Here is a 113,288-nt window from a genome sequence, read left to right as displayed (position 1 = left end):
GCACTCAACCTTGGCACCCCCTGCCGCCTGCTCGGTCATACCTACGATCATTCAACTCCAGGGTGACCCAGCACACAGCTCGTTCGCCGAAATCGTTGTGCGGTGGAAATCCAAATAATCACTTGTGGGGCGCGGAACCACTTCCTAGGGTGGTGAGCACACTAGAAGGGAGGTGGTTCGGAAGTGATTTCAATCCGGACAAGTGAGGTGGCTGCGGGCTGACGCCCGTCGTCGCACACGTGCGGTGCCGGTGAACCACCGGCCCAATCCAAGCAGTCACCCGACCCGCGTGCTCGCCGGTAAGTCCGGCCGGCTCCTCCTCGGAGGAACCTGAGCGCGCGGGTCGTCTGCGTTCCGCGTTCTCGGCACCCGGCGTTGCCAGCTCCCCCGGTTTTACGGGCAGAGCCTCTCCACCCGCCACGCCGCGCCGCCGCCGTCCTCCCGCACGTACCGCAGCCGGTCGTGCAGCCGGTTCTCGTGCCCCTGCCAGAACTCGACCGTCTCCGGGACGACCCGGACGCCGCCCCAGTGCGGCGGTACCGGTACGGGCTCCTCGCCCGGGTAGCGGGCGGCCAGCGCCTCGTACCGCCCGAGCAGTTCCTCGCGCGAGCCGACCGGCCGCGACTGGTCGCTCGCCCAAGCGCCGAGCTGCGAGCCGTGCGGGCGGGTGCGGAAGTACGCCGCGGTCTCGGCGCGGCTGACGCGGGACGCCGTACCGGTGACGACGACCTGGAGCCCGAGCGCGTGCCAGGGGAAGAGAAGGCCGACGTACGGGTTGGCCTCGATCTCCCGGCCCTTGCGGGATTCGTAGTTGGTGAAGAAGACGAAGCCACGCTCGTCGAAACCCTTGAGCAGTACGGTGCGCGACGACGGGCGGCCGTCGGGGGTCGCGGTGGAGACCACCATCGCGTTCGGCTCGTGCAGGCCCCCGGCCGCGGCGTCCTTGAACCAGCTCGCGAACTGGTCCATGGGCGTGGCGGCGAGATCGCTCTCCAGGAACGCGGCGGCGCGGTACTGCGCGCGCATCACGGCGGGATCGGGGTTCTGGGGGTTCTCGGAGGACGGAGTGTGAGGCACGCGACCCATCCTCGCGCACATACCGGGGCCGCGGCATGGTTGATTCGATGTCCGGGCTGGGCAGGACGGTGGTAACGGATGACCGATCCGGACCGCGAGTCGTACGAGATCGACCGTGGATCCGGGCCGGCGCCGACAACTTCTGACATCGGACCGCGGGCCGTAGGCCGTCAGCCGCCGTCCGGTTCAGCCGTACGCTTCCGTGTCCGTCACACCAGAGGAGCCGCCTGATGTCCGATTTCGTACCCGGACTCGAAGGAGTCGTCGCTTTCGAGACGGAGATCGCCGAACCGGACAAGGAGGGCGGCGCCCTCCGTTACCGGGGCGTCGACATCGAGGATCTGGTCGGCCGTGTGTCCTACGGGAACGTGTGGGGCCTGCTCGTCGACGGCGCCTTCAACCCCGGACTGCCGCCCGCCGAGCCCTTCCCCCTCCCCGTCCACTCCGGTGACATCCGCGTCGACGTGCAGTCGGCGCTCGCGATGCTCGCCCCCGTCTGGGGCCTGAAACCGCTGCTCGACACCGACGAGCGGACGGCACGCGACGAGCTGGCGCGCGCCGCCGTGATGGCCCTGTCGTACGTGGCGCAGTCGGCGCGCGGACAGGGCGTGCCGATGGTGCCGCAGAGCGAGATCGACAAGGCGGAGTCGGTGGTCGAGCGCTTCATGATCCGGTGGCGCGGGGAGCCCGACCCGAGGCATGTGAAGGCGGTCGACGCGTACTGGACGTCGGCGGCCGAGCACGGCATGAACGCGTCGACGTTCACCGCCCGCGTCATCGCCTCCACCGGCGCCGACGTCGCCGCGGCCCTCTCGGGGGCCGTCGGCGCCATGTCCGGGCCGCTGCACGGCGGCGCCCCGTCGCGCGTCCTCGGCATGATCGAGGAGATCGAGCGGACGGGCGACGCGACGGCGTGGGTGAAGAAGGCGCTCGACAAGGGCGAGCGGCTGATGGGCTTCGGCCACCGGGTGTACCGGGCGGAGGACCCGCGTGCGCGGGTTCTGCGGCGTACGGCGAAGGAGCTGGACGCGCCGCGTTACGAGGTGGCGGAGGCGCTGGAGAAGGCGGCGCTCGAAGAGCTGCACGCGCGCCGCCCGGACCGGGTGCTGGCGACGAACGTGGAGTTCTGGGCGGCGATCATGCTGGACTTCGCGGAGGTGCCGGCGAACATGTTCACGTCGATGTTCACCTGCGCGCGTACGGCGGGCTGGTCGGCGCACATCCTGGAGCAGAAGCGGACGGGGCGGCTGGTGCGGCCGTCGGCGCGGTATGTGGGGCCGGGGTCGCGGGACCCGCGCGAGATCGAGGGTTACGACGCGATCGCGTGACGGCACGGCCCTCCCGGTGCCGCACCGGGAGGGCCGCGTCAGCCCACCCCCCAGCGCTCGTCGAACGCGTCCGTCACACAGTCCGCGTGGCAGCGGTTGCGCTCGTACCGCTCCCGCAGCGCGCCCGCCGCCGATTCGCGGGAGACGGCGCCGTGCCCGAAGTGCTCGGCGGCCACCGTCAGCACGTCGTCCACCCTGATGATCGCCGGTTCGTCGGCCGCCGCCGCGTGGCGGGCCGCCGCTATCGCCATGTCGGCGGACCGGCGCAGATCGCGGGGCAGCCGGCGGTACTTGACGTCCTGCGCGCGGACGCGCAGATACGGCTCGCGTACCTTCCCCTTCCAGATCGCCCCGGCCGCCATCAGCACGAGCCCGACCGCGACGATCACGAACACACCGTCCACCGCGACCGCCGCCCTCGTCAGCCCGCCGCCAGCACCGTGTCCAGGATTCTCGCCCACTGCGCCACCACCCTGTTCCGCCGCTGTGTGTCGTCCGTCAGCAGTGTGGCCAGGCCCAGGCCACGTGCCATGTCCAGCAAGCCCTGGACCGTCTCGCGTACGCCGGGCACCGACTCGTCCGCGCCGAGCAGTTCGACGGTCATCCGGTGGGCCTCGCGGCCGACGCGCGCCTCGAGTTCGGTGACGCGGGGCCGCAGTTGGTCCTCGTCGGACGCGGCGACCCACAGATGGAGCGCGGCCCGGAACAGCGGCCCGGTGTAGAGCGCGACGACCGCCTCGACCACTTCGCGACGGCGGCCGGGACCGGTCGGCGCGAGGGCGCGCAGGGCGGTGGAGCGTTCCTCGGCGACGTACTCGACTGCCGCCGTGAACAGGTCCTCGCGGGTGGGGAAATGGTGCTGCGCGGCGCCGCGCGACACCCCGGCGCGCTCGGCGACGACGGAGACGGTGGAGCCGGCCCAGCCGTGCTCGGCGAGGCAGGCGACGGCGGCCTCCAGCAGCCGCAGGCGGGTGGCGCGGCTGCGGTCCTGTTTGGGCGCGGCTAGCGCACCCATGGCGCGTCCCGCCGTTCGAGGAACGCGGACATGCCCTCGCGGGCCTCGGCCGTGGCGAAGAGGGACGCCGAGCGCTGTACGAGATCCTCCGCGTACTGGTCGAAGGTCTCCAACACCCCTGCGGAGAGCAGCTTCTTGGACTCGGCGAGGCCCTGCGGCGAGCCCCGGCGCAGAGCGTCCAGGACCGGACCGAGCGCGGTGTCCACGTCGTCGGCGGCCTCGGTGACGAGCCCGTCGGTCACGGCCTCGGCCGCGCCGAACGTCTCCCCGGTGAGGTAGTGCCGGGCGGCGGCGCGCGGCGACATCCGGGGCAGCAGCGGCATGGAGATCACGGCGGGCGCGACACCGATCCGTACCTCGGTGAAGGCGAAGTCCGAGTCGCTGGACGCGATCACGATGTCGCACGCCCCGAGCAGCCCGAGCCCCCCGGCCCGCACATGGCCGGTGACACGGGCGACGACGGGCTTGGGGTGCTCCACGATCTGCCGCAGGAGCGCGACGAAGGTGTACGGATTCGGCGGCTCCTTCAGATCGGCGCCCGCGCAGAAGGTGGACCCGGTGTGACTGATCACGACGGCCCGCACCTCCGCATCCTTGGCACACCGCCCGAACGCCTCCCCCAACTCCCCGACGAGCCGCGCCGACAGCGCGTTGCGCTTGGCGGGCGCGTCCAAGGTCAGGGTGGTGATGCCGCGCTCGTGCGCGGTCGTGACGAGCGCCACGTGCTTTCCTTCTCCCTTTGGCGGTCCCCCGGTTCGGTGGGAGGTTCAGAGAGTGGCAGCGCCCATCGAATCAATCAAGCGCGCATGCATGATTCCATTCCGCGCACCGGGCTCGCCGGTCCGCCCGGTCCGGGCGGACAGTCACAGAGGAAGGAGGCCCGCCGGAACGGTGTGGCTCACTTTCCGTAATCGGGCCGGGCCGTCGCGAGATACTCCGCCACCGTCCGAAGCCAGGCTTCCGCCGAGAATGACGCGGGCGGCTCGACCTCCGCCCGGCGAGCATCATCGCCCCCAGCAATACGCGCCCGACGGGCACCTCACTCGTTGGCCAGGCGGCCTCGACGGTGAGCCGGGTCCGCGTGCCCTGGGCCAGCCAGCGATTCACGGCCTGCTCGTTGCACGTCACGACCTGCTGGGTACACCACTGTGCGATCGCGCGATCAGGGTAGGTGGCGGAACGAGTACGCACAATTGCAACCTCAGTCGATCGTAAAGCCCCAGAAGATGCCGACCTCCGCGGCGGAGAGGGCGATTACGCCACAGTCAATTACATGCCCGGTGAAACCCTCATAGGCGCCTTCCCGGCGAAACATGTCGGCATGGGGATTCTCTCGCGCCGGCGTCGCATTGGTGAAGAACAGCGCATCCTCTCCAAACCGTTCCAGAATCACTCTCGCATGAGAAGTCAACTCGGCCTCTCGTGCGGCGAATTCTGGAATATCTTCCACCTGGAACCACTCACCGAGGAGAGTGACCATGATCTGTCCCGCGCCCGTCCTGGCCACCGGGAAGACCGAGTCAAAATCGGCAGGAGTGACAGCAATGAAGGGATTCTCCGAACCAGTGCCGTAGTCCCGCCCTCCCTCCGCCTTGACCAGTCTCAACCAGCCACGGGGATCAACTGTCTTCAACTGCATGACATCAAGGGCATCCAGCCGCCAATCATCGTTCACCCGCGCGCCGACAGCCGCGAACATGTCCTCTCCGAAGAGATTCTGCAAGGAACGACTCCACGATGCCTCGTCGGCCTGAGTCACGGGCATTACCCCAGTTCTTCGGAAGTGCGCGTCACGCGCTGCGGGGTCGCCTCGGTCCCACGACCTGCCGACGACGTCATTCGTTGCCAGAAGGAGTAAGCGTGACGAGTTGGGTCTGGGATTGCCCGCAAGCCAATTGTCGACCTTCCTCTGATTCGAAGGATCGTCCACGGCGGCCTGAGTATAGCGCTGCGCGCTCGCAAGGCTCTCGAACGACGAAACCGGCCTCGGGTCTGATACCGGAAGGTCTGACGATCTGCTGGGCTCTCAGCCTCTGCTCCAACTGCCTATCCGTCTATGTTTGTCCACAACGTGGGAGCCAAGCATGTCCTCTTGGTTCGGCAGGTCGAGCGGGCCGCATTCATCGCTCCTTCGTCGACCTCAAGGGGGAACCCTCGGCGAATCCCTTCCCCAACGGAATCCATGCGCTCGACCTGCCGGTCCAAGTAGCGCTGCTGCAAGCAGGGTTACGGTGCCAGAGCTGCTGCGTGCGGGACTGCCGAGATCTCAGGGAAGGACCGCAGGCGGAGGGTCGTCCTTCCGGGCTTACAGGTTCCGGTCCGGGCGGTTCGGGTGCTCAGTCGCAGAAGACGTCGTCCAGGAGTGCGTGGACCGCGGGCGTCGGGTCGGCGGGGCGGTTGGAGGTGAGGCCGATCGTGGCCTGGCGGCGGCCGTCATCGGTGGAGTACGACCAGGCCTGGTACGCGAGGGCGTCGCCGTCGTTGCCGTACACACGGATCCCGCACGTGGTGTCGAACCAGTCCAGCCCGAGCCCGTACGTCGCGCTCTCGACGCCCGGTTCCCTCATCTCGTCCAGCAGCCGGCCGGGCACCAGAGTCCCGTCGAGCAGGGCGGCGACGAAGCGGTTGAGGTCGCGGGTTGTGGAGATCATCTCGCCGGACGCGCCGAACACGGACGGGTTCATCTCCGTGTAGTCGGTGGGGTGCGTCGTACCGCCGGGCTCGACCGGCAGATAGGCGCGCGGGTGTGGCCGGGGAACGCGCGGGGACGTCCCCGGCACCGAGGTCCCGCTCAACCGCAGCGGCTCGATGATCCGTCGCTCGATCTGGTCGGCGTACGAGCGGCCGGTCGCCTTCTCGATGATCTGGCCGAGGAGGATGTAGCCGGTGTTGGAGTACGAGTAGCCCGACCCCGGCGGGTCGACGGAGGGCGGGTTGGCCACCGCGCGCCGTACCAACTCGTCGGGGGTCCAGGTCCGCCAGCGGTTCTGTACGAACTCCGCGCCCGGTGGCATCGGCAGGGTGCTGACGTAGTCGTACACCCCACTGGTGTGGTTGAGCAGCTGCCGCACGGTCATGCCCTCGCCGCCCGGCACGACTCCGGGCAGCCACGACTCGACGGTGTCGTCCAGCCCCAACTCGCCCTCGTCGACGAGTTGCAGCACGACGGTGGCGACGAAGGTCTTGCTGATGCTGCCGACCCGGAAATGCCCCCGGACCGGCACGGCCCGCTCCGCCCCCAACTCGGCGACCCCACTGCTCCCGCGCCACACCCCCCGCTCGTCCCGCACCTCCACCAGTGCCCCGACGGCGCCGGTGTCCACGACTTCGTCCAGCCGCTTCTGCAACGCCTGCCGATCCGCGCCGCGCTCACCAGGCGCGGCGGAGGCGGCGGTGCCCGCCACGATCACCGCCAACGCGGCCGTCGCCGTCACCAACACCCGATGCACACGCTTCATCCCGGCTCCCCGTGAACAGTTCGCACGACGCGGTCGACGTCGTATGCGTATGAGCCTCGCTGAGGGGTGGGGCGGGCGCGATGGGGTTCAGCGCAGACTTGACCGGGGGTTATCCCCACCCCCGTCCGTTACGGCACGATGTAGCCCCAGACAGGAAGTAGGTGCGGTGAGCGCAGCAGCGGTGTTGGCCGCCCACACCGAGCGGCTCCTTGCCGAGGTGGTCGAAGTGGACCACCTCGACAGACCGCTGGCGCCCGCTTTCGACCGGGCTGTGCGCGCGGTCCCGAGGCATCTGTTTCTTCCTGATCGCGTCTGGCTGCGCGACGGGAAGGGCGGCTACCGGCCGTGCGACCGGGCCACGGCCCCGGACGAGTGGCTGAGCGCTGCCTACTCGGACGCGCCGCTCGTCACGCAGCTCACCGACGGTGTGCCGACGTCGTCCGCGTCCATGCCCTCCGTGGTGCTCCGCATGCTCGCCCTGGCGGGCTTGGACGGCCTGGACGGTGATGCGGCGGGGCGCCGAGTTCTCGAACTGGGCGCGGGCACCGGGTTCAACGCGGCCCTCCTCTGCCGGCTCTGCGGCGATCGGGCCGTCACCACCGTCGAGTTGGATCCCACGCTCGCGGCGCGTGCGGAGCGGAATCTGAAGGCTGTCGGCCACACGCCGGAGGTGGTGCGCGGTGACGCCGGGGCCGGCTGGTCCGCCGGGGCTCCGTACGAGCGGATCATCGCCACGTTCTCGGTCGACCGGATCCCGCCGGCCTGGCCGGCACAGACAGAACCGGGCGGACGCATCGTCACCCCGTGGAACTCCGCCTGGTGCGGCGGTTACGGCACGCTGGTACTGACGACGGCACCGTACGGCCGCGGCAGCGAAGGCCGGTTCCACGGCTTCGCCTCGTTCATGCCGATGCGGGACCCCGTCCCGTCGGCGGCCGTGGCCGCTGCCGACGGCGGGCAGCCCGAGCAGGTGGCGTCCTCGGCCTTGTCGCCGTGGGCCGTCGCCGGCGGAGATCTCAACGCGGAGTTCCACATCGGCCTCGCCGTCCCCGGAGCCTGTTTCGCCTGGGACTCCAGCGGCGAACACGCTCCCACGCGGCTCGACGTGGCTGACGAAACCGGGCCGTCCTGGGCAACGGTCGATTACGACGGACACCATGCCGACCGGTTCACCGTCGCCCAGGCCGGTCCCCGGCGTCTCTGGGACGAGATCACCACCGCGTACGCCCGCTGGGAGAACCTTGGCCGCCCGGGCGTCGACCAGTACGGGCTCACGGTGGATGCCACCGGGGCACACACGGCATGGGTGGAGCGGGCGGACGGCTCTCGCAGACCGGTACGCGGGAGCCGTCTCGTATAGCGAGGCGTCAGGCGCCCAACGCGGCGTGTTCGGAGAACCGTGTCCGGGCCGGGCCGCGTCCTCCTTGGGGGTCGATCAGGAAGGCGCAGGCTCACTTCATGCACATACCGCACGACCGCACCGTGCCATCCGCGAGCGCGAGTCCGCGACACGGTGTCGTCATCACGACGCTCGGCGTCCTGCGGCGGCACCGGGGGGCGCTGGCGGGGGCCACGGGGCGGGTCGTCGGGATGGTCGCGGTGGTCGGGCTGCTGTTGACCGGGGGGATATTCGCGCTCTCCTGGCCCCTCTTCACGCGTATGCGGAACCAACGCGCCTGGTACCACTACGTCGAGGATCCGTATCTGCACGAGAGCACGGACCTGGTGCTCGTCGCCCTCTGCACGCTCCCGCTCTTTCTGCTTCTCCTCGGCGTCGGCAGCGCGGCCATCCAGATCGCGTGCTCACGGGCGGTCGGGACGGAGGCGGCCGGCAGGCTGCGGTCGGTGTTCGGTGTGTACGTGCTGCGCGGGCTGATCGTGTGGCCGCCGCCGCTGCTCGTCGCGTATGTGGCGGACAGCCTCACCGGCAGCCACCTCGACACCCCGCAGCCCCTGGAACGCGGTTCGTGGCCCCACACGCTCGTCGCGGCCTCCCCCCTGGTCGCCGTGTTCGTCGCCGTAGTGCTGCGCCTCGCCCTCGCCCTCGCGCCGGCCGCCGCCGCCCACGGGCTCGGGCCGCGCGCCGCGCTGCGCCGTTCCTGGTCGTTGACGTGGACGCGTGTCGGGGTGGTCCGCGTCGTCGCCCTCGCGCTGCCGTTGGCCGCGCTCACCGCCGGGGTGCTGCGGCTGGTGGTGCAGTTCGCACTGCCGCTGCGGCCTTTCGTACGTGGCCTCCTGGAAGACGCGACGGGTAATTTCTTCGCCGCGTACTACGCCGGGATCCTCGCCCCCGTCATCGTCGGCATCCTGGTCACCGCGGCCGTGACCGTCCCCGTCACATGCACGGCCTACGCGGCTCTCCACGACCGCCTGCGACAGCCCCGCCAGCCGGCCGGTCACCGCTGAACGGCCCGGGTGCCGGTCCCGCCACTCACGACCACCACCAAGTTCGGCACCGACCGGTACAGAAGAGGTATCATCGTCGGCATGGAGACGGGACAGAAGGCGCCGATCGGCCGGCCGAGGGGCTTCGACGCCGACGAGGCGCTCGAAACAGCGATGCGGGTCTTCTGGGAGCACGGCTACGAAGGCGCCAGTCTCGCCGAGCTCACCAAGGCCATGGGCATCACCCGTACCAGCATGTACGCGGCCTTCGGCAACAAGGAGGAGCTGTTCCGCAAGGCCCTGGAGCGCTACACCGAGGGCCCTGCCTCGTACGGGGCCCTGGCCATGCGGGAACCGACGGCCCGGCGGGTGGCCGCCGCCTTCCTCAACGGCGCCGTCCGGGCCACCACCCGGCCCGGCTGCCCCAACGGGTGTCTCGGCGTGCAGGGCTCACTCGCCGCCGGAGCCCCGGGAAGCAACGCCCGCGACACGCTCACCGACTGGCGCGACGAGCACACTTCCCTCCTCCGCGACCGGCTGCGGCGAGCCGTCGACGAAGGCGACCTGTCCCCCGACGCCGATCCCGGTCTGCTCGCCCGCTACCTCATGACCGTGTCGAACGGCATCGCCGTCCAGGCGGCCGGCGGCGCCGCACGCGACGACCTCCAGCTGGTGGCCGACATGGCCCTGCGCAGCTGGCCGTCCGCCGCGGGAAAGTAGGGCGGGGACTCACGTCGGCCCCGACCGCCCTTCCCGGTCGCGCAGTTCACGCCTGAGGATCTTGCCGGACGCCGCCCGGGGGACGCCGGCGATGAACTCGACCCGGCGCACCTTCTTGTGCGGGGCCACCTGTTCGGCGACGTACGACAGCACGTCCGCCTCGGTCAGTTCGGGCGCCGACGGCTGGCGGACCACGTACGCCTTGGGGATCTCGTTGCCGTCCTCGTCGTAGACGCCGATGACCGCCGCGTCGGCTATCGACCCGTGGGTCAGCAGCAGTGCTTCGAGATCGGCGGGGGCGACCTGGAAGCCCTTGTACTTGATCAGCTCCTTCACCCGGTCGACCACGAACAGCCAGCCGTCGGCGTCGACGCGGCCGATGTCGCCCGTGTGGACCCAGCCGTCGGTGTCGATCATGTGGGCGGTCTCCTCGGGACGGCCGAGGTAGCCCTTCATGACCTGCGGACCCCGGATGAGAATTTCGCCGGTGCCGCCGGCGGGGGCGTCCGTGGTGGGGTCGTCCAGGGAGACGACGCGCATCTCGGTGCTGGGCAGGAGTCTGCCGACCGCGCCGGGTGGCGGGTTGTCGGCGTCGAGGGGGACCACGTGCGTGCCCGGTGACAGTTCCGTCATGCCGTACGCCTGGCGGACGGGCGGCAGACCCAGGCGGGCCGAACAGGCCTCGGCGAGGCGGGAGTCGAGCGGGGCGGCGGAGCAGACGATGTAGTCGAGCGAGGTGAGGTCGTAGCGGGCGACGGCCGGGTGCTTGGCGAGCGCGAGGATGATCGGCGGGGCGACGTACAGGCCGTGGATGCGGTGCGTCTGGATCGCGCCGAGGAACTGGTCGAGTTCGAAGCGCGGGAGTACGACGACGGTGGCGCCGCTCCGCAGCGGCGCGTTCATCAGGGCCGTGAGGCCGTAGATGTGGAAGAAGGGCAGTACGGCGAGGATGCGGTGCCCGGGGCGCATCGGGATGACGGGGTCGAGCTGCGCCAGGTTGGTGGCGATGGAGCGGTGCGTGAGCATCACGCCCTTGGGGGCGGCGGTGGTGCCGGAGGAGTACGGGAGGGCGGCGACGTCCTCGCCGGGTGAGATGTCGACGCCGGGCGTCCGGGGGTCGGACTCCTGGTCCGTGGCGATCATGTCGGTCACGGAGCGGTGCCCCGGCGCCCGGTCGCAGACGAGGATCTCCTCGATGCCGCCGACCAACTCGGCCGCTCTGCGGGCGACTTCGAGCAGCGGCGAGACCGTGACGATCCACCGCGCCGAGGAGTCGCGCAACTGCTTCGCGAACTCCTCGGCCGTGGACAGCGGATGGACGGTCGTGACGGAGGCCCCGGCGCGGGTGGCCCCGTAGAACACGACCGGATACGCGACGGTGTTGGGGCTGTGCAGGGCAAGTACGTCGCCCTTGCGCAGCCCGGCGGCGGTGAGTCCGGCGGCGAAACGGCGGTGGAACAGCTCCAGTTGGGCGTAGCTGACGGTGGCGCCGTCGGTACCGTCCACCAGCGCGACCGTGTCCCCGAACTCGGCCGCCCTGCCGAGCACCGCGTCGTGGATGGGCCGGTCGACCACTTCGACGTCCGCGTACTCGCTGTGAAAGATCATGACGACGGCCCCTTCGACGCGTGGACGGACAGAATGACCTGTCTCAGTACGACTTGGGGAGACCCAGGGACTGGTGGGACACGTAGTTCAGGATCATTTCGCGGCTGACGGGCGCGATACGGGCCACGCGTGACGCGGTGATGAGGGAGGCCAGTCCGTACTCGCGGGTGAGACCGTTGCCGCCGAGGGTGTGTACGGCCTGGTCGACGGCGTGTACGCAGGCCTCTCCCGCCGCGTACTTGGCGATGTTCGCGGCCTCGCCCGCCCCGGCGTCGTCACCCGTGTCGTAGAGGTGGGCCGCCTTGCGCATCATCAGACGGGCGAGTTCGATCTCGATGTGCGCCTGGGCGAGCGGATGCGCGATGGCCTGGTGCGCACCGATGGGCTGCTGCCAGACCTGGCGGGTCTTGGCGTAGTCGACGGCCTTGTCGAGCGCGTAACGGCCCATGCCGAGGGCGAAGGCGGCGGTCATGACGCGTTCGGGGTTGAGGCCGGCGAAGAGTTGGAGGAGTCCGGCGTCCTCGTCGCCGACGAGGGCGTCGGCGGGCAGCCGTACGTCGTCCAGCACCAGCTCGAACTGCTTCTCCACCGCCTGGAGTTCCATGTCGATGCGCGAGCGGTGGAAGCCCTGGGCGTCGCGCGGGACGATGAAGAGGCAGGGCTTGAGGGAGCCGGTCCTGGCGTCCTCGGTGCGGCCGACGACGAGGGTGGCGTCGGTGATGTCGACGCCGGAGACGAAGACCTTGCGGCCGTTGAGTATCCAGCCGTCGTGGTCGTCCGCCCGGCGGGCGGTGGTGGTGATGCGGTGCGAGTTGGACCCGGCGTCGGGTTCGGTGATGCCGAAGGCCATCGTGCGGGAGCCGTCGGCGAGGCCGGGGAGCCAGGCGCGCTTCTGCTCCTCGGTGCCGAAGCGGGCGATGACGGTGCCGCAGATGGCGGGTGACACGACCATCAGGAGCAGCGGGCAGCCGGCCGCCCCCAACTCTTCGAGGACGATGGAGAGTTCGGCGAGGCCGGCGCCTCCGCCGCCGTACTCCTCGGGGAGATTGACCCCGAGATAGCCGAGCTTGCCCGCCTCGCTCCACAGTGTGTCGCGGTCGAAGCCACGGCCGTGGCGACGGCCGAGGGCCGCGACGGCGGCGCGGAGGTCCTGGTGTTCCTGCGTTTCGACGATGCTCATGTGTCCCCCTGGAGGGTGTCCGTGACGACGGCGAGGAGCGTGCCGACCTCGACCTGGGCGCCGGGTACGGCGTGGAGCGCGGTGAGCGTGCCGGAGGCGGGAGCGACGATGCGGTGCTCCATCTTCATGGCCTCCAGCCAGATGAGCGGCTGCCCGGCGGTGACGGCGCTGCCCGCGCCGATCCCGTCGGCGATCCGTACGACGGTGCCGGGCATGGGCGCGAGCAGTGAGCCGGGCGCGGTGGCGGTGCGGGGGTCGGTGAAGCGGGGGTGGGCGAGGAGGCGGTACGAGGCGGCGGGGCCGTCCACGAAGACATCGCCGCCTCCGTACTCCGCCACGTCGAAGTGGCGCAGCACGCCGTCGACTTCGAGGGTCACGCGGTCGGGTGCGACGGCGACAACGCGCACCGCGTCGTCCTCGACGCGGAATCCGTCACGGGTGCGGTGGTAGCGCACCTCGTGCCCGCCGTACGTCTTGGTCTGCGGCTGGGACGGGAGATTGCGCCAGCCGCCGACGCGGTGGCCGCGCCGGACGGCGTCGGCGAGGGCCGCGGCGAGGGCGGCGTGCCGCGTGCCGTCGTCGTCCGGCTCCGGCTCCGGCTCCGTGAGCGCGTCGAGGTGCCGCTCGTAGAACCCGGTGTCGGCCTGCCCGCCGGCGCCGTCGGCCCCGCCGAACTCCCCGTGGCACAGGGACCGTACGAGCAACTCCCGGTTGGTGACGGGGCCGTGGATCCGCGCCCGGCGCAGCGCGTCGGCCAGCAGCCGGACGGCGCCGGCCCGGGTGGGCGCCCAGGCGACGACCTTGGCGAGCATGGAGTCGTAGTGCACCCCCACGCCGTCCCCGGGCCCGTACCCGGCGTCGACCCGCAGGCGCGGGCGGCCGGCGAGGGGGGACGCGTCCGGGCCCCGCAGCGCCAGCGCGTGCACCCGCCCCGGCTGCGGCGCCCAGCCGCGCGCCGGGTCCTCCGCGTACAGACGGGCCTCCACCGCGTGGCCGTGTGGGGACGGGGGCTCGGCGGGGAGCTTTACGCCTTCCGCCACGGAGAGTTGAAGAGCGACCAGGTCCAGGCCGAACACCTCCTCCGTCACCGGGTGTTCGACCTGGAGGCGGGTGTTCATCTCCAGGAAGTACGCGCGGCCCGCGGGCGAGATCAGGAACTCGACCGTTCCCGCGCCCCGGTACGCCACGGCCCGCGCCGCCGCGACCGCAGCGTCCGTCAGCGTGGTGCGCAGTTCGGCCGTCAGGCCGGGCGCCGGGGACTCCTCGATCACCTTCTGGTGCCGCCGCTGCAAGGAGCAGTCGCGCGTGCCGAGTGCCCATACGGTGCCGTGCGCGTCGGCGAGGATCTGGACCTCGACGTGCCGGCCCCGTTCCACGTACGGCTCCGCGAAGACCTCGCCGTCGCCGAACGCCGACCGGGCCTCGGCCGAGGCAGCCGCCAACTCGCCTTCCAGGTCGGCCCGTTGACGGACCACCCGCATCCCCCGGCCGCCACCGCCGGCCGCCGCCTTCAGCAGCAGCGGCAGATCCGCGTCCGTCACCGACGCGATGTCGAGAGCGGCGAACAGCGGCACACCGGCCGCCGCCATCAGCTCCTTCGCCCGTGTCTTGGACGCCATGGCCTCGATCGCCTCCGGCGGCGGCCCGACCCACACCAGCCCGGCGGCGAGCACGGCGCGCGCGAACTCGGCGCTCTCCGACAGGAATCCGTAGCCGGGATGCACCGCGTCCGCGCCCGCCGCCAGCGCCGCCTTCACGATCAGCTCGCCGCGCAGATACGTGTCGGCGGGCGCCGACCCCGGCAGCCGTACGGCCGCGTCCGCCTCCCGTACGTGCAGCGCGTCGGCGTCGGCGTCCGAGAAGACCGCGACCGTGCCGATGCCCCGCTCCCGGCAGGTGCGGAAGACCCGGCACGCGATCTCGCCACGGTTCGCCACAAGAAGAGTTGAGATCATCCCAAGCCTCACATTCGGAAGACGCCGAAGCCGCCCCGTACGCCCTCGACCGGCGCCGTGTGGACCGCCGACAGACACAGGCCGAGCACGGTGCGGGTGTCACGCGGGTCGATGACCCCGTCGTCGTAGAGCCGCCCGGACAGGAAAGCGGGCAGCGACTCCGACTCGATCTGCGCCTCGACCATCGCGCGCAGCGCCGCGTCGCCGTCCTCGTCGTACGGCTGTCCCTTCGCCGCCGCCGAGCCGCGCGCCACGATCGAGAGCACACCGGCCAGTTGCTGCGGTCCCATCACGGCCGACTTGGCGCTCGGCCAGGCGAAGAGGAACCGGGGGTCGTAGGCCCGGCCGCACATGCCGTAGTGCCCGGCGCCGTACGACGCGCCCATCAGGACCGACAGATGCGGGACGGTCGAGTTGGCGACCGCGTTGATCATCATCGCGCCGTGCTTGATGATGCCGCCCTGCTCGTACTCCTTGCCGACCATGTAGCCGGTGGTGTTGTGCAGGAAGATCAGCGGGATGTCGCGCTGGTTGGCGAGCTGGATGAACTGCGCGGCCTTCTGCGACTCGGCGCTGAAGAGCACGCCCTGCGCGTTGGCCAGCACGCCCACGGGGTAGCCGTGCAGCCGCGCCCAGCCGGTCACCAGGCTCGGCCCGTGGAGCGGTTTGAACTCGTCGAAGTCCGAGCCGTCCACGATCCGCGCCACCACCTCGCGCGGGTCGAAGGGGATCTTCAGATCGCCGGGGACGATGCCCAGCAGCTCCTCCTCCTCGTACTGAGGAGGATCGGCGGGACCGGGATCCGCCCGCGCCTTGCGGTGGTTGAGGCGCGCCACGATCCGGCGCGCCTGGCGGATCGCGTCCGGCTCGTCCACCGCGAAGTGGTCGGCGAGGCCCGAGTGGCGGGCGTGCATCTCGGCCCCGCCGAGCGATTCGTCGTCGCTCTCCTCGCCCGTCGCCATCTTCACGAGCGGCGGTCCGCCGAGGAAGACCTTCGACCGTTCCTTGATCATCACGGTGTGGTCGGACATCCCGGGGACATACGCCCCGCCCGCCGTCGAGTTGCCGAAGACGACCGCGACGGTGGGGATTCCGGCGGCGGACAGCCGCGTCAGATCGCGGAACAGCGCGCCGCCGGGGATGAAGATCTCCTTCTGGGAGGGGAGATCGGCGCCGCCGGACTCGACGAGGCTGATGAGCGGCAGCCGGTTCTCGTACGCGATCTGGTTGGCGCGCAGGGCCTTCTTCAGCGTCCAGGGGTTGGACGCCCCGCCGCGTACGGTCGGGTCGTTGGCGGTGACGACGCACTCGACGCCCTCGACCACGCCGATGCCGGTGACCATGGACGCGCCGACGGGGTAGTCACTGCCCCAGGCGGCGAGCGGGGACAGCTCCAGGAACGGGCTGTCGGGGTCGAGCAGCAGCTCGACCCGTTCACGGGCGAGGAGCTTTCCGCGCGCACGGTGCCGGGCCACGTACTTCTCGCCGCCGCCGGCCAGCGCCTTGGCGTGCTCGGTGTCGAGATCGGCGAGCTTGGCCAGCATCTCGGCCCGGTGCGCGGCGTATTCGGGGGACGCGACGTCGAGGGCGGAGTGGAGCACGGTCACAGCAGAACCTCCGGGATGTCGACGTGGCGGGAGCGCAGCCATTCGCCGAGCGCCTTGGCCTGCGGGTCGAAGCGGGCCTGGGCGGCGACGCCTTCGCCGAGGAGGCCGTGGACGGTGAAGTTGAGGGCGCGGAGATTCGGCAGGACGCTTCTGTCGACCGTCAAGTCCGCCGTCTCCGGGAGGAGTTGGCGGAAGGCGTCGACGGTCAGCTCGTGTACGAGCCATCGCCACGCCTCGTCGGTACGCACCCAGACGCCGACGTTGGCGTCGCCGCCCTTGTCGCCGCTGCGGGCGCCGGCGACCAGGCCGAGGGGGGCGCGGCGGGTGGGCCCGGCGGGGAGCGGGTCGGGCAGCGGTGGCGGTGGTACGGGCTCAAGTGCCCTTGTCCGTACGGGAGTCGGCACCGGTACGCGGGTGCCGTCGGGCAGTACCGCCGTGTGCGGGACCTCGGCCGCGGCGACGTACGCGGCCTCGAAGACGCCGTACGGCGCGCCCTTGCTGGGCGGCGCCGTCACATGGAAACCGGGGTAGCTGCCCAGTGCCAGCTCGACGGCGGCGCCACTGACCGCGCGGCCGACGGCGTCGGGGTCGCTGTCCCGGACGACCAGCCGCAGCAGGGCACTTGCGGTCTCCTCGGTGTCCGCGTCGGCCCGGTCGGTGCGGGCCAGCTCCCAGCGGACGGACGCCGGGGCCCGGTCGGCGCGCGCGAAGGCGTCCGCGACCTGGTCCTTCACCAGCCCGGCCTTGGCGTCGACGTCGAGACCGGTGAGGACGAACACGATCTCGTTGCGCCAGCCGCCGATCCGGTTCAGCCCGACCTTGAGCGTGGGGGGCGGTGCCTCGCCGCGTACGCCTTCGAGCCTGACCCGGTCGGGGCCGTCCTGCGTGAGCCGTACGGTGTCGAGTCTGGCCGTCACGTCGGGGCCCGCGTACCGGGCGCCCCCGGTCTCGTACAGCAACTGCGCGGTGACGGTGCCGATGTCGACGATGCCGCCGGTGCCGGGGTGTTTGGTGATGACGGCGGTGCCGTCGGCGTGGAGTTCGGCGAGGGGGAAGCCGGGGCGGCGGACGTCGTGCGCGCCGAAGAAGGAGTAGTTGCCGCCGGTGGCCTGGGTGCCGCACTCCAGGACATGCCCGGCGACGACGGCTCCGGCGAGTTGGTCCAGATGAGTCGCGTCCCAGCCGAAGTGCGCGGCGGCGGGCCCGGTGACGAGGGCCGCGTCGGTGACCCGCCCGGTCACCACCACATCGGCGCCGGCCCGCAGACACGCGGCGATCCCTTCCCCGCCGAGGTAGGCGTTGGCGGTGAGCACGCCCTCGCCCCACGGGCGCCGGTGACCGGCCGCCAGCAGGTCGTCGCCCTCGACGTGCGCGACGCGTACGGGGACGCCGACGCGCGCGGCGAGTTCGCGTACGGCGGCGGCCAGCCCGGCCGGGTTCAGCCCGCCCGCGTTGGCCACGATCCTCACCCCGCGCTCGTGGGCGAGCCCGAGCCCGTCCTCCAACTGCCGCAGAAAGGTCTTGGCGTAGCCGGACGCCGGGTTCTTCTGCCGGTCGCGGCCGAGGATGAGCATGGTCAGCTCGGCCAGATAGTCACCGGTGACGACATCGAGGGGGCCGCCGGTGAGCATCTCGCGCAGCGCGTCGAAGCGGTCGCCGTAGAAGCCGGAGGCGTTCGCGATCCGCAGGACGCCCGGCGCACCCGGGGTCGGCGCCGTCATGTCTTCGCCGCCCGCCCGGGGCCGGCCGGTCCCGCGAACGCCTGCGCGATGTCCAGCCATCGGTCGGCGTCCGGGCCGTCGGCCCGTACGGCGAGGTCCGCGCGGTGGGCGCGCTGGGTGGCGAGCAGACAGAAGTCGAGGGCGGGGCCGGTGACGCGCTGCTCGGCGTCCTCGGCGCCGTACGTCCACAACTCCCCGCCGGGGCCGGTCAGTTCGACCCGGAAGGGCGCGGCGGGCGGTTGCTCGCCCCGTACGAGGTAGGCGTAGTCGCGGGCCCGTACGCCGATCCACGCCACATGCCGCAGGCGCGCGGTCGGCTCGCGCCGTACGCCGAGCGCGTCGGCGATGTCCTGGCCGTGCGCCCAGGTCTCCATCAGTCGCGCGGTCGCCATCGACGGCGCGCTCATCGGCGGCCCGTACCAGGGGAAACGCGCACCGGCGGGCAGGGAGCGCAGGGCCCGCCGAAGCTGTTCGCGTCCCTCGCGCCACCGGGTGAGCAGCGTGCCCGGCGGCAGTACGGCTCCGGCCTCGGCGCCCTCGTCCACGAACGAGTCCGGGGCGGCGAGCGCCCGCGCGGCCTGCGCGGCGAAGGCGGCCTCGTCGGTGACGGCGAGCAGGGCGGCGGTGTCGGTCCAGCTGAGATGGGCGATCTGGTGGGCGACGGTCCAGCCGGCCGCCGGGGTGGGGAGCGACCAGCTCGCCTTGTCCAACTCGGCGACGAGCCGGTCGACTTCCTCGCTCTCGTCGCGCAGATCGTCGAGGAGTGACGCGACGGGGTCGGACACGGCGGGGTCGGACACGGGATGCGCTCCGATCGGCTCTCGGGACACGGCGTCGTACGTGTCCCGGAGCATGGCAGCGCCCATAGAAACAAGCAAGCGTGCTTGCTTTACTCCTCCGGGTCCTTCAGGCCCTCCGGGCTCTCCGAGTCCCCCAAGTCCCTCAGGTCCTTCAATCCGTCAGCTCGCCGAGGCGGCGCCGCTCGGCCTTGCGCGCGCCCGCCCGCGTACGGACCGCGCCCATGCTCGCCGCGATGACCAGGGCGATCGCGAGCGCGTCGGTGAAGGACAGGCCCTGACTCAGGAGGAGGAGACCGGCCAGGGCGGCGACGGCCGGCTCGACGCTCATCAGGATCGCGAAGGTCGGCGCGGGCAGCCGGCGCAGGGCGAGCAGTTCCAGGGTGTACGGCAGGACGGACGACAGCAGCGCGACCGCGAGGGCCAGCCCGACCGTGGAGGGCACGACCAGCTTCGAACCGGCCTCCATGATGCCCAGCGGCAGGCTCAGCACGGCGCCGAAGGCCATGGCCAGCGCGAGCCCGTCGGCCTGCGGGAAGCGCTGCCCGGTCCGGGCGCTGAAGACGATGTACGTGGCCCACATCACCCCGGCCCCGACGGCGAAGGCCGCGCCCACCGGATCGAGCCGGTCGAACCCGCCCCCGCTGAGCAGCACGACACCGGCGAGCGCGAGCCCGGCCCACAGGAGATTGCCGAGCCTGCGGGAGGCGACCACGGAGAGGGTGAGCGGTCCGAGGACCTCCAGGGTCACGGCGGCGCCCAGCGGGATGCGGTCGGCGGCCTGGTAGAAGAGCAGATTCATCGCGGCCAGGACGGCACCGAAGACGAGCACGGTGCCCCAGTCGGCGCGCGAGTGCCCGCGGACCTTGGGCCGGCAGACGATGAGCAGCACGACGGCCGCGAGCACGAGCCGCAGCGTCACCACACCGACGGCGCCGGCGCGCGGCATCAGCAGGACGGCGATGGCGGCGCCGAACTGCACGGAGACGACACCCCCGAGGACAAGAGCCACGGGCCCGAGCGCCCGCCCCGGCCTCCCCGCCTCACCGCCCCCACGGCCCTCACCCGCCCCGGTGGCGGCCAAGGCCTCCGGGGCGGCAACGCCTACGGCTGCGGTACGCGGCTCATCCACCGGGGACCTCCTCCAGATCATTTAGGGCAGCACAATGGACTACCGGATCTAACATACTGCACTTGGAAACACGCCGTTCGCCGCGTCCGTCTCCTACGGTAGGCCCCGCCGCCTCGTCCCGTACGGCCCCGCCGACGCCGAGGCGGGACCGGCCGTCGGGCCGGTCCCGCCTCGGTGGACGTGTGACGAATGATCAGGTCGGCGGGTGGGTGCCCCGGCCGGTGGTGTGCTCAGCCGGCCTGGGTGGGGGTCTCCTTGATGCCGTCGACAACGGCGCGGGCGGTCACGGCGCTGGTGTGGGTGACGGTGCCGGGCTTGATCAGCCGGTCCTCGGCGTTCGGGTTCTCGCCCTCGGTGACCTTCACGGTCCGGGTGCCGAGGAAGTCGAGGGTCTTCTCCTCGAAGATCCACTCCTCCCGCTCACCGCTGACGGCGTCGAGGCGCGCCACGGCGATGCCCTCGCGTCCCGCCGCGTCGACGGCGCTGTCCACCTTGACGACGCCGGGAATCTTCGCCGCGGCCTTGTACAGCGCGGTCTCCAGCCCGGAGGGCGGGTAGGTCTCGCCGAGCAGGTCCCCGATCGCGGAGAACGCCGCCTGGTCGGGGCTGTTGCCCTGCCCCTCACTCTCCGCGTACACCTTCTTGAGCAGCGAGTCGGGGTCGGTGGGCAGCTTGTTGAGGTTGTTCCACGACGAGGTGGAATCCTCCTGCGAGTCGAGCGTCTCGCCGCCCTCGGCGCCGGTGCCGGACTCGATCAGCCATCCCTTGTGCCCGTCGGGCGACAGCCAGACCTGGCGGCGGTGCGGCTTGTCGCTCACCACGGTGTGCTTGTCGCCGGTGGTCCTGACGTAGGTGTCGGCGGTGGTGGACTCGACATAGAGGAACTGGTCGGCGCCGGGCTCCGGCGCGGGGGACTCGGCGGCGGCCAGGGAGATCCGGTCGAGCAGGGCGCCGGTGCCGCCGGCGGTGGCGCTGCCGACGTCGGTGGTCAGCACCGGCCCGGTGGCGACGGAGTCCCCGCCGTCACCGCCCTGTCCGGCGATGACTGTGCCGGTGGCGATCACCCCGGCCAGGGCGAACGCCGCCAGGGGCATGACGATCACGGGGCGCCGGAACCAGGCGCGCCGCGCCTGGGGGCGGATCGGCGCGGCGGCGGGGGCCGCGGCGCGGGCGGTGGTGGCGGTGCGGGCTTCGTCGTGGATCTGGGCCATGAGACGCTCCTTGTGGAACTCGTGGCGGCCCACCGGCAGATCCCGCTCGGCCGGCGGCAGAAGACCCTCGGTCTCCCGCCACTCGGCCGGGTGCGGTGAACGATCGGTGTTCATCGGTTTCCCTCCCGTGTGGACCGGACCGCGGTCGCGCGGTCTCCTCTTACCTGTCGAGCCGGCGCGACGAGTTCCCTTTTCTCCGCGGCGAGTTCGGCGTCCGCGCGCTTGGCCAGCTTCTTGCGGGCGCGGGACAGCCGGGAGCGTACGGTGCCGACGGGGATGTCCAGGGCGGTCGCCGCTTCGGCGTACTGCATGCCCTCCCACAGGCACAGCACCAGCACCTCGCGTTCGAGCGGCTTCAGCGAGGCCAGCGCGCGCATGGTGGCGGCGAGCCGTCTGCGGTCGTCCACCTGGCCGGCGACCTGGCCGGCGTGGTCGGGCGCCTCCAGCGCGCCCCGCTCGGCGTCGGCCGCGGCGGCGTTCGCCGCGGCGCGGTAACGCCGGTTGCTCCGCAAGTGGTTGCGGGCGACGTTGGTGGCGACGCCCAGCAGCCACGGGCGCAGCGATCCCCCGTCCGCGTCCGCCCTCTCCCGCATCCGCCAGGCCGCCATGAACGTCTCCGACATGACGTCCTCCGCGACGGACCAGTCAGCCGTCAGCCGGTAGGCATGGTTGTAGACGGCGCGCGCGTAGGAGTCGAAGATCTCCGCGAAGGCGTCGGCGTCGCCGTCCCTGATTCGAGCTCGCAATTCTGTGGTCACCTCAGTGAACTGTCCGGCACCTCAAGGACAGTTCCAGTGACCCGCGTCACACTCCCTGGGGCGCGTCCGGGGCGGTGTCCGTCCCGGGGCGTCCGGCCGGCGCCGGCGGCTCCAGCGCCTGGGCCAGGACCTCCGCGAGGTGCCGGGCGCCGCCCGCCGCCAGTTGGTCCAGTTGTGTACGGCACGAGTAGCCGTCCGCCAGGAGTTCCGCCCCGTCCCGCGCCGCTCGGACCGACGGGAGCAGCTGGTCCTCCGCGCAGGCCACCGAGACCTCGTAATGGCCCTTCTCGAAGCCGAAGTTGCCCGCCAGACCGCAGCAGCCGCCGCTCAACTCGCCCGTGAGACCCGCCCGTTCACGCAGCCGGCGGTCGGCCGCGTCGCCCAGGACCGCGTGCTGGTGGCAGTGGGTCTGGCCCACGACCGGGCGGTCGACGCGGGGCGGCTGCCAGTCGGGGGCGCACTCCTCCAGGGTCTCGGCGAACGTCCGCACCGACGCGGCGAGTCGGGCCGCGCGGGGGTCGTCCGCGAGGAGTTCCGGCAGGTCGGTCCTGAGCGCGGCGGCGCAGCTCGGCTCCAGGACCAGGACGGGCAGGCCCCGGTCGAGCGCCGGCTCCAGCCGGTCCAGGGTGCGGCGCATGACCGTGCGGGCCTGGTCGAGCTGGCCCGTGGAGACATACGTCAGGCCGCAGCACACCTGGCCGGGCGGCAGGGTGAAGCTCACCCCGGCCGCGTCCAGGACCTCGACCGCCGCCCGGCCCACCGACGGCGACAGGTGCTCCGTAAAGGTGTCCGGCCACAGCACCACGGCCGGGTCCGCCACCGGCCCCCGCCGCCGGCCGCGCAACCACCGGGTGAACGTCTGCGGCGCCAGGCGCGGGATCGAGCGCTCCGGGGCGATCCCGGCCATCCGCTTGGCCAGCGCGGCCACGCCCGGCACCCGCACGCCCGCGTTGAGCACACCCGCGAACGGCGCCGCCGCCCGCAGCCAGCGCGGCAGCCGCCCCATCGCGTAGTGCGCGGCGGGCCGCCGCCGGCCCTGGTAGTGGTGGTGCAGGAATTCAGCCTTGTACGTGGCCATGTCGACGCCCACCGGGCAGTCGCTGCGGCAGCCCTTGCAGGACAGGCAGAGGTCGAGCGCGTCCTTGACCTCGGTCGAGCGCCAGCCGTCCGTGACGAGCTCACCGGCGAGCATCTCGTGCAGCAGCCGGGCGCGCCCGCGCGTGGAGTGCTGTTCGTCGCCGGTCGCGCGGAACGACGGGCACATCACCCCCGGGCCCGAACTCGGCCCCTCCACACGGCACTTGGCGACGCCGACGCAGCGCCGTACGGCCGCCGAGAAGTCCCCGCCCACGACCCCGTCCACCTCGCCGTCGTGGGGGTAGGCGAAGGCGACCTCTACGCGCTCGCGGGGCAGCACCTCGAAGCGCAGGTTCTCGTCCAGCCGGGCGGGCCGGGCGATCGAGCCGGGGTTCATACCGCCCGCCGGGTCCCACACGTCCTTGAACCGCCCGAAGAGCGCGGTCAGTTCGTCCCCGTACATCGTCGGCAGCAGCTCCGAGCGCGCCAGCCCGTCGCCGTGCTCGCCGGAGAGCGAGCCGCCGTGCGCCACGACGAGCCGCGCGACGTCCTCGGAGAAACGGCGGAAGACCCGCACCCCCTCCGTGCTCAACAGGTCGAAATCGATGCGGACATGGATGCATCCGTCGCCGAAGTGCCCGTACGGCGTGCCGCGCAGCCCGTGCTCGGCGAGCAGCGCGCGGAAGTCCCGCAGATACGCGCCGAGTCGGGCGGGCGGTACGGCGCAGTCCTCCCAGCCGGGCCACGCCTCGCCGCCGTCGGCACTGCGCGTCGCGGTGCCCGACGCGTCCTCCCGTACGCGCCACAGCGCCCGCATCCCGGCCGGGTCGGTCACGACCGTGCCGTCCAGGGCGTCGGCGGCGCGCACGACACTCTCGGCGTGCGCGCGGGCCTCGGCGGCGGTGGCGCCGCCGGTCTCCACGAAGAGCCAGGCGCCGCCGCGCGGCAGGTCGTGCGGGCCGGGGACGAGGTCGTCGGCCATGCCCTCGACGGTCAGCGGGTGGTACGGCAGCAGCCCGGCAGCCGCCTCCGCCGCCGCGCTCTCGTCGGGGTAGCCGAGGACGGCGAGCGCCCGCGCGGGCGGCGATTCGACCAGTCGTACGACGGCTTCCGTGACGACGCCGAGCGTGCCCTCGCTGCCGCAGAAGGCGCGGGCGAGGTCGGTGCCGTTCTCGGGGAGCAGCGCGTCGATCGCGTAACCGGAGATACGGCGCGGCAGGCCGGTGGGGTAACCGGTGCGCAGAAGCGCGAGGTTGTCCTGGACAAGGGGCCGGAGCCCGGCGGGCGCGCCGTCCCAGCCCTGGCCGAGGCGCAGGTCCGCGCCGCCGTACGTGGTGACCGACAGCCCCCGGACGTTGTCGGCGGTCGTCCCCCACGCGACCGAGTGCGACCCGCACGAGTTGTTGCCGATCATGCCGCCGATCGTGCAGCGGCTGTGCGTGGACGGATCGGGCCCGAAGGTCAGACCGTGCGGTGCGACATGGTCGCGCAGCCGGTCCAGGACGACGCCGGGCTGCACGACGGCGGTACGCGCCTCGGCGTCGACCGACACGATCGAGCGAAAATGACGGGTGAGATCGAGGACCACTCCGACGCCGGTCGCGTTGCCCGCGATCGACGTACCGCCGCCGCGCGGCACGACGGGCACGCCGTGTTCACGGCAGACGTCGAGGGCCGCCGCGACGTCCGCCGCGTCGCGGGGGGCGACGACGCCGACGGGGACGCGGCGGTAGTTGGACGCGTCCATGGTGACCAGGGCACGGGCGGCGGCGCGGAAGTCGACCTCGCCACGGACGGCGCCGGCCAGGTCTCTCGCCAGCGCGGTGCCCACCGCCGCCGCCTCCGCGGAAGTCCTGCCCTGCCGCTGCTTGTTCTCAGCCATCCCCCCAGCATGCCCCGCCGCCCCCGCCGCACCACGTCTCACGACGTGAACCGCACCCCTGACGGCCGACGGAAAACGTCTAGGCTGCCGCCCGTGGCCGATATTCAGATTCCCGCTGACATCAAGCCCGCCGACGGTCGTTTCGGCGCTGGCCCCTCCAAGGTGCGTACGGAGGCGGTGGACGCCCTGGCCGCCACCGGTACGTCTCTCCTCGGCACGTCCCACCGCCAGGCCCCGGTGAAGAACCTGGTCGGCGCGGTGCGCGACGGTGTGCGCGAGCTGTTCCAGCTCCCCGAGGGCTACGAGGTGATCCTGGGCAACGGCGGCTCCACCGCCTTCTGGGACATCGCGACGCACGGTCTGATCGAGAACAAGTCCCAGCATCTGAGCTTCGGCGAGTTCTCGTCCAAGTTCGCGAAGGCGTCGAAGCTCGCCCCGTGGCTGGCCGAGCCGACCGTCATCTCGTCCGACCCGGGCAGCCACCCGGACCCGGCGGCCGAGGCGGGCGTGGACGTCTACGCGCTCACGCACAACGAGACCTCCACCGGTGTCGCGGCGCCGGTCGAGCGGGTCGCGGGCGCCGACGAGGGCGCGCTGGTCCTGGTCGACGCCACGTCCGGCGCGGGCGGCCTGCCGGTCGACATCGCCGAGACCGACGTCTACTACTTCGCCCCGCAGAAGTCCTTCGCCTCCGACGGCGGCCTGTGGATCGGCGTCTTCTCGCCGGCCGCGCTGGAGCGCGCGGCGCGCGTGCACGGCTCGGGCCGGCACGTGCCGGAGTTCTTCTCGCTGCCGACGGCGATCGACAACTCGCTGAAGAACCAGACGTACAACACCCCGGCGCTCGCCACGCTCTTCCTCCTGAACGAGCAGCTGACCTGGCTGAACACCCAGGGCGGTCTCGACTTCTCGACCGGCCGCACGGCCACGTCGGCGCGCACGCTGTACGGCTGGGCGGAGTCGTCCAAGTACGCGACCCCGTTCGTGGTCGACCCGGCGCACCGCTCACAGGTCATCGGCACGATCGACTTCGCGGACGAGATCGACGCGGCGGCGGTCGCCAAGGTCCTGCGCGCGAACGGCATCGTGGACACGGAGCCGTACCGCAAGCTGGGCCGCAACCAGCTGCGCGTGGCGATGTTCCCGGCGATCGACCCGGCGGACATCGAGGCGCTGACGGCGTGCGTCGACTACGTGATCGACAAGCTCTGACACACCCGCGTCATCCCCGTACGCCCCGGCCCGGTCAGCATCGACCGGGCCGGGGCGTACGTCTTTCACGGTGTCGGCGGGGGCTGTCACTCTTACGCGTGAATGATCACGCTCACGACGTATCGGGCGGTCCCGGCCTACGATGATGGTCTCGACACCAGCCATCAGGAGGCCCGCATGTCTGCCGCAGCAGCCGAGCAGCCCTGGGACAGCTCGGAGGAAAGCCAGCTGAAGACGGCTGACAGCCTCATGGAGCAGCTTCCCGGCTTCCGCGTCGAGATCATCGGAGGCGTCATCACCGTGGCCCCACCCCCGGACGGCGACCACGCGTCGGTCCTCACGGACGTCATGATTCCCTTCCTCGCCGTCGGCGCGCACGGCCAGGAATCGAAAGTCCTCCAGAACGTGGGGCTGTGGCTGTCGGCCGGTTCGGAGGACTTCGCCATCCCGGATCTGGCTCTTGTCGACGCCGATTTCGAAGAGCATCTGATCGAGTACAACTGCTACGCCCCGGCGGTCTTCCGGCTGGTCCTGGAAGTCACCTCCAACAACTACCAGCAGGATCTGCGGAACAAGGTCACCGCCTACGCCGAGGCCAAGATCCCCGTCTATGTGATCGTCGACCGCAAGCACGGCAGGCTGCACGTCCTCACCGATCCCGTCTCCGGCGACTACGCCAGCCACCGCATCCACGCACCGGGTGAGCAGGTCGTCCTCCCCGAGTCCATCGGCGCCGAGGTGAAACTCGACGTGTCGGCCGTCCTCCGGGCCGGGGAGACCAAGAAAAGCACCTGACGCTCACCGGCTCAGCCGCTGGAACCTCCGTACCGCCAGTGGCACGAACACCAGCGTGATCGCCAGCGGCCACGCCACCGACAGCAGCAGCGCGTGTTCCTCCGGCCAACTGCCGCCGCTCGCCACCGGGTTGCCGAACAGTTCGCGGATCGCCGTGACCGTCGCCGACACCGGGTTCCAGGCCGCGACCACGCCCAGCCAGTCCGGCATCAGGGACGGGGCGACGAAGACGCTGGAGATCATCGTCACCGGGAAGGCGACGGCGAAGAGACTGCCCGCCTGTTCGGGGCCGGGGACCACCAGGCCGAGCCAGACGCCCACCCAGATCAGCGAGAAACGCAGCAGCAGGAGCAGGCCGAAGCCGGCCAGTGAGGCGAGCAGGCCGCCGTCCGCGCGCCAGCCGATCACCAGGGCCGTGAGTGCGAGGATCACCAGTTCCGCGCCCGCCGTGATCAGGTCCACGACGCCCCGCCCGGTGACCACCGCGGACGGCGCCATCGGCATCGACCGGAAGCGGTCGTGGACGCCCTTGCCCGCGTCGGTGACGAACGCGGTCGCCGTGTTCATGAAGCCGAAGGCCATCGTCATGGTGAACATGCCCGGCATCAGGAACTCCCGGTAGTCCCCGCCGCCCGGCACCTTCATGGCGCTGCCGAAGACATAGCCGTAGAGCAGTACGGACACGAGCGGGAAGCCCAGGGTCCAGAGGATGAAGGCGGGCTGACGCTGATAGTGGGTCAGGCTGCGGCGTACGAGATTCCAGCAGTCGGCCACCGCCCAGTAGGCGCGGCCGTGCGTGCCCTGCGGGGCCAGGCTGACCGGCGTCGTCATGCCGCCACCTCGGTCTTCTCCGTCGTCGTGGCGTGTGCCGGTTCCGTACGGTGCCCCGTCAGCCGCAGGAACACGTCGTCCAGGCTCGGCCTGCGCAGGCCGATGTCCTCCACCGTGATCCCCCGGTCCCGCAACTCCCGTGCCACCTCCGTCAGCGCGGCCACCCGGTCGCTGACCGGCGCGTGCACGCGGCGCGCCTCGGTGTCCGTCCCGGGCGTCGAGCCCGCGACACGCGCCACCACCTCGGCGACCTCGGCGAGTTCGTACGCCTCGCGCACGACGACCTCGATCAGATCGCCTCCCACGGTGTTCTTCAGCTCCGCCGGGGTGTCGTCCGCGATGGCCCGTCCCCGGTCCATGACCGTGATGTGCGAGGCGAGTTTGTCGGCCTCGTCCAGATACTGCGTGGTGAGCAGCACCGTCGTACCGCCCGCGACCAGCGCCCGTACCGCGTCCCAGACCTCGCCGCGACCGCGCGGGTCGAGTCCGGTCGTCGGCTCGTCGAGGAACAGCACGCGCGGGGCGAGGATCATCGACGCGGCGAGGTCGAGCCGGCGCCGCATGCCGCCGCTGTACTCCTTCACGCCCTTGCCGGCCGCGTCCTCCAGGCCGAACCGCTCCAGCAGTTCCCCGGCGCGCAGCGCGGCCCGCCGCCCGCCGAGGTGGAAGAGACGGCCGAACATCTCCAGGTTCTGCCGGCCGGTGAGGACCTCGTCCACCGCCGCGTACTGCCCGGTGAGCCCGATCAGGCTCCGGACGGTGCGCGGGTCGCGGCCCACGTCGACCCCGGCGACCGTGGCGCGTCCGCCGTCGAGCCTGAGGAGGGTGGCGAGCACGCGCACCGCCGTGGTCTTGCCCGCGCCGTTGGGGCCGAGCAGGCCGTGCACCGTTCCGGTGCGTACGGCGAGGTCGAAGCCGTTGAGCGCGTATGTGTCCCCGTAACGCTTGCGGATCGCCTCGGCCCGCACGGCGTGGTCGGTCATCGCACCTCCAGAGAATTGAGTACGGTGTACCCATTGAGCGTACAGAGTACTCAATTAATGCCCGGCCCACTACGCTGAGGCCATGACGACGACGGAAAGCAGCGGCAGCGGCGACGTGTCACGCAGCATGGAACTCCTGTGGGGCACCGGCGAGCGGGCGACCCGGGGCCCGAAACCGGGGCTGACGCTCGACCGGATCGTCACCGCCGCGATCGAACTCGCCGACGCCGAAGGGCTCGCGGCGGTCTCGATGCGCAGGCTCTCCACGGAGCTGGGCGCGGGAACGATGTCGCTCTACCGCCATGTCCCCGGCCGGGCCGAGCTGGTGGACCTGATGCTGGACCGCGTCCAGGGCGAGGGCGCCCGTGCGCCGGAGCCGGAGAGGGCCGGGCCGGCCGATCCGGGCCCCGCCGACGCGGCCCCCGCCGCCGGCTGGCGGAAGACCGTCGAGACGGCGGCCCGCGGCGAACTCGCCCTCTACCAGGCCCACCCCTGGCTGCTCTCCGTCAACCAGACCAGGCCCGTCCTCGGCCCCGGCGCCGTCGGCGGCATGGAGACGATGCTCGCCGGGATCAAGGACACCGGTCTGACCGACCCGGAGCTGATCTCCGTGATCATCATGGTCAGCGGTTACGTCTCCGGGGTCGCCCGCACCCAGGTGCACGCCGTCGAGGCGCAACAGGTGACCGGCATCAGCGACGACGAGTTCTGGCAGGCGCAGGAGCCGATGCTGTCGACGGTGATGACCAGCGGACGGTACCCGCTGATGGCCGCGCTGTCGCCGGAGGCGTTCGGCCCGGACTTCGACCACTTCGAGTTCGGCCTCCAGCGCCTGCTCGACGGCCTGGAGGTGCTGGTCGAGCAGCGCACACGGCGCTAGGGCGTGTCCGCTAGGCCGTGTCCGGCGGCGCGTCAGACGCCGCGTCAGACGACGGACGCCGTGTCAGGCGCCGTGTCAGACGACGTGTCAGGCGCCGCCCTTCTTGCGCCTGAACAGCAGGAACAGCACACCCGCGCCCACGAGCACCACCGCCCCGATCGTGATGTTGTCGCCGTCGTCCCCGGCGGCGTCGCCCGCGCTGCCGTTCCCCGCGCTCCCGCCCCCTGAGGAGCCGCCGTCCTTGTCGATGTCGACGCGGTTGACCTCGCTGCGCGTGCCCTCAGTGCCGAACATCAGCGCCGAGCCGTCCAGGGTGTACGTCACCGACTCCGACTGGCCCTGGACGGGGGCCCGGACGCGGTGGTCCGCGCCCAGGCGGCCGTTCTTCCACTCGTAACCGCGCGCGCTGAAGTACGAGCGCAGCACCAGCTCCTTGCCGTCCGGCGAGAACGCGCCGTCGGTCACCCACGGCACCTCGTCGATGCGCCTGAAGGTGTTCGTACCGCCGGTGGTCAGCTTCTCCGGGCCTTCGTAGAGGCCGCCGCCGTCCTCGTTCTTCGAGGCGATGTAGACGCGGCCGGTGGTCGGGTGGACCATCAGCGCCTCGGCGTCGCGGGGGCCGTCGGCGTACTTCACGGTGTACTGCGTCGCGTCGACGGTCGCGTCCGCGAGCTTCTTCGGCTCGGGGAAGCGGTAGATCCAGACGTGGTCCCAGCTGCCGCCCAGGTTGTCGCCGATGTCACCGACGTAGATGGCACCGTCCGCGCCGACGGAGATCGCCTCCATGTCGCGGGGCTCCCCGACCCCGCGCATGGTGATCGTCGCGACGGTCTCGCCGGTGCGGGAGTCGACGCCGTAGATACGGGGCTTGTCCTGGTCGTTGTGCGTCCAGTAGACGCCGGGGTGCGCACGGCTGGCGGCCAGGCCGCTGGACTCGGTGATCCGCGGGTCCGTGATCCGGAAGCTCCGGTCGGGGTCGGCGGCGGCTGCCGCCGCCGGGACGGACAGGACGAGCGCCGCCGCCGCGAGCGCGGCACCGACGAGACGCGGGGACAGACGCGCGGACGGACGCCGGGACGGACGCGGGGACCGACACATGCCCTTGACCTTGAGCTTGACCATGGCCCAAGACTGCCATCCCCGGGCCGGGCTCGGCCGCCCGCCCACGATCGGGGATGATGATCCGATGCGTTTCATGTTCGTCGGCGACTCGATGACCATCGGCCGCGCCGGCGATCTCACCTGGCGCTACCGGATGTGGCAGCACCTGAACGCTTCTTACGGTGGCCCGTACGCGATCGTCGGCCCGCGCACCGGCCTGTACGACCCCCGCACCGGCACCGCGCTCTCGCACGCGTACGGCGCCCCCGACTTCCCCGCGGAGGCGTGGCCGCATCTCGCGGGCTGGGGCGAGGGCTGGCAGCACATGGCGTCGGTGATCCGCGACGCGGTCGCCGCGCACCGCGCGGACGTGCTGCTCGTCTCGCTCGGCCTGATAGATCTCGGCTTTTACACCAACAGCGACCAGACGGTCCGGTACGTACGGGAGTTCGTCGCCGAGGCGCGGGCGGCCAATCCGCGCGTACGGATCGTGGCCCTGCCCGTCATCCCCAACACCCGCGCGTACACCGACCCGGCCTTCGCCGCCGAGGTCGACCGCTTCAACGACCTGACGGCCAAGGTGGTCGCCGACCTGGACGAACCGTCATCCCCGCTGCTGCCGGCCTCCCGCCCGGCGTCGTACGACATCCACCGCGACACCTACGACGGGACCCACCCCGGCCCCTCGGGGGAGCATCTGCTCGCCGGGGCGTTCGCGGACGCGATGTGCCAGGCGTGGGGGCTGGGCGGACCGTACGCCCCGGCGACAGCGCGGCGAGTCGGGTACGGGGCGGGGCACGGCTGAGCGGGTCGGCGGGCGTGAACCGCCGTACGGCTGGCGGCCGTTGGCTCGCGTGACGCGCTGCCCGCTCGGCGGGCCGTGGGGCGACGGCGCTGGGGTGACGGCGCTGGGGCGTGCCGTGTCGATCAGGCCGGCCGCGCGAGCGCCGACCCGCACTCGGCGCAGACCACCGGCGCCGGGTCCTCGTTCAGCCGCCCGCACTCCTCGCAGACCAGCTCCAGCATGCAGGGCGGCTCGCCGCCCTCCTCACGCCCCTCATCACCGGCCATCGACGCGCCTCCCGCCATCCAGCGTACGCACCACCACCGGTTCACCCTTGCTTCGAGGGCGCTCGAAGGCGTTGGCTGTGGAGTCATGAAGTACACGCAGCTCGGACGCACCGGACTCAAAGTCAGCCGACTCGTCCTCGGCACCATGAACTTCGGACCTCTCACGAACGAGGCCGACAGCCACGCCATCATGGATGACGCGCTCGGCGCCGGCATCAACTTCTTCGACACCGCCAACGTCTACGGCTGGGGTGAGAACAAGGGCCGTACGGAGGAAATCCTCGGCACCTGGTTCGCGCAGGGCGGCGGCCGGCGCGACAAGGTCGTGCTCGCCACCAAGGTGTACGGCAACATGGCGGCCGAGGGCGACGCGTGGCCCAACCACGACAAGCTGTCGGCCCTCAACATCCGCCGTGCGGTGGACGCCAGCCTCAAGCGGCTCCAGACCGATCACATCGACCTCTACCAGTTCCACCACATCGACCGTGACACCCCGGTCGAGGAGATCTGGCAGGCCATCGACACCCTGATCCAGCAGGGCAAGATCCTCTACGCCGGTTCGTCGAACTTCCCCGGCTGGAAGATCGCCCAGACCAACGAGACCGCCCGCCGGCTGGGCTCGTACGGCCTGGTCAGTGAGCAGTGCCTGTACAACCTCGCCGAGCGCCGCGCCGAGATGGAGATCATCCCGGCCGCGCAGGAGTACGGCCTGGGGGTCATCCCCTGGTCGCCGCTCCAGGGCGGGCTCCTCGGCGGCGCGATCCGCAAGGAGCGCGAGGGCGGCAGCCTGAAGCGGTCGGGCGACCGGCTCGCGAACACCAAGATCCGTGAGCAGGTGCAGGCGTACGAGGACCTGCTCGACAAGCACGGCATCGAGCCGGGCGAGGCGGCGCTGGCCTGGCTGCTCACCCGCCCCGGTGTGACGGGCCCGATCGTCGGCCCGCGCACGGCGGAGCAGCTGGAGTCCGCGCTGCGCGGGATCGAGCTGGAGCTGTCGGACGAGGTGCTGGCCTCGCTGGACGAGATCTTCCCGGGTACGGGGCCGTCGCCGGAGGCGTTCGCCTGGTAGTGACCGGGCGGCGGTGAGCGATCAGCAGGAGGCGCGTCCGGCGGTCTGCCGGGCGCGCCTCGGCCGTCGGCCCCGGGTCAGCCGAACGCCGCCGCCACGGCGACGATGACGAACATCAGCACCAGCGCGCCGGCCATGATCCGGTTCCGGGTTTTGGGGTCCACGCGTCGAGATTAACGGCCCTCGGCTCCGGGGTTGACGCCGGGCTCGGCGCCGGGCCTCGCGACGGGGCAGCGCAGCAGCGTCTCGTACCGGGGCCGCTCGCCCGGCACCCCGGCCACGGGCAGCCGGCTGCGTACGAGCGCCAGCTCCCCGACCTCCCAGGGCGAGCCCTCGAAACCGTCGAGCGCGGCGGCGTACGGCCGCAGGTCGGTGTCGGTCCGCGTACGGGCCAGCGTGAGATGCGGCCGGTACGTACGGTGCTCCTCCATCGGCAGCCCGGTCCGGCGCGCGGCGGCGTCGGCCCGCTCGGCCAGCCGCCGCAGCTCCGCGATCCCCCCGGCGGCGCCGGCCCACAGCGCCCGCCCGCCGAAGTGCCCACCGCCGCGCAGCCGCAACGTGAACGCCCCGGTCCGCCGCGCGGCCCGCTCCAGCCGCTCACCCAGCTCGGGCACGAGCCGCTCGTCCACCTCCCCCATGAAGGCGAGCGTGAAGTGCCATCCGTCCAGCCCGGTCCACCGCAGCTCGTCGGCCCCGGGGAGACCACGCAGCCGCTGCTCGACAGCGGCGGCGAGTTCGTCGGCGGCGTGCACGGGCGGAAGGACGGCGGCGAAGAGACGCATGGAGGCGAGTCTGGCATCCGGGCGTGACCGGGTCATGCCTGTCCCTCACCGTCGACTTCGGCACCGACATCGATCTGACGCCCGCCGGCCTGGAACTCACCCTCAGGACCGGCGAGTTCCCCCGGGACTGACCGCCCCACCGCCGACAGTCGCGCCCCCGCCCCCGCTCACGCGGCCGTCGCCGTCGCCAGTGACCGCTCCTTCGGTACGAACGTCACATGCGGACGCCCCTTCCGCAGGTCTATCTTGACGCGCAGGTCGCCGACCCGGGCGAGCATCACGCCCACGCCGATCGCCGCCAGCGCCGCGACCGCGCCGCCCGCCGCGAAGCCGACCCTCGCGCCGTAGGTGTCGGTGACCCAGCCGACGAGCGGGGCGCCCAGGGGCGTACCACCCGTGAAGACCATCATGAACAGGGCCATCACCCGGCCCCGCATGGCCGGGTCCGTGGCCATCTGGATGCTGGAGTTGGCCGTGACGTTGACCGTCAGGCCGAACATGCCGACCGGTACCAGCAGCGCCGCGAAGACCCAGAACGTCGGCGCGAACGCGGCCACGATCTCCAGCACGCCGAACATGACCGCCGCCGCGACCAGCAGCCGCATCCGGGAGGTGCCCCGGCGGGCCGCGAGCAGGGCGCCGATCAGGGAGCCGACCGCCATCAGGGTGTTGAGCAGGCCGTACGTACCGGCGCCCGCGTGGTACACGTCGTCCGCGAACGCGGACAGCCAGATCGGGAAGTTGAAGCCGAACGTGCCGATGAAGCCGACCAGGACGATCGGCCAGATCAGCTCCGGCTTGCCCGCGACGTAACGCAGCCCCTCCCGCAGCTGGCCCTTGCCGCGCGGCGTCACCACGGCCTTGTGCAGGTCGGCCGTGCGCATCAGCAGCAGACCGGTGAGGGGGGCGATGAAGGAGAGTCCGTTGAGGAGGAACGCGTAGCCGCTGCCGACGGCGGTGATCAGCACACCGGCGACGGCCGGGCCGACGAGCCGGGCGGACTGGAAGTTGGCGGAGTTGAGGCTGACGGCGTTGCGCAGTTGGTCGGGGCCGACCATCTCGTGCACGAACGACTGCCGCGCCGGGTTGTCGACCACCGTGACCAGGCCGAGTACGAAGGCCGTGGCGTACACGTGCCAGACCTGGACCTGACCGCTGAGGGTGAGCGCCGCGAGTGCGAGGCCGGTGATTCCCATGGCGGCCTGGGTGGCGAGCAGCAGGGTGCGTTTGTTGCACCGGTCGGCTATGACACCGCCGTACAGGCCGAAGAGCAGCATCGGCAGGAATTGCAGGGCCGTGGTGATACCGACGGCCGTCGAGGACCCGGTGAGGGTGAGCACCAGCCAGTCCTGGGCGATGCGCTGCATCCAGGTGCCGGTGTTCGACACGACCTGTCCGGTGGCGAAGAGCCGGTAGTTACGGATCTTCAGCGAGCTGAACATGCTCGTGCGGGGCTGTGCGGTCTGTTGAACGGGGTCGGGGGTGGTTGGTGCGGGGGCGGAGTCTGCTCCGGATCCCGTACTCAAAGTTGGTTCGCCTCCTCGGCTCTGACAACGTTTCTCCGCGCTCGTGGCGCTTGTGCGGGCCGAAGATGGCCCAGGGTCATGGGTGGTTACAGATGCGCGAGCTTCTCCAGCACCGGCGCCGCCGCCCGGAGTTTGGCCCACTCGTCCTCGTCCAGCCCCTCCGCTACGGCGGTCAGCCACGCGTTCCGCTTGCGGCGGCTCTCTTCGAGCATGGCCTCCGCCTGCTCGGTCGACGTGACCACCTTCTGCCGGCGGTCGTCGGGGTGCGGCTCCAGCCGGACCAGTCCCTTGGCTTCGAGGAGCGCGACGATGCGCGTCATCGACGGCGGCTGTACGTGCTCCTTGCGGGCCAGCTCGCCGGGGGTGGCCGAGCCGCAGCGCGCGAGGGTGCCGAGCACCGACATCTCGGTCGGGCTCAGTGACTCGTCGACGCGCTGGTGCTTGAGCCGCCGTCCCAGCCGCATGACGGCCGAGCGGAGTGCGTTCACGGCGGCGGCGTCGTCACCGTGGGATAGGTCAGGCATGTTGTTTAGCGTAACTCATTACCTAAGCTAAGGAAAATGGAAAACGCGTCTCCCTCACCGGACCCCACAGATCCCACACATCGCGCTACACATCGAGCGCCCCTAGCTCACTCGTACGAGTGAGACGGACGCGGAAAGTCACACCACGGCCCGCGTCCGCCCCCGACCCTGGTCGGCATGGGATCGACAGTGCTCAGCCTGCGGATAGACGGTGAGCTGCTCGACCGGCTCCGGCAGCACGCGGCCAGACGCGGAATGAGCGTCCAGGACTATGTGGTCGGGACGCTCATGCGCGACGATTTCGACGAACGCTTCCGGGCGTCCGTCGACGAGACGGAGAGGTTCTACGGCGCCGCTTGAGCGGCGCCGTAGCCCCGGTGTGACTACGTCAGACCCAGCGCCGGCATCGCGTAGTAGAAGACGAAGACCGCCGACACGACGTACATCGCCGCCGGCACCTCACGGCCCCGGCCCGCCGCCAGCCGTAGCACGCTGAAGGTGATGAAGCCGATACCGATGCCGTTGGTGATCGAGTACGTGAACGGCATGGTCACCATCGCGAGGAACGCGGGAATGGCGACGGTGTAGTCGGTCCAGTCGATGTCCCGGACCGATCCGGCGAGGATCAGGAAGCCGACCGCCAGCAGCGCGGGTGTCGCCGCCTGGGACGGCACCATCGTCGCGATCGGTGTGAGGAACAGCGCCAGCGAGAAGAGCGCGCCCGTCACGACGGACGCCAGTCCGGTCCTCGCGCCCTCGCCGACACCCGCCGTGGACTCCACGAAGCAGGTGGTGGCGGAGGACGAGGTCGCACCGCCGGACGCGACGGCGATGCCGTCCACGAACAGCACCCGGTTGATACCGGGCAGCCGCCCCTTCTCGTCCATCAGCTTCGCCTCGTCGCCGACACCGAGGATCGTGCCCATCGCGTCGAAGAACGTGGACAGCAGCACGGTGAAGACGAACAGCACACCGGTGAGGATGCCGACCTTCCCGAAGCCGCCGAAGAGACTGAAGTCGCCGAACAGCCCGAAGTCCGGGCTCGCCACGGGGTTGCCCGGCCACTTCGGGGTGGTCAGTCCCCAGCTCGGCACATCGGCGACCGCCTCGATGACGAGCGCCACGACCGTCATCGCCACGATCGAGATCAGGATCGCGCCGGCCACCTTGCGGACGATCAGTACGAGGGTGAGGAGCGCGCCGAGCGCGAAGACCAGCACGGGCCACCCGTTGAGGTGTCCGTCCGAGCCGAGCTGGAGCGGCACGGTGGTGTGGGCGGCGTCCGGGATACGGGTGACGAAGCCGGAGTCGACCAGGCCGATCAGCAGGATGAAGAGGCCGATACCGATGGCGATGCCCTTGCGGAGGCTGGTCGGGACGGCGTTCATCACCCTCTCCCGCAGCCCGGTCGCGACCAGCAGCATCACCAGGAAACCGGCCAGGACGACCATGCCCATCGCGTCGGCCCAGCTCATCCTGGGGGCGAGCTGGAGCGCGACGACCGTGTTCACGCCGAGCCCGGCGGCGAGCGCGATCGGCACATTGCCGATGACACCCATCAGGAGCGTGGCGAAGGCGGCGGTCAGGACGGTGGCGGTGACCAGCTGGCCGCCGTCGAGCTGATGGCCGTACATGTCCTTGGCGCTGCCGAGGATGATCGGGTTCAGCACGATGATGTAGGCCATCGCGAAGAAGGTGGCGAAGCCGCCGCGCACCTCGCGGGCGACGGTGGAGCCGCGCTCCGAGATCTTGAAGAAGCGGTCGATTCCGCCGACCGGGACGGGGGCCTTGTCCTGTACGGAGTCCTGCACGGGCATGCGCAACCTCAGTCGTGGGTGATCACTGGATGCCGGATCTGGATGTTCGAACGAACAGAACAGGCCATTCGCAAAACCGTTTCAGTATGAACAGATGGCTCAGTGATCGCTATCTCCGCGCGTAGAGCCCAGGGACACCGGGCGAGCGGCGGTGGCGGCAGGCGCCCGCGACCGCCCGCATAGACTGACGCCATGGCCAAATGGACCCCGACGCACGAGGCACCCGAGCCCCTGGAGGGGCCGATCGTCCCGACCATCGTCGGTGGCACCGTCATCTGGTTCGTCCTCTTCCTGGTGCAGCTCCCCTTCTACGGCTGGTTCGACGACCACGGGCACCTCTGGTGGCTGTGGACCTGTCTGGCCGGTGCCGGGCTCGGGCTGATCGGCATCTGGTACGTCCGCAGGCGCGACGCCGCCATCAAGCGCGCGCGGGCGGACGCGGACGCGGACGGGGCGGACGCGGGCGCATAGCCGTAGGGGCGGACGTACGGCCGGCGCCCCAGACGTACAGCCGTAGTGCCGTGGGTGGACTTGCGGTCACCAGCTCTCGTACCTCGGTCGGATCTTCGGGGTCCCGGCGGGTGAACGCCCCCTGACCGCCGTAACGTCGACCTCATGACTCAGCGGGCGAAGATCGGCACCGGCGGCGGCGAGCCACACGGCCACCCCATCGACGCGGGGGCGGAGCTGGACCCCGTCCACCCGCGGGAGCTGCCGGCACCCGGCGGCCGGGCCACCGGGCTGACCGCCGCCGAGGTGGCCGAGCGGGTCGCGCGGGGCGAGGTCAACGACGTACCCGTCCGCAGCAGCCGCTCCACCGGCGAGATCGTCCGTGCCAACGTCTTCACCCGTTTCAACGCGCTCATCGGGATCCTCTGGGCGATCATCCTGCTGGTCGCGCCGATCCAGGACAGCCTCTTCGGCTTCGTGATCATCGCCAACACCGGCATCGGCATCATCCAGGAGCTGCGCGCCAAGAGGACGCTCGACGGTCTGGCCGTGATCGGCGAGGCCAAGCCGGTCGTCCGGCGCGACGGCGTCGCGGCGGGGATCTCCACCTCCGAGATCGTCCTCGGCGACGTCGTGGAACTCGGCCCCGGCGACAAGGTCGTCGTGGACGGCGAGATCGTCGAGGCCGACAATCTGGAGGTCGACGAGTCACTGCTGACCGGTGAGGCCGACCCGGTGCTCAAGCGCCCCGGCGACACGGTGATGTCGGGCAGTTTCGTGGTCGCGGGCGGCGGCGCGTTCCGGGCGACGAAGGTGGGACGGGAGGCGTACGCGGCCCAACTCGCCGAGGAGGCCTCGCGCTTCACGCTCGTCCAGTCCGAACTGCGCACCGGCATCAGCACGATCCTGAAGTACGTGACGTGGATGATGGTCCCGACGGCGATCGGGCTGATCATCAGCCAGCTCGTCGTCAAGGAGAACAACTTCAAGGACTCCGTCGCCCGGACCATCGGCGGCATCGTCCCGATGATCCCCGAGGGCCTGGTCCTGCTGACGTCGGTCGCCTTCGCGATCGGCGTCATCCGCCTCGGCCGCAAGCAGTGCCTCGTGCAGGAGCTGCCCGCGATCGAGGGCCTGGCCCGCGTCGACGTCGTCTGCCTCGACAAGACGGGCACGCTCACCGAGGGCGGCATGGACGTCACCGAGCTGCGGCCCCTGAACGGCAGCGACGAGGCTCACGTACGCAAGGTGCTCGGCGCCCTCGGCGCCTCCGACCCCCGGCCCAACGCCAGCCTCCAGGCGATCATCGACGCCTATCCGGACGAGTCGGGGTGGCACGCCACGGCGGCGCTGCCGTTCTCGTCCGCCCGCAAGTACAGCGGCGCCACGTTCGCGGGCGACGCCGACGGGCACGCCGAGGCGGACGGCGGCCCCGTCAGCTGGCTCCTGGGCGCGCCCGACGTCCTGCTGCCGGAGGGCGATCCCACGCTCCTGGAGATCGACACCCTCAACGAGCAGGGACTGCGCGTGCTCCTGCTGGCCCGCGTCGACGGCGCCGGCCCTCTCGACGCGCCCGAGGTGACGGACGGCGCGGTGCCGACGGCCCTGGTCGTACTGGAACAGCGGCTGCGCCCGGACGCCGCCGAGACCCTCACGTACTTCGCCGACCAGGACGTCGCCGCGAAGGTGATCTCCGGCGACAACGCGGTCTCGGTCGGCGCGGTGGCCGCGAAGCTGGGGCTGCCGGGCGCGGACCGTACGGTCGACGCACGCCAACTCCCCGGCGAACAGAGCGAGATGGCACAGGCGCTCGACTCGGCGTCCGTCTTCGGCCGGGTCAGTCCGCAGCAGAAGCGCGAGATGGTGGGCGCGCTCCAGTCGAACGGCCATACGGTCGCGATGACCGGTGACGGCGTGAACGACGTACTCGCGCTGAAGGACGCGGACATCGGCGTCGCGATGGGGTCCGGGTCGGAGGCGACGCGGGCGGTCGCCCAGATCGTGCTCCTGAACAACAGCTTCGCCACACTGCCCTCGGTGGTGGCCGAGGGCCGCCGGGTGATCGGCAACATCACGCGCGTCGCGACGCTGTTCCTGACGAAGACCGTCTACTCCGTGCTGCTGGCCATCCTGGTGGTGTGCACGCAGGTGGAGTACCCGTTCCTGCCCCGGCATCTGACACTGATCTCCACGCTCACGATCGGCGTCCCGGCGTTCTTCCTGGCGCTGGCCCCGAACAAGGAACGCGCCCGGCCCAACTTCGTACGCCGCGTGATGCGGTACTCGATCCCCAGCGGCATCGTCGCCGCCGCCACCACGTTCACCACCTATCTGCTGGCCCGCTCGCACTACAGCGGCTCGGGCTCGCTGGCGGCCGAGACGAGCGCGGCGACGCTGACGCTGTTCCTGGTCTCGATGTGGGTGCTGGTGATCATCGCCCGGCCCTACACCTGGTGGCGGGTGGGGCTGGTGCTGGCGATGGGGTTCCTCTTCCTGGTGGTGCTGGTCGTGCCGGCGCTCCAGAGCTTCTTCGCGCTGAAACTGGTGGGCACGACGCTGCCGTGGACGGCGGTGGCGATCGCGGGCGTGGGCGCGGTGCTGCTGGAGGCGGCGTGGCGGCTGGTGGACCGGAAGTACCCGGCGTAGGCCCCGGGCGACGAAAGGGCCCCGCGCGTGGTGCGCGGGGCCCTTCGTACGAGCCGTACGAGGCGTACGAGGCGTACGAGAACGCTCGGACTGCTTCGGACTACTTCACGTCGACGAAGTCGCCGGCCGGGATGATCGCCGGGGTGGTCGACGTGCCGGCGAAGTTCCAGCGCCAGTAGCCGTCCACGGTGGCCTTCGTGGTGGTCTTCAGCGTGCCGGTGTTGGACGTCTTCACCGTCTTGACCGTGGAGTACGTGCTGCTGGTCTTCTTACGGAACTGGAGCTGCACGGACTGCGTGGCGTAACCCTTGTACGTACCCGTCTCCCAGTTGGCGCGGGACAGCTTGCCCGTGACCGTGATCGTGCCGCCCTTCTTCACCGGCTCCGGGGCGGCGTTGACGTCCAGCCTGGACAGCCGCTGGAGGCTCGTCTTGGTGAACTTGTCGTTCTGGGTGCCGACGCCGTCCTTCGACTGGGTCCAGGCACCGACGTTCCAGCTCCTGGTGTCGCTGTTGATGAGCCAGATCGGGTCGATCTCGATGTTCTGCGTGCAGGTGGAGGTGGTCGCGCTCGCGGCCTTGCACGTGAACGGGGCGGTGGCGCCGAAGCCGAAGGCGTCGGGGCTGTCGAGGCTGGAACCGAGCCAGATGATCGCGTCGGCGTCACGGATACCGGACGGGTGCGACGCGGTGATCGAGACGGCGACCTTCTTGACGGCGGTGGTGCCGATGACGATGGGCTTGCCACCGTTCACCACGACCTTGCTGATCACCGGGGCGTCAACAGCCGCCCTGGCCTTGCCCTTCGGCGCGGCGGCGGCGCCCTGGTGCGTGGCGGAGCCGTAGGCGGGCACGCCCGGACGGTCGCTCGCGGGAGCGGCGTGGCCGGCCGGCACGGCGAGGGCGGAGAGAGCCAGGGCACCGGTCGCGACGGCAACAGTGGCACGGATTCGCATTGCATTTCCCCATTTGTCAGTGAACCTGGTGGCTCACCCGTAAGACGTGAGTCAAGAGGGAATGGTTGTACAGGAGGTGCGACTTCCGTGAAGATCGCACCTCCTGTCACACCTTCCGCCGCGCCGTCCGAACCGGCCGAACCGGCCGTCCGCCGTCGTCGGCGTCGTCAGTCGAACCAGCGGTCCCGCGCCAGTTCCTCCGTACGCGACGCGTCCTCCAGCAGCGCGGCCACCTCGAAGCGGCGCGGCCACTGCCCCGCCGCCCACGCGAGCCCGGCGGCGACGCCCTCCACGGTGGCCGCGTGGACCGTGCCGTCCGGGGTACGCCGCCAGTCCAGCTCCACGCCGCCCGCCAGCAGTCGCTCGTGCTCGACGTATGTGTCGGGGGTGCCCGCGCCGAGCAGTACGTGGACGGACTCCGGCACCTCGTACTCCTCGCCCGCCGTCGTCACCTCCGCCGTGACGCTCTCGCCGAGCCGCCCGACCTGCAACAGCTCCGCGAGGTCGGCGGCGCGCGCCGGGGCCACCGGCAGCAGGGGCAGTCCGCCGGCCAGCGGCAGCAGGTCGGGGACGTCGGCGATCACGGCGTCCGCCGCGTCCACGATCCGCACCTCGCCGTCCACGACGGCGCGCAACTCGTCGGGCAGGGTGACCTGTTCGGGGTCGAGGTCGGCGATGGCGGTGTAGAGGGCGTGCAGTTGGCGGGCGGTCACGTCCCGATCCGGATCGGCCAGGCGTCCCAACAGCTCGGCGGCGCCGCCCGGTTCGTCCAGCAGGGCGGCGACCGAGGTCCGTACGCCCAGCGCGCGCAGCACTTGCGTGTCCTCGAAACCGGACGCGTCCACGGAGTCGTACAGCCCGCTCAGCAGCGGATCGCCGCCCGCCGCGCGCAGACCGGCCGGGCGGCGCCCGTCGAGCACCGGGTGGTCGCGCAGCCACCAGGCGGTGTACGAGCGCACGCTCTCGGTCGTGCCGTCGGGCAGCAGGACGCGTACGGGCGCGGTGAGCGCGTCGCGCAGCGGGGGCTGCGCCAGCAGGGCGAGCGCCTGCGGCCAGGCGTCGTCGTCCACCAGGTCCAGATCGCGTACGGCGACGATCTCCGTGGCGACGGGCGGCACGGGGGTCTCGGGCAGCCGGTCCAGGACGTCCTCGCACCAGACGTCGACGGCGTCCAGCAGTCCGGCGTCGTCCGGCTCGGCGAAGTCGCCGTCGCGCGGCTCCAGTTCGTCGGGGTCCAGGACGACGTCCGTGGCGCGTACGAGGGTGAAGTTGGCCAGCACCCCGCAGGCGGCGAGCGGCTGCTGCCCCCAGCGTTCGGCCAGGTCGGCGTCGCACAGGGCGAGTTCGTCCTCGCGCATGACGGCGGCGAACGGGCTGCCGGGCAGGACGAGTTCGCCGGCGGGGGCGAGTTCGCCCTCCTCGTCGGGCAGGGCGAGGGCGGCCAGCCACGGCTCGTCACCGACCGCCAGGTCCGCGTCCCGTACGAGGGCGAGCACGGTCTCGGCCAACTCCTCGGCGTCCAGGCCCTGTTCCTCGTCCCACACCTCGCCCGCGTCCAGCGAGGCGGCGACCGCGGCCCGTACCTCGGGAGTCGTCAGCACGGCGCGCGGGGTCGCGGGCAGCGCGCCCAGCTTCTCCAGCAGCGGGTGGGCGGCGTCGGGGTGCGCCACCTTCAGACCGAGCCTGGCCAGGTCGGCGGGCGTCTCGTCGAGCGGCAGCAGGACCCGGCGGGGGCCGATGGCCGTACGACCGCTCGCCAGCGGCACCGGCAGCCCGGACAGCCGGTCCGGGTCGACGCCGGCCAGCGACTCGTAGAGCCGCCGCCACCACTCGGGGGCGCGCTCGCTGCCGCCGATGCGCTCGATGGCGTCGCCCAGCGACAGCCGGCCCACCGCCAGGGACCGCAGCTCGGCGCGGCGTTCGAGCCCGGCGGGCAGCAACGTGGGCAGCACCTCGGCCAGTACGCGTACGGTGTCGGCGCCCGCGCCCTCCACGACCTCCGCCTCGAAGGGCCGCAGCGCGGTCAACTCCTCGCTGGGGGCGGCCGGTTCGAGGAACGCGACACGCGGCAGCCGCTGAAGGATCGCGGCCCGCAGCAGCCCGTCCAGCTCCCCCTTGCCGAGCGGCCCCGGTACGAGGTCGATGGTGCCGGTGGACACCGGCAGCCAGTCACCGAGCAGTTCGGCGTACGCCTCGGCGGCCCGCTCCACGAGGAAGTCGGTGAGTGGTCCGGGCGCGGGGTGCCGCCGGGTGGTGTCCAGCGGCAGCGAGGCGATCAGCAGAGCGGGCACGCCGAGGGGTTCGTCGGTCGGGGTGGGGGCGTGCACGACGGGTGCGGTACGGGGCGGGACCGGCGCGCCCTCGTCGTCCACGGGCACGGCCCAGGTGACGGCCCAGTGGGGCCGCAGACGTTCCTCGACGGGCCGGCCTTCGAGCAGCGCGGGCTCGGTGGCCCCGTGCCGGCTGACAACCCGCCAGCGCCGCACCTCGGTTGCCCGGCTGTCCTCCACATGCACATACGCCCCGTGGACGGCGCGCCTCAACACGCGCTCCTCGTCCGGGGTTTCGACCACGATCTCGTCAAGGCCCGGCAGGGTCAGCAGCAGCGCGTCATCGATCCCGGCGAGCAGCCGCTCCACCAGATCGAGCGCGGTGCCGTCCCGCAGGGGCAGGATGACGACGGTGTCGTACCCCTCGGGCGCGCTGCCCTCGGCGGGCAGCGGCAGGCGCAGCAGCGGCACATGCCCGTCCCGCCGGCGCAGCTCGTCGCCGAGCCCCGGGCTCCCCTCGGCGGCCTCCCGCGCCAGGCCGCGCGCCTCGGCGAGCGACCAGCGGACACCGCCGTGCCGCCCGACGACGGCGGGCTCGTCACTGACGGCGACGACGGAGGCGAACCCGACCCCGAACCGCCCGACGGCGGACTCGTGCCCCTCCCGCTTGGCGGAGGCCCGCAGCGTACTGAGGGATTCGACCCCGGCCGCGTCGAGGGCGGCCCCGGTGTTGGCGGCCACGAGCACGGCGGGCTCCTCGGCGGTGGCCGCCCGCAGGGTGAGCCGGAGCCGCCCGGCGACACCGGCCCGGCCGGCGGCGTCGGCGGCGTTCTGCGCCAACTCGACGATCAGCCGGTCCCGGTACCCGCCGAGCGCCAGATCCTCCTCGGCGTTGGCGTCCTCCCGAAACCGCGCGGCGCCCGCGGCCCACGAGTCCAGCACCGCACGCCGCAGCCGACCCGTTCCGAACGGATCGGCCCCCTCGGTCGTCGTGACGCTCACCCTGTGACTCCACTCTGTCCGTCCGCCTACCGGTCCACTACTCGGTAAGTGTGCGGGCCCGAACGTACCGCGCGGGGCGCGTCCGGCGGGGTGGGGGTCCGGGTGACTAGTACAGGTCTTTCGGTGCGTAGGTGGGCAGATCCGGCTTCCCCATCACGCGATATCCGCGCCCGCCGTTGTCCATCACGGTGCTGCCGCCCTCCCCGTCGGCGACCCACTCCACGGCGACGGTGAACCGTATGTCCCGGTCACCGGGGGCGAGGTGAAGTTCCAACTCTTCCGGATCGCTGTCGGCGACCTTGAGCGGGAAGTCCACGAGCTCACCGCTGTCGGGTGCGATGGGGTCGACCGAGACGGGCGACTTGGTGAGACCGATCTCGAACTTGCGGGGGATCATGGGGCCCCCGCACCCCTCGGGGGTGATCATCATCCCGGACTCGGGAAGGGGCTTACTGGAAAGGATCTTGATCTGTAGGCCGGTGACGACGACGGCCTGAGCGGTCTTCGCCTGCAACGTCAGAACCATGTCCGCAGTGGGTTTCTCGCCCACGTACACCGGCACGCCCTGACTGCTGACCAGGTCGGTCTCCGGCGTCTCCCGCTCCATCTTCTTCGCCTCGTCCAGCGAAGCGTCGAGATAGCTGGGCACGCACCCCCCGACCCCGGCACTGTGCACCGTCACCCCGGACGGCCCCTTGACCTCGCTCCATAACCAGGTCCAGCCGCCCTGCACGATCCAGATGGCGAGCGCACAGACCGCCGGCAGGATCACTAACGTCGCCACGTTGTACCTGCTACGCAGCGGAGACGGAGGCCGGGGCTGGGGCGGGATCTGCGGAGGCACGGCCGGCATCGGCGGCACGGCGGGCGGCTGCTGTGGCTGTGGTCCGCCCCCCTGCGGTGTTGGAGCGCCCGGACTCGCGTTCACATGTACCTCCCCCGTCTATGTGAACTCCCGTACACCCCATCGTCTCAAGCCATCACCACGCCCGGAGGCGCTTTCCCTCGTTGTGTCCGGGATGCGGCGTCGGGTGTACCGCAGCGCCGGGCTAGGTCGTGTCCCCCGACGGGCCCAGGGGGAACGCGTCCGCGCCCAGTTCGTCCAGTACGTGTGGCGCCGGGCGGGGTGGGGTGGGCATGATCGCTGCCTCCGAGTGGCCGCCGCAGCCGTAGGCCAGGGAGACCACCCGGCCGTCCGCCGGCGAGAACTCGTTCGCGCAGATGCCGAAGGCCTGCCGCAGTGAGCCCGCGAGCGGCAGCAGGAAGCCGCAGGAGACGCAGGGCGCGGGCGCCGCCTGGGCCATGGGGGTCTTCGCGCCGAACGCCTCGTCCCAGCGGTCGGCCGCGATGTGGAGGCCGTACCGGGAGAGCACTCTGGCCCGGCGCATGCCCAGTTCCTCGGCGACCGACGCGATCGTGCCGCGCTCGGTGAGGGGTGTGGAGTCGTCGCGATCCGGCTCCGCGGCGACCTCGATGTCCTCCGCCTCGACCAGCTCGGCCAGGGCCTGCGGCGTGACCGCGTCCGTCACGACGGAGTTCGGCGGGGGCGCGTCCTCGCCGCTGTAGCCGGGCTCCAGGCGCAGATCCGCCGCCTCGGTCGGCAGCAGATCGCCGGGGCCCATGTCGCCGGGGCGCAGCCGGTCGCTCCACGGCACCCATTCGGGTGCCTGGAGGGAGTCGGGGCCGGGCAGCAGCACCGTTTCGTCAAGGGTGACGAGCTTGGAGCGGGACGCGCGGGCGACGGTCACCGCCCAGCGCCAGCCGCGGTAGCCGATCTCCTTGCATTCGAAGAGATGGGTGACGACGCGGTCACCTTCGGACACCGCCGCCACATGCTCGCCGACGACGCCGGGCGCGGCAGCCTCCTCGGCTGCCGACCTCGCGAGGTCTACCGCCTCGGCGCACAGGCGGTCGGGGGTTCGGCTTCGAGTCGTCGCAGCACTCACAGGTCTCGCTTCTCTCCTACGCCGTTTCACGGGTGCGCCGGCCGATTTGCGATGTACGAGCCGCGGGCGGAGCGGACCAGAGGGCCGCATCGACGTCCACGCCCGACCTCTCTCGGGCACACCTACCGTCAACCATTCTGCGGGATGACGAAGAGGCGCGCGGCCGAGAACAACCGCCGGTGGCGCGCTACGCACGCTACCCTCTCCACCGCCCGGCGCCCACCTGCACGCCCCCTTTCCCGGAGTTCGGGCAGCCCGGAGGGGGTGCGAGCGTGTTCGAAAGCCCTGGCACGGGTGGTGGAGGGGGCGGCGGGACACGCCGTGAAATCTCGGCAAAGTAATGAGAAGAACAGCCGAAGTCAGCGCGTCAGCGACGTCGCGGACGTTCCCTCACCCGAAGTGGGGGCACTATGACGGGGTGGCAGCCGTCAGGTCGTCGGAGGAGTCCGGGCCGTTCCGCAGAGCGGGCCGGTCGGTGGGTCGTGCCCTGCACCTGCCGTTCACCGGCACCGCGAAGGGCATCCGTAAGGCCACGCACGCGCACGGCGCGGGTGAGTCCGGTCTCGGCAGGCTGATCGAGCTGCACGCCGTGAACGGCGCGGGTGACGTCATGATCACCGTCGCCCTCGCGTCGACGGTGTTCTTCTCCGTACCGACCGACGAGGCCCGTGGCCGGGTCGCTCTCTACCTGGCCGTCACGATGGCCCCCTTCACCCTCCTGGCCCCGGTGATCGGCCCGCTCCTGGACCGCCTGCCGCACGGCCGCCGCGCGGCGATGGCGGGCGCCATGCTGACCCGGGCGCTGCTCGCGCTGACCATGTCGGGCGCGGTCGCGACGGGAGGCCTTGAGCTGTATCCGGCCGCCCTGGGCGTGCTCGTCGCCTCGAAGGCGTACGGGGTCGTCCGCAGCGCCGTCGTCCCACGTCTGCTGCCACCGAAGTTCCCACTGGTCCGGGCGAACTCCCGGGTGACGCTCGCGGGACTGCTCGCGACGGGTGCGGCGGCCCCGATCGGGGCCGGCCTCCATCAGATCGGGCCCCAGTGGCCGCTCTACGGCGCGTTCGTGATCTTCATCGCGGGCACTTTCCTGGCGTTCACGATGCCGCCGAAGGTGGACTCCGCGAAGGGCGAGCGCCGGGTGCAGCTGGTGGGGCGCGCGGGCAAGAAGCCGCAGCGGCCGAGCCTGCGCTCGGTCGGCCCGTCCGTCTTCAACGGCCTCCAGGCGAACGCGGCGCACCGCGCGCTCTCCGGCTTTCTGATCTTCTTCCTGGCGTTCCTGCTGCGGCAGCATCCGCTGGCGGGGCAGAGCGCCGCCGTTTCGCTGGCCATCGTGGGTGTCTCCGCCGGTACGGGCAACGCGGTCGGTACGGCGGTGGGCGCATGGCTCAAGGCCCGCGCCCCCGAGCTGATCATCGTGACCGTGCTGGGGCTGGCGCTCACGGCGGCGATCCTCGCGGCGGTGTTCTTCGGCGGGCTGATGGTCGCGGTGCTCGGCACGGTGGCCGGTTTCTCGCAGGCGCTGTCGAAGCTGTCGCTGGACGCGTGCATCCAGCGCGATGTACCGGAGGAGGTCCGTACGTCGGCCTTCGCGCGCTCCGAGACGCTGCTTCAGATGTCCTGGGTGGTGGGCGGCGCGATCGGTATCGCCCTGCCGCTCAACGGGGTGCTGGGCATGTCGGTGGCGGCCGGTCTGGTGGCGACCGGGGCGGTGTTCTCGGTACGGGGGCTGCTGGGTGCGGCCCGGCACGGCGCGCCGCACCCGCGCGTCGCGTGAGGTCGGCCGGGCGATAGCCTTCGGCTCATGACCGCCCAGTTTATCTCTGCCAGGGCCCGCCGGACCGGTGTCGCGCTCGGCGCCATGTCCGCGGGCCTGCTCGCCCTCTCGGCCTGCGACAAGCCGACGCCGCTCGCGACGTTGACGGTCGGTACGGACTCCGTGCACTCCGAGGCGACCTGTTACAACGACGGCAAGTCGCTGGGCGGGGAGGCGCAGCTGAAGACGTGCCTCAACAACACGGACGGCCGGAAGTCGATCACCGTCTCCCCCGACGACAAGATCCACTTCGGTGTCGACCCGGAGATCGCCGACAACGGCTGGACCTTCTACATCGAGGGCCAGCGGGCCGAGCCACAGCCGGACAAGAACACCTACCGCACCTTCCCGGCCAGCGCGTTCTTCTCGTCGCAGTCCGGTGAGCCGATCAAGACGGTGAATCTCAGCATCGTCGAGACGAGCGAGAAGGAGCGGGCCGTGACCGGGGTCTGGAACTTCGAGCTGAAGAACAAGTCCCTGACCTGATCCAGTCCCGATCCGGTCCCGACCCGGTCCTGATCCGGTCCCGACCTGACCTGACCTGCTGTGGGAGGGGCGTTCGTGCGCGTACTGGTGGTGACCGCCGTGTCCGCCGAGGCCGACGCGGTCGACGCGGTCGACGCGGTCGACGCGGCCTCGGGCGGGCTCGACGCCGTGGACGTACTGGCGGCCGGGGTCGGTCCCGCCGCGGCGGCCTCCGGTACGGCGCGGGCCCTGGCCCTCGCCTCCGCCGCCTCCGCGCCGTACGACCTGGTCGTCTCCGCCGGTATCGGCGGCGGGTTCCAACCGCTCGCCCCCGTCGGCTCGTTGGTGGTGGCGGACGCGATCGTCGCCGCCGACCTGGGCGCCGAGACACCCGAAGGCTTCGTCCCGGTGGACGAGTTGGGCTTCGGCCGCACCGTCCACCGCCCGCCCCCGGAGCAGGCCGCCCGGATCGCCGGACTCCTTGACGCGGTGCTCGCCCCGGTGCTGACCGTCTCCACCGTGACCGGATCGGCGTCCCGTACCGCCGAACTGACCGCGCGTCACCCGCGCGCCGCCGCCGAGGCCATGGAGGGTTTCGGCGTCGCGGAGGCCGCGGCGATGTACTCCGTGCCGGTGCTGGAGATCCGCGCGATCTCCAACGCCGTCGGCCCGCGCGACCGTTCGGCCTGGCGCATCGGCCCGGCGCTGGACGCGCTGCGGTACGCCTTCCAGCAACTCAGCCCCGTCTTCGAGGAGTCGCCATGGCAGACACCGTGAGGCACACCGCCACTCCGCCCCTGCGGATCGCGTACTCGCCCTGCCCCAACGACACGTTCGTCTTCGACGCGTGGGCGCACGGCCGGGTGCCCGGCGCGCCCGAGCTGGACGTGACGTTCGCCGACATCGACATCACCAACGGCATGGCGGAGCGCGGTGAGCTGGACGTGCTGAAGGTGTCGTACGCCGTGCTGCCGTGGGTCCTCGACGAGTACACCCTGCTGCCGTGCGGCGGCGCGCTCGGCCGGGGCAACGGTCCGCTGGTCCTGACCCGCGAGCCGGGCGCCGACCTGACCGGCGGGACCGTCGCCGTACCGTCCGAACGGTCCACCGCCTACCTGCTGTTCAGGCTGTGGGCGGCGGAGGTCCTGCCCGGCGGGGTGGGCCGGATCGTGGTCATGCCCTTCCACGAGATCATGCCGGCGGTGCGCGACGGCAAGGTCGACGCGGGGCTCGTCATCCACGAGGCGCGCTTCACCTACCAGGAGTACGGGCTGCACCGGCTCGCCGACATGGGCGAGCACTGGGAGTCCACGACGGGCCTGCCGATCCCGCTGGGCGCGATCATCGCCAAGCGCAATCTGGGGACGGACACGCTTCAGGCGTTGGCGGACTCGGCGCGTACGTCGGTACGTATGGCGTGGGACGACCCGGAGGCGTCACGCCCGTACGTGCGCGCCCACGCGCAGGAGATGGACCCGGCGGTCGCGGACCAGCACATCGCGCTGTACGTCAACGAGTTCACCGCCGATCTGGGCCCGGACGGGTACGCGGCGGTACGCGGCCTCCTCACCCGCGCGGCGACGGAGGGCCTGGTCCCCTCGCTCTCCCCCGACGCGCTGACGTTCGGCTGACCGGACCGGACAGGACTCCGGTCAGGACTCCGGTCAGGGCTCCGGTCAGGGCCTCGGCACTCGGACTTCGGACTTCGGTCCTAGGCCCGAGCGCCGCGGGGTTGGTCCGCGCGGCCGATACGCGGCCGGAGCCCGGCGGCCTAGCGTCGTCCGCATGCCCAACGAAGCGAACACGAGCGGTGTCCTGGAAGAAGCCCTGGAGCGGCTGCACGCCTCGGGCCCGGAGATCTACGACTGGCGCCTGACCAACCACGCCCCCATGGTCGTCGAAGCACTGGCCACGCACGGCCGGTCGGCGTCCGTGCACCGCTGGCTGGACGCGTACGAGGAGAGGCTCGACGACTTCCCCGATCCGGTGTCCCCCGTCACCGACGCCAACTGGCGCGAGGCGCTGGGTGATTCACGCCGGGGCGCCGACTGGATCGGCTACTTCCTGCGCGCGATCGAGGAGCGGCCCTGGCGCGACGTACTCGCCGAGTGGTGGCCCCGGCTGCTGCCCGGCATGTACGGCGGCTCCACGCATCCCGTGATCCGCGTCGGCCACGCCGTACGCGTGATCACCGGCAGCGGCGAGACGGCGCCGCGCCTCGCCGAACTCGCCCACGGCCTCGGCTACTGGGCCGCCCGGCACCACCCGGTCTCCGGGGTCGCCCCGCTCCCCGGCGCCCCCGACGCCGACGGCGCGCTGGACGCCGTACCCCCGATCGGCGACCTCGACGGCGGCTTCACGGACCGACTCGCACGGGTCGACCGGCTGCCGGTCTGGTCGGCCGACGTGACCGACCCGGACGAGGCGCGGCGCCGGCTCACCGAGCTGGTCGGCGCGTCGACGCGCCGCTACGCGACCCACGGCCACGGCAATCCGACGATGCTGGTCCACGCGGCGACGGCGCCGAACGCCGTGCTGCGTACGCTGCCGGCCCTGCCGCGCCAGCTGTGGGTGCCGAGCCTGCACGCGGCGTGGACGGCCTCGGCGGCGGTGACGTCGATGTACGCGCCGCCGGAGCCGGTCCCGTACGCACCGGCCGCCGGCGTCACCGCCGAGGAGGTCCTGGAACGGGCCCTGGCCCACGGCGACGAGCACGTCATCAAGTTCGCGGACACCGCCGTGGACGTGGGCGACGCGCGGTCACTCGCCGCGGCGCTGCGCGCGGTGGAGCTGAGCGAGCCGCTGCGCTACTGAGCCCGCGGCGAGCGCGGCGAGCCCGCCGGGGGTCAGACGTCGAGCTGGTCCGCGACCGCGCGGAGCAGGCCCGCGATGTTCGCGCCCTGGGCCTTGTCCGGGTAACGCCCACGCTCCAGCACGGGGGTGATGCTCTCCAGCAGGGTGGTCAGGTCCTGGACGATCGACGCCAGTTCGTCGGGCTTACGGCGCTGGGCCGCCGCCACCGAGGGGGCGGGGTCGAGAACGGTGACCGAGAGGGCCTGGTCACCGCGCTGACCGGCGACGACGCCGAACTCGACGCGCTGGCCCGGCTTCAGTGCGTCGACTCCGGCAGGGAGGACCGATGAGTGGACGAAGACGTCGCCGCCGTCGTCACGGGAGAGAAAGCCGAAGCCCTTCTCACGGTTGAACCACTTGACCTGGCCGGTAGGCACGTCTGTCCTCGTCCTCATATGTGTTGGGGGCGCTGGCGCGCTCAAAAACGGCTCTGGATAGCACTACAGCGGGTCGGACGACCCGCCAAACCCAAGGCTAATGGTCCAGGGGCTGGTGACAAGACGTCGCCGGTTGGTTCCTGTCCGCAGGGAACTACCCTGGCCGAGTGACTGCTACTCCTTCATCACCCACGGCCGGACCCGCCGCCGACACGGCCGCACCCACCGCCGACACGGCCGGTCCCGGCGATCGGCTGGTTCGTGTCGGCGCGATCGTTTTCATCGTCGGCGCGGTGGCCACGCTGGTCACGGTGGCCCCGCTGTTCCTCGGGACGGATCCGTTCCCGACGATCGCGTACGCGCTCTCCATGCTGATGGGCGTCGGCTTCGTGATCGCCGGGGCCGGACTGCTCCGGTCGATCGCCGCGCAGCGCCGTCAGGCCAGGTCGGCGCCGGCCGATCCGCTCGTGTAGGACCGCAGCCACGCCGGGAACGCCAGCAGGTCCGGCAGGACCACCTCGGCGCCCGCCGCCCGCAGTTCCTCCTCGTCGCAGGGGCCCGTCGGCACCGCGACCGAGAGCGCGCCCGCCGTGCGGGCGCCCCGTACATCGCCGGTGTGATCCCCCACGTACACGCTCGCGCCGTGCGCGCGCAGCGCCTCCGCCTTCGCTTCCGCCCACAGCCAGCCGATCACCGCGTCCGGTTCGACACCGAGGTGCGCGAGGTGCAGCTTGGCGTTCGGCTCGTGCTTCGCCGTCACCACGATCGCCCGCCCGCCGAGCGCCTGGACTGCGGCGACGGCTTCGCGCGCACCGGCCATCAGCAGCGTCGGCGCGATGGCGTGCGTGGGATAGATCTCCCGGTACCGGTCGCCCATCTCGGCGATGCGGTGCGCCGGGAACCAGTGCGCCAGTTCCTCGTCGAGCGGCGGGCCGAGCCTGGTCACGGCCAGGTCGGCGTCGATCGGGACGCCGGTCTCGGCCGAGAGCGCGAGATAGGCGGCGTGGATGCCGGGCCGGGAGTCGATGAGGGTCATGTCGAGGTCGAAACCGACGGTCAGCGGCCGCGCGTCCGGGAGCGAAGTCATACAGGCATTGTGCCTGGACCCATCCGCCGGACTGTGGCCGGAACTCGACGCATAGACTTAGCCAAGCCTTACCAAGCCTCTCCGCTCTCCCTCCGAGCCCAGTATCCGATTGGTCCCGATGCCAGCCGCCGCCCCGACGACCCACCGCACCAGACGCGCCCTCGTCGCCCGCCGTACCGGCTGGACGGCCGTCGCGGCCGTGGCCCTGCTGCTGGCGGTCCTGCTCAGCCTCGCCGTCGGGGCCCGCGCCGTCGCGCCGAGCGCCGTGCTGGACGCCCTGCTGGGCGGGGGGCACGGCGAGGACGCCGAGGTCGTACGGCAGCTGCGGGTGCCCCGTACCGTCATCGGCCTGATGGTCGGCGCCGCGCTCGCACTCGCCGGTACGGTCCTCCAGGGCATCACCCGCAATCCGATCGCCGACCCCGGCATCCTCGGTATCAGCCAGGGCGCGGCGGTCGGTGTGGTCATGGCCATCGCGTTCGCCGGGGTGCACACGCTGACCGGATACGTGTGGTTCGCCTTCGCCGGGGCCGCCGTCGCGTCGGTCGCGGTGTACGCGATCGCCACGCGCGGCAGGGGCGGTGCGACACCGGTCAAACTCGCCCTCGGCGGCGCCGCGATCAACGCGCTCCTGGTGTCGGTGACGATGGGCATCCTGACGACGCGGGCCGCCGCGCTCGACGAGTTCCGCTTCTGGCAGGTGGGGTCGGTCGCGGGCCGGGACGGCGAACTCGTCGGCCAGGTCTGGCCGTTCCTCGTCGTCGGCACGGTGCTGGTGGTGAGCGTGGCGCGCGGGCTCGACGCGCTCGCGCTCGGCGAGGACGTCGCGAAGGGGCTCGGCCAGAACGTCGGAGCCGTACGCGTCGTGGGCGGTGTCGGCGCGACCGTACTCGTCGGTGTGGGTGTCGCGGCGGCGGGCCCGATCGCGTTCGTCGGCCTCGCCGTCCCGCACATCGCGCGGGCGATCGTCGGCAACGACCACCGCTGGCTGATGCCGATGGCCGCGCTGATCGGGCCGGTGATGCTGCTGACGGCCGATGTGCTCGGGCGGGTGCTGTTCCCGCCGGGCGAGGTGCCGGCGGGTGTGATGACGGCGCTGCTGGGTGTGCCGTTCCTGGTCGCTCTCGTACGCAGGAAGGCGGTACCGGCGTGAGTACGGGCACAGGCACGGGTACGGACACGGGCACGGGCACGGGCACGGGCACGACGGCTCTCGGCCGGAAGGCCGGCGCACCGCACGCCGGGGTGCGGCCGGCCGGATACTCCCTCGTACGCACCCGGTTCGGCGCTCGGCGCGTGTCGTTCCTCGTGCACCGGCGCGCGGCGGCCGTCGCGGGCGCCCTCGTGGTACTCCTCGCTCTGACGTGCGTCGCGTACCTGAGCGTCGGCGAGAGCTTCGTCGCCCCCGCCGAGGTGGTGAAGGTGATCCTCGGGCAGCCGTCGTCGGACGAGTTGGTCGTCGGTACGCTCCGGCTGCCGCGCATGGTGGTCGGTCTGCTCGTCGGCGCCGCCTTCGGTGTCTCGGGCGCCCTGATCCAGACCGTCGCCCGTAATCCGCTGGCCAGCCCGGACATCATCGGTGTCACACAGGGCGCGAGCGCGCTGACGGTCTTCGCGATGACGTACGGCGTCACGTCGTTCGCCGTCCTGCCGTATCTCTCCGTCGCGGGCGGCATGCTGGCGGCCGTCCTCGTGTACGTCTTCGCCTGGCGCGGCGGGCTGCACGCCACCCGCTTCGTCCTCATCGGCATCGGCTTCGCCATCGCGCTGCGCTCGCTGACCACGCTCTTCATGACGAAGGGCGACTATCTCGTCGCCCAGCAGGCGCAGGTGTGGATGACGGGGTCGCTCAACGGCCGCGGCTGGGACGAGGCCGCGCCGCTCGGCTGGGTGCTGCTGATCCTGCTGCCTGCGGTGGCGTGGGCGGCGTACGCCCAGCGCACGGTGTCGCTGGACGACGGGACCGCCACCGCGCTCGGCGTACGCCTGGGGCATGTACGGCTCGGGCTCGTCCTGCTCGGCGTCGTACTCGCGTCCGTGGCGACCGGCACGGCCGGTCCGGTGGACTTCGTGGCGCTGCTCGCACCGCAGATCGCGCGGCGGATGACACGTACGGCACAGATTCCGCTGCTGTGCTCCGCCCTGCTCGGCGCGGTGATCGTGGTGCTGGCCGACCTGTTCGCGCGCAAGCTGTTCGCGCCCACCGAACTGCCCGTGGGGGTGCTCACGGCCGCGATCGGGGCGCCGTATCTGATCTGGCTGATCATTCGCAGCCGTACCGCAGGAGCTGGGAAATGAGCACGGGCATGGACATGGGCAGCGGCGCGAGCACGGGCACGGGCACGGGCACCGGCGTGAGCACAGGCGCGGGCGCGGGCACCGGCGTGAGCAGGCTCAGGGCGCGGGAGCTGACCCTCGCGTACGACGACCGCACGGTCGTCCACGACCTCGAACTCGCCGTCCCCGACGGCCGGGTGACCGTGATCGTCGGCCCGAACGCCTGCGGCAAGTCGACCACGCTGCGCGCGCTCGGCCGGCTGCTGAAGCCGAAGAGCGGTTCGGTGCTGCTGGACGGCGAGGAGTTGGCGAGGATCCCGACGCGGAAGATCGCGCAGTCGATTGGTCTGCTGCCGCAGTCGCCCTCCGCGCCGGAGGCGATCACCGTCGCCGACCTCGTCTCGCGGGGCCGCCAGCCGCACCAGCACTGGTGGCAGCAGTGGTCGGAGGAGGACGAGCGGGCCGTCACGGAGGCCATGGCGCGTACGGATGTGACCGACCTGGCCGAGCGGTCGGTCGACGAGCTGTCGGGCGGGCAGCGGCAGCGCGTGTGGATCGCGATGGCGCTGGCGCAGGAGACGGATCTGCTGCTGCTCGACGAGCCGACGACGTTCCTGGACATCGCGCACCAGGTGGAGGTCCTGGACCTGGTGCGCCGCCTCAACCACGACCAGGGACGCACGGTCGTGATCGTGCTGCACGACCTCAACCAGGCGGCGCGGTACGCCGATCACCTGGTGGCCATGAAGACGGGCCGGATCGTCGCGGAGGGCCGTCCGGACGAGATCGTGACGGCGGAGCTGGTACGGGAGGTGTTCGGCCTCGAATCGGTGGTGGTGCCGGACCCGGTGACCGGGTCGCCGCTGGTGGTGCCGGGGGCGCCGTACTGGCCGGAGCGGGAGACGGGCCCGGCGTAGACGTTCCCGTGGCCCCTTCGCGTAGACGCGGTCAGCGGGGGCAGCCGGAGAGGGAGCCGACGCGGGACGAACGCGTCGACCGGCGACGGGAGATGACGGACATGGCGACGGAGGAGCGGAACCGGGAACGCGGCGACGGCCGGGAACGCGCGGCGCACGACGGCCCGGGAGGCGGGACGGCCCACGAGCCGGAGCCGCTGCCCGATCTCGCGCACGGCACGGTCCAGCGGGCCCAACTCCCCGCCCGGGTCGCGGACATCGCCTGGACGGCGCTCGTCATCGTGCTGGGCGTGTGGGTGCTGGCGAGCGCGGTCGGTATCGCACGGGGCACGGAGAACGCGTGGGTCTTCTGCGCGGTCGGCGCCGTGCTGTTCGCCGTGGCGCTACGCGCCCGTCTGTCGACACTGAAGGCCCGCGCACGCACGCGCCTCTGAGACTTGCGTACGGTCCCGGCGGTCCCGGTGCCGGCCACGCGGCCCCGTTCGCCCCTCACGGGGTGGGCGGGGCCGCCGCTTGCCGGGGACGCCGGTTCAGCCGCGCCGTGAGCGCCACACCAGGAACAGCGCCGAACTGACCGCCGCCACCCGGACCACCACCGGCCAGGTCTCCGAGATCGCCTCGCCCATCGCGTCGTCGGCGATGACCTCGCCCCAGCGTTCCGTCGTACGGCCCCAGAGCCAGACCCCGCCCCCGACGACGGCCACGATCGGCAGCCCGAACACCGCCAGCTTCGCCTCGAAGCGCGACATCCGGCGTGAGGCGTACGCGAGGACCCAGCCTCCCGCCAGCGCCAGCCAGGAGCCGGCCACCGCGCCGACGACCAGGAGGGCGGCGGCCAACAGCAGGTAGGGGTTGGTGAGTTGGAGTCCGGGCCGGGCTTCGACCGGGGCGGCCTTGCCGGCGCGGCGGCGCAGTCGTGGGAGCAGGCCGCGCCGTTGGGGCGCCTCCTCCTCGTCCACCGCGTCGTCGTCGGCCGACTCCTCCTCCTTCTCTGCGAGTTCTTCGGGTGTCGGCGGCGGCTTGAGTATCTCGGGGATCTCGACACCGCCGACGAACCCGGAGACTCCGGTCGCCGTCCCCGTGGGGCCGGGTTCCACGCGCCACCAGTCCGGTTCGCCGCCGGCCGGGCCGAATTCATACGCTCCGGCCGGCCGGTGCGGGGACCCGGTGGGTTCGGCGGGTGGGTAGGGCACGGCGGGTGTGTGGCGCGCGTCGGACGTGTCGTCGGATACGGACCTGCGCGTCTGCTTCGGTACGGCGGGCCGGAGGCCACCGAGCAGCCCGCGCCCGCGCTTGCCGCGCTGCTTCGGCAAGTTGGCGGGTTCGGACGGCGGCTCGGCCACCGGTTCCTCGGCGAACGCGTTGCCGCCCGCCGCCGCCGCGTCCACCACCTGGTCCGGCGTACCGAGCCGTCCCAGGATGCGGCGGACGGCGGCGGGGCTGTCGCCGCCGAACTTGCCGCGCTGCTTGTCGATCTCGCCCCGCAGACCGGAGACGAGTCTCATCCGTTCACCGGAGGACAACTGCCGTTGCTGGGCCACATCTCCGACCCGGCTCAGATAGTCGTAGACGAGCTGGTCGCTCTCGATCCCCACACTGCCCTCCGCACACGCGCGCCGTACCTCCGGCCGATGGTGTCGCGCCCGTACTCGTACGTCCAGTACGACAGGGTCGAACGGTTACGGCGGGGTCCTACCTGCCCGGAGGCCACGGCACCTCCGCCACCAGCGGCAGGATCACCTCCTCCTCGTAGTCGAGGTGCGCGGTCAGCTCCGTCGTCATCTCCGCCAACTCCGCGCGGAAGCGCGGCGGTTCGGCCACGCCGATGTCGGCGAGCAGCGCCACCAGCCCGTCCTGGATCCGTGCGACGGTGCGGTGTTCGGCGCGGAGCCGGTCGAAGACGTCCGTCAGGTGGGGGTGGTACTGGGCGATCCCGGGGAACAGATGCCCGTCCTCGCTGGTGTGGTGGAAGTCCAGGGCCTGGCAGAACGCCAGGCAGCGCTGCCGGATCTGGAACCCGAGGGCCGGCGCCGACCGTTCGCCGGTGTCCGCCGGGCCCGCGAAGTGCGCGTCGACGTCAGCCGTCACCAGCCTGAGCTGGGCGCGCAGTTGGTCGTGCACCTCCAGGATCTTGTCGGCGAGGGTCCGCACCTCGCGCGGGCTCCCACCGTCGTCGGGCACGGCCGGCTCCAGCACCACGACCTCCCCTTCGGCCGGGACAGCGAGGGCCTGGAAGGTGCGGCTGCCGATCTCGACGCCCACCACGGGGTGGGCGAGCAGATCGCGGTACCAGTCAGGGGTGTCCGCCCTGTCGACGAGCAGCGAGCCGCCGCGGTGGACGTATCCGAGGGTCGTGGTCCTGGCGGTCCCCGATTCCGCGTCGGTGGTGGTCAGCAGAAGGGTGTTCGCCGGTGCGGTGGTGGGCTCTGTGGGCTTTGTGGGCATATGTGCCTGATTCTCCGGAAGATGAGGGCAGCCCTCGGACACGGCAAAGCCGGCCCGGCTGCGAAGAGAAGGGTGTGAAGAGCGGGATGTGAGGAGCGGGGTGTGAAGAGAAGGGTGTGCGGGTGAAGTGCGACGTGCGGTGGCGCGCCGAGCGCGCTCGCTATGTCACGTACGGGTCGCGGAGTACGTACTCATGGCGGATCCCCTGTGTGAAGGGTGCTCGCCCGGTCCACCGGCCCGCCCACTGCTCTTCGGCCGGCGCCACGCGGCACCACGCCCATTACACGCAGCCGCCCGGCACCTGTCAACAGAACCCGGACACCGACCCCCGGCGGCGAACCCGGGCACCGTCCGGGACGCCGCACGGCCCCCCGACGGCCGGCACCCCGGTCATCCGTCCCACAGGGGCTAACGTGGGGCGGATGGGAACCAGCTAGCCCGCCCCTGGAGGCGCACGTGTCCGAACGATCCGGCGGAACGCCCCCGCGTACGCTCGCGGAGGCCCTGCGCACCCGCGACGACGACGCGCTCGGCGCCCTCCTGCGCGCGCGTCCCGACCTGCTGAGCCCCGTACCGAACGATCTCGGCCAGCTCGCCACCCGCGCCGGCACCCGCGCCTCCGTCATGCGGGCGCTGGAACGGCTCGACCGCTTCACGCTCCAGACCGCCGAGGCGCTGGCCGCCTCGACCGACCCCGCGCCGTACGAGGCCGTCCGCGCGCTGATGACCGGCGACGAGGGCGATCCGCGCGTCGAGGCCGCCCTGCCGCGCGCCGTCGCCGCGCTGCGCGAGCAGGCGCTGATCTGGGGCGCCGACGACCGGCTGCGGCTGGTCCGTACGGCCCGCGAGATCCTCGCCCCGTCCCCCAACCACCCCTCCCCGACCGGCCTCGGCCCGACCGTCGCCGAGGCCACGGCGGGCATGTCGCCGGGGCGGGTCCAGGAGATCATCACCACCGCCGGGCTGCCGTCCACGCACGACCCGGTCTCGGCGGTCACCGCGCTGGCCGCGCTTTTCACCGACCGCACGCGCATGGCGGCGCTCCTCGACACCGCCCCGCCCGACGCGCTTGCCGTGCTCGACCGGCTGGTCTGGGGGCCGCCGTACGGCGAGATCACCTCCAAGCCCGCACCTCCCGTGCAGTGGCTGCGCGACCGGGGGCTGCTGCTGCCGACCTCCACGCGCACCGTCGTACTGCCGCGCGAGGCCGCGCTCCATCTGCGCGGCGGGCGCGCGCACCGGCACACCGAGCCGGAGCCGCCGGAGATCCTGCCGCACCCCTCCACGTCGTTGACGTCCACGAGCCGTCCACAGGTTGTGGACAGCGCGGCGGCGGCCCAGGCGTACACCGCGCTGGAGACGGTCGAGGAGCTGGCCAAGGAGTGGAACGAGGGCGGCCCGAACGTCCTGCGCGCCGGCGGCCTCTCCGTACGCGACCTCAAACGCACCGCCACCGCACTGGACACCACCGAGCCGATCGCCGCCTTCTGGGTCGAACTCGCCTACGCGGCAGGGCTGTTGGCGGCGGACGGCGAGGCGGACGAGCGCTACGCGCCGACCCCCGCCTACGACCAGTGGCCCGACCTTCCCCCGGCCGAGCGCTGGGGCCGGCTGGCCACGGCGTGGCTGGGCGCCACCCGCACCTCGGGCCTCGTCGGCAGCCAGGACAGCAAGGGCCGTACGCTCGCCGCGCTCGGCCCTGACCTGGACCGGGGCAGCGCGCCGGAGGTACGGCGCCATGTGCTCGGCCTGCTCGCGAGTCTTCCCGAGGGCACCGCCCCCGACCCGGAGAGCGTGCTCGCCCGGCTGCGCTGGGAGCGCCCGCTGCGCGGCGCGGCGGCGAGCCGGCCGGAGGACCTGCGGGCCCGTATCGCCGCGTGGACGCTGAACGAGGCGGAGATGCTGGGCGTGACCGGGCGCGGCGCGCTGTCCTCGCACGGACGTGCGCTGATCGCGCCGGATTCGGCGGACGGCGCGGCGGCGGGATCGCACGGCGGGGTGACGGGGTCGCAGGGCGCGGCGATGGAGTCGTTCCCGAAGCCCGCTTCCCGTACGACCGCCGCCAGCCCCGGGGAGTCGTCGGTCATCGGCCTGCGCGCCGCCCGCGCGCTGGCGCCGCACCTCCCCGACCCGCTCGACCATGTCCTGCTCCAGGCGGACCTCACGGCCGTCGCCCCGGGGCCGCTGCTGCGACCGCTCGCCGAGACGCTCTCCGTGATCGCGGACATCGAGTCGCGCGGCGGCGCGACCGTCTACCGCTTCACTCCCGCGTCCGTACGCCGCGCGCTCGACGCCGGGATGTCGGCGTCCGACCTGCACGCGTTCCTCGCGGCGCACAGCCGTACGCCGGTGCCCCAGCCGCTCAGCTATCTGATCGACGACATGGCGCGGCGGCACGGGCATCTGCGGATCGGTTCCGCTTCGGCGTACGTACGCTGCGACGACGAGGCCGTCCTGGACGAGATCCTGGCCGACCGGCGCTCCCACGCCCTGCGGCTGCGCCGCCTCGCGCCCACCGTCCTGGCCGCCCAGGCCGACCCCACGACACTGCTGGACGGGCTGCGCTCGATGGGGCTCGCGCCGGCCGCCGAGTCCGCCGAGGGCGACGTCCTGGTCACCCGCGCCCACGCGCACCGCACCCCGCCCCGTACACCGCCGGCGCCCGTGCCCGACGGACCGCCGGTGCCCGCGCCGACCTTGCTCGGCGCGGCCGTACGGGCGATCCGGGCCGGGGACCAGGCGGCGACCGTCGTACGCAAGACGCTCCCCGAACCGGCGTCGGCTGCGCCGAGCGGCGACCTGCCCCGCACCACGTCGGCCGAGACACTGGCGACGGTCCAGGCCGCCGCGCTGACGGGGTCGGCGCTCTGGATCGGCTATGTCAACGCGGAGGGCGCGGCGAGCCAGCGCGTGATCGCGCCGGTACGGGTCGAGGGCGGTTTCGTGACGGCGTACGACCACACGGCGGACGAGGTCCGCACCTATCCGCTGCACCGCATCACGGGCGTCTCGGAACTGGCGGACGACCCGGCGTAGCGGCTAGCCGCGGGGCCGCCGACGAGGCGCGGCCGGCTTCTTGCCGGTCGTCCCGCCGGCGGTCTTGCCCATCGCGGGCTTCCCGACGGCAGGCTTCCCGGTCGCGGCGGCCTTCTTGGCGACCGGCTTCTTCGACATGTCGTGCTTCTCCGCCACCGGCCCGCGCTTCATCGCGCCGCGCATCCGCTGACTCCACGGAGCGCGCCCGGCCGGCTCCACGACCGTGCCCTCGCGCCGGGCCTTCCTGCGGGCCGCGCGCTCCCGCTTCCGCTCCAGCTCCCGCTCCTCCTCCTGCCGGGCCCGCCCCTCCAGCGAACGGAACCCCAGTGTGTGGAAGCGGTGGCTGAACCGGCGACCCACCAGCAGATACGCCAGGAACGCACCGCTCGTGTTCATGATCACGTCGTCCACGTCGAAGGCCCGGCCCTCGACGATCGCGCCCTGCGCCAGTTCCACCACGGTCATCGTGATCGCGGTCAGCGCCACCACCCTGACCATCCGGAACCGGCGCGGCACCAGCACCGGCAGCAGCAGCCCGAACGGCGCGCCCATCAGCACATTGCCGCCGACCTGCTTGCACGCCGCGAGGAAGGTGTAGTCCTCGGCGTACTGCCGCAGCGAATGCCCCGGCTGGAGATTGGCCCCGGCGATCTCCGAGGAGGCGGGCGACGGGGTGAGCGTCAACTCCGCGAGTACGGCGGCGAACGCGACGAGCAGCAGCAGCGCCACGACGAGGATGACCACCCGTAGCACGGCTCCGCCCCACGACGTACTCCATGTCGAGTGCACAGGTGTCGAGCCATCCACCACGCGGGCGCCCGTGCGCCCACCCGTTCGTTCCGTTTCAGCGGCCATACGGCCCACTTGCCCCCGCCCGGCCCGCCTACGCCCCCGAACCGCGCCGGCCCGTTTCCCGGAGGCGCAGCACCGCATCCCGTGCCTCGGCCACCACTTGGGGATCGGTGACGAAGTGGGTGTCCTGCTCGGCCGACGCGCCTCCGGCGCCGAGCGGTACCCAGCGGCCTCCCTGCCGGGGCCGCGCCCTGGCCTTGGCGGAGAGATGGACGGCGCGGGCCCCGGCGGAGACCAGGGCCGGGATGTCGGCGGGGCGCATCCCGCCGCCGGCCATCACCTCCAACCCGGCCGCGGCGGCGGCCATTTGGGCGATCACCGCCAGCCCCCCGGCCGCGGTCGGGGCGCCGCCCGAGGTGAGGACCCGGGTGAGGCCGAGCGAGGGCAGCAGTGCGGCGGTGGCCACCGGGTCGGCGGACTGGTCGACGGCGCGGTGCAGGGTGATGTCCACCGGGCCGCCCGGGGCGGGGGCCGAGGCGCGGGCCGCGTCGGCGAGCCGGGCGACCGCCGCGGTGTCCAGGGCGCCGTCGGCGGTCAGTGCGCCGATGACCACGCCGGCGGCGCCGGAGGCGATGACGGACCGCACCTCGGCGGCCATCAGCGCGATCTCCTGCGCGTCGTAGACGAAGTCGCCGGGCCGGCATCTGACCAGTACCTGTACGGGCAGCCCCTCCCGGGCGACCGCTTCCACCAGGGCTGCCGACGGGGTGAGGCCGCCCAACTCCAGGGCGGCGCACAGCTCGACCCGGTCGGCGCCGTTCTCCCGGGCGGCGCGGGCGCCGGCCGGCGAGGTGACGGCGATCTCCAGGGCGGGCCGCGCGGTCATTCGTCGTCCCCGGTCAGCGGCTCGTCGGAGGCGGGGATGAGGCGCGCCGACAGGTCCGGGCCGGGCATCTCGCGGTCGAAGGGGAACATCGGGCGGCGGATGCGGTGGTGGCCCAGGCGTACCAGGTCCTGATCGACGCCGCCGGGGGTGAGCGCCATCTTCCAGCCGACCGACATGTCGAAGAGTTCGGGCTCCAGATAGCCGATCTTCACGATCACGATGTCGGCGCCGCGCGGGTCGAGATTCAGGTCGGTGAAGTCGTGCTCGTGGTGGTACGGCTTACGGAGCTTGGTGAGGATCGCGTACACGCTGCCGACGCGGACGACGACCTCGGTCTCGGCGTCCCGGTCGCCGTGCCGGACGGCGTGCACCACACCGGTCAGGGTGACCGGGCCCGCGTGCCGGTCGTCCACCTCGGCACCGGCGGTGACCGTGACGGTGGCGCCGACGCCCGCGGCGACGGCGGTCTCGACGGCGGCCGGTCCGGGCACCGAGGCGTAGATGACGGTCGGGCCGTCGTCCTTCCGGAACTCCGGGCGGGCCAGCAGCCGGGTCAGGCCCCAGGTCACGTCACCGGCGCCGCCGGCGGTCGGGTTGTCGCCGGTGTCGCTGACGAAGTACGGGCGCAGGTCACCGGCCAGGGCCTCGTCCAGGATGGCGTCGAAGGTGCCGGTGGGGGCGACGAAGTCGAAGTCGTCGCGGGCCTTCCAGAAGCCCTCGGCCAGGCGCTCGGCACCGGCCGACACGGCGGCCCGGTCGGGGCCGGTGACCACGACCGCGGCGCGGTTGCGAGGTTCGTCGGCCCAGGCGTAGCCGACCCATATCGCGGCGTCGGTCACGCCGTCCACGGCCTCGGTCTCGGCCACGGCCGCGTACACGCTCCTGGCCGGCTCGATGCGGGTGGAGGTCTGCTCGCCGGCCAGCAGCACCGGCACCGGCACCCAGGCCTTGACGGGGCGGGGCGCGCCGGTGACCAGCAGGTCCACCAGGTTGCGGACGGCCCGCTCCTTGGTCTCCATGTGGTCCTCGTGCGGGGCCATCCGGTAGCAGGTGATCAGGTCGCTGCCGTGGACGAGTTCGCGGGAGACGTTGCCGTGCAGGTCCATCGAGGTGGAGACGATCACGTCGGGGCCGACGGTGGCGCGGATACGGTCCAGCAGCACCGCCTCGGCATCGTCGACGCCCTCCACGGTCATGGCGCCGTGGATGTCGTACCAGAGGCCGTCCGGCCTGGGCAGCGCGGCGAGGCGCTCGATCAGTTCGTCGGTCAGCTCGGTCCAGGCGGCGGCGGTGACGGTGCCGCCCGGCAGTGACTTGCCGACCAGGGCGCCGTGCCATTCGGCCGCCTCGCGCAGTTCCTCGCCGGGGGCCAGGAAGGGGTAGCGGTCCAGTACGCCGGCGCCGCGCGAGGGGTGGAACGCGGGGGCCCCGGTGCGAGCGGGGGAGAAGGTGGACGACTCGATGCCGAGTCCGGCGATGGCGATGACCGGGCGGGCTGCGGCGGTGCGGGATTTCGGCATGGCTCCTCGTGGCTCGTACTCGTGGCGGGTGGGGCGTCAGGCGTGGCGGGGCGCGGGGGTCCGGAACCGGTCGGTGGCCGGTTCGGTGCCGCCGACCCCGCGCAGGGCGTGCGCCAGGGCGCGTTGCAGGGCGAACTGTCCGGCGCCGACCAGTCCGGCGTCGGCGCCCAGGCTGGCCCGCTCGATGGTGAGGTGTTCGGTGACCAGCGGGTGGCAGCTCTCGTAGAGCTGGCTGCGTACGGCGGCGACGAACGGTTCCAGGGTGGAGAGGATGCCGCCGAGGTAGACGGCGTCCGGGTTGAAGAAATTGACGTTGGCGGCGAGCACCTGGCCGAGGTAGTCGCCGGCCCTGCGGACCGCGCGGGTGGCCTCCGGGTCGGCGTCGGCGGCCAGTCGCACCACGTCCTCCGGGCGGCCGACGTCGAGGCCGCGTTCGCGCAGGATGCGGACCAGGGCGGCGCCGGACGCCACGGTCTCCAGGCAGCCGGTGTTGCCGCAGGAGCAGGGGATGTCGCCGCCCCCGCCGATCCGGATATGGGTGATGTCGCCGGCCACGCCGGTGGCGCCCCGGTAGAGATGTCCGTCGACCATGACGCCGGCGCCGATCGCGGAGCCGATCTTCACCATGATCGTCTTCCGGTACTCGGCGGGCCGTACGGTGTGCTCGCCGACCGCCATGCAGTTGGCGTCGTTGTCCACGGCGGCCGGGACGCCGAAGCGTTCCTCCAGCCAGGCGGTGACGGGGAACCGGTTCCAGCCCGGCATCCGGGACGGCATGACGGCCGAGCCCGACACGATGTCCACCGGTCCGGGCAGCGAGAGCCCGACGCCCCGCAGTTGGTCCCGGCCGCGCTGCTCGGCCAGCGCCTCCAGGGTCTCGGCGAGCCGCGACAGGGCCGCCTCGGGGCCGTCCGCGATCAGGAAGGGGACGGTCGAGACCTCGGTCAGCCGGCCGCCGGGCAGCACGACACCGATCCGGGCGTGCCGGCCGCCGAGGTCGGCGGCGACGGCGAACTCGTCGTTGCTGCCCAGTCTCAGCGCTTTACGGGGGCGCCCGCCGGTGGAGGACTGGGTGCCCTCCTCGGCGATGAGCCCGCGCTCCACGAGCTGGGCCACGCTGAGCGAGATGGTGGAGGCGGAGACGCCGAGCAGTCCGGCGAGTTCGGCGCGCGACGAGGCCTGGCCCGAGGCGACGAGTTCCAGGACCCGCGCGGCAAGGGCTGAGGTGCCTTTGGCGGCTTTGCCGTCCCAAGCACTTATTCCAGTCATGTAAGAACTAACTTCCGCAACGGGGTGTGTGGCGACGACAGTATGCCCGCCTTTCGCACAAGGGAAGAGTCCGGCGAAGAAAGTGAGCCGTCCCGGAAGTCCCTCAAATCAATCCAAATACCCCCACGAAAGCGGGGAGATCAAGGCCCGGAGACTTTCTTCGAATTCGCAGTAACTTACTTGTTACTAATTCTTGCTTTGTTTCTCAGGTGTGTCGGGCGTTAGCTGTCGTGAACGCAGTGCCGGTCCTGCGGCACCCGCCCCGGTCTCTGGGACGCATGCGGGCCCTTTCACTCTGAGGAGAATCATGTTCCCTGGTCACACGGCGAACAGCCGCCGCTGGGCCCTCGTCGCGGGCGCCGCTGCAACCGCGGGCGCTCTGCTGGCGGGCTGCTCCGGCGGCGGTACGTCGTCGTCCGGCTCCGGCTCGTCGGACACCATCAACTACGCGCTGCCGGCGAACTTCACGCCGAACTGGATACTGCCGGTCGGCACCGCCGCGCACCTCAACACCAACAACTCCTCGATATCCCAGTCCCTTTGGGAGCCGCTGATCGCCTATGACGGCTCCACCGGCACGGTCGGTTGGAACAAGAAGAACTCACTGGCCACCGCCGCCGAATTCGCCGAGGACAGCAAGAGCGTCACCATCACGCTCGGCGACCGGCACTGGAGCGACGGCAAGCAGATCACCTCCCGGGACATGGAGTTCTGGTTCAACCTCGTCAAGGCCAACAAGGCCGAATGGGCCAGTTACAGTCCCGGCAAGGCACCGGACAACTGGACCTCGCTGAAGGTCGTCGACCCCACGCACTTCACCCTCACGTTCGACCAGGCGTACAACCAGCAGTGGATGCTCGCCAACCAGCTCAGCATGATCCGCGTGATGCCTCAGCACGTCTGGGACAAGACCAGCGACTCGGGCGCCGTGGCGGACCACGACCGCACCCCCGCGGGCGCCAAGCAGGTCTGGACGTACCTGAACAACTCCGCCAAGAAGATCTCCGGTTACGCGACCGACCCGCTCTGGAAGACGGTCAGCGGCCCGTACACCATCAAGTCGTTCTCCACGGCGGGCAAGGTCGTGCTGACCGCCAACGCCAAGTACGACGGCGGTGGCAAGGCCAGCATCAAGACCGTGAACCTGCTGCCGTTCACCACCACGGACGCCGAGGAGAACGCGCTGCGGGCGGGCACGGTGGACTACGGCTACATCAACGCCACCAACCTCAGTCAGAAGTCGTCCTTCGCGGCCAAGGGCTACACGGTGAAGCCGTGGTCCGGCTGGGCCATCACGTACATGCCGTACAACTTCAACAACCCCACCATGGGCCCGGTCTTCAAGCAGCTCTACGCCCGCCAGGCCATCCAGATGTCGGTGGACCAGGCCACGCTCGCCAAGGTCGTCTTCAACGGCACCGCGGTTCCCACGTACGGTCCGATCCCGCAGGGCCAGAGCTCGTCCTTCGTCTCGCCGGAGCAGAAGAAGAACCCGTACCCGTTCTCCACCTCCAAGGCGAAGCAGCTGCTGAGCGACCACGGCTGGACCGAGCAGGGCGGCACCATGGTGTGCACCACGCCGGGCACCGGTGACAACCAGTGCGGCGCCGGCGTGGACAAGGGCACCAAGTTCCAGATGCAGGTGCTCTCGCAGTCCGGCTCGACCGTGACCGACAACATGATGAGCGCGCTCCAGTCGTCGTTCGCCAAGAGCGGGATCGGCTTCAGCATCAAGACCGCCCCGGTCAACTCGGTCCTGGCGCAGTCCGGCCAGTGCGAGCCCAACGACCCGGGCTGCAAGTGGCAGTTGTCGTTCTTCGGCACCGCCGGCAGCTGGTACTTCCCCGCCTACCCGAGCGGTGACGCGCTCTTCGCCACCGGCGGCGGCTCCAACTTCGGCAACTACTCCAACCCCGCGGTGGACAAGCTGATCACCCAGACCACCACGTCCGCCTCCGACGAGGCGGTGCAGAAGTACAGCGCGGCCCTGGCCAAGGACCTCCCGGTCATCTGGCTGCCGGAGCCGGACTACCAGGTCTCCGTGGTCAAGAACGGTCTGGGCGGCTTCGCCCAGGACTCGCTCGCCAACTTCCACCCGGCCATGTGGAAGTGGACGACCGAGTGAGCCCGGCCTGTGACCCCGCGTACCACTGAGCCGAAGCGACCGGAAAGCACATGACCACTTCCACGTACCTGTTCCGACGGGCCCTCCAGGCCGTCGCGGTGATCGTCATCGTGACGATCGTGGTCTTCTGTCTGCTGCACGCCCTGCCCGGGGGTCCCGCTCGCGGGATCCTCGGCCCGCAGGCCACAGCGCAGCAGATCGCGTCCTTCAACCACGAGCAGGGTCTCGACAAGCCGCTGCCCGTGCAGTACTTCTACTACCTCGATCAACTGCTGCACGGCGACCTCGGAACCTCGTACACCCTCAACGAGCCGGTCTCCCAGCTCATCACCGAGCGGCTGCCGAAGACCCTGGTGCTCACCGCCCTGTCGGCGCTCGTCGGCCTCCTGCTGGCCGTCCCGCTGGGCATGTGGCAGGCGGTCAGGCGCAACCGGCCGGTCGACTACGTCATCACCACGCTGAGCTTCATCGCGTACTCGACGCCCGTGTACTTCCTCGGGCTGATCCTGGTGCTGGTGTTCAGCCAGGTGCTGCCGTGGTTCCCGTCGCAGGCCCCGCAGGGGGACACGCTCGCCCAGGTGTTCGCCGATCCGCAGGCGCTGGTGCTGCCGGTCGTCGCCGGCGCCGCCTCCATGATCGCGGTGTTCAGCCGCTACATGCGGGCGGCCACCCTGGAGAACCTGTCCGAGGACTACGTGCGGACGGCGCGGGCCGGCGGCTCCCGCTCCCGCGCCATCCTGTGGCGGCATGTGTTCCGTAACTCGCTGACGCCGGTGATCGCCATGCTCGGCTACTACGTGCCGGTGCTGTTCGGCGGCGCCCTGGTGGTCGAACAGCTCTTCAACTACCCCGGCATGGGCCTGCTCTTCTGGACCGCCGCGCAGTCCTCCGACTACCCGGTGCTGCTGGGCTGTGTGCTGGTCATCGCGATCGCCACGGTGGTCGGCACGCTGCTCGCCGACATCGTCCAGCGGCTCATCGACCCCCGAGTGAAGGCAGGCCGGGCATGAGCGCCCTCATCCAGCCGGACCAGCTGCCCGGCAAGGCCACCGCGCCCACCGCGGCGTCCGGCTCCCGGCTCGCCGTACGGCGCTTCCTGCGCAACAAGCTCGCCGTCGTCGGGCTCGGCGTCGTGGTCTTCTTCTTCCTGTTCTGCTTCGTCGGTCCGCTGGTGTACTCCACCGACCAGACCCACACGATGCTGGAGCAGGTCAACCTCGCCCCCAGCGGCTCGCACTGGCTCGGCACCGACGCCGTCGGCCACGACGAGCTGGGCCGGCTGATGTACGGCGGCAAGGTGTCGCTGATCGTCGGCCTCGCCGCGGGCATCCTGGCCACCGTGATCGGCACCCTGTGGGGCGCCGCCGCCGGCTACGCGGGCGGCTGGATCGACGCGGTCATGATGCGGATCGTGGACGCCGGGATCGCAATCCCGGCGCTCTTCATCCTGCTGGTGGTCTCCGCCATCACCACCCCGGGCCCGACCGGACTGATCGTCATCCTGGGTGTCGTCTCCTGGCTGATGCCGTCCCGGCTGATCAGGGCCGAGACGCTCACCCTGAAGAACCGCGACTACGTCCTGACCCTGCGGGCCATCGGCGGCACACACGCCCGTGCGATCACCCGGCACATCCTGCCGAACTCGGTCTCGACCATCATCGTCGCGGCCACCTTCCAGATCGCCGACGCGATTTTGCTGGTCGCGTACGTCTCCTACCTGGGCCTGGGCGTCCAGCCGCCCGCCACCGACTGGGGCGGCATGCTCTCGGCCGGTCTCACCGCCGCGTACTCCGGCTACTGGTGGCTCATCCTGCCGCCGGGCCTCGCCATCATCCTGGTGGTGTGGGCGTTCAACGCGATCGGGGACGGACTCCGCGACGCATTCGACGTGAGGGGACGCGGATGACCGCCGCCCAGGGCTCCGCCGCCCCGCCGGCCGGGCCGATACTCGAACTCGACGACCTCGGGGTCGTGTTCACCACCGAGACCGGCGACGTGCCGGCCGTACGGGGCATCTCCCTGCACGTACGCCCCGGGGAGACGCTCGCCCTGGTCGGCGAGTCCGGCTCCGGCAAGTCCACCATCGCGCTGGCCGCGATGGGACTGCTGGACGGCAACGCCCGCGCCACCGGCAGCGCCACCATCGCCGGCCACCAGATGGTCGGTGCCCGGGAGGCCGACCTGGCCGCGCTGCGCGGCCGGACCGTCGCCATGGTGTTCCAGGAGCCGGCCACCGCGCTGGATCCGCTGACCCGGATCGGCAGGCAGATCGCCGAGGTGATCCGCAACCACCGCGAGGTGTCCGCCAAGGACGCCGCCGCCGAGGCCGTCGGGCTCCTGCGCAAGGTCGGCATCCCCGAGCCGGAGAAACGCGCCGGTGCCTACCCCTTCCAGCTCTCCGGCGGACAGCGCCAGCGCGTCGTCATCGCCATGGCCATCGCCAACGACCCCACCCTGCTGATCGCCGACGAGCCGACCACCGCGCTGGACGTCACCGTGCAGGCCGAGATCCTCGACCTGCTGCGCCGCCTCGCCGTCGAGACCGGCACCGGTGTCCTGCTGGTCACCCACAACATGGGCGTCGTCGCGGACTTCGCCGACCGGGTCGCCGTGATGTACGACGGCGAGATCGTGGAGACCGGGCCGGTCGAGGACGTACTGCTCCGCCCCTCCCACGACTACACCAGGCGGCTGCTGGCAGCGGTGCCCCGGCTGTCGGTCGCCGAGGCGGGCCCGCCCGTACCGTCACCGGCCGCCGCCGACCGCCCCGACACCGAGCCCGTCGTCGAACTGCGCGACGTCTCGGTGGTGTTCGGCCGCGGCAAGGGCGCCGTACGGGCCCTGGACGAGGTGTCGCTGACCGTCCACGCCGGGGAGACCCTGGGCCTGGTCGGCGAGTCCGGCTCCGGCAAGTCCACCGCGTCCCGGGTCGCGCTCGGCCTGATCAAGCCGGACTCCGGCACCGCCTCGCTGTTCGGCGCCGACCTGGCCCGCACCCGGGCGCGGGCCCGCCGGGCGCTGCGGGCCGGTATCGGGGTCGTCCTCCAGGACCCGGTGGCCTCGCTCGACGCCCGTATGACGGTCGGCGAGTGCGTCGCCGAACCGCTCAGGGTGCACGCCCGCGGGCTCTCCGCCAAGGACCGCCAGGCCAAGGTCGCCGCCGTCCTCGAACGGGTCCGGCTCTCGCCCGATCTCGCCCGGCGCGCCCCCCGGGAGCTGTCCGGCGGTCAGCGCCAACGGGTCAGCCTCGCCCGCGCACTGGTCCTGGAGCCCCGGCTGCTCGTCGCCGACGAACCCACCAGCGCGCTCGACGTGAGCGTGCAGGAGGCGGTGCTCGAAGTGATCTCCGAACTCCAGGAGGAGCTGGGCTTCGCCTGTCTCTTCGTCTCCCACGACCTCGCCGTCGTCCAGCACTTCGCCCAGCGCGTCGTGGTGATGCGGGCGGGCCGGATCGAGGAACAGGGCGCCACCGGCGCGACCCTGCTGCACCCGGAGACCGACTACACCCGCCGGCTGCTGGCCGCCGTGCCGGTGCCCGACCCGGTGATCCAACGCGGACGCAGAGCCGAACGCCTGGCCACCCTCGCGGCCGGCCGGACGGAGGCCCAGGCGTGAGCTCCGACGACCGTACGCTCTTCGCCGGCGTCGACATCGGCGGCACCACCACCCAAGTGGTGCTCTGCGCCGAGGACTTGACCGTGCTGGACCGCGCCGAGGTGGCGACCCCGGCGACCGACGGCGGCCAGGCCATGATCGACGCGGCCACGGGCGCGCTGGCCCCGCTGCTGAAGCGCGCCCCCGGCCGGCTCGCCGGCTGCGGGGTCGGCGCGGCCGGCGTGGTGGACTCCGCCACCGGCCGCGTCCTGGTGGCCAGCGACTCCTTCACCGGCTGGGCGGGCTTCGCGGTGACCGACGCCCTTGAGGAGACGCTGGGCGTCCCGGCGTTCCTGGACAACGACGTCAACGCCTTCCTGTACGGGGAAGTGTCCGGCGGCGCCGTACGCGGCGAGTCGGACGTCCTCGGCATGACCCTGGGCACCGGGGTCGGCGGCGCGCTGTGGACCGGCGGCGCGCTGTTCGCCGGGCCGCACGGCGCGGCCGGCGAGATCGGGCACATCCCCGGCTTCGGCGATCTGCTCTGCTCGTGCGGCGGCCGGGGCCATCTGGAGACCCTGGCCTCCGGCCGCTCCATCGGCGCCCGCTACCTGGACCGCACCGGCCGCCGCCTGACCGCCCGCGAGATCGCCGACGCGGCGGCCCACGGCGACCAGGACGCCCTCACGGTGTACCGGGCCGCCGGTGCCGGAATCGCCCGCGCGATCGTGATGACGGCGGGCCTGGTGGACATCACCACGGTGGTGATCGGCGGCGGAGTCAGCCGCGCCTGGCCCGTGCTGGAACCCCTGATCCTGACGGCCCTCTCAACCGACCCCCCGGTCAGCGGCCACCCGATCCACCTGCTCAGAGCCGCCCTGACCACCGACGCGGTCCCGGTGGGCGCGGCGGCCCGCGCCCGCCGGGAACTGACGGCGGGGGTCGGCGTCTGAGGGGCCGGGCCCGCGGGCGCCACGCCCCTTTCCCATCGTGGACCCTCATACCGAACTCGGACAGGTGCGGCGAGCCGTGGCATGTTCGACACCTGCGCGGAGAGCTTCGACGCCGTATGGGAGACAGCCCAGCCGGTGGAGGGATGAGCCATGGCACGGACCGAGTACTACGACGATCCCCACGCGCCCGCACCCAACAGCATGGTCGTGGCGGCCTCGGCGGTGGTCACCGACGAACGGGGGCGGATCTTGCTGCAACGGCGGCGGGACAACGATCTGTGGGCGCTGCCCGGCGGCGGAATGGACCTGGGTGATTCGCTGCCCGGCGCGGCCGTTCGTGAGGTCAAGGAGGAGACCGGACTGGATGTGGAGATCACCGGACTCGTCGGTACGTACACCGACCCCCGGCACATCATCGAGTACAGCGACGGGGAGGTGCGGCGCCAGTTCAACGTCTGTTTCACCGCACGCGTCGTCGGCGGTGAGCTGACCATCTCCGACGAGAGCACGGAACTTCGGTACGTGGAGGAGAAGGAACTCGGCTCGCTGCCCATGCACCACACCCAACGGCTACGTCTCCAGCACTTCACCGAGCGTCGGGCAGCGCCCCACCTCGGGTAGTGCCGTCCGGCACCGTTCGGGCGGCAGCCGCGTCGAAAACGTCCGCGATGCGCGACACTGGACGTTTGGTCGCGTGCCGTGGCCGTACGAAGGACGAAGGGCGCAGCTGTGAACGGACCTCTCATCGTCCAGAGCGACAAGACGTTGCTGCTGGAGGTGGACCACGACCAGGCCGACGCGTGCCGTCGTGCCATCGCGCCCTTCGCCGAGCTGGAGCGGGCGCCGGAGCACATTCATACGTACCGGCTGACCCCGCTCGGTCTGTGGAACGCCCGCGCCGCCGGGCACGACGCCGAGCAGGTCATCGACGCGCTGGTGGCGTATTCGCGCTACCCGGTGCCGCACGCGCTGCTGGTGGACGTCGCGGAGACCATGGCCAGGTACGGGCGGCTCACGCTGTCCAAGCACCCCACCCATGGGCTGGTGCTGACCAGCACCGACCGGCCGGTGCTTGAGGAGATCCTGCGGTCGAAGAAGGTGCAGCCGCTGGTCGGGGCGCGGATCGACCCGGACACCGTCGCCGTGCACCCCTCCGAGCGCGGGCAGATCAAGCAGACGCTGCTGAAGCTGGGCTGGCCGGCCGAGGACCTGGCCGGGTACGTGGACGGCGAGGCGCACGCCATCGAGCTGGACGAGCGGGAGTGGTCGCTGCGCCCGTACCAGAAGCAGGCCGTCGAGGGCTTCTGGCACGGCGGGTCCGGGGTCGTCGTGCTGCCGTGCGGCGCGGGCAAGACGCTGGTGGGCGCGGGCGCGATGGCGCAGGCGAAGGCGACGACGCTGATCCTCGTCACGAACACCGTCTCGGCCCGCCAGTGGAAGCACGAGCTGATCCGGCGCACGTCGCTGACCGAGGAGGAGATCGGCGAGTACAGCGGCACGCGCAAGGAGATCCGCCCGATCACGATCGCCACGTACCAGGTGCTCACGGTCCGCCGTAAGGGCGTCTATCCGCATCTGGAGCTGTTCGACTCGCGGGACTGGGGCCTGGTCATCTACGACGAGGTGCATCTGCTGCCCGCGCCCGTGTTCAAGTTCACCGCCGACCTCCAGGCGCGGCGCCGGCTGGGCCTGACGGCGACGCTCGTACGGGAGGACGGCCGCGAGTCGGACGTCTTCTCGCTCATCGGGCCCAAGCGTTTCGACGCGCCGTGGAAGGAGATCGAGGCGCAGGGCTACATCGCGCCCGCGGACTGTGTCGAGGTACGGGTCAATCTGACCGACAGCGAGCGCCTGGCGTACGCGACGGCCGAGCAGGACGAGAAGTACCGCTTCTGCGCGACGACGGCCACCAAGCGCAAGGTCACGGAGGCGCTGGTCCGCAAGCACAAGGGCGAACAGACGCTGGTCATCGGCCAGTACATCGACCAGCTCGACGAGCTGGGTGAGCATCTGGACGCGCCGGTGATCAAGGGCGAGACGAGCAACGCGCAGCGGGAGAAGCTGTTCGAGGCGTTCCGGCAGGGCGAGATCTCGGTGCTGGTGGTGTCGAAGGTCGCGAACTTCTCGATCGATCTGCCCGAGGCGACGGTCGCGATCCAGGTGTCGGGCACGTTCGGCTCCCGCCAGGAGGAGGCGCAGCGGCTGGGCCGGGTGCTCCGTCCGAAGGCGGACGGCCATGAGGCGCGGTTCTACTCGGTGGTGGCCCGCGACACGATCGACCAGGACTTCGCGGCGCACCGCCAGCGCTTCCTCGCGGAGCAGGGCTACGCCTACCGGATCGTGGACGCGGACGAGCTGCTGGCCGACAGCTGAGCGGCGGGGGCTGTCGTCGGCCGCCGGGTGGCCGTACGAGCACGGGTGCGTGAGGTGCGGGGGGTACGCGAGGTACGGCGGCGGCAGCGGTACGCCACGTACGCGAGGAGCGCGAGCGCCAGCAGTGCGTACGGCGATGCCAACGGCTGCTGCCACCAGGGCAGTCGCAGCTCCGCCCCACCCTCGTTCGGGACGAGCCGGAACGTGCGCGCCGCGAAGACCAGCCCGACCGCCGCCGCCGTACGCCAACGGCCCTCCGCGAGCAGGACGGCCAGCAGCGGCACGCACCACACCCAGTGGTGGGACCAGCTGACCGGTGACACGAGCAGCGCGGTCAGCGCCGTGACGAGGACACCCCATGTCTCAAGTCCCCTCCTTACGACGGCTCTTCGCGCCAGCCAGAGACCGGCGAACGTGATGACGAAACAGGCGACCGCCCAGCCCACGCCCGGCTCGGTGGTGTGCAGCGCGCGGGCGAACAGCCCTTGCAGCGACTGGTTGTCGGCGGTCCACCCCTCGCCCGTGCGGCCGGTCTCGAAGACCCGTAGCGTCCAGAAGTCGAGGCTCGCCCGGGGGAGGACGAGCGCGCCGAGCAGCATCGTGCCGACGAGCGACGCGAGGGCGGTGAGCCCGGCCCGTACGGCGTCGGGTCGGCCCACGAGCAGCAGATAGGCGATGAAGAGGGCGGGGGCCAGTTCGACGCCCGCCACGACCCCGAGCGCGAAGCCCTTGCCGAGCGCGTGGTCCGGCCGGGTCAGGTCCCACAGGACGACGCAGGTCAGCGCGAGCCCGATCTCTCCGAAGAGGACGGTCCGCAGGACAGGTTCGAGCCACAGCGCGACGGCGACGCACAGCAGGACGAGGACGCATACGGGGACGGGGGTGACCGCGGGGACGGGGGTGACCGCGTGACGGCGCCCGGCGAAACGCCAGGACAGCCGGACCAGCAGGACGAGCAGCAGCACGTTACCCACGACGACGACGGCCTTGAGCGTGGCGGCCGGCAGCCAGGTGACCGGGACGAACAGGATCGCGGCGAACGGCGTGGAGGCGGCGGACGCGGACCGGACGTATGCGGTGAACGAGACCGTCGGGCCGGGCGGGACGAACGGGGCCGCCGGGCAGAGCGCGGCGAATACGGCGAGTGCGGTCAGCGACAGGGCGAGTGCGCCGACTGCCACGAGTGACCGGACAGTCACGGTCGGGTACGTCACGGCCGCGACACTAGTCGATCACGCTCAGCGTATGATCCCCGCCTCCTCCCCGTACTCACCGAGGACGGCCACGCTGAACGCGGCGGCCACGAACACCTTGACGGCCCGCAGCGCGTCGCCCAGGCGATGCGGGGCGTGCGAGCCGGAGTGAGGGGCGGAACCGAGCGCCGTCGCCCCGCTGTGCGGGGAGCCGACGTGCCCGGACTGGATGGGGGTGAAGGTCGCTGTACTCATACTTCAATGGTGCTTCTTCGGCGACCGGAGCACATCGCTCTGCGGAGGGAAACGGAGAAGCCGATCCCTACGACTCCAGAGATATGCCATCCCCTACGGGGACTACGTCCCCACCCCCGACGTATGACCAGGGGAGTACAGCGCGAACGGGCCGGGCGGTCGGGCCAACAGCCGGGGCGCCGGGACAACAGCCGGGGCGCCGGAGAATAATCGTTCGCCCGCCCGCCGCCCGCTGACTACACTCTCCCTCTTCTCCCGCCTCCCTCCGAGGAGCGCTGCCGCCCGGTCGGAAACCGGGTGGCTGCCCTGACGTGATCCAACGCCGACGCCGCGCCGCCACCCCGTCACCACCGGGTCGCGGCCCGTCGGCCTGCGTACATCCGGAGGCACCACCGTGTCCGCGCACGACCCCGCACCGACCCCCGCCACCACCGCAGACACAGACGCCGCAGACACAGACGCCGGCGTCGACCCCCTCCTCGCCCGCGAACGCGCCCACCTCGACGCCTCCCGCGCCGCCCTCCGCGCCATGCGCGAGGACGTCCAGGCCCTCGACATCCGCGACGTGACCGCGAACTGGGTCAACGCCGCCGTCCTCGAATCGCAGATCGAGGACCGCATCAAGGCGCTCGCCGACCTCTCCCACACCCCGCTCTTCTTCGGCCGCCTCGACTACGAGCACGTCGTCGGCGCCGACAAGGCCGAGGGCGCCGAGGGCGAGCGCTTCTACATCGGCCGGCGGCACGTCCACGACGCCGACGGCGACCCCATGGTCATCGACTGGCGCGCGCCCGTCTCGCAGGCCTTCTACCAGGCCTCCAAGAAGAATCCGCAGGACGTCGGCCTGCGCCGCCGCTTCGGCTACACGGCCGGCGAGCTGACCGCGTACGAGGACGAACACCTCTCCGACCCGACGGAGACGACCCACTCCAGCAAGCTGCTCCAGGCCGAGATCGAGCGCCCGCGCGTCGGCCCCATGCGTGACATCGTCGCCACGATCCAGCCCGAGCAGGACGAGATCGTCCGGTCCGGACTCGGCGGCTCCGTCTGCGTACAGGGCGGCCCCGGCACCGGAAAGACGGCGGTCGGCCTGCACCGGGTGGCGTATCTGCTGTACGCGCACCGTGAGCGGCTGGCCCGCACCGGCACGCTCATCATCGGACCGAACGCGTCCTTCCTCCACTACATCGAGCAAGTGCTGCCCGCGCTCGGCGAGTTGGAGGTCAAGCAGGCGACCGTCGACGAGCTGGTGGCGTCGGCACCCGGCCAGGTGCGGGTGCGCGGCGAGGACAGCGCGGCCACGGCGGTCGTCAAGGGCGACGCCCGTATGGCGCAGGTGCTGCGCCGCGCCGTCCGCTCGCACGTCACGATGCCGACCGAGCCGGTCATGGTGGTGCGCGGCTCCCGGCGCTGGCGGGTTCCGGCGTACGAACTCGAAGAGCTGGTACGGGAGTTGCTGGCCCGCGACATCCGCTACGGCGCCGCGCACGACGCCCTGCCGCAGCGCATCGCGCACGCCGTGCTCGTACAGATGGAGAGATCGGGCGAGGCGCCCGACGACCGCGTACAGGACGCGGTGGCCCGTAACCCCGCGGTGAAAGCCGTCGTCAAGGCGGTGTGGCCCGCCGTCGACCCGGCGAAGCTCGTGCTCCGGCTGCTCTCCGACGCGGACTTCCTGGCCGAGCACGCGGCGGGGCTGCTCACGGCGGACGAGCAGAAGGCGCTGCTGTGGACGAAGCCGCCGCGCAGTCTGAAGACGGCGAAGTGGTCGTCGGCGGACGCGGTGCTGATCGACGAGGCGAACGACCTGGTGTCGCGTACGCACTCGCTCGGCCATGTCGTGCTCGACGAGGCGCAGGATCTGTCCCCCATGCAGTACCGGGCGGTGGGGCGGCGCTGCTCGACCGGTTCGGCGACGGTGCTCGGGGACCTCGCGCAGGGCACCACGCCCTGGGCGACGGCGAGTTGGGCCGAGGCGCTGGAGCATCTGGGCAAGCCGGACGCGGCGGTCGAGGAACTGACGGCCGGTTTCCGCGTGCCGCGCGAGGTGATCGCCTACGCGTCGCGCCTGCTGCCCGCGATCTCACCCGGGCTGACGGAGGTGGCGTCGGTACGTGAGTCGCCGGGCTCCCTGGAGGTACGGGCGGTGGAGACGGCCGGATTGGACACGGCCGGTTTGGACACGGCCGGTTTGGACACGGCGGTCATCGGCGCCTGCGTGGAGTCGCTGCGCCACGAGGGCTCCATCGGTCTGATCGCGGCGGACGCCCGCATCCCGGCCCTGTCGGCCGCCCTGTCCGCGGCGGATCTGCCGCACCTGGCCCCGGGCGAGGAGACCACGGCGGCCTCCCGACTCACCCTGGTCCCGGCGTCGCTGGCGAAGGGTCTTGAGTACGACTACGTCGTCCTGGACGAGCCGTCGGCGGTGGTGTCGGGCGAACCGGACGAACGCACGGGCCTGCGCCGTCTGTACGTGGCCCTGACCCGCGCCGTCTCGGGCCTCACCGTGGTCCACGCCTCGGCGCTGCCGCATCAGCTGGACTCGGCCTGGGCGGGGTCGGCCGGGTAGGCGACACTGTTCGGGTGAACGAGAGAGAAGATCCCGAGGCGAAGACGGCGGCTGCGGCGGACGGAGCGGGGGCGTCGGACGGAGCGGTGGCACCGGTCGGAGCGGGGACGGCGGACGGAGCGGGGACGGCGGACGGGCCGGACGCGGTGGGCGCGGGCGGTACGACCAACGCCTCCACTCCCACTCCCGCGCCCACTCCCACCCGCCGGCTCTTCTGGTCCGCCCTCGGTATCGCCCTCGGGCTCCTCGTCGTCGACCAGGGCACCAAGTGGTGGGCGGTCGAGGCGCTGGCGGGCTCCGAGTCGATCCCCGTCATCGGCGATTTCATCCGCTTCTGGCTCGTCTACAACCCCGGCGCCGCCTTCTCCATGGGCACCGGTGTGACCTGGATCTTCACCGTCTTCGCCGGGATCGCCGCCGTGGCCATCGCCTGGTACGCGTGGCGCGTGCGTTCCACACCGTGGTCGTACGCGCTCGGGCTGCTCCTCGGCGGCGCCACCTCCCACTTCGGCGACCGGCTGCTCCGCGAGCCCGGCTTCGGGCGGGGTCATGTGGTCGATTTCATCGACTACTCGGGCTTCTTCGTCGGCAACGTCGCCGACATCGGGATCTTCGCGGGAGCGGTGACGATCGTGGTGCTCTCGTTCAAGGGCATAGAGGCCACGCAGACACCCCGGCCCGCCGCCGAGGCGGAGAGCGACGACCGGGGCGGGTCCGAAAAGTAGCGTCGTCCGCCCACGGGCCGGACGGGACCTCCCGGACTCGCCCCAGGGCGTGTCCGACCTCACCACTACGCGACAGCCGCCCGGCTGAGCGTCGCCCGCGACGCGTCCTCGGTTACGCGTAGCCGGCTACGCGTCGATCGCCTCGCGCCACTGCCGTACCGTCGCCTCGTCCACCGGCGCGTCCCAGCCGTTCGGCCGCGCCGCGCCGCCGATGTGGAACGCGTTCAGGCCGCCCGCGCGCAGCCGCGGCAGGTGATCGAGCCGCAGGCCGCCGCCGACGAGGAGTTCGGGGCCGTAACCCGGTTCGTCACGGGCCCCCGACGCCGCCTCTTCCAGCAGGACCGGGATGCCGTCGTCGACCCCGTTCGCCGAACCGGCCGTGAGATACGTGTCCAGGCCCGGCAGGTCCGCGAGTTGCTTGCGCAGCGCGTCGCGGTTGGCCGCGCGGTCGATCGCCCGGTGGAAGGTCCAGCGGCAGGGGTCCAGCTCCGCGACGAGCCGTTCGACCGTGACGAGGTCCGCGTTGCCGGCGATGTCGAGGAAGCCGAGCACGAACTCGTCGGCGCCCTCGATCCGCATGGCGCCCACGGATTCCACCAGCGCGTCCACTTCCTCGGGCGCCCCCGCCGCGAATCCGTCCTGGAGCCTCAGCATCACGCGCAGCGAGATGTCGACGGAGGCACGGATCTTGGCGAAGGTCTCGACCGCCGGTGTGAGACCGTCCGCCGCCATGTCGGTGACCAGCTCAAGCCGGTCCGCCCCGCCGGCCTGCGCCGCGACGGCGTCCTCGGCATTGAGGGCGATCACCTCCAGGACTGCACGCTTGCTCATGGGAACCCATTCCGTTCGGGAGGCTGGTGGGGGGCGCTATAGGTCTAGTCCAATAGCCAGCCTACGACGCCGCACGGCGCCTTCGCATCACCAAACCTCCAGCACACCACATCGCCGGCCGCGGGCTCGCACGGCGAAGGTCGCACTCTTGATTCATGGATACCCCCAGGGGGTATAGTTCGGAACAAGGAACTACCCTTGCTCCGGATAGGGGCGAGGGGTATACATGGATGAGGGATCAGATACCCCCTAGGGGTACTGGACCCGGATCGCGACAGGGACACAGAGGAGAACGCCAGTCATGAGCACCACACCGGCAACCGACACACCCACCGTCGCCCCCGCCGCCCCGGCCACCGCCACGGTCGATGTCGAGCTGGCCATCGGTGGTATGACCTGTGCTTCTTGCGCGGCTCGTATCGAGAAGAAGCTGAATCGCATGGACGGCGTCGAGGCGACCGTCAACTACGCGACGGAGAAGGCGAAGGTCAGTTATCGGGGTGAGGCCGTCTCGGTCGGTGATCTGATCGCGACGGTCGAGGCGACGGGGTATACGGCTGCCGAACCACCGCCCCCGCGCGCGGCGGGCGGGGAGGTGTCGCCGCGCACGGCGCAGGAAGCCGAGGACGCGGCGGACGACGAGCTGAGGCCGCTGCGGCAGCGGCTGATCACGGCCGTGGTGCTGTCCGTGCCGGTGATCGCGATGGCGATGATCCCCGCGCTCCAGATCGAGTACTGGCAGTGGCTGTCGCTGACCCTCGCCGCCCCTGTCGTCACGTACGCGGCGTGGCCGTTCCACCGTGCCGCGTGGACCAACGCCCGGCACGGCGCCGCGACGATGGACACGCTGATCTCGGTGGGCACCTCGGCGGCGTTCCTGTGGTCGTTGTGGGCGCTGTTCTTCGGGACCGCGGGCACCCCCGGTATGACACATCCCTTCGAGCTGACGATCGCCCGCAGCGACGGGGCGGGGAACATCTATCTGGAGGCGGCGGCCGGAGTCACCGCGTTCATCCTGGCGGGCCGGTACTTCGAAACACGTTCCAAGCGCAAGGCCGGGGCCGCGCTGAAAGCCCTGATGGAACTCGGCGCGAAGGAAGTCACCGTCCTGCGTGGCGGCCGGGAGACCACCGTCCCGACGGCGGAACTCGCGGTCGGGGACCGGTTCGTCGTACGGCCCGGGGAGAAGATCGCCACCGACGGCACCGTCACCGAGGGCACCTCCGCCGTCGACGCCTCCATGCTCACCGGCGAGTCCGTGCCGGTGGAGGTCTCACCGGGCGACACCGTGACCGGCGCGACGCTCAACGCCGGAGGCCGGCTGGTCGTCGAGGCCACCCGCATCGGCTCCGACACCCAGCTCGCCCGCATGGCCCGTATGGTCGAGGACGCCCAGAACGGCAAGGCCGCCGCCCAGCGCCTCGCCGACAGGATCTCCGCCGTCTTCGTCCCCGTCGTCATCGCCCTCGCGCTCGGCACACTCGGCTTCTGGCTCGGCAACGGATCCGGCCTGACCGCCGCCTTCACCGCCGCCGTCGCCGTCCTGATCATCGCCTGCCCCTGCGCCCTGGGCCTGGCCACCCCCACCGCCCTCATGGTCGGCACCGGCCGCGGCGCCCAGCTCGGCATCCTCATCAAGGGCCCCGAGGTCCTCGAATCGACGCGCGGCATCGACACCGTCGTCCTCGACAAGACCGGCACCGTCACCACCGGCAGAATGACCCTCCTCGACCTCCACACCGCCCCCGGCACCACCGACACCGAACTCCTGCGCCTGGCCGGAGCCCTGGAACACGCCTCCGAACACCCCATCGCCCGCGCAGTCGCCACCGCCGCCACCGACCACACCGGCCCGCTGCCCACCCCCGAGGACTTCGCGAACATCCCCGGCCTCGGAGTCCAGGGAATCGTCGAGGGCCACGCCGTCCTCGTCGGCCGCGCCAAACTCCTGGCCGAGTGGGAGATCCACCTCCCGGAGGACCTGGCGGCCAGGAAGCAGGCGGCCGAGACCCAGGGCCGTACCGTCGTCGCGGTCGCCTGGGACGGCCAGGCACGCGGCATCCTCGAAATCGCCGACGCCGTCAAGGACACCAGCCCCGAGGCCATCAGCCGGCTGCGGAGCCTGGGACTGACACCCGTCCTGCTCACGGGCGACAACAAGGCCGTCGCCGAAGCCGTCGCCCGCGAGGTCGGTATCGGTGTCACCGATGTCATCGCGGACGTCATGCCTCAGGACAAGGTCGACGTCATCACGCGTCTCCAGGCCGAGGGCAAGTCCGTCGCGATGGTCGGCGACGGTGTCAACGACGCCGCCGCCCTCGCCCAGGCCGACCTCGGCCTGGCCATGGGCACCGGCACCGACGCCGCCATCGAGGCCGCCGACCTCACCCTCGTCACCGGCGACCTCCGCGCCGCCGCCGACGCCATCCGCCTCTCCCGGCGCACCCTCAACACCATCAAGAGCAACCTCTTCTGGGCCTTCGGCTACAACGTCGCCGCACTGCCCCTCGCCGCCGCCGGGCTCCTCAATCCCATGATCGCCGGGGCCGCCATGGCCTTCTCGTCCGTCTTCGTCGTCGGCAACTCCCTGCGGCTCCGCCGCTTCAAGGCGTCCGTCTGAGCAATGGGCGTTTGGTCCAGACCAAAGCCTTGACAGGGTTGCGCTTCACTTCTTAGATCAAAGAGGTGAAGCGCTTTCTGTCGTTTCCCGACGAGCCCGCTTCCCGATCCACCTTTCTGTCCTGCATTTCTGTCATATGCATGACACCCCCCATCAGGAAGGGATCGCCACGTGCTCACCAGGACACGTTTCGCGCAACGTCCGCTCCGCCTGTTCCTGCTGCTCGCCGTCCTCCTCGGCCTGGCCGCCGTACCCACCACGGGCCGCGCGGCGTCGGCCGCCCCCGTGGCGAAGGAGGCGGCAGCCGCGGACTTCCATGTCCTCGGCTTCTACAGCGGCACCTGGGACGCCGCGCACATCAACTTCGTGGCGGAGGCTCGGAAGTGGTTCCCGCAGACCGCCGCCGCGAACAACTTCACCTTCGAGTCCACCAACAACTGGAACCGGCTGACCGGCAGCGGCCTCCAGGGCGTGGACGTCGTCCTGTTCCTCGACGACCTGCCGCAGAGCGCCGCCCAGCGGTCGGGCTTCGAGCAGTACATGCGTAACGGCGGCGGCTGGATGGGCTTCCATGTCGCGGCCTTCACGACGGGCGCCCAGCAGTGGCCCTGGTACCACAACGAGTTCCTGGGCAGCGGCAACTTCAGGTCCAACACCTGGGGCCCGACCACCGCCAAGCTGAAGACCGAGAACACCTCGCACCCGGCGCTCGCGGGCATTCCGGCGACCTTCACCTCGTCGGTCAGCGAGTGGTACAGCTGGTCCAACAATCTCCGGTCGAACCCCGACATCAAGGTCCTGGCCTCGGTCGACCAGTCGAGCTTCCCGCTCGGTACGGACCCCAACCAGTCCTGGTACAGCGGGGATTACCCGATCCTCTGGACCAACAGCAAGTACAAGATGCTGTACGCGAACTTCGGCCACAACGCCATGGACTACAACACCAACACCGGCCTGTCGTCCACGTTCGACAGCGCGACGCAGAACCGCTTCGTGATCAACGGTCTGAAGTGGCTGGCGCAGTGATCGGCTGAATCACCGCTCCGGCCCACCCCGGCCCACCCCGGCCCGCGCCGGCCGGCTCCGGCCCGCTCCCGCACCGCACGCGGCACCTCCCGCGTGCGGTGCGGTGCTGTGCTGAGCTGAGCGCGTACGCCTGGCACCCGCGCGACACCAGACGTGCGCCGCCGCCGTGAGCAGCATCGAAGGGCCGGCACAGGGCACCCTGAAGGGCAGGCAGCACGACAGGACGGCTGCGGAGTTCGACCGTCACCCACCCAACGGGGAGCCCAGAGTGCCCAAGTCCCGCCCGGCGCACACCTGGTGGCCCCCGCATCCACCACGCGTCAAGCACTCCCCGCGTCGGCCCCGCCACTACGCCCAGGCGCTGCGCCGTACTCCGATCGCCCTCTGGCGGGACGACGCCACCGACTCGGCAGCCGCCCTCACGTACTACACGGTCCTGGCGATCATCCCGGCCCTCCTGGTGACCGTGGCCGCCATCGGGCTCGCCGGTTCCCAGGCGTCCAGCGAGCTGGCGACCGAGATCACCGCGCTCGTCCCGGCCCAGTCCCGGCAGCTCATCCATCAGGCGCTGAACCAGATGACGCACCAGCGCACCGCCGCCTGGCTGCTGACGATCTTCGGCACGGTCGGCGCGCTCTGGTCGTCCTCCAGCTATCTCAGCGTCTTCCGCCGGGCGCTGCACCGCATGAACGGCGCCGTCGACCACCACACCCCGTGGCGCAAGGCCCCGCGCATCGTGATCACGGCGTGCGCGCTGCTCGCGCTCCTCGTGACCAGCGCGTTCACGCTCGTGCTGACGGGCGACGCGGTCCATCGGATCGGCCCGCTGCTGGGTGTCGGGAGCACGGCGAGCGTGGTGTGGACCGGGCTGAAGTGGCCGTTGCTGCTGGCACTGGCGGCGGTTCTGGTCCTGATCGTCTTCCGTACGGGCCCGCCCGGCACCCGTCATCTGGGGCGCGCGCTGCCCGGCGGGGTGCTCGCCGTACTGCTGTGGCTGCTGATGTCGGCGGGTTTCGCGCTGTACGCGGCCCACTCGGGGACGTACAGCCGGCTCTACGGCTCACTCGCGGGCAGCGTGGTCTTTCTCGTCTGGCTGTGGCTGTCGAACCTGTCGCTGGTGGCGGGCGCCCAGTTCAACGCGGAGCTGGCCGCCGCGCACAGCCGTCTAGGCTCTTCCTCCATGGCAGCCCCGGCTACAGCCCCCAACGCGCCCGAGCCCGAAGACGACACCCTGCGTGGCCGCTGGCTGCGCACCCTCGCCGCCGTACGGACGGAGGAAACCCCCGACGCGCTCCCCTACGCCGACGAACTGCTGACCCGGTGGGCCGAGCCCCAGCGCCGCTATCACACCACCGATCACCTGCTGGCCGTCCTGGAGCACATCGACACGCTCGCCCCGCACGCGGCCGACCCCGAGGCCGTACGTCTCGCCGCCTGGTTCCACGACGCCGTCTACCGCCCGGAGCGCTCCGAGAACGAGGAGCGCAGCGCCGTCCTCGCGGTGCGCGCGCTCACCGAGGCGGGTGTGCCGGCCGATGTGACGGAGGAGGTCGCCCGTCTCGTCCGCCTCACCGTCACCCACGACCCGGCACCCGGCGACACGAACGGCGAGGTGCTGTGTGACGCGGATCTCGCCATCCTGGCGGGCGAACCGGAGGAGTACGGGGCGTACACCCTTGCCGTACGGGAGGAGTACGGCTTCGTCCCGGACGACGCGTTCCGGGCGGGCCGCGCGGCCGTGCTGCGTCAACTCCTGGATCTGCAAAGGCTGTTCCGTACGCCGCACGGTGCGGCGGCCTGGGAGGAGCGGGCCCGCGCGAATCTCACCGCCGAGCTGGAGACACTGGCCGACTGACCGCCGGTGCCCCGGCCGCCCGGCGCCGACCGGCGCGGACCGAGCGACGGACGGCCGACGGACCGCGGGCGCCAGGAATGGCGGAGACGGGCCGGGTGGTTGTAGGTGTCATGCCTGAATCCGCTCCCGTCGCGCCCAGCCGCGCCCGTATGCCCCTCGCCGTGTACATCCTGGGGCTGTCCGTCTTCGCTCTCGGGACCAGTGAGTTCATGCTGTCCGGGCTGCTGCCGCCGATCGCCGACGACATGGATGTCACCATCCCGCAGGCCGGTCTCCTCATATCCGCGTTCGCGATCGGCATGGTGGTCGGTGCCCCGCTGCTCGCCGCGGGGACGCTTCGCCTGCCGCGCCGTACGACGCTCATCGCGCTGATCTCCGTCTTCGGCCTCGGCCAGGTCGCGGGCGCGCTCGCGCCCACCTACGAGGTTCTGTTCGTCTCGCGCGTCGTCAGCGCCTTCGCGTGCGCGGGCTTCTGGGCGGTGGGCGCGGCGGTCGCCATCGCGATGGTGCCGCGGACGTCGCGCGCCCGCGCGATGGCCGTGATGATCGGCGGCCTGTCGATCGCGAACGTGCTCGGTGTACCGGCGGGGGCGTTCCTCGGTACGCATCTGGGCTGGCGTTCCGCGTTCTGGGCGGTCGGTGCCGCCTCCGCGATCGCGCTGGTGGGGGTCGCGACGCTCATCCCGCGTATCCCGCTGCCGGAGCGGAAGCCCGAGCTGCGGCGGGAGTTGCTGATCTACCGCGACCGCCAGGTCTGGCTGGCGATCGCGATCACGGCGTTGGCTGCGGGCGGGGTCTTCTGCGCGTTCTCCTATCTCGCCCCGCTCCTGACGGACGTGGCCGGGCTCGACGAGGGCTGGGTCCCGACGGTGCTCGCGCTGTTCGGCGTCGGCGCGCTGATCGGCACGGTGATCGGCGGCCGGGTCGCGGACGCGCATCTCTTCGGCGTGATGCTGAGCGGGGTGGTGGCGTCGACGGTGTTCCTGTCGGCGCTGGCGCTCCTCGCGTCGAGCGCGGTGGCGGTGGTGGTGCTGTCCCTGCTGCTGGGTTTCTCGGCGTTCTTCACGGCACCGGCGCTGAACGCCCGGATGTTCAACGTGGCGTCGGCGGCCCCGGTCCTCGCGGGCGCGACGGCGACGTCCGCGTTCAACCTGGGCAACACCGGAGGCCCCTGGCTGGGCGGCACGGTGATCGACGCCGGCCTCGGCTTCGCGTCGACGGCGTGGGCGGGCGCGGCGATGACGGTGGTGGCGGTGGGCCTGGTGGCCCTGGCGATGCGCCACCAGCGCGCCGGCCGCACACGGGTCATCGCGAAGGGTTCGATGGAGGCGCGGACGACCACGGATATGTCCCCGCGCGTGTAGCCCGCCGTCCGACCGGGGCGCCGGGCCGCTGGGACGCACTCGTCGGGGTTTATCGACGGCTCGGATTCGCCCATTCTTTCGAACCGCCGGGAACACCGATCTCAACAATCTCCGCCACACATTGAACTCCCGACGCAAAGCACGCGTCGTACCTCATGAAGAACACGCGCAGAGCCGACGGCCTGCCGGCCGCGGCGCTCCCGAAGAGGAGTCGCGCGAGAGAAGTCCTAAGTCCTCTCCCCCACTTGGAGGAACAATGATGAAGTCTCTGCGCTCTCGTATCGGTGTCGGCCTCGCCGTCACCGCCGCCGTGGTCGCCGTCCCGCTGACCGCCTCCACCGCCGCCGCCGAGCCGCCGCCCGGTGACGGCTGGGTCATCTCCGGAGGCTGGAAGTACCCGTCGAAGGAGGCGTGCGAGGCCGAGGAGCTGCCGTACGCCCAGCAGAACGGGTACAGCGAGGTGTGGTGCGACGGAGAGCCCAACACCGTCTACGAGATCTGGGTCCGCTGACCCATCCCCCTCGGCGGGGACGCTCTGTCCCTCCGCCATGGCCGGTCCGCCGCCCCGGAGTCATCCCGGGGCGGCGGACCGTCCCCCCACCCCACCGGCGGATCGCGTCCCCTCGTGCTGCGCGCCTTGAGACATGGTTACGACATAGGGAAGTTCATGCAGTTGCGTAAGACCATCCCCGCGATCGCTCTCGGTGTGGTGTCACTGGCAGTGCCCATCGCCGCATCCGCGGGTACCGGCACCAGCACCTCCGGGCCGTCAATTGAAGCGACGGCGACGGATTCCTCTCAGGTCGAAAGCGCCACGCTCACCGACATCAACGGCAAGCCCTCCGGCGCCCTTTCGGTGAAGGCCGCACCGAACGCCGCGCCTAAGACCGCGCCGAAGACCGCGCCTAAGGCGACGGCACAGTCGGAACAGTCCGAGAAGGTGTTCTCCACCGGCAAGTTGACCGGTGAGGAATTCTCGTCGATCGGCCTCAGCTGGAAGAAGGATTCCGCCGTCGACAGCGGGCTGACCGCCGAGACGCGGATTCACCGCGACGGCGCCTGGGGACCGTGGCAGAACGTTCCCCTGGGACTCGACGACGGTGTGGCCGAGGAGGCGAAGCGGGCCGGCGCGCCCGCCTTCTACACGGACGACGCGGACGGGGCGGAGGTGCGGCTCACCTCCCCCGAGGGCAGCCTCCCGCAGGACCTGAAGCTGTCGTTCATCGACCCGGCCCAGACCCCGGCGGCCTCGGCCTCGGAGCGCCGGCCGCACTCCACGCAGCCCGGACAGCCGGACGTGAAGCTGCGGAAGGACTGGGGCGCGGACGAGAGCCTGGCCGATCCCGGGTACAAGACCCAGCCCTCGATCAAGGCCGCCCTCGTCCATCACACCGTGACGGGGAACAACTCCTACACCCAGGAGCAGGTGCCGCAGATCATCAACGGCATCTACGTCCAGCACATCACGGTCCTCGGTTACGGCGACTTCCCCTACCACTTCGTCGTCGACCGCTTCGGCGGCATCTGGGAAGGCCGCAAGGGCTCCGTCGAGATGCGGCCCGGCACCGAGATCCCCGCCGTCCTTGGCGGCCACGCGTCCGGCTTCAACACCAACACCTTCGGTGTCGCGATGCTCGGCAACTTCGAGCCGAACAACAGCGAAGGCGGCGAGGACACCGGCCCCGATCCGAAGCCGACCGAGGCCATGACCACGAGCCTGGCCGATCTGCTCGCCTGGAAGGTCGGCCAGTACCAGCTGGCGCCCGAGGGCACCACGCAGCTCGTCTCGGCCGGCGGGGGCGGCACCAACCCGCACCCGACGGGCACGGTGCTCGACGTGCCGGTCATCTCGTCCCACAAGGACGTGAACGTGACGGCCTGCCCGGGAGCCAAGCTCTACGAAACGCTCCCCGAGCTGCGCAAGCAGGTGGCCGACCGTCTCAGCTGAGGCGGCAGAGCCAGGGGCGCCCGTGTCCTGCCGGGACACGGGCGCCCCGCGCCACAGCCGAGCCGAGTCAAGCCGAACCGAGCCGAACCGAGCCGGCCTCAAGCCACCCCTGTCCCCGCTCCCGCTCCCGTTCCCGCTCCCCCGTCCCACCGCTTACGCCGCCGCAGCCCCGCCCCCGTGAGCTTCCGCACCAGCTCCCGCGACCCGATCTCCACCGCCCCCGCCCGCACCGCGTCCGCGTACCGGTGCGCCGGTACGTCGTAGTGGTCCCGCTCGAACGCCCGCTCCGGGCAGCCGATCCCCGCCGCGAACGCGTGCAGTTCCTCGTACGACTCATCGCTCACCAGGTGCGACCAGAGCCGCCCGTGCCCCGGCCATGTCGGCGGATCGATGTAGACGGCCATGTCACCCGGCTCCCAGAACCGCGCCCAGCGACCCCACCGGAGCGACGACCACCGCCGCCTTCCCGCACACCCAGTGCGGATCGGCGCCCAACTCCGGCTCCACCTCCAGCGCGTGCGGCCCGCCCTCCGCCGCCAGCTCCGTACGGGACTTGCCGCAGACGGGGCAGAGCGGCCACCGCCCGTGGGTCTCCAGGAGGGCGTCCTGCACGTCCTGGGCGATCAGCCCGGCGACGTACTCGACCCCCTCCGGCCACTGCTCCATCCACCAGCGCCGGTGCGACACGGCGTCCTCCACCAGTGAGACGACCTCGGCCCGCGCGACGTCACCCGCCGCGAGATCGGCGAGGACCAGGGCGCGTGCGGTGTGCAGCGCCTGTTCCAGGGGGTTCATGTCTTCCATGCCCCCATTGTCGTACGCTCGAAGCTTCACACGCGTGTGAAGGCAGATCCGTGCGAGCCGGATCCGGAACCGGGGAGAGCGAGCGGGACGATGCGTATCGGTGAGCTGTCGGACCGCACCAGTACCTCCCGCCGCCTCCTGCGCTACTACGAGGAGCAGGGCCTCATCGTCGCCACGCGCTGCGCGAACGGTTACCGCTCCTACGACGAGCCGACCGTCGACCGTGTCATCCAGGTCCGGGGGCTGCTCGACGCCGGTCTGCCGACGCGCATCATCAAGCAGATCCTCCCGTGCCTCGACAAGCCGAGGGTGATCCATTTCCAGGACGCGACCCCGGAGATGCTGTCGACGCTCGAAGTCGAACGCGACCGTATGACGCAGCGCATCAACTGCCTCATCCGCAACAGGGACGCGGTCGCCGAGTATCTGGCCACGGTCCGCGAGACGGCCGCCCCGACCCCGAGCCCAACCCCCGGGTCCGAAGCGCACCGGCACCCTTGACGCCACCAGCAGCTGAAATTATCTTTCACTCGTGACCAGTGACGTGAAGGAAATTTACAGCGGTGGTGCCCCTCCGGCCCCCGCCGCCCTCGCGGCCAAGGTGCGCACACTCGCACCCTCCATGACCCGCTCCATGCAGCGCGTCGCCGAAGCCGTCGCGGCCGACCCCGCGGGCACGGCCGCCCTCACCGTCACCGGTCTCGCCGAGCTCACCGGTACGAGCGAGGCCACCGTCGTCAGGACCGCCCGCCTCCTCGGCTACCCCGGCTACCGCGATCTGCGCCTCGCCCTCGCCGGCCTCGCCGCCCACCAGGAGTCCGGCGCGGCCCCGGCGGTCACCGCCGACATCGCGGTGGACGACCCCATCGCCGACGTCGTCGCCAAGCTGGCGTACGACGAGCAGCAGACCCTCGCCGACACGGCGGCCGGGCTCGACACCGTCCAGCTCGGCGCCGTCGTCACGGCGGCGGCAGCCTCACGCCGTATCGACATCTACGGAGTCGGCGCGAGCGGTCTCGTCGGCTTGGACCTCGCGCAGAAGCTCCTGCGGATCGGCCTGATAGCGCACGCGCACAGCGATCCGCATCTGGCCGTCACCAACGCCGTCCAGCTCCGTCCGGGCGACGTGGCCATCGCGATCACCCATTCCGGCTCGACGGGGGACGTCATAGAGCCGCTGCGGGTCGCCTTCGACCGGGGGGCGACGACGGTCGCGATCACGGGCCGCCCGGACGGCGCGGTGTCGCAGTACGCGGACCACGTCCTCACCACGTCCACGGCCCGCGAGAGCGAGCTGCGGCCGGCGGCGATGTCCAGCCGTACGAGTCAACTCCTCGTCGTGGACTGCCTGTTCGTGGGCGTCGCACAGCGGACGTACGAGACGGCCGCACCCGCGCTCGCCGCGTCCTACGAGGCGCTGGCACACCGCCACTCGCCGCGCACGCGCTGACGCGCCCTGCACCGCACCACGGCACCGAAGCGCACTGCACCACCGCACCACCGCACCACCGACAACGGGGCTTCCTCAGGTTTCTGCCAGCTCGCCAGAAAGAGCCGCTTCTCCATGACCTCCAGCACTTCCCCCTCCCCGTACGGCGAACTCCGCGCCACTCTCGCGACCCTGACCACCGAGGCGTTCCGCCCCGAACTCGCCGAGATCGACCGCCGTTCCACCGAGGACATCGCCCGCGTCATGAACGGCGAGGACCAGACCGTCCCGGCCGCCGTCGCCGCGCAGCTCCCCCGTATCGCCGCCGCCATCGACGCCACCGCCGAGCGGATGGCGCGCGGCGGCAGGCTGATCTACGCGGGCGCGGGCACGGCCGGCCGCATGGGCATCCTGGACGCCAGCGAGTGCCCGCCCACCTTCAACACCGACCCGTCGGAAGTCGTCGGCCTGATCGCGGGCGGCCCCGGTGCGATGGTCAAGTCCGTCGAGGGCGCCGAGGACTCCGCCGAACTGGCGGCGTCGGACCTGGACGAGCTGAAGGTCGACGTCAACGACACGGTCGTCGGCATCTCGGCGTCCGGCCGCACCCCGTACGCCGTCGGCGCCGTCGAGCACGCGCGCGCCCTGGGGGCGCTCACCATCGGCCTGTCCTGCAACGCGGACAGCGCGCTCGCCGCCGCCGCCGAGCACGGCCTGGAGGTCGTCGTGGGTCCCGAACTGCTCACGGGATCAACGCGGTTGAAGGCCGGTACGGCGCAGAAGCTGGTCCTCAACATGATCTCGACGATCACGATGATCCGGCTCGGCAAGACGTACGGAAACCTGATGGTCGACGTCCGCGCGTCCAACGAGAAGCTGCGGGCCCGCTCCCGTCATATCGTCGCGCTCGCGACGGGCGCGCCGGACGACGAGATCGAGTCGGCGCTGGCGGCGACCGACGGCGAGGTCAAGAACGCGATCCTCACCATCCTCGGCTCGGTGGACGGCCCCACGGCGGCGGACCTGCTGGCGGACTCGCACGGCCATCTGCGCGCGGCGCTCCAGGCGTCCAACAGCTCGAACGGTGCCCACAGCTCCAACAGCTCCGACGAACAGGGACCCACGCACACGTGACCATCACCGGCACCAACTCCCCCATATCCCGCGCCGAGTTGCGCGGTCGCGCGACCGGCGCCGGGGTCATGGCGTTCTTCGGCCTGGGCTGGATGGCCTGCGGCGTCACGGACATGCCGGTCGCGGCGGGCCGCGCGGTGTTCGCGATCGGTGTGGCCGTCTCGATCACGTTCGCCGTCCTGGGCGCCCGCATGGGCCGCAGGGCGGCGGCCACCCCGACGACGGACACCGAACCGACGGCGGCCCGCAAGAAGAAGGCGGGCGTGGGCTTCGCCCTGGTGGTCGTGGTGGAGTGGGTGGCTATCTTCGCCGTCGCCCGCGTGCTGGTCGCGACGGACCACGCGGAGGCGATCCCGGCGTTCGTCGCGGCGGTGGTGGGCATCCACTTCTTCCCGCTGGCCCGTCTGTTCGGGGTCGGGGCGTACCACTGGACGGGCGCGGCGATGTGCGCGTCAGCCCTGACCGCGGCGGTCCTCGCCCCGCTGACCTCAACTGACGCCCTGTGGACGGCCGTTCCGGGCTTCGGCTCGGCGGCGGCGCTGTACGCGACGTGCGTGTACCTGCTGCGTACGAACGACGGCGCCGTACCCGACGGTCACCGCTAGCCGGGGAGCGAGTCCCCGGCCTGCTAGCCTCCCGCCCATGGCACTCGAATGGGAACAACTCGCCGTCGACGCTGCCGATCCGGCCACCCTCGGCGGCTGGTGGCGCGAGGCGCTCGGCTGGGTCGTGGTGCACGACTCGGCCGAGGAGTACGAGATCAGGCCGACGCCCGATCAACTGCCCGGCCTGCTCTTCATCTCCGTACCCGAGGGGAAGAGCATCAAGAACCGCCTGCACCTGGACTTCCGCCCCGACGACCGGGACGCGGAGGTCGAACGCCTGCTGGCACTCGGCGCCCGCCGCGCGGACGTCGGCCAGCGGGGAGACGAGTCGTGGGTGGTACTCGCGGACCCCGAGGGGAACGAATTCTGCGTGCTGGGACAGCGGACCGCAGACTAGGGCCAGGCCCCCACGCCCAGGCGCCCGCACCCACCCCCGCGCCCACCAAGACCAATCACGGGCATGGGCGCGGGCACGAGCGCGGGCGCGGGCGTGGCCGGAAGCGCTACTCGCCGCTCTCCGGCCGTTGCCCGCGGGTGTTCGTCAACGCAGCGGCACAGCAACGGCGTTGTACGTCGTCTCCGGTGTCGGCGGCGTCGTGAAGCGGGCGTTCACCAGGTAGAGGCGGTTGCCCAGACGGGCCGCCGTCGTCGGGACGTCGAAGCGTGGGTCGGTGATCGAGCGGCGCAGCGTCGCCGTGCGGGCGCGGCGGTCCAGGTCGAACACGGTGATGAGGTTGAGCCGGTTCTGCACCACGTACAGCGTGTCGCCCACGCGCAGCAGGCCGTCGCCGTTGATGACGTCGGTCGCGCCCTTGAGGGTGATGAGCGTGGCGTGGCCGGTCTTCGGGTCCACCCGGAACAGTTTGCCGATCGGGCTGTTGACGATGATCAGCGCGCGGCCGTCCGGTGTCGTCTCGATGCCGTTGGCGCTGATGCCGGTGGGCGCCTGCTCCCACTCGCCGCCGAGCGGGACTTCCCGGAGAGCGCCGCCGACCCTGCGCCGGCCGCGCGGCACGGTGTAGAGGACGGGGGCGTGCGAGTTGGTGAACCAGGCCCGGTCGCCGTACAGGATCACGTCGTTGACGAAGCCGGCGGTGGTCGGTTGGTACGAGGCGGTGAGCCGGTTCGTACGGGTGTCGAGCACCCGGATGGAGCCGCTCACGCCGCCCGAGATGTAGAGCAGCCCGTCGCGGTCGAGCTTCAGCCCCGTCGCGGCGCCGCCGGTCGCGCCCGCCAGGACGGTCCGGCCCTCGCCGGTGCGCAGGTCGGCGCGGCGGATCGAACCGTCCGCGAGGGAACCCATGTACGCGTACGGACCGCTGCCGATGGCGATGCCCTCGGGGCGGAAACCGTTGGGCAGCGGGAAATCGGTGGGCCAGGAGGGGCGGGTGGGGCGGGAGCGGTCAGCGGCCGTGGCCGAGGAGGCCGCACCCGCGCCGAGGGCGAACGTGGCGGCGGCCACCGCGCCGCCGAGCACGGTCCGGCGGGACGGGAAGGAAGGTGAGGAAGGTGTCAGAGACATGACGTCGAGCCTCCGGGGCTTCGGGGGTGCCTGGGGACAGGGACAACTCCGGTGCGCTATGCGCACGTAACGCGCCGCACCCGCCACGGAGTTCCCCGTGCGGAAGCGGCTCCCGCCCGGCTGTAGCCTCGGCGGCATGTCAGCGAATGATCGGGAGACCATGTCCGACGAGGTCACGGAGTGGTTGTCGCAGAGCGCCCTACCCCTGCACGGCGGTCTGACCGCCGGCGCGCCCACCGCCGACCTCCAGCCGCTGAAGGAAGTCCTCGACGGCGTACGGATCGTGGGGCTCGGCGAGTCGACGCACGGCACTCGTGAGTTCTTCCAGCTCAAGCACCGGCTGCTGGAGTATCTGGTGACGGAGCTGGGCTTCACGACGCTGGCCATGGAGGCGAGCGCGTCCGCCGGTCCGGCCGTCGACGCCTACGTACGAGGCGGCGTCGGCGACCCCGCGCAGGTGCTGACCGGGCTGGGGTTCTGGACCTGGCGGACCGAAGAGGTCCTGGACATGATCGAGTGGATGCGCGCGTACAACGACGGGCGCCCGGCGGACGAACAGATCCGGTTCGCCGGCGTCGACCCGCAGCGGTCCGGGGATTCGCTGGCGGTGCTCGAAGCGTTCCTGACGAGCGTGGCGCCGGAGCGGCTGCCCGCGCTCCACTCCACGCTCGGCGTGCTCGCCACCGCCTATCCGGGGTCGCGTCCGGACCCCGGGCAGAGGCTGATGCACGAGGCGGAGAGCCTGCTGGAGTACGTGCGGGGGTACGAGGACACCCCGGCCGGGGCCGTCGCGGTGCGGCACGCCCGGATCCTGGTCCGGGCCGCCGATCTGGTGACGCGGAACGGGCAGCACCCCGACCCGGAACGGACGGTCCTCGCGGCGCGCGACCGGTACATGGCCGAGGCGGTCGAGGACCTGCTGGGTGACGACCCGGCGGCCAAGGTGGTGCTCTGGGGCCACAACAGCCATATCGCGAAGGCCCGTACGACCGACTCCGCGCCCCTGTCGCTCGGCGGCCACCTGCGCGAGCGGTACGGGGACGCGTACTACGCCCTCGGGCTCCTCTTCGGCGAGGGCTCCTTCCGCGCCCACCGCGTCTGGCCGGGCCCCTGGAGCGGCGTCGGCGGCCTGACGGGCCGTATCGCCGAGGGCAACCCCATCGGCACCCCCGCCACCACCACGGCGGAGTCCCGACTCGCCGCCGCCACCCCGTCGGACCATCTACTGGACCTGCGCCCGACCACCGCCGACGACGCGCCGCGCGCCGTACGGGAGTGGGCCGACGCCACGCACGACACACGGTCCTTCGGGGCGCTGGTGACACGCTGGTTCTACCGCTCGAACGTCATCCCGGTCCGCCTGTCGAAGGAGTACGACGGCCTGGCGTACGTGGCGGTGTCGACGGACTCCCGCCCGATCGCCCCGTACCGACCGCCCGTAAGGCCGTAAAGCCGTAAGGCCCTGACGCCGTAATGCCGTAGAACCGTACAACCCACCGCCCCCACCGGTGGTCATCACTGCATGCCGTCTCCGCAGACCCTTCGCAGCCGTGGCACGACCGCCACCTTCACCGGCGACACCGTCGTCATCGAACGCGCCGAGGAACGCACCACGATCCCGCTGAGGGTCATCCGGACGATACGTACCGCCGAAGGCCACGCCCGTACGGTCGAGATCACGCTCACCGACGCCGCCGTGCACACGATCGCGGCCAACAACGCGACGGCCGCCGCCACGTTCGTCACGGGCGTCGGCGACGCGCTGCCGCCGCGACGCGACGAGCGCGGCAGCGCCCTCGTACGTACGGAGGCCTCGTCCGCACCCCGGCTGTTCACCCGCCGCAGCTCCCTGGCCCTGTTCCTGGCCGGCGTCGCCGCCTACCTCGCGTACGTCGCGTATCTCGTCGTCTCCCACGGCCCCTCGACGCTCTTCGGCGCGGTGATCGGCCTGCTCCCGCTGGGCCTGGGCGTCCTCGCCGCGTATCAGACCCTCCAACGCCTGTACGTCAAGGCGGTGTTGCTGCGGCGCGGCGTGACCGTCGAGGGGCGCTCGACGGGCATGCGGGGCAAGAAGTCGGTGTACGTCTTCACCGACGCCCAGGGCCACACCCGCCGGTACGAGAGCGCCCTGCACGCGGACATCCTTCAGATCGCCTACGACCCGACGGACCCGAAGCGGATGGCGTCGGCGACGCCGCTGATCCTGGAGATCCCGCGCGTCATCCTGATGGTGCTCTTCACGGGGCTGTTCCTGGCGGTGGGCGTGGGCGCGGTCTTCGGTCCGGTGCTGCCCTGAGAGCCCCCGGGGCTCAAGTCCCGCGCTCCGGAGCCGGTCCGGCCCCGCGAACGCCCCGAGGGCGGCACCCCCTCTCGGGAGTACCGCCCTCGGTTCGTCGTACGTCAATCCGTGCGGGACTGGCGATCAACCCGGAGGTTGATCAGAAGTCCATGTCACCGCCGGGCATGCCGCCCGGGGCACCGCCCGCGGCGGCCTTCTCCGGCTTGTCGGCGATGACGGCCTCGGTGGTGAGGAACAGCGCGGCGATGGACGCCGCGTTCTGGAGCGCGGAGCGCGTGACCTTCGCCGGGTCGATGATGCCCTCGGCGATCATGTCCACGTACTCGCCGGTCGCGGCGTTCAGGCCGTGACCGATCTTGAGGTTGCGGACCTTCTCGACGATGACGCCACCCTCAAGGCCGGCGTTGACCGCGATCTGCTTGAGCGGGGCCTCCAGCGCGAGCTTGACGGCAGCGGCGCCCGTCGCCTCGTCGCCTTCGAGCTCCAGCTTCTCGAACACCGAGGAAGCCTGGAGCAGAGCCACGCCACCACCGGCGACGATGCCCTCCTCGACGGCCGCCTTGGCGTTGCGCACCGCGTCCTCGATGCGGTGCTTGCGCTCCTTGAGCTCGACCTCGGTCGCGGCGCCGGCCTTGATGACGGCCACGCCGCCAGCCAGCTTCGCGAGGCGCTCCTGGAGCTTCTCGCGGTCGTAGTCCGAGTCCGAGTTCTCGATCTCGGCGCGGATCTGGCTCACGCGACCGGCGACCTGCTCGCTGTCACCGGCACCGTCGACGATGGTGGTCTCGTCCTTGGTGATGACGACCTTGCGGGCGCGGCCCAGCAGGTCGAGACCGGCGTTCTCCAGCTTGAGGCCGACCTCCTCGGAGATGACCGTGCCGCCGGTGAGGATGGCGATGTCGTTCAGCATCGCCTTGCGGCGGTCACCGAAGCCCGGGGCCTTGACGGCGACGGACTTGAAGGTGCCCTTGATCTTGTTGACGACGAGGGTGGAGAGCGCCTCGCCCTCGACGTCCTCGGCGATGATCAGCAGCGGCTTGCCCGACTGGATGACCTTCTCCAGGAGCGGCAGAACGTCCTTGACGCTGCCGATCTTGGAGTTGACGATCAGGATGTACGGGTCGTCGAGCGACGCCTCCATACGCTCCATGTCGGTGGCGAAGTACGCCGAGATGTAGCCCTTGTCGAAGCGCATGCCCTCGGTGAGCTCAAGCTCAAGCCCGAAGGTCTGCGACTCCTCGACGGTGATGACGCCTTCCTTGCCGACCTTGTCCATCGCCTCGGCGATGAGCTCGCCGATCTGGGTGTCGGCGGCGGAGATGGAGGCCGTCGAAGCGATCTGCTCCTTGGTCTCCACGTCCTTGGCCTGCTCAAGAAGCGCACCGGAGACGGCCTCGATGGCCTTCTCGATACCGCGCTTGAGGGCCATCGGGTTGGCGCCGGCGGCCACGTTGCGCAGGCCCTCACGGACCAGGGCCTGGGCCAGGACGGTCGCGGTGGTCGTACCGTCACCGGCGACGTCGTCCGTCTTCTTGGCGACTTCCTTGACCAGCTCGGCGCCGATCTTCTCGTACGGGTCCTCGAGCTCGATCTCCTTGGCGATGGAGACACCATCGTTGGTGATCGTGGGGGCGCCCCACTTCTTCTCGAGGACGACGTTACGGCCCTTGGGGCCAAGGGTGACCTTGACGGCGTCGGCGAGCTGGTTCATCCCGCGCTCGAGACCGCGCCGTGCCTCCTCGTCGAACGCGATGATCTTGGCCATGTGAAGTGGTCCTCCCGGACATGGGGTGGATTGCTCCGGACCGTGTCGGCGCCCGCGACGGACGGCCTGAGAGCCGTGCGGTTCCTTGCCCCACAGGCTCTCGGGCCTCGCTGACCCGGTCCATAAGTTGTCACTCTCACTAGCAGAGTGCTAACGCCAATGATTAGCACTCGACCCCCGAGAGTGCAAGCGCCCCTCGTCGTCGCACCGACCCACCGGACGCGCACGCCCGCGCCACCGCACGCCCTACCGCACGCGCACGAGGGCCCGTACCCCTTGCCGGGGTACGGGCCCTCGTGTGTGAGTGCGTCGTTGGCCGATCGCGCCGGGATCAGACGGCGAGCTTGACCATGTCCGCCTGCGGACCCTTCTGGCCCTGCGAGATCTCGAACTCAACTCGCTGACCTTCTTCAAGGGTGCGGTAGCCGTCCATCTGGATCGCGCTGTAGTGGACGAAAACATCCGCACCACCGTCGACCGCGATGAAGCCGTAGCCCTTCTCCGCGTTGAACCACTTGACGGTGCCCTGAGCCATGCCTAACTCCCCTATTACTGGCCCCTGCGCGGGACCGCACTTCGCGCCGGAACGCGTCGACCGCGGCTGAATGTATCTGCCCAACTGCCCTCTGCAACAGGTCAATCGGACGAGAATTCTGGGCATGGCGGAACACGCAAAGAGGTGAATTGCCGGGCTACCGGGGCAAGTCGGGCCGGGCAAAGCGCAAGGAACCGCGCAAACAGCGTCCACACTTTGACCGCATCTTGTCGCGAACTCATATGCGCGTGGCACGGTCGCGGCGGGATCGGCGGCGGGGCTACCCCAACTGTACCGCCTTCAACCTCATGGAATTGCCCCCTCCGCTTCTCTTGCGGAGGGGGCAAAACCGTTCACTGTGCGTGCTGTTCAGCCTCCGGCGACCGCCGGGATGATCGAGATGCCCGCGCCGTCCGGCGTGGCGGTCTCCAGGCCCTGCTCGAAACGGACGTCGTCGTCGTTCACGTACACGTTGACGAAGCGCCGCAGCTTGCCCGTGTCGTCCAGGACGCGCGCGGCGATGCCCGGGTGATTCGTCTCCAGGGACTCGATGACCTGGGAGAGGGTCGCGCCCTCGGCCGGAACCTCGGCCTTCCCGCCGGTGTACGTACGGAGGATGGTGGGGATGCGGACGTTCACGCTCATCGGTTTCTGCCTTCCGGGAAGTGGCGGGTGGTGCTGCTGGACGGTGTCGAGAGGCTCAACGCGCGAGGCCCGCGGCGCGGAACGCGTCGAGGTTCGGCGGAATCGTCGCGGTCGGTCCCGTCGTCGGCGCGACGGCGTCCAGCGTCTTGAGCCCGTCACCGGTGTTCAGCACGACCGTCGTGAGCGCCGGGTCGAGCAGACCCGCCTCGATGAGCTTGCGCGTCACACCCACGGTCACCCCGCCCGCCGTCTCGGCGAAGATGCCCTCGGTCCGCGCGAGCAGCTTGATCGCGTCCACGATCTGCTCGTCGTCCACGTCCTCCACGGCGCCGCCCGTGCGGCGCGCGATGTCCAGGACGTACGGGCCGTCGGCCGGGTTGCCGATCGCCAGCGACTTGGCGATGGTGTCCGGCTTCTGCGGCCGTACGACGTCGTGGCCGGCCTTGAAGGCCACCGACACCGGCGAACAGCCCTCGGCCTGCGCGCCGAAGATCTTGTACGGCTTGTCCTCGACCAGGCCGAGCTTGATCAGCTCCTTGAGCCCCTTGTCGATCTTCGTCAGCTGCGAGCCGGAGGCGACCGGGACGACGAGCTGGTCGGGCAGCTCCCAGCCGAGCTGTTCGCAGATCTCGTACGCGAGGGTCTTGGAGCCCTCGCCGTAGTACGGGCGGAGGTTGACGTTGACGAAGCCCCAGCCCTCGCCCAGCGGGTCCCCGATCAGCTCCGAGCAGAAGCGGTTGACGTCGTCGTAGTTGCCCTCGATGCCGACGAGTTCGCCGCCGTAGATCGCGGCCATGACGACCTTGCCCTGCTCCAGGTCGTGCGGGATGAAGACGCAGGAGCGGAAGCCGGCGCGGGCTGCGGCGGCGCCGACGGCGCCCGCGAGGTTGCCGGTGGAGGAGCAGGAGAGCGTGGTGAAGCCGAAGGCGCGGGCGGCCTCGACGGCGATGGCGACGACGCGGTCCTTGAAGGAGTGCGTCGGGTTGCCGGAGTCGTCCTTCACGTAAAGGCCGCCGGTGACGCCCAGCTCGCGGGCGAGGTTGTCGGCCTTGACGAGCTTGGTGAAGCCGGGGTTGATGTTCGGCTTCGACGCGACGTCGGCGGGGACGGGCAGCAGCGGGGCGTAACGCCAGATGTTGTCCGGACCGGCGGCGATACGCTTCTTCAGCTCGTCGGGGCTGTCGGTCGGCAGGTCGTAGGCCACTTCGAGCGGGCCGAAACAGCTCTGACAGGCGAAGATCGGGCCGAGTTCGAAGCGTTCCCCGCATTCGCGGCACGAGAGGGCGGCGGCGGGTCCGAGATCCACGGTGCCGGCGTCGGAAGCGGCGGTGACGGCGGAGTTGTCGGAGTTGTGAACAGTCTGCACAGCCATGAAGGCGAGGCCCTTTCCTCATCTTCCTCGCGACGCATCTCGCCGCAAGACGGAATTGGCACCTTCCCCACCGTGACCTCGCGGTCGGCGGGAGGGTTGCCGGGGCTTCAACGGGCCGTTCCCTCTGCCCCTCTGGATGAGCGGTATTCGATTGTCAGCCTGACGACCCCCGACATGCGACGGTCGTCCGCGTTGTTCAAGACTGTAACCGAACCCCTGGACGGTTGAGCCCTTCGTCCGATCCGCGAGATGGAGATCACGTGCTGCAAGAGGTGGAGCGCTGGCTGGCCCGGCGGTCCTGGTCGGCGGCGGACCGGCCGGTCGACCGGCTGGTCGCCGCCAAGCAGGGCACGCAGGTCAGCGTGGTGCTCCCGGCCCTGAACGAGGAGGCCACGGTCGGCCGGATCGTGTCGGTCGTCCGTCGTGAACTGATGACCGGCCCGGCGCCGCTCGTCGACGAGCTGGTGGTGATCGACTCGGGCTCGACCGACCGTACGGCCGAGGTGGCGGCGGCGGCCGGGGCGCGCGTGGTGCACCGCGACGACATCCTGCCGAGACTGCCGGCGGTGTCGGGCAAGGGCGAGGTGCTGTGGCGCTCGCTGCTGGTGACGAGCGGCGACATCGTCTGTTTCGTGGACGCGGATCTGAGGGACTTCTCGGCGGAGTTCGTGTCGGGGATCGTGGGCCCGCTGCTGACCGAGCCGGACGTGCAGTTCGTCAAGGCGATGTACGACCGCCCGCTCGGCGACGAGCCGGGGCAGGGCGGCCGGGTGACCGAGCTGGTGGCGCGTCCGCTGCTGAATCTGCACTGGCCGCTGCTGGCGGGGTTCGTGCAGCCGCTGGGCGGCGAGTACGCGGTACGGCGCTCGCTGCTGGAGCGGCTGCCGTTCCCCGTGGGGTACGGGGTGGAGCTGGGGCTGCTGGTGGACGCGCTGCACACGGTGGGGCTGGACGCGCTGGGCCAGGTCGACGTGGGGGTGCGCAGGCACCGGCACCAGGACGGGCAGGCGCTGGGGCGGATGGCGGCGGCGATCTACCGGACGGCGCAGCTGCGGCTGTCGCGGGGGCATCTGGTGCGGCCAGTGCTGACGCAGTTCGAGCGGGGCGAGGGGGGCTTCGAGCCGCGTACGCACGCGGTGGACACGGAGGAGCGACCGCCGATGCGGGAGATCACGGAGTACGAGGCACGGCGCGCGGCATAGACGTCATGTTCGTATGATTTACGTATCGGTTTGCCTATATTGCCCGGTATGTCGATTACTGCGCTTCCCGCGATGACGGCAATGGCCGTGGTTCCCCTGACCGTGGAACAGCTCTGGCTGCTGGGCGGCATGGCGCTCGCCCTCGTCGGGGCGGGGGTGGTGGCGGTGGCGGCGGCCCGTGGTCGGGGCCGTGGCTGACTGGCTGATCCACGCCGACCTGAAACCGTACGTTTGAGCGTTTCCGCGAAGGGCTAGGTTTCGCCTCATGGTCTCCGAGCAAGCCGCCCAGGTCCTTGTCGCCTCCAACAGGGGCCCCGTCTCCTACACGCTCCGCGAGGACGGGACCCTCACGTCCGGGCGCGGCGGCGGAGGGCTCGTCTCCGGGCTCTCGGCCATCGGCCCCGACACGAACGCCGTGTGGGTGTGCGCGGCCCTCGGTGACGGCGACCGCGAGGCCGTCCGGCGCGGCGACGGCCGGCTGGACACCGCCGACACGGGCGGGCAGCGGGTCAGGATGCTCGACATCCCGCCGGAGGTCTACGCGGACGCGTACAACGGCGTCGCGAACTCCACCCTCTGGTTTGTCCACCACCTGCTCTACCAGACCCCGCTGGAGCCCGCGTTCGGCGCGGAGTTCCGGGCGCAGTGGGCGTCGTACGAGACCTACAACCGCGCCTTCGCGGAGGCCCTGGCCGACGAGGCGGGCGACGGGGCCGCCGTCCTGATCCAGGACTACCACCTGGCGCTGGTGCCCGGCATGCTCCGGGCGCTCCGCCCGGATCTGCGGATCGGGATCTTCTGGCACACACCGTGGGCGCCGGTCGACTACTACCGGCTGCTGCCCGACGACATCGGGCGCCAGCTCCTGCGCGGCATCCTCGGCGCCGACCGCGCCGCGTTCCACACCCACCGCTGGGCCGACGCCTTCACCGGCTGCTGTACGGAACTGCTCGGCGGCACCGGCAAGACCCGGATCGGCGTGCACGGCCTCGGCGCGGACGCGGACTTCCTGCGCGAGCGCGCGAACCGGCCCGACGTGGACGAGCGGCTGGCCGAGCTGCGTGAGCAGATCGGCGAGCACGACGGGGCGCCCCGCAAGGCGATCGTGCGGGTGGACCGCACGGAGCTGTCGAAGAACATCGTGCGCGGCATGCTGGCCTACCGGCAGCTGCTCACCGAGCGGCCGGAGTGGCGCGAGCGGGTCACACATGTGGCGTTCGCCTATCCGTCCCGGCAGGACCTCACCGTCTACCGCGAGTACACGGCGCGGGTGCAGGAGGTCGCCGACGCGATCAACTCCGAGTACGGGACGCCCGGTTGGACACCCGTCGTGCTGCACGTCAAGGACGACTTCGCCCGCTCACTCGCCTCGTACCGCCTCGCGGACGTGGCCCTGGTCAATCCGATCCGCGACGGCATGAACCTGGTCGCGAAGGAGATCCCGGTCCTCTCCGCGAACGGCTGCGCGCTGGTGCTGTCGCGCGAGGCCGGCGCGTACGAGGAGTTGGGCGAGGACGCGCTCGTGGTGAACCCGTACGACGTGTCGGCCACGGCGGCGGCGCTGCACGAGGCCCTGACGATGGACCCCGACGACCGCGCGGCCCGCACGAAACGCCTGGCGGCGGCTGCGACGGCACTGCCGCCGCAGCGCTGGTTCCTGGACCAGCTGGACGCGCTGCGGGAGGAGTGAGCGGGGTGAGCCGGGTGGGCGCCGCGGGCGGCTGTGTGTGGCCGGCCTACCAGTCGACGGGGCGGTAGTCCTTGAGCAGGACGCCGTGCACGGGGCGGCCGGCCTGGCCCTGGACGATCGGGTGGTAGACACGGGCCGCCCCGTCCACGATGTCCAGCGGCGGGCGCCAGCCGGTGGCGGCGTGGCGTTCCCTGGCGGGGAGCGGTTTCTCGTCGGTGACCCAGCCGGTGTCGACGCTGCACGCGTGGATGCCGCGCGTCGCCAGATCGGCGGCGCTGGTGCGGGTGAGCATGTTGAGGGCGGCCTTGGCCATGTTGGTGTGCGGGTGGTCGCTCGTCTTCTTGCGGACGGTGAAGCGGCCCTCCACCGCTGACACGTTGAGCAGATACCTGCGTGGGTGCGGCGACGCCGTGAGCAGGGGCAGCAGACGGTCGGCGAGCAGGAACGGGGCCACCGCGTTGACGAGTTGGACCTCCAGCATCTCGGCCGGGTCGATGCCGCCGAGCCGAGCGGTCCAGGAGTTCTCGGCGGCGGTCTCGGTGAGCAGCCCGGCCTCGTCGACGGCGGGCAGTACGGCGGTGGCCGCGGCACGCGTACGCGGCACGAGCCCGGCGGTCCAGGGACCGGCCGCCAGCTCCCCGTCGCCGGTGCCGGGGACGGCGAAGCCGGGTGCCGTCCAGACGGCGGACAGCGCCGGGTGCGCCGGCGCCGCCTCGGCGGCGGCCAGGGCGGAGTAGGCGCGCGGCGAACGGCGCAGCGTCTGGGCCGCGTTGTTGATCAGGATGTCCAACGGCCGCGCCTCGGCGAGCAGTTGATCGGTGAAGGCCAGCACCTGCCGGGGGTCGCGCAGGTCGAGCGCGGCGACGCGCAGCCGGTCCCACCAGTCGGCGGCGTCGGGGGCCGCCGCGAAGCGCCGTACCGCGTCCTGCGGGAAACGCGTGGTCAGGGTCAGGTCGGCGCCGTCACGCAGGAGCATCAGCGCCAGCTGGTAACCGATCTTGACGCGCCCACCGGTCAGCAGCGCGCGGCGCCCGGTGAGGTCCGTACGGGCCCCGCGCCGGGCGAGGTTGTCGCGGGCGCAGTCGGGGCAGAGCCGGTGGTAGAAGTGGTGGATCCGCCGGTAGTGGTCCTTGCAGACGTAGCAGCGCTGGGGTCGGCTCAACTCCCCGGCGGACCGGTCGTGTCTCTCGTCGGCGGATCGCTCGTCGTGCCCCTCGGCGGCGGACAGCGGGGCGTCCATCGTCCGGTCGGGCGCGCCCATGACGGTGCCGGCCTGGATCGCGGCGTCGGCCACCGCGCGGGCCCCGCGCGTGGCGGCGCGGCGCTTGCGCCGCCCGTCCCGGAAGAGCCCGCTCGCCGCCCGCTCCAGCCGCTCACGCCGGGGATCCTCGACCGACAGCTCCCGTGCCTCGCGCAGCAGGTCCAGCGTCGCCTGTATCCGCTCGTCGTCCATCGATCTTTGCCCCCGTTCACACCTGAACGGCCGTGATGCGGGAGCCGGTCGCGCGGTGTCTTCCGCGTTTCGCCCCGGCGCTCAGAGGCGGTCCGCCACCGACGCGAGGAAGCCGATCAGCGCCGCCGGGCCGGGCAGCACCAGGTCGGCCTTCTCGGCGAGTTCGGGGACCTCTCCCGTACCGCTGCACAGCAGCAGGCCCGGGTGGCCCTTCGCGCGCAGGGCGTCGACCGTCGCGAAGGCCGGGAGGTCGCCCAGGTCGTCGCCGCCGTAGACGACCGTCTCGGCGCCGACCTCGCGGACGTACTCCTCCAGGGCCACGCCCTTGTCCATGCCCGGCGGGCGCAACTCCAGGACGAGGCGGCCCGGTTCGAGCATCAGGCCGTGCCGGTCCGCCAGGTCGGCGAGCGGTCCGCGCAGGGCGTCGAAGGCGCCCTGGGGGTCCGCGGCGCGGCGGGTGTGGACGGCGACGGCCTGGCCCTTCTCCTCGATCCACGTACCGCGCCAGGCGTCGAACCGTTCGAGGAGCCCGGGGAGTTCGGCGCGGGCGGCGGCGACTCCGGGGTGCGGTGCCGGGGTGCGTACGGTACCGCTGACCGCGTCCCAGCGCTCCGCGCCGTAGTGGCCGAGCACGACGAGATGTTCCAGGCCGGGTACGCCGGCGAAGCCGCCGTACCGCACCGCGACTCCGGCCGGGCGGCCGGTGATCACCGCGACGGACGCGACGTGCGGGGCGAGCGCGACGAGCGCGGGGACCGCGCCGGGGTGCGCGCGGGCCTGTTCGGGGTCGGGGACGATCTCGGCGAGCGTCCCGTCGAAGTCGAGCGCGACGACGGCCTTCCCCGGCCGGGCCAGAAGCGCGGCCAGGCCGTCGGCGCCGGCGGAGGTGACGGGGGTCGGCAGGGGGTTCGGGTGGCTGCCCATGCCCCGACCCTATCGGCGCGGGCCGACACAGGGAGGGGAACTGTCCGCTCAGCGGCGGGCGCGGCGGGCGTCCCTGACGCGGCGCAGCCGGTTGACCGTCACCGGGTCGTGGGCCAGGGCCAGCGCGTCGTCGATGAGCGCGCCCAGCAGTTGGTAGTAGCGGGTCGGCGAGATGCCCAGCCGCTCCCGTATGACGCGCTCCTTGGCACCGGGGCCCGGCCAGGAGCGCCGCTCCACGGCGAGAACGGCGCGGTCCCGCTCGGTCAGTTCCGACCGTCCGGCGGAACCGCGCCCCTCGTGCTCGGCGTGGGAGCTGTCCTCGGGTGCGGTCATTTGGGTGACACGCTACTCGGCGTTCTCCGCCGTCGTCGCGTCCCGGCCGATCCTCGCCAGGATCTCCGACGGCACCGCGCCGGGCTGCACCGCCTTGCCGATGTTCTTCTTGATGTCGTCGCTGACGCCCGCCCACGACGTCTTGCCGAACGGGTACAGCTCGGCGGTCGGCAGTGCCTCCAGGAACTGGCGCAGTTCCTTGTACTCGTCGTCGGCGACCATCGTCTCGGAGGCGCTGTAGGTGACGGGCAGCAGGTCGTACTGTCCGACGAAGTCCATGACGTTCTTGTCCTCGAAGGTGAAGTCGAGGAATTTGCCCGCCTGTTCGCGATGACCGGGCTGCTTGAAGGCCATGATCCAGTCGGCGACACCCATCGTCGCCTTGGACTTGCCGGTGGTGCCGGGCAGCGGCACCATGCCCAGCTCGATGCCGGCCTTCTCGGCCTCCTGCATCATCGTCGGGTGCCCGTTGAGCATGCCGACCTTGCCGCTGGTGAACGCCTTGAAGGCGTCGGCGCGGTCCAGTTCGCCGGGCGGTACGGCACCGGTGAGGCCCTTGCCGACCAGCTCCGTCTGGAGCCATTCGAAGGTCGAGATGTTGGCGTCCGCGTCGACCGCGTACGAGCCGTCGACCGGGTCCGTGTAGCCGCCGCCACCGCTGAGCATCCACATCATGGTCTCGGCCTGCGCCTCCTCCGCGCCGAGCGGGAGGGCGAACGGGGTCGGTACGTCCTGCTCCTTGAGCGCCTCGGCGTCCGACTTGATGTCGTCCCAGTTCTTCGGCGCGTCCAGACCGGCCGCCGCGAAGAGGCCCTTGTTGTAGAAGAGCAGGCGCGTGCTGGCGACGAACGGCATTCCGTACTGGGTCTGTTCGACCTTTCCGGCGTCGGCGAAGCGGGCGAGGAAGTTGGCCTGCGTGGGTATGGAGAGCAACTGGTCCGCGCTGTAGAGCTCTTCCTTCTTCACGTAGTCGGCGTAGGCGCCGATCTGCGCGATGTCGGGCGCCTCGCCGTCCCTGACCATCTTCGCCACGTCGGCGTCGACGGTCTTCCAGGAGCGGACGTCGACGTCGACCTTGATGCCCGGGTTCTTGGCCTCGAACTCCTTGGCCAGGCTGTTCCAGTACTTCTCCGAGCTGTTGGCGGCACTGTTGCCGTAGTCCGCCGCGACGACTTTCAGGGTGACGTCACCTGATCCGCTGGAGCTGCCGCAACCGCTCAGCGCCATCGTCATGCCCAATGCGGCTATCGCCGCGGTATGCCCCAGGAAGCGCTGCTGCACAACTCTTTCCCACCCTTGTAGTAGACGAGGAGCGATTTTCCACCATGTGCTGTCGGCGGTCTACAGCAGCCCCGTATCGCTTCGGCAACTTCCCGTTACCCGGAGGTTTGACGAAGGCTTTGTATGGGCTGGCAACAATCCCGCACAGTGGACTAGACCTTTCTTGGGTTTTCGCGCGAGAATGCGCTCGTGAGACACGTCATCGCCCTGGATGTGGGCGGCACCGGAATGAAGGCCGCCCTGGTCGGGACGGACGGCGCGCTGCTGTACGAGGCGCGCCGGGCCACCGGCAGGGAGCGCGGCCCCGACGCGACCGTCGAGACCATCCTCGGCTTCGCGGCGGATCTGCGCGCCTACGGCATCGAGCACTTCGGCGAGAGCGCGGTCGCCGCCGGGGTCGCGGTGCCGGGCATCGTCGACGCGGCGCGCGGGATCGCGCTGTACTCGGCGAACCTCGGCTGGCGCGACGTACCCCTGCGGGAGCTGCTCGGTACCCGGCTCGGCGGCGTACCGGTCGCGCTCGGCCACGACGTACGCACCGGCGGGCTCGCCGAGGGGCGGCTCGGCGCGGGCAAGGGCGCGGACCGGTTCTTCTTCGTACCGCTCGGCACCGGCATCGCGGGCGCCATCGGCATCGAGGGCACCATCGAGGCCGGCGCGCACGGTTACGCCGGTGAGATCGGGCACGTCGTCGTCCGGCCCGACGGGCCCCTGTGCAGCTGCGGGCAGACCGGCTGCATGGAGACGCTCGCGTCGGCGGCGGCCGTGACCCGCGCCTGGGCGGCGGCCAGCGGCGATCCCGGGGCCGACGCGGCCGACTGCGCGAAGGCCGTCGCCTCCGGGGACCCGAGGGCGGAGGCCGTCTGGGCGGACGCCGTCGACGCGCTCGCCGCCGGACTGGTCACCGCGCTCACCCTGCTCGACCCCCGAATGCTGATCATCGGTGGCGGTCTCGCCGAGGCCGGGGAAACGTTGTTCACCCCCCTGAGGGTCGCGGTCAAGGAGCGGGCGACGTTCCAGAAGCTGCCCGAGATCGTCCCGGCGGCCCTCGGGGACACCGCCGGATGCCTGGGCGCGGGGCTGCTCGCCTGGGATCTTCTCTCCACGGAGGTATCCGCCTGATGGCCGCACGCGCCGAAAGTACGGTTCTCGCCGGTGCCCGGGTGGTGCTGCCGACCGGGGTGGTGGAGAACGGCCGGGTGAGGGTCGAGGCGGGCCGGATCACCTCCGTAGGAGACGGCGGGATCGCCTCCGCGGGAACCGCCTCCGTAGGAGGAGAGGCCGAACACGACGCCGCGGGCGCCGCGGACGCCGCGGGCGCTACGGTGCTCGATCTGACCGGCCACTGGGTGGTGCCCGGCTTCGTGGACATGCACAACCACGGCGGCGGCGGCGCGTCCTTCACCTCGGGCGGCGTGGACGAGGTCCTCAAGGGTGTACGTACGCACCAGGAGCACGGCACCACCACGCTCATCGCCTCCACGGTCACCGGCGAGATGGACTTTCTCGCCCAACGTGCCGGATTCCTCTCCGAGTTGGTCGAGCAGGGCGATCTGGCCGGCGTCCACTTCGAGGGCCCGTTCATCTCGCCCTGCCGCAAGGGCGCGCACAGCGAGGCGCTGCTGCGCGACCCGGACCCGGCCGAGGTGCGCAAGCTCCTCGACGCGGCCCGTGGCACGGCGCGGATGGTGACCCTCGCCACCGAGCTGCCGGGCGGCATCGACTCCGTACGACTGCTGGTCGAGCACGGCGTGATCGCCGCGATCGGGCACACGGACGCGACGTACGAGCAGACCGTCGAGGCCATCGACGCGGGCGCCACCGTCGCGACGCACCTGTTCAACGCGATGCCACCGCTCGGCCACCGCGCGCCGGGGCCGATCGCCGCGCTGCTGGAGGACGAGCGGATCACCGTCGAGCTGATCAACGACGGTACGCATCTGCATCCGGCCGCCCTGGAGTTGGCGTTCCACCGCGCGGGCGCCGACCGGGTCGCCTTCATCACGGACGCGATGGACGCGGCCGGCTTCGGCGACGGCGTCTACCAGCTCGGCCCGCTGGAGGTCGAGGTCAAGGACGGCGTCGCGCGGCTCGCGGTGGGCGGCTCGATCGCGGGCTCCACGCTCACCCTCGACACGGCCTTCAAGCGCGCGGCGACGGTCGACCGCCTGCCGGTGACGGACATCGTCCGCGCGATCTCGGCGAACCCGGCGAAGCTGCTGGGCGTGTACGACCGGGTGGGCTCCCTGGAGCCGGGCAAGGACGCGGATCTGGTGATCCTGGACGCGGACTTCACGATCGTGGGAGTGCTGCGCCGGGGCGACTGGGTGGTCAGGCCCCAACTGGGCTGAGGGGAGGCCGAGGGCATTTCGGGAGCTCACCCTGGGCTGTCCGCTCCCCGTTTGACATGATCGGGGCTGGTACGGAGCGGGCAGCCGCGCGGCGAGGGCCCGCTCCGCCACTCACACATCCCCGAGGGAGGCGGCACGGCGCATGATTCTCACCGTCACGCTCAACACCGCCCTCGACATCACCTACCGCACCGCCGCGCTGACCCCGCACGCCACCAACCGCGTCGCCGAGGTGTCCGAGCGGGCGGGCGGCAAGGGGATCAACGTCGCGCGCGTGCTGGCGGCGCTCGGGCACGAGACCGTCGTGACCGGGTTCGTCGGGGGGCGGACCGGGGACGCGCTGCGTGAACTGCTGACCGCCGAGCCACCGGCCGCGCGCCCCGCCGACGCGGCGACGGCACACGCGCCGTCGGCCCATGCGCGCCTGACCGACGAACGTCTGACGGACGCGCGCCTGACCGACGAGCGCCTGGCGTACGAGCGCCGGACGGACCCGAGCGTGAGCGGGGCGCCCGCGACCGAACCTCCGACGGCCGACGCTCCCATGACCGACACTCCCGCGACCGGCGCGCTCGTCACCGACGCGCTCATCACCGACGCGCTCGTGCCCATCGCGGGGACCACGCGCCGCACCATCGCCGTCGTCGACGAGACGACCGGCGACACGACTCAGCTGAACGAGCCCGGCCCGACCGTCACCCCCGCCGAGTGGGCCGCGTTCCTCACCTCCTACGAAGGGCTCGCCGCCCGCGCGGACGCCGTGGCGCTGTGCGGCAGCCTGCCGCCCGGTATCCACGTCGGCGCCTACGCCGAACTGGTGCGCATCGCACGGGCCGCCGGCCTGCCCGTGCTGCTCGACACCAGCGGCGAACCGCTGCGCCGGGGCATCGCCGCCCGCCCCGACCTCGTGAAGCCCAACGCCGACGAACTCGCGCAGCTCACCGGCTCACGCGAGCCGCTGCGCGCGACCCGGGACGCGCGCAGGCGCGGCGGCCGGGCCGTGGTCGCCTCGCTCGGCGCCGCCGGGATGCTCGCCGTGACGCCGGACGGTTCGTGGCGGGCGGCCCCGCCGACGGCCGTACGGGGCAACCCGACGGGCGCGGGCGACTCGGCGGTGGCCGGACTGCTGTCGGGGCTCGTGGAGCGGCTGCCGTGGCCCGAGCGCCTCGCGAGGGCGGTCGCGCTGTCCGCCGCGACGGTCCTCGCTCCGGCGGCGGGCGAGTTCGACCGGGAGGCGTACGCGGATCTGCTGCCGCGGGTCGCCGTCACGGAAGCCGTCACGGAACTGTCCAGTCAGCCAGAACAGGGATCACATGCCACTCGTCAGCACCGGTGAACTCGTCTCCGCCGCGTCGGCCGGAGGCGGCGGGGACCAACCCCCGTACGGCATCGCCGCGTTCAACGTCATCACCCTGGAGCACGCCGAGGCCATCGCCGCCGGCGCCGAACGGGCGGGCCGCCCGGCGATCCTCCAGATCTCCGAGAACGCCGTGAAGTTCCACGGCGGCCGGCTGACCGCGATCGCCGCCGCCACCGCCGCCGTCGCACGCGCCTCGACGGCGCCGCTCTCGCTCCACCTCGACCACGTCGAATCGCCCGACCTGCTGCGCGCCGCCGACGGCGAGGGCTTCAGCTCGGTGATGTTCGACGCGTCGAAACTGTCCTACGAGGCGAACGTCGCCGCCACCGCCGAGGCCGTCGAGTGGGGCCACGCGCGCGGCATCTGGATCGAGGCCGAACTCGGCAAGGTCGGCGGCAAGGACGGCGAACCGCCCCTGGGCGCCCACGCCCCCGGTGTCCGTACGGACCCGGCCGAGGCCGTCGCGTACGTACGCGACACCGGTGTCGACGCGCTGGCCGTCGCCGTGGGCTCCTCGCACGCGATGACGGACCGCACCGCCGCCCTGGACCACGAACTGATCGGCGCGCTGCGTCGGGCCGTCCCCGTACCGCTGGTGCTGCACGGCTCTTCCGGCGTGCCCGACGCGGAGATACGGCAGGCGGT

General features: G+C 71.6%; 102 protein-coding genes, 3 pseudogenes and 1 riboswitch (2 of these 106 running past the window's edge). Of the genes and pseudogenes, 53 read left to right on the top strand and 52 right to left on the bottom strand.

Annotated features, from left to right (window positions below):
* Both ACFYNU_RS12620 and pdxH read right to left on the bottom strand, forming a co-directional pair.
* A protein-coding gene (locus ACFYNU_RS12620; protein ID WP_388766028.1) for a PAS domain-containing protein crosses the window boundary here: on the bottom strand, positions 1–8 show its start. It extends 1,444 nt beyond the left edge of the window; only the first 8 of its 1,452 coding nucleotides appear in the window; it begins with the start codon at positions 6–8; its stop codon lies beyond the left edge, outside the window.
* Between the two features lie 385 nt (positions 9–393).
* Positions 394–1,026 (bottom strand): pyridoxamine 5'-phosphate oxidase, encoded by a 633-nt coding sequence (gene pdxH, locus ACFYNU_RS12615; protein ID WP_356587427.1) that lies wholly within the window; start codon positions 1,024–1,026, stop codon positions 394–396.
* A gap of 281 nt (positions 1,027–1,307) precedes the next feature.
* Between pdxH and ACFYNU_RS12610 the strand changes: the two genes are divergently transcribed.
* Positions 1,308–2,405 carry a citrate synthase 2 gene (locus ACFYNU_RS12610; RefSeq protein WP_356587041.1) on the top strand — a complete coding sequence of 366 codons (1,098 nt, stop codon included), beginning with the start codon at positions 1,308–1,310 and terminating at the stop codon, positions 2,403–2,405.
* Positions 2,406–2,443: 38 nt separating this feature from the next.
* On the opposite strand, the gene ACFYNU_RS12605 is transcribed toward ACFYNU_RS12610, so the two are convergent.
* The 6 genes and pseudogenes from ACFYNU_RS12605 to ACFYNU_RS12580 all read right to left on the bottom strand — a co-directional run bounded on the left by ACFYNU_RS12605 (position 2,444) and on the right by ACFYNU_RS12580 (position 6,878).
* On the bottom strand, positions 2,444–2,866 hold the full coding sequence (locus tag ACFYNU_RS12605) for a hypothetical protein (protein WP_356587043.1): 423 nt from the start codon (positions 2,864–2,866) through the stop codon (positions 2,444–2,446).
* Positions 2,827–3,420, bottom strand: coding sequence for a TetR/AcrR family transcriptional regulator (locus ACFYNU_RS12600; RefSeq protein ID WP_356587045.1), 594 nt, complete (start codon positions 3,418–3,420; stop codon positions 2,827–2,829). The genes ACFYNU_RS12605 and ACFYNU_RS12600 overlap by 40 nt, the downstream gene beginning before the upstream one ends.
* Complete coding sequence (locus ACFYNU_RS12595) at positions 3,408–4,142, bottom strand: enoyl-CoA hydratase family protein (RefSeq protein ID WP_356587047.1); 735 nt, start codon at positions 4,140–4,142, stop codon at positions 3,408–3,410. The genes ACFYNU_RS12600 and ACFYNU_RS12595 overlap by 13 nt, the downstream gene beginning before the upstream one ends.
* 268 nt (positions 4,143–4,410) lie before the next feature.
* Positions 4,411–4,611: pseudogene (locus tag ACFYNU_RS12590) on the bottom strand (hypothetical protein); the annotation flags it as partial.
* Between the two features lie 10 nt (positions 4,612–4,621).
* The gene (locus ACFYNU_RS12585) at positions 4,622–5,179 is read right to left on the bottom strand and encodes a hypothetical protein (protein ID WP_356587049.1); all 558 of its coding nucleotides are present in this window, start codon (positions 5,177–5,179) and stop codon (positions 4,622–4,624) included.
* A gap of 577 nt (positions 5,180–5,756) precedes the next feature.
* Positions 5,757–6,878, bottom strand: a complete 1,122-nt coding sequence (locus tag ACFYNU_RS12580) for a serine hydrolase domain-containing protein (RefSeq protein WP_356587051.1) — start codon at positions 6,876–6,878, stop codon at positions 5,757–5,759.
* A 166-nt stretch (positions 6,879–7,044) separates the two neighbouring features.
* On the opposite strand from ACFYNU_RS12580, the gene ACFYNU_RS12575 reads away from it, so the two are divergent.
* The 3 genes from ACFYNU_RS12575 to ACFYNU_RS12565 all read left to right on the top strand — a co-directional run bounded on the left by ACFYNU_RS12575 (position 7,045) and on the right by ACFYNU_RS12565 (position 9,983).
* A complete protein-coding gene (locus ACFYNU_RS12575) occupies positions 7,045–8,238 on the top strand; it encodes a methyltransferase domain-containing protein (protein WP_356587053.1) in 1,194 nt (397 codons plus the stop codon).
* Between the two features lie 98 nt (positions 8,239–8,336).
* Complete coding sequence (locus ACFYNU_RS12570; RefSeq protein WP_356587055.1) at positions 8,337–9,284, top strand: hypothetical protein; 948 nt, start codon at positions 8,337–8,339, stop codon at positions 9,282–9,284.
* An 81-nt stretch (positions 9,285–9,365) separates the two neighbouring features.
* Positions 9,366–9,983 carry a TetR/AcrR family transcriptional regulator gene (locus ACFYNU_RS12565; protein ID WP_356587057.1) on the top strand — a complete coding sequence of 206 codons (618 nt, stop codon included), beginning with the start codon at positions 9,366–9,368 and terminating at the stop codon, positions 9,981–9,983.
* Positions 9,984–9,992: 9 nt separating this feature from the next.
* On the opposite strand, the gene ACFYNU_RS12560 is transcribed toward ACFYNU_RS12565, so the two are convergent.
* From ACFYNU_RS12560 to ACFYNU_RS12515, 10 genes are all read right to left on the bottom strand, one after another.
* A complete protein-coding gene (locus tag ACFYNU_RS12560; RefSeq protein ID WP_356587059.1) occupies positions 9,993–11,591 on the bottom strand; it encodes a 4-coumarate--CoA ligase family protein in 1,599 nt (532 codons plus the stop codon).
* Positions 11,592–11,634: 43 nt separating this feature from the next.
* Positions 11,635–12,771 (bottom strand): acyl-CoA dehydrogenase family protein, encoded by a 1,137-nt coding sequence (locus ACFYNU_RS12555; RefSeq protein ID WP_356587061.1) that lies wholly within the window; start codon positions 12,769–12,771, stop codon positions 11,635–11,637.
* Positions 12,768–14,726, bottom strand: coding sequence for a biotin carboxylase N-terminal domain-containing protein (locus ACFYNU_RS12550; RefSeq protein WP_356587063.1), 1,959 nt, complete (start codon positions 14,724–14,726; stop codon positions 12,768–12,770). Before ACFYNU_RS12550 ends, ACFYNU_RS12555 begins: the two co-directional genes overlap by 4 nt.
* An 8-nt stretch (positions 14,727–14,734) precedes the next feature.
* Positions 14,735–16,333, bottom strand: a complete 1,599-nt coding sequence (locus ACFYNU_RS12545) for a carboxyl transferase domain-containing protein (protein WP_356587065.1) — start codon at positions 16,331–16,333, stop codon at positions 14,735–14,737.
* Complete coding sequence (locus ACFYNU_RS12540; protein WP_356587068.1) at positions 16,330–18,054, bottom strand: acyclic terpene utilization AtuA family protein; 1,725 nt, start codon at positions 18,052–18,054, stop codon at positions 16,330–16,332. Before ACFYNU_RS12540 ends, ACFYNU_RS12545 begins: the two co-directional genes overlap by 4 nt.
* Complete coding sequence (locus ACFYNU_RS12535) at positions 18,051–18,839, bottom strand: TIGR03084 family metal-binding protein (RefSeq protein WP_356587429.1); 789 nt, start codon at positions 18,837–18,839, stop codon at positions 18,051–18,053. The genes ACFYNU_RS12540 and ACFYNU_RS12535 overlap by 4 nt, the downstream gene beginning before the upstream one ends.
* Before the next feature lie 166 nt (positions 18,840–19,005).
* The gene (locus ACFYNU_RS12530) at positions 19,006–19,983 is read right to left on the bottom strand and encodes a DMT family transporter (RefSeq protein WP_388766021.1); all 978 of its coding nucleotides are present in this window, start codon (positions 19,981–19,983) and stop codon (positions 19,006–19,008) included.
* A 230-nt stretch (positions 19,984–20,213) separates the two neighbouring features.
* Positions 20,214–21,308, bottom strand: a complete 1,095-nt coding sequence (locus tag ACFYNU_RS12525; RefSeq protein ID WP_356587072.1) for a CU044_5270 family protein — start codon at positions 21,306–21,308, stop codon at positions 20,214–20,216.
* On the bottom strand, positions 21,305–21,952 hold the full coding sequence (locus ACFYNU_RS12520) for an RNA polymerase sigma factor (RefSeq protein WP_356587074.1): 648 nt from the start codon (positions 21,950–21,952) through the stop codon (positions 21,305–21,307). The genes ACFYNU_RS12525 and ACFYNU_RS12520 overlap by 4 nt, the downstream gene beginning before the upstream one ends.
* 46 nt (positions 21,953–21,998) lie before the next feature.
* Positions 21,999–24,911 carry an FAD-binding and (Fe-S)-binding domain-containing protein gene (locus ACFYNU_RS12515; protein WP_356587076.1) on the bottom strand — a complete coding sequence of 971 codons (2,913 nt, stop codon included), beginning with the start codon at positions 24,909–24,911 and terminating at the stop codon, positions 21,999–22,001.
* Between the two features lie 93 nt (positions 24,912–25,004).
* Between ACFYNU_RS12515 and serC the strand changes: the two genes are divergently transcribed.
* Both serC and ACFYNU_RS12505 read left to right on the top strand, forming a co-directional pair.
* Positions 25,005–26,123, top strand: coding sequence for a phosphoserine transaminase (serC, locus tag ACFYNU_RS12510; protein WP_356587078.1), 1,119 nt, complete (start codon positions 25,005–25,007; stop codon positions 26,121–26,123).
* A 177-nt stretch (positions 26,124–26,300) separates the two neighbouring features.
* Complete coding sequence (locus ACFYNU_RS12505; protein WP_356587080.1) at positions 26,301–26,918, top strand: Uma2 family endonuclease; 618 nt, start codon at positions 26,301–26,303, stop codon at positions 26,916–26,918.
* Between the two features lie 3 nt (positions 26,919–26,921).
* On the opposite strand, the gene ACFYNU_RS12500 is transcribed toward ACFYNU_RS12505, so the two are convergent.
* Positions 26,922–27,749 carry an ABC transporter permease gene (locus ACFYNU_RS12500; protein ID WP_356587082.1) on the bottom strand — a complete coding sequence of 276 codons (828 nt, stop codon included), beginning with the start codon at positions 27,747–27,749 and terminating at the stop codon, positions 26,922–26,924.
* Positions 27,746–28,732 carry an ATP-binding cassette domain-containing protein gene (locus ACFYNU_RS12495; protein WP_356587085.1) on the bottom strand — a complete coding sequence of 329 codons (987 nt, stop codon included), beginning with the start codon at positions 28,730–28,732 and terminating at the stop codon, positions 27,746–27,748. The genes ACFYNU_RS12500 and ACFYNU_RS12495 overlap by 4 nt, the downstream gene beginning before the upstream one ends.
* An 82-nt stretch (positions 28,733–28,814) precedes the next feature.
* On the opposite strand from ACFYNU_RS12495, the gene ACFYNU_RS12490 reads away from it, so the two are divergent.
* Entirely contained in the window at positions 28,815–29,612 is a 798-nt protein-coding gene (locus ACFYNU_RS12490) for a TetR/AcrR family transcriptional regulator (protein WP_356587087.1), read from the top strand.
* 87 nt (positions 29,613–29,699) lie between these two features.
* Here the strand turns inward: ACFYNU_RS12490 and ACFYNU_RS12485 are convergent, their stop codons facing one another.
* Entirely contained in the window at positions 29,700–30,734 is a 1,035-nt protein-coding gene (locus tag ACFYNU_RS12485) for a WD40 repeat domain-containing protein (protein WP_356587089.1), read from the bottom strand.
* Between the two features lie 64 nt (positions 30,735–30,798).
* On the opposite strand from ACFYNU_RS12485, the gene ACFYNU_RS12480 reads away from it, so the two are divergent.
* Positions 30,799–31,518, top strand: coding sequence for a GDSL-type esterase/lipase family protein (locus ACFYNU_RS12480; protein WP_356587091.1), 720 nt, complete (start codon positions 30,799–30,801; stop codon positions 31,516–31,518).
* Between the two features lie 122 nt (positions 31,519–31,640).
* On the opposite strand, the gene ACFYNU_RS12475 is transcribed toward ACFYNU_RS12480, so the two are convergent.
* Complete coding sequence (locus ACFYNU_RS12475) at positions 31,641–31,784, bottom strand: hypothetical protein (RefSeq protein WP_356587458.1); 144 nt, start codon at positions 31,782–31,784, stop codon at positions 31,641–31,643.
* Positions 31,785–31,869: 85 nt separating this feature from the next.
* Between ACFYNU_RS12475 and ACFYNU_RS12470 the strand changes: the two genes are divergently transcribed.
* Positions 31,870–32,853, top strand: a complete 984-nt coding sequence (locus ACFYNU_RS12470; RefSeq protein ID WP_356587093.1) for an aldo/keto reductase — start codon at positions 31,870–31,872, stop codon at positions 32,851–32,853.
* Positions 32,854–33,026: 173 nt separating this feature from the next.
* Here ACFYNU_RS12470 and thpR read toward each other — a convergent pair whose 3' ends face one another.
* The 3 genes from thpR to ACFYNU_RS12455 all read right to left on the bottom strand — a co-directional run bounded on the left by thpR (position 33,027) and on the right by ACFYNU_RS12455 (position 35,685).
* Entirely contained in the window at positions 33,027–33,635 is a 609-nt protein-coding gene (thpR, locus tag ACFYNU_RS12465) for an RNA 2',3'-cyclic phosphodiesterase (RefSeq protein WP_356587095.1), read from the bottom strand.
* 167 nt (positions 33,636–33,802) lie between these two features.
* Positions 33,803–35,161, bottom strand: coding sequence for an MFS transporter (locus ACFYNU_RS12460; protein WP_356587097.1), 1,359 nt, complete (start codon positions 35,159–35,161; stop codon positions 33,803–33,805).
* An 86-nt stretch (positions 35,162–35,247) separates the two neighbouring features.
* A complete protein-coding gene (locus ACFYNU_RS12455; protein ID WP_031231018.1) occupies positions 35,248–35,685 on the bottom strand; it encodes a MarR family winged helix-turn-helix transcriptional regulator in 438 nt (145 codons plus the stop codon).
* A 177-nt stretch (positions 35,686–35,862) separates the two neighbouring features.
* Between ACFYNU_RS12455 and ACFYNU_RS12450 the strand changes: the two genes are divergently transcribed.
* On the top strand, positions 35,863–36,045 hold the full coding sequence (locus tag ACFYNU_RS12450) for a ribbon-helix-helix protein, CopG family (protein ID WP_354606068.1): 183 nt from the start codon (positions 35,863–35,865) through the stop codon (positions 36,043–36,045).
* A gap of 23 nt (positions 36,046–36,068) precedes the next feature.
* Here the strand turns inward: ACFYNU_RS12450 and ACFYNU_RS12445 are convergent, their stop codons facing one another.
* Positions 36,069–37,502 carry an NCS2 family permease gene (locus ACFYNU_RS12445; RefSeq protein ID WP_356587100.1) on the bottom strand — a complete coding sequence of 478 codons (1,434 nt, stop codon included), beginning with the start codon at positions 37,500–37,502 and terminating at the stop codon, positions 36,069–36,071.
* 192 nt (positions 37,503–37,694) lie between these two features.
* Between ACFYNU_RS12445 and ACFYNU_RS12440 the strand changes: the two genes are divergently transcribed.
* The gene (locus ACFYNU_RS12440) at positions 37,695–37,973 is read left to right on the top strand and encodes a DUF2530 domain-containing protein (protein ID WP_356587102.1); all 279 of its coding nucleotides are present in this window, start codon (positions 37,695–37,697) and stop codon (positions 37,971–37,973) included.
* A gap of 144 nt (positions 37,974–38,117) precedes the next feature.
* On the top strand, positions 38,118–40,598 hold the full coding sequence (locus ACFYNU_RS12435) for an HAD-IC family P-type ATPase (RefSeq protein ID WP_356587104.1): 2,481 nt from the start codon (positions 38,118–38,120) through the stop codon (positions 40,596–40,598).
* Positions 40,599–40,698: 100 nt separating this feature from the next.
* On the opposite strand, the gene ACFYNU_RS12430 is transcribed toward ACFYNU_RS12435, so the two are convergent.
* From ACFYNU_RS12430 to ACFYNU_RS12415, 4 genes are all read right to left on the bottom strand, one after another.
* Positions 40,699–41,553, bottom strand: a complete 855-nt coding sequence (locus tag ACFYNU_RS12430) for a DUF5707 domain-containing protein (protein ID WP_356587106.1) — start codon at positions 41,551–41,553, stop codon at positions 40,699–40,701.
* A 167-nt stretch (positions 41,554–41,720) separates the two neighbouring features.
* Entirely contained in the window at positions 41,721–44,825 is a 3,105-nt protein-coding gene (locus tag ACFYNU_RS12425; RefSeq protein WP_356587108.1) for a sacsin N-terminal ATP-binding-like domain-containing protein, read from the bottom strand.
* Between the two features lie 106 nt (positions 44,826–44,931).
* The gene (locus ACFYNU_RS12420) at positions 44,932–45,609 is read right to left on the bottom strand and encodes a hypothetical protein (RefSeq protein WP_356587110.1); all 678 of its coding nucleotides are present in this window, start codon (positions 45,607–45,609) and stop codon (positions 44,932–44,934) included.
* A 265-nt stretch (positions 45,610–45,874) separates the two neighbouring features.
* Positions 45,875–46,771, bottom strand: a complete 897-nt coding sequence (locus tag ACFYNU_RS12415; RefSeq protein ID WP_356587112.1) for a DUF3027 domain-containing protein — start codon at positions 46,769–46,771, stop codon at positions 45,875–45,877.
* Between the two features lie 418 nt (positions 46,772–47,189).
* Between ACFYNU_RS12415 and ACFYNU_RS12410 the strand changes: the two genes are divergently transcribed.
* The 5 genes from ACFYNU_RS12410 to ACFYNU_RS12390 all read left to right on the top strand — a co-directional run bounded on the left by ACFYNU_RS12410 (position 47,190) and on the right by ACFYNU_RS12390 (position 51,863).
* Positions 47,190–48,545 carry an MFS transporter gene (locus tag ACFYNU_RS12410; protein WP_356587114.1) on the top strand — a complete coding sequence of 452 codons (1,356 nt, stop codon included), beginning with the start codon at positions 47,190–47,192 and terminating at the stop codon, positions 48,543–48,545.
* Positions 48,546–48,572: 27 nt separating this feature from the next.
* A complete protein-coding gene (locus ACFYNU_RS12405) occupies positions 48,573–49,070 on the top strand; it encodes a DUF2771 domain-containing protein (protein ID WP_356587116.1) in 498 nt (165 codons plus the stop codon).
* A 75-nt stretch (positions 49,071–49,145) separates the two neighbouring features.
* Complete coding sequence (locus ACFYNU_RS12400) at positions 49,146–49,826, top strand: futalosine hydrolase (RefSeq protein ID WP_356587118.1); 681 nt, start codon at positions 49,146–49,148, stop codon at positions 49,824–49,826.
* Positions 49,811–50,680, top strand: a complete 870-nt coding sequence (locus ACFYNU_RS12395) for a 1,4-dihydroxy-6-naphthoate synthase (protein WP_356587120.1) — start codon at positions 49,811–49,813, stop codon at positions 50,678–50,680. Before ACFYNU_RS12400 ends, ACFYNU_RS12395 begins: the two co-directional genes overlap by 16 nt.
* Before the next feature lie 154 nt (positions 50,681–50,834).
* A complete protein-coding gene (locus tag ACFYNU_RS12390) occupies positions 50,835–51,863 on the top strand; it encodes a questin oxidase family protein (protein ID WP_356587122.1) in 1,029 nt (342 codons plus the stop codon).
* A gap of 32 nt (positions 51,864–51,895) precedes the next feature.
* On the opposite strand, the gene ACFYNU_RS12385 is transcribed toward ACFYNU_RS12390, so the two are convergent.
* The gene (locus tag ACFYNU_RS12385; RefSeq protein WP_356587124.1) at positions 51,896–52,279 is read right to left on the bottom strand and encodes a cold-shock protein; all 384 of its coding nucleotides are present in this window, start codon (positions 52,277–52,279) and stop codon (positions 51,896–51,898) included.
* A 167-nt stretch (positions 52,280–52,446) separates the two neighbouring features.
* Between ACFYNU_RS12385 and ACFYNU_RS12380 the strand changes: the two genes are divergently transcribed.
* The gene (locus ACFYNU_RS12380) at positions 52,447–52,752 is read left to right on the top strand and encodes a hypothetical protein (RefSeq protein ID WP_388766006.1); all 306 of its coding nucleotides are present in this window, start codon (positions 52,447–52,449) and stop codon (positions 52,750–52,752) included.
* Here the strand turns inward: ACFYNU_RS12380 and ACFYNU_RS12375 are convergent.
* Positions 52,716–53,366 carry a haloacid dehalogenase-like hydrolase gene (locus ACFYNU_RS12375; RefSeq protein ID WP_356587126.1) on the bottom strand — a complete coding sequence of 217 codons (651 nt, stop codon included), beginning with the start codon at positions 53,364–53,366 and terminating at the stop codon, positions 52,716–52,718. The genes ACFYNU_RS12380 and ACFYNU_RS12375 overlap by 37 nt on opposite strands.
* 118 nt (positions 53,367–53,484) lie before the next feature.
* On the opposite strand from ACFYNU_RS12375, the gene ACFYNU_RS12370 reads away from it, so the two are divergent.
* The 4 genes from ACFYNU_RS12370 (at position 53,485) to ACFYNU_RS12355 (ending at position 56,994) form a co-directional block, all read left to right on the top strand.
* A complete protein-coding gene (locus tag ACFYNU_RS12370) occupies positions 53,485–54,519 on the top strand; it encodes an iron ABC transporter permease (RefSeq protein ID WP_356587128.1) in 1,035 nt (344 codons plus the stop codon).
* Positions 54,520–54,611: 92 nt separating this feature from the next.
* Positions 54,612–55,664 carry an iron ABC transporter permease gene (locus ACFYNU_RS12365; RefSeq protein WP_356587433.1) on the top strand — a complete coding sequence of 351 codons (1,053 nt, stop codon included), beginning with the start codon at positions 54,612–54,614 and terminating at the stop codon, positions 55,662–55,664.
* A gap of 86 nt (positions 55,665–55,750) precedes the next feature.
* Complete coding sequence (locus ACFYNU_RS12360; RefSeq protein ID WP_356587435.1) at positions 55,751–56,560, top strand: ABC transporter ATP-binding protein; 810 nt, start codon at positions 55,751–55,753, stop codon at positions 56,558–56,560.
* Positions 56,561–56,661: 101 nt separating this feature from the next.
* Entirely contained in the window at positions 56,662–56,994 is a 333-nt protein-coding gene (locus tag ACFYNU_RS12355; RefSeq protein WP_356587130.1) for a hypothetical protein, read from the top strand.
* A gap of 96 nt (positions 56,995–57,090) precedes the next feature.
* Here ACFYNU_RS12355 and ACFYNU_RS12350 read toward each other — a convergent pair whose 3' ends face one another.
* A complete protein-coding gene (locus tag ACFYNU_RS12350; RefSeq protein ID WP_356587132.1) occupies positions 57,091–58,155 on the bottom strand; it encodes a hypothetical protein in 1,065 nt (354 codons plus the stop codon).
* Positions 58,156–58,252: 97 nt separating this feature from the next.
* Entirely contained in the window at positions 58,253–59,005 is a 753-nt protein-coding gene (locus tag ACFYNU_RS12345; RefSeq protein WP_356587134.1) for a nitroreductase/quinone reductase family protein, read from the bottom strand.
* 456 nt (positions 59,006–59,461) lie between these two features.
* Here ACFYNU_RS12345 and ACFYNU_RS12340 point away from each other — a divergent pair, with 456 nt between their 5' ends.
* Entirely contained in the window at positions 59,462–62,041 is a 2,580-nt protein-coding gene (locus ACFYNU_RS12340) for a helicase C-terminal domain-containing protein (RefSeq protein WP_356587136.1), read from the top strand.
* 3 nt (positions 62,042–62,044) lie between these two features.
* Here ACFYNU_RS12340 and ACFYNU_RS12335 read toward each other — a convergent pair whose 3' ends face one another.
* From ACFYNU_RS12335 to ACFYNU_RS12320, 4 genes are all read right to left on the bottom strand, one after another.
* Positions 62,045–62,830 (bottom strand): VanZ family protein, encoded by a 786-nt coding sequence (locus ACFYNU_RS12335; protein WP_356587138.1) that lies wholly within the window; start codon positions 62,828–62,830, stop codon positions 62,045–62,047.
* A gap of 94 nt (positions 62,831–62,924) precedes the next feature.
* Positions 62,925–63,719, bottom strand: coding sequence for a copper homeostasis protein CutC (locus ACFYNU_RS12330; RefSeq protein ID WP_356587140.1), 795 nt, complete (start codon positions 63,717–63,719; stop codon positions 62,925–62,927).
* Entirely contained in the window at positions 63,716–65,239 is a 1,524-nt protein-coding gene (locus tag ACFYNU_RS12325; RefSeq protein ID WP_356587142.1) for a M81 family metallopeptidase, read from the bottom strand. The genes ACFYNU_RS12330 and ACFYNU_RS12325 overlap by 4 nt, the downstream gene beginning before the upstream one ends.
* A gap of 36 nt (positions 65,240–65,275) precedes the next feature.
* Positions 65,276–66,508: an ROK family protein gene (locus tag ACFYNU_RS12320; RefSeq protein ID WP_356587144.1), complete on the bottom strand. Its 1,233-nt coding sequence runs from the start codon at positions 66,506–66,508 to the stop codon at positions 65,276–65,278.
* A gap of 307 nt (positions 66,509–66,815) precedes the next feature.
* On the opposite strand from ACFYNU_RS12320, the gene ACFYNU_RS12315 reads away from it, so the two are divergent.
* The 7 genes from ACFYNU_RS12315 to ACFYNU_RS12285 all read left to right on the top strand — a co-directional run bounded on the left by ACFYNU_RS12315 (position 66,816) and on the right by ACFYNU_RS12285 (position 75,553).
* Positions 66,816–68,633, top strand: coding sequence for a peptide ABC transporter substrate-binding protein (locus ACFYNU_RS12315; RefSeq protein ID WP_356587146.1), 1,818 nt, complete (start codon positions 66,816–66,818; stop codon positions 68,631–68,633).
* A 50-nt stretch (positions 68,634–68,683) separates the two neighbouring features.
* Positions 68,684–69,643, top strand: coding sequence for an ABC transporter permease (locus ACFYNU_RS12310; protein WP_356587148.1), 960 nt, complete (start codon positions 68,684–68,686; stop codon positions 69,641–69,643).
* Complete coding sequence (locus ACFYNU_RS12305) at positions 69,640–70,539, top strand: ABC transporter permease (protein WP_356587150.1); 900 nt, start codon at positions 69,640–69,642, stop codon at positions 70,537–70,539. The genes ACFYNU_RS12310 and ACFYNU_RS12305 overlap by 4 nt, the downstream gene beginning before the upstream one ends.
* Entirely contained in the window at positions 70,536–72,248 is a 1,713-nt protein-coding gene (locus ACFYNU_RS12300) for an ABC transporter ATP-binding protein (RefSeq protein ID WP_356587152.1), read from the top strand. Before ACFYNU_RS12305 ends, ACFYNU_RS12300 begins: the two co-directional genes overlap by 4 nt.
* Positions 72,245–73,180: an ROK family protein gene (locus tag ACFYNU_RS12295; RefSeq protein ID WP_356587154.1), complete on the top strand. Its 936-nt coding sequence runs from the start codon at positions 72,245–72,247 to the stop codon at positions 73,178–73,180. Before ACFYNU_RS12300 ends, ACFYNU_RS12295 begins: the two co-directional genes overlap by 4 nt.
* A gap of 150 nt (positions 73,181–73,330) precedes the next feature.
* A complete protein-coding gene (locus ACFYNU_RS12290) occupies positions 73,331–73,801 on the top strand; it encodes an NUDIX domain-containing protein (RefSeq protein WP_356587156.1) in 471 nt (156 codons plus the stop codon).
* A 108-nt stretch (positions 73,802–73,909) separates the two neighbouring features.
* Complete coding sequence (locus ACFYNU_RS12285) at positions 73,910–75,553, top strand: DNA repair helicase XPB (RefSeq protein WP_356587158.1); 1,644 nt, start codon at positions 73,910–73,912, stop codon at positions 75,551–75,553.
* Here the strand turns inward: ACFYNU_RS12285 and ACFYNU_RS12280 are convergent.
* Positions 75,511–76,767 (bottom strand): glycosyltransferase 87 family protein, encoded by a 1,257-nt coding sequence (locus ACFYNU_RS12280; protein ID WP_356587160.1) that lies wholly within the window; start codon positions 76,765–76,767, stop codon positions 75,511–75,513. The two genes, ACFYNU_RS12285 and ACFYNU_RS12280, sit on opposite strands and share 43 nt — an antisense overlap.
* Positions 76,768–76,791: 24 nt before the next feature.
* On the bottom strand, positions 76,792–77,001 hold the full coding sequence (locus ACFYNU_RS12275; protein WP_356587162.1) for a hypothetical protein: 210 nt from the start codon (positions 76,999–77,001) through the stop codon (positions 76,792–76,794).
* 529 nt (positions 77,002–77,530) lie between these two features.
* On the opposite strand from ACFYNU_RS12275, the gene ACFYNU_RS12270 reads away from it, so the two are divergent.
* Together ACFYNU_RS12270 and lspA are read left to right on the top strand one after the other, a co-directional pair.
* Entirely contained in the window at positions 77,531–79,570 is a 2,040-nt protein-coding gene (locus ACFYNU_RS12270) for an ATP-binding domain-containing protein (RefSeq protein WP_356587437.1), read from the top strand.
* 14 nt (positions 79,571–79,584) lie between these two features.
* Complete coding sequence (gene lspA, locus ACFYNU_RS12265; protein WP_356587164.1) at positions 79,585–80,295, top strand: signal peptidase II; 711 nt, start codon at positions 79,585–79,587, stop codon at positions 80,293–80,295.
* A 126-nt stretch (positions 80,296–80,421) separates the two neighbouring features.
* Here the strand turns inward: lspA and ACFYNU_RS12260 are convergent, their stop codons facing one another.
* Positions 80,422–81,126, bottom strand: coding sequence for a copper homeostasis protein CutC (locus ACFYNU_RS12260; protein WP_356587166.1), 705 nt, complete (start codon positions 81,124–81,126; stop codon positions 80,422–80,424).
* A 301-nt stretch (positions 81,127–81,427) separates the two neighbouring features.
* On the opposite strand from ACFYNU_RS12260, the gene ACFYNU_RS12255 reads away from it, so the two are divergent.
* From ACFYNU_RS12255 to ACFYNU_RS12225, 7 genes and pseudogenes are all read left to right on the top strand, one after another.
* On the top strand, positions 81,428–83,746 hold the full coding sequence (locus ACFYNU_RS12255) for a heavy metal translocating P-type ATPase (RefSeq protein ID WP_356587168.1): 2,319 nt from the start codon (positions 81,428–81,430) through the stop codon (positions 83,744–83,746).
* Positions 83,747–83,917: 171 nt separating this feature from the next.
* Positions 83,918–84,763 (top strand): annotated as a pseudogene (locus ACFYNU_RS12250) (ThuA domain-containing protein); the annotation flags it as partial.
* Between the two features lie 175 nt (positions 84,764–84,938).
* A pseudogene (locus ACFYNU_RS12245) lies at positions 84,939–85,913 on the top strand (YihY/virulence factor BrkB family protein); the annotation flags it as partial.
* A gap of 39 nt (positions 85,914–85,952) precedes the next feature.
* Entirely contained in the window at positions 85,953–86,627 is a 675-nt protein-coding gene (locus ACFYNU_RS12240; protein WP_356587439.1) for an HD domain-containing protein, read from the top strand.
* Positions 86,628–86,776: 149 nt separating this feature from the next.
* Complete coding sequence (locus tag ACFYNU_RS12235) at positions 86,777–87,991, top strand: Cmx/CmrA family chloramphenicol efflux MFS transporter (RefSeq protein WP_356587442.1); 1,215 nt, start codon at positions 86,777–86,779, stop codon at positions 87,989–87,991.
* A 259-nt stretch (positions 87,992–88,250) separates the two neighbouring features.
* Positions 88,251–88,502 carry a hypothetical protein gene (locus tag ACFYNU_RS12230; RefSeq protein WP_356587170.1) on the top strand — a complete coding sequence of 84 codons (252 nt, stop codon included), beginning with the start codon at positions 88,251–88,253 and terminating at the stop codon, positions 88,500–88,502.
* A gap of 114 nt (positions 88,503–88,616) precedes the next feature.
* Positions 88,617–89,939: an N-acetylmuramoyl-L-alanine amidase gene (locus tag ACFYNU_RS12225; RefSeq protein WP_388765994.1), complete on the top strand. Its 1,323-nt coding sequence runs from the start codon at positions 88,617–88,619 to the stop codon at positions 89,937–89,939.
* A gap of 98 nt (positions 89,940–90,037) precedes the next feature.
* Here the strand turns inward: ACFYNU_RS12225 and ACFYNU_RS12220 are convergent, their stop codons facing one another.
* Positions 90,038–90,343 carry a DUF4031 domain-containing protein gene (locus ACFYNU_RS12220; RefSeq protein ID WP_356587174.1) on the bottom strand — a complete coding sequence of 102 codons (306 nt, stop codon included), beginning with the start codon at positions 90,341–90,343 and terminating at the stop codon, positions 90,038–90,040.
* Position 90,344: 1 nt separating this feature from the next.
* On the bottom strand, positions 90,345–90,743 hold the full coding sequence (locus tag ACFYNU_RS12215; RefSeq protein WP_356587176.1) for a hypothetical protein: 399 nt from the start codon (positions 90,741–90,743) through the stop codon (positions 90,345–90,347).
* Positions 90,744–90,833: 90 nt separating this feature from the next.
* Between ACFYNU_RS12215 and ACFYNU_RS12210 the strand changes: the two genes are divergently transcribed.
* From ACFYNU_RS12210 to ACFYNU_RS12190, 5 genes are all read left to right on the top strand, one after another.
* Positions 90,834–91,244, top strand: a complete 411-nt coding sequence (locus tag ACFYNU_RS12210) for a MerR family transcriptional regulator (protein ID WP_356587178.1) — start codon at positions 90,834–90,836, stop codon at positions 91,242–91,244.
* A gap of 31 nt (positions 91,245–91,275) precedes the next feature.
* Complete coding sequence (locus ACFYNU_RS12205) at positions 91,276–92,193, top strand: MurR/RpiR family transcriptional regulator (protein WP_356587180.1); 918 nt, start codon at positions 91,276–91,278, stop codon at positions 92,191–92,193.
* A gap of 114 nt (positions 92,194–92,307) precedes the next feature.
* Positions 92,308–93,306 (top strand): N-acetylmuramic acid 6-phosphate etherase, encoded by a 999-nt coding sequence (murQ, locus tag ACFYNU_RS12200; RefSeq protein WP_356587182.1) that lies wholly within the window; start codon positions 92,308–92,310, stop codon positions 93,304–93,306.
* Complete coding sequence (locus ACFYNU_RS12195; protein WP_356587184.1) at positions 93,303–93,911, top strand: hypothetical protein; 609 nt, start codon at positions 93,303–93,305, stop codon at positions 93,909–93,911. The genes murQ and ACFYNU_RS12195 overlap by 4 nt, the downstream gene beginning before the upstream one ends.
* 37 nt (positions 93,912–93,948) lie before the next feature.
* Positions 93,949–94,308, top strand: a complete 360-nt coding sequence (locus tag ACFYNU_RS12190; RefSeq protein WP_356587186.1) for a VOC family protein — start codon at positions 93,949–93,951, stop codon at positions 94,306–94,308.
* A 144-nt stretch (positions 94,309–94,452) separates the two neighbouring features.
* Here the strand turns inward: ACFYNU_RS12190 and ACFYNU_RS12185 are convergent, their stop codons facing one another.
* Positions 94,453–95,433, bottom strand: coding sequence for a superoxide dismutase (locus tag ACFYNU_RS12185; RefSeq protein ID WP_356587188.1), 981 nt, complete (start codon positions 95,431–95,433; stop codon positions 94,453–94,455).
* A 136-nt stretch (positions 95,434–95,569) separates the two neighbouring features.
* Here ACFYNU_RS12185 and ACFYNU_RS12180 point away from each other — a divergent pair, with 136 nt between their 5' ends.
* Positions 95,570–96,883: an erythromycin esterase family protein gene (locus ACFYNU_RS12180; protein ID WP_356587190.1), complete on the top strand. Its 1,314-nt coding sequence runs from the start codon at positions 95,570–95,572 to the stop codon at positions 96,881–96,883.
* Positions 96,884–96,955: 72 nt separating this feature from the next.
* Entirely contained in the window at positions 96,956–97,729 is a 774-nt protein-coding gene (locus ACFYNU_RS12175) for a hypothetical protein (protein ID WP_356587192.1), read from the top strand.
* Positions 97,730–97,871: 142 nt separating this feature from the next.
* On the opposite strand, the gene groL is transcribed toward ACFYNU_RS12175, so the two are convergent.
* From groL to thrC, 4 genes are all read right to left on the bottom strand, one after another.
* Positions 97,872–99,497 (bottom strand): chaperonin GroEL, encoded by a 1,626-nt coding sequence (groL, locus tag ACFYNU_RS12170; RefSeq protein ID WP_023540773.1) that lies wholly within the window; start codon positions 99,495–99,497, stop codon positions 97,872–97,874.
* Positions 99,498–99,828: 331 nt separating this feature from the next.
* Positions 99,829–100,032: a cold-shock protein gene (locus ACFYNU_RS12165; RefSeq protein ID WP_005315736.1), complete on the bottom strand. Its 204-nt coding sequence runs from the start codon at positions 100,030–100,032 to the stop codon at positions 99,829–99,831.
* 369 nt (positions 100,033–100,401) lie between these two features.
* Positions 100,402–100,677 carry a MoaD/ThiS family protein gene (locus tag ACFYNU_RS12160; protein ID WP_023540772.1) on the bottom strand — a complete coding sequence of 92 codons (276 nt, stop codon included), beginning with the start codon at positions 100,675–100,677 and terminating at the stop codon, positions 100,402–100,404.
* A gap of 55 nt (positions 100,678–100,732) precedes the next feature.
* Complete coding sequence (gene thrC / locus ACFYNU_RS12155) at positions 100,733–102,049, bottom strand: threonine synthase (protein WP_356587195.1); 1,317 nt, start codon at positions 102,047–102,049, stop codon at positions 100,733–100,735.
* A gap of 15 nt (positions 102,050–102,064) precedes the next feature.
* Positions 102,065–102,192: riboswitch (SAM riboswitch) on the bottom strand.
* A 117-nt stretch (positions 102,193–102,309) separates the two neighbouring features.
* Between thrC and ACFYNU_RS12150 the strand changes: the two genes are divergently transcribed.
* The 3 genes from ACFYNU_RS12150 to ACFYNU_RS12140 all read left to right on the top strand — a co-directional run bounded on the left by ACFYNU_RS12150 (position 102,310) and on the right by ACFYNU_RS12140 (position 104,941).
* Positions 102,310–103,251: a glucosyl-3-phosphoglycerate synthase gene (locus ACFYNU_RS12150; RefSeq protein WP_356587197.1), complete on the top strand. Its 942-nt coding sequence runs from the start codon at positions 102,310–102,312 to the stop codon at positions 103,249–103,251.
* 48 nt (positions 103,252–103,299) lie between these two features.
* The gene (locus ACFYNU_RS12145; RefSeq protein WP_356587199.1) at positions 103,300–103,449 is read left to right on the top strand and encodes a hypothetical protein; all 150 of its coding nucleotides are present in this window, start codon (positions 103,300–103,302) and stop codon (positions 103,447–103,449) included.
* A 67-nt stretch (positions 103,450–103,516) separates the two neighbouring features.
* On the top strand, positions 103,517–104,941 hold the full coding sequence (locus ACFYNU_RS12140) for a trehalose-6-phosphate synthase (RefSeq protein ID WP_356587201.1): 1,425 nt from the start codon (positions 103,517–103,519) through the stop codon (positions 104,939–104,941).
* A 46-nt stretch (positions 104,942–104,987) separates the two neighbouring features.
* On the opposite strand, the gene ACFYNU_RS12135 is transcribed toward ACFYNU_RS12140, so the two are convergent.
* The 4 genes from ACFYNU_RS12135 to ACFYNU_RS12120 form a co-directional block, all read right to left on the bottom strand.
* Entirely contained in the window at positions 104,988–106,394 is a 1,407-nt protein-coding gene (locus tag ACFYNU_RS12135) for an SDR family NAD(P)-dependent oxidoreductase (protein ID WP_356587203.1), read from the bottom strand.
* Between the two features lie 81 nt (positions 106,395–106,475).
* A complete protein-coding gene (gene otsB / locus ACFYNU_RS12130; RefSeq protein WP_356587205.1) occupies positions 106,476–107,318 on the bottom strand; it encodes a trehalose-phosphatase in 843 nt (280 codons plus the stop codon).
* 48 nt (positions 107,319–107,366) lie between these two features.
* Positions 107,367–107,651 carry a DUF3263 domain-containing protein gene (locus ACFYNU_RS12125; protein ID WP_356587207.1) on the bottom strand — a complete coding sequence of 95 codons (285 nt, stop codon included), beginning with the start codon at positions 107,649–107,651 and terminating at the stop codon, positions 107,367–107,369.
* A 12-nt stretch (positions 107,652–107,663) separates the two neighbouring features.
* On the bottom strand, positions 107,664–108,884 hold the full coding sequence (locus ACFYNU_RS12120) for an extracellular solute-binding protein (protein WP_356587444.1): 1,221 nt from the start codon (positions 108,882–108,884) through the stop codon (positions 107,664–107,666).
* 276 nt (positions 108,885–109,160) lie between these two features.
* Here ACFYNU_RS12120 and ACFYNU_RS12115 point away from each other — a divergent pair, with 276 nt between their 5' ends.
* The 4 genes from ACFYNU_RS12115 to ACFYNU_RS12100 form a co-directional block, all read left to right on the top strand.
* Positions 109,161–110,054: an ROK family protein gene (locus ACFYNU_RS12115; protein ID WP_388766044.1), complete on the top strand. Its 894-nt coding sequence runs from the start codon at positions 109,161–109,163 to the stop codon at positions 110,052–110,054.
* Entirely contained in the window at positions 110,054–111,283 is a 1,230-nt protein-coding gene (nagA, locus tag ACFYNU_RS12110; protein WP_356587211.1) for an N-acetylglucosamine-6-phosphate deacetylase, read from the top strand. The genes ACFYNU_RS12115 and nagA overlap by 1 nt, the downstream gene beginning before the upstream one ends.
* A 142-nt stretch (positions 111,284–111,425) precedes the next feature.
* The gene (locus ACFYNU_RS12105) at positions 111,426–112,619 is read left to right on the top strand and encodes a 1-phosphofructokinase family hexose kinase (RefSeq protein ID WP_356587213.1); all 1,194 of its coding nucleotides are present in this window, start codon (positions 111,426–111,428) and stop codon (positions 112,617–112,619) included.
* Positions 112,597–113,288 carry the 5' portion of a class II fructose-bisphosphate aldolase gene (locus ACFYNU_RS12100; RefSeq protein WP_356587215.1) on the top strand. 187 nt of this gene lie beyond the right edge of the window, so 692 of the gene's 879 nt are visible here — the first part of the coding sequence; its start codon is at positions 112,597–112,599; its stop codon lies off the right edge, out of view. Before ACFYNU_RS12105 ends, ACFYNU_RS12100 begins: the two co-directional genes overlap by 23 nt.

The sequence above is a fragment of the Streptomyces sp. NPDC006643 genome, from assembly GCF_042870175.1.
Lineage (GTDB): Bacteria > Actinomycetota > Actinomycetes > Streptomycetales > Streptomycetaceae > Streptomyces.
The sequence above is the reverse complement of the archived record's forward strand: the minus strand, read 5'-3'. Positions and strand labels throughout refer to the sequence as shown.

Bases quoted from the DNA above. Each gene is read 5' to 3' on its own strand.
- ACFYNU_RS12470 (WP_356587093.1), top strand. From the start codon at position 31,870: ATGAAGTACACGCAGCTCGGACGCACCGGACTCAAAGTCAGCCGACTC.
- ACFYNU_RS12180 (WP_356587190.1), top strand. From the start codon at position 95,570: ATGTCAGCGAATGATCGGGAGACCATGTCCGACGAGGTCACGGAGTGG.
- ACFYNU_RS12275 (WP_356587162.1), bottom strand. From the start codon at position 77,001: ATGAGTACAGCGACCTTCACCCCCATCCAGTCCGGGCACGTCGGCTCC.
- ACFYNU_RS12320 (WP_356587144.1), bottom strand. From the start codon at position 66,508: ATGACTGGAATAAGTGCTTGGGACGGCAAAGCCGCCAAAGGCACCTCA.
- otsB (WP_356587205.1), bottom strand. From the start codon at position 107,318: ATGGGCAGCCACCCGAACCCCCTGCCGACCCCCGTCACCTCCGCCGGC.
- ACFYNU_RS12475 (WP_356587458.1), bottom strand. From the start codon at position 31,784: ATGGCCGGTGATGAGGGGCGTGAGGAGGGCGGCGAGCCGCCCTGCATG.
- ACFYNU_RS12215 (WP_356587176.1), bottom strand. From the start codon at position 90,743: ATGGAAGACATGAACCCCCTGGAACAGGCGCTGCACACCGCACGCGCC.
- thpR (WP_356587095.1), bottom strand. From the start codon at position 33,635: ATGCGTCTCTTCGCCGCCGTCCTTCCGCCCGTGCACGCCGCCGACGAA.
- ACFYNU_RS12145 (WP_356587199.1), top strand. From the start codon at position 103,300: ATGTCGATTACTGCGCTTCCCGCGATGACGGCAATGGCCGTGGTTCCC.
- ACFYNU_RS12490 (WP_356587087.1), top strand. From the start codon at position 28,815: ATGACGACGACGGAAAGCAGCGGCAGCGGCGACGTGTCACGCAGCATG.
- ACFYNU_RS12220 (WP_356587174.1), bottom strand. From the start codon at position 90,343: ATGGCCGTCTACATCGATCCGCCGACATGGCCGGGGCACGGGCGGCTC.
- ACFYNU_RS12115 (WP_388766044.1), top strand. From the start codon at position 109,161: ATGAAGGCCGCCCTGGTCGGGACGGACGGCGCGCTGCTGTACGAGGCG.
- nagA (WP_356587211.1), top strand. From the start codon at position 110,054: ATGGCCGCACGCGCCGAAAGTACGGTTCTCGCCGGTGCCCGGGTGGTG.
- ACFYNU_RS12125 (WP_356587207.1), bottom strand. From the start codon at position 107,651: ATGACCGCACCCGAGGACAGCTCCCACGCCGAGCACGAGGGGCGCGGT.
- ACFYNU_RS12190 (WP_356587186.1), top strand. From the start codon at position 93,949: ATGGCACTCGAATGGGAACAACTCGCCGTCGACGCTGCCGATCCGGCC.
- ACFYNU_RS12185 (WP_356587188.1), bottom strand. From the start codon at position 95,433: ATGTCTCTGACACCTTCCTCACCTTCCTTCCCGTCCCGCCGGACCGTG.
- ACFYNU_RS12515 (WP_356587076.1), bottom strand. From the start codon at position 24,911: ATGGCTGAGAACAAGCAGCGGCAGGGCAGGACTTCCGCGGAGGCGGCG.
- ACFYNU_RS12500 (WP_356587082.1), bottom strand. From the start codon at position 27,749: ATGACGACGCCGGTCAGCCTGGCCCCGCAGGGCACGCACGGCCGCGCC.
- ACFYNU_RS12165 (WP_005315736.1), bottom strand. From the start codon at position 100,032: ATGGCTCAGGGCACCGTCAAGTGGTTCAACGCGGAGAAGGGCTACGGC.
- ACFYNU_RS12445 (WP_356587100.1), bottom strand. From the start codon at position 37,502: ATGCCCGTGCAGGACTCCGTACAGGACAAGGCCCCCGTCCCGGTCGGC.
- ACFYNU_RS12210 (WP_356587178.1), top strand. From the start codon at position 90,834: ATGCGTATCGGTGAGCTGTCGGACCGCACCAGTACCTCCCGCCGCCTC.
- ACFYNU_RS12505 (WP_356587080.1), top strand. From the start codon at position 26,301: ATGTCTGCCGCAGCAGCCGAGCAGCCCTGGGACAGCTCGGAGGAAAGC.
- ACFYNU_RS12480 (WP_356587091.1), top strand. From the start codon at position 30,799: ATGCGTTTCATGTTCGTCGGCGACTCGATGACCATCGGCCGCGCCGGC.
- ACFYNU_RS12135 (WP_356587203.1), bottom strand. From the start codon at position 106,394: ATGGACGACGAGCGGATACAGGCGACGCTGGACCTGCTGCGCGAGGCA.
- ACFYNU_RS12570 (WP_356587055.1), top strand. From the start codon at position 8,337: ATGCACATACCGCACGACCGCACCGTGCCATCCGCGAGCGCGAGTCCG.
- ACFYNU_RS12600 (WP_356587045.1), bottom strand. From the start codon at position 3,420: ATGGGTGCGCTAGCCGCGCCCAAACAGGACCGCAGCCGCGCCACCCGC.
- groL (WP_023540773.1), bottom strand. From the start codon at position 99,497: ATGGCCAAGATCATCGCGTTCGACGAGGAGGCACGGCGCGGTCTCGAG.
- ACFYNU_RS12345 (WP_356587134.1), bottom strand. From the start codon at position 59,005: ATGCCCACAAAGCCCACAGAGCCCACCACCGCACCGGCGAACACCCTT.
- ACFYNU_RS12390 (WP_356587122.1), top strand. From the start codon at position 50,835: ATGCCCAACGAAGCGAACACGAGCGGTGTCCTGGAAGAAGCCCTGGAG.
- ACFYNU_RS12330 (WP_356587140.1), bottom strand. From the start codon at position 63,719: ATGACCGCGCGGCCCGCCCTGGAGATCGCCGTCACCTCGCCGGCCGGC.
- ACFYNU_RS12235 (WP_356587442.1), top strand. From the start codon at position 86,777: ATGCCCCTCGCCGTGTACATCCTGGGGCTGTCCGTCTTCGCTCTCGGG.
- ACFYNU_RS12540 (WP_356587068.1), bottom strand. From the start codon at position 18,054: ATGACGGCGCCGACCCCGGGTGCGCCGGGCGTCCTGCGGATCGCGAAC.
- ACFYNU_RS12550 (WP_356587063.1), bottom strand. From the start codon at position 14,726: ATGATCTCAACTCTTCTTGTGGCGAACCGTGGCGAGATCGCGTGCCGG.
- ACFYNU_RS12580 (WP_356587051.1), bottom strand. From the start codon at position 6,878: ATGAAGCGTGTGCATCGGGTGTTGGTGACGGCGACGGCCGCGTTGGCG.
- ACFYNU_RS12260 (WP_356587166.1), bottom strand. From the start codon at position 81,126: ATGAGCAAGCGTGCAGTCCTGGAGGTGATCGCCCTCAATGCCGAGGAC.
- ACFYNU_RS12405 (WP_356587116.1), top strand. From the start codon at position 48,573: ATGACCGCCCAGTTTATCTCTGCCAGGGCCCGCCGGACCGGTGTCGCG.
- ACFYNU_RS12105 (WP_356587213.1), top strand. From the start codon at position 111,426: ATGATTCTCACCGTCACGCTCAACACCGCCCTCGACATCACCTACCGC.
- ACFYNU_RS12120 (WP_356587444.1), bottom strand. From the start codon at position 108,884: ATGACGATGGCGCTGAGCGGTTGCGGCAGCTCCAGCGGATCAGGTGAC.
- ACFYNU_RS12270 (WP_356587437.1), top strand. From the start codon at position 77,531: ATGCGCGAGGACGTCCAGGCCCTCGACATCCGCGACGTGACCGCGAAC.
- ACFYNU_RS12355 (WP_356587130.1), top strand. From the start codon at position 56,662: ATGGCGACGGAGGAGCGGAACCGGGAACGCGGCGACGGCCGGGAACGC.
- ACFYNU_RS12300 (WP_356587152.1), top strand. From the start codon at position 70,536: ATGACCGCCGCCCAGGGCTCCGCCGCCCCGCCGGCCGGGCCGATACTC.
- ACFYNU_RS12375 (WP_356587126.1), bottom strand. From the start codon at position 53,366: ATGACTTCGCTCCCGGACGCGCGGCCGCTGACCGTCGGTTTCGACCTC.
- ACFYNU_RS12455 (WP_031231018.1), bottom strand. From the start codon at position 35,685: ATGCCTGACCTATCCCACGGTGACGACGCCGCCGCCGTGAACGCACTC.
- ACFYNU_RS12440 (WP_356587102.1), top strand. From the start codon at position 37,695: ATGGCCAAATGGACCCCGACGCACGAGGCACCCGAGCCCCTGGAGGGG.
- ACFYNU_RS12560 (WP_356587059.1), bottom strand. From the start codon at position 11,591: ATGATCTTTCACAGCGAGTACGCGGACGTCGAAGTGGTCGACCGGCCC.
- ACFYNU_RS12290 (WP_356587156.1), top strand. From the start codon at position 73,331: ATGGCACGGACCGAGTACTACGACGATCCCCACGCGCCCGCACCCAAC.
- ACFYNU_RS12435 (WP_356587104.1), top strand. From the start codon at position 38,118: ATGACTCAGCGGGCGAAGATCGGCACCGGCGGCGGCGAGCCACACGGC.
- ACFYNU_RS12610 (WP_356587041.1), top strand. From the start codon at position 1,308: ATGTCCGATTTCGTACCCGGACTCGAAGGAGTCGTCGCTTTCGAGACG.
- ACFYNU_RS12310 (WP_356587148.1), top strand. From the start codon at position 68,684: ATGACCACTTCCACGTACCTGTTCCGACGGGCCCTCCAGGCCGTCGCG.
- ACFYNU_RS12160 (WP_023540772.1), bottom strand. From the start codon at position 100,677: ATGAGCGTGAACGTCCGCATCCCCACCATCCTCCGTACGTACACCGGC.
- thrC (WP_356587195.1), bottom strand. From the start codon at position 102,049: ATGGCTGTGCAGACTGTTCACAACTCCGACAACTCCGCCGTCACCGCC.
- ACFYNU_RS12175 (WP_356587192.1), top strand. From the start codon at position 96,956: ATGCCGTCTCCGCAGACCCTTCGCAGCCGTGGCACGACCGCCACCTTC.
- ACFYNU_RS12315 (WP_356587146.1), top strand. From the start codon at position 66,816: ATGTTCCCTGGTCACACGGCGAACAGCCGCCGCTGGGCCCTCGTCGCG.
- ACFYNU_RS12255 (WP_356587168.1), top strand. From the start codon at position 81,428: ATGAGCACCACACCGGCAACCGACACACCCACCGTCGCCCCCGCCGCC.
- ACFYNU_RS12240 (WP_356587439.1), top strand. From the start codon at position 85,953: ATGGCAGCCCCGGCTACAGCCCCCAACGCGCCCGAGCCCGAAGACGAC.
- ACFYNU_RS12565 (WP_356587057.1), top strand. From the start codon at position 9,366: ATGGAGACGGGACAGAAGGCGCCGATCGGCCGGCCGAGGGGCTTCGAC.
- ACFYNU_RS12140 (WP_356587201.1), top strand. From the start codon at position 103,517: ATGGTCTCCGAGCAAGCCGCCCAGGTCCTTGTCGCCTCCAACAGGGGC.
- ACFYNU_RS12230 (WP_356587170.1), top strand. From the start codon at position 88,251: ATGAAGTCTCTGCGCTCTCGTATCGGTGTCGGCCTCGCCGTCACCGCC.
- ACFYNU_RS12525 (WP_356587072.1), bottom strand. From the start codon at position 21,308: ATGAACACCGATCGTTCACCGCACCCGGCCGAGTGGCGGGAGACCGAG.
- ACFYNU_RS12430 (WP_356587106.1), bottom strand. From the start codon at position 41,553: ATGCGAATCCGTGCCACTGTTGCCGTCGCGACCGGTGCCCTGGCTCTC.
- pdxH (WP_356587427.1), bottom strand. From the start codon at position 1,026: ATGCGCGCGCAGTACCGCGCCGCCGCGTTCCTGGAGAGCGATCTCGCC.
- ACFYNU_RS12370 (WP_356587128.1), top strand. From the start codon at position 53,485: ATGCCAGCCGCCGCCCCGACGACCCACCGCACCAGACGCGCCCTCGTC.
- ACFYNU_RS12450 (WP_354606068.1), top strand. From the start codon at position 35,863: ATGGGATCGACAGTGCTCAGCCTGCGGATAGACGGTGAGCTGCTCGAC.
- ACFYNU_RS12495 (WP_356587085.1), bottom strand. From the start codon at position 28,732: ATGACCGACCACGCCGTGCGGGCCGAGGCGATCCGCAAGCGTTACGGG.
- ACFYNU_RS12325 (WP_356587142.1), bottom strand. From the start codon at position 65,239: ATGCCGAAATCCCGCACCGCCGCAGCCCGCCCGGTCATCGCCATCGCC.
- ACFYNU_RS12555 (WP_356587061.1), bottom strand. From the start codon at position 12,771: ATGAGCATCGTCGAAACGCAGGAACACCAGGACCTCCGCGCCGCCGTC.
- murQ (WP_356587182.1), top strand. From the start codon at position 92,308: ATGACCTCCAGCACTTCCCCCTCCCCGTACGGCGAACTCCGCGCCACT.
- ACFYNU_RS12395 (WP_356587120.1), top strand. From the start codon at position 49,811: ATGGCAGACACCGTGAGGCACACCGCCACTCCGCCCCTGCGGATCGCG.
- ACFYNU_RS12485 (WP_356587089.1), bottom strand. From the start codon at position 30,734: ATGGTCAAGCTCAAGGTCAAGGGCATGTGTCGGTCCCCGCGTCCGTCC.
- ACFYNU_RS12305 (WP_356587150.1), top strand. From the start codon at position 69,640: ATGAGCGCCCTCATCCAGCCGGACCAGCTGCCCGGCAAGGCCACCGCG.